General features: G+C 69.3%; 92 protein-coding genes and 2 tRNA genes (1 of these 94 running past the window's edge). 40 read left to right on the forward strand and 54 right to left on the reverse strand.

The window, feature by feature from the left end; genetic code table 11:
• Nucleotides 1-877: 877 nt before the first annotated feature.
• The 21 genes from D187_RS29420 to D187_RS29520 all read right to left on the reverse strand — a co-directional run bounded on the left by D187_RS29420 (nt 878) and on the right by D187_RS29520 (nt 27,429).
• A complete protein-coding gene (locus D187_RS29420) occupies nt 878-1,660 on the reverse strand; it encodes a hypothetical protein (protein ID WP_076606255.1) in 783 nt (260 codons plus the stop codon).
• Nucleotides 1,661-1,831: 171 nt separating this feature from the next.
• The gene (gene cysK, locus D187_RS29425) at nt 1,832-2,752 is read right to left on the reverse strand and encodes a cysteine synthase A (protein ID WP_002643384.1); all 921 of its coding nucleotides are present in this window, start codon (nt 2,750-2,752) and stop codon (nt 1,832-1,834) included.
• Between the two features lie 53 nt (nt 2,753-2,805).
• Nucleotides 2,806-3,651: a serine O-acetyltransferase EpsC gene (gene epsC / locus D187_RS29430; protein WP_002643385.1), complete on the reverse strand. Its 846-nt coding sequence runs from the start codon at nt 3,649-3,651 to the stop codon at nt 2,806-2,808.
• Nucleotides 3,652-3,693: 42 nt separating this feature from the next.
• A complete protein-coding gene (locus tag D187_RS29435) occupies nt 3,694-4,494 on the reverse strand; it encodes an energy transducer TonB family protein (RefSeq protein WP_002643386.1) in 801 nt (266 codons plus the stop codon).
• Nucleotides 4,481-4,918, reverse strand: coding sequence for an ExbD/TolR family protein (locus D187_RS29440; RefSeq protein ID WP_002643387.1), 438 nt, complete (start codon nt 4,916-4,918; stop codon nt 4,481-4,483). Before D187_RS29440 ends, D187_RS29435 begins: the two co-directional genes overlap by 14 nt.
• 2 nt (nt 4,919-4,920) lie before the next feature.
• Nucleotides 4,921-5,673 (reverse strand): MotA/TolQ/ExbB proton channel family protein, encoded by a 753-nt coding sequence (locus tag D187_RS29445; protein ID WP_002643388.1) that lies wholly within the window; start codon nt 5,671-5,673, stop codon nt 4,921-4,923.
• A gap of 80 nt (nt 5,674-5,753) precedes the next feature.
• Nucleotides 5,754-6,977 (reverse strand): DUF4374 domain-containing protein, encoded by a 1,224-nt coding sequence (locus tag D187_RS29450; protein WP_002643389.1) that lies wholly within the window; start codon nt 6,975-6,977, stop codon nt 5,754-5,756.
• A gap of 30 nt (nt 6,978-7,007) precedes the next feature.
• On the reverse strand, nt 7,008-9,485 hold the full coding sequence (mxcH, locus tag D187_RS29455) for a TonB-dependent siderophore myxochelin receptor MxcH (protein ID WP_245591859.1): 2,478 nt from the start codon (nt 9,483-9,485) through the stop codon (nt 7,008-7,010).
• Nucleotides 9,486-9,543: 58 nt separating this feature from the next.
• The gene (locus D187_RS29460; protein ID WP_020918361.1) at nt 9,544-10,833 is read right to left on the reverse strand and encodes a 3-deoxy-7-phosphoheptulonate synthase class II; all 1,290 of its coding nucleotides are present in this window, start codon (nt 10,831-10,833) and stop codon (nt 9,544-9,546) included.
• Between the two features lie 47 nt (nt 10,834-10,880).
• Nucleotides 10,881-15,248, reverse strand: a complete 4,368-nt coding sequence (mxcG, locus tag D187_RS29465; protein ID WP_002643392.1) for a myxochelin non-ribosomal peptide synthetase MxcG — start codon at nt 15,246-15,248, stop codon at nt 10,881-10,883.
• A gap of 51 nt (nt 15,249-15,299) precedes the next feature.
• On the reverse strand, nt 15,300-16,199 hold the full coding sequence (locus D187_RS29470) for an isochorismatase family protein (protein WP_002643393.1): 900 nt from the start codon (nt 16,197-16,199) through the stop codon (nt 15,300-15,302).
• A 54-nt stretch (nt 16,200-16,253) separates the two neighbouring features.
• Nucleotides 16,254-17,891 carry a (2,3-dihydroxybenzoyl)adenylate synthase gene (locus tag D187_RS29475; RefSeq protein ID WP_002643394.1) on the reverse strand — a complete coding sequence of 546 codons (1,638 nt, stop codon included), beginning with the start codon at nt 17,889-17,891 and terminating at the stop codon, nt 16,254-16,256.
• Complete coding sequence (dhbC, locus tag D187_RS29480) at nt 17,888-19,105, reverse strand: isochorismate synthase DhbC (protein WP_002643395.1); 1,218 nt, start codon at nt 19,103-19,105, stop codon at nt 17,888-17,890. The genes D187_RS29475 and dhbC overlap by 4 nt, the downstream gene beginning before the upstream one ends.
• A gap of 32 nt (nt 19,106-19,137) precedes the next feature.
• Nucleotides 19,138-19,911: a 2,3-dihydro-2,3-dihydroxybenzoate dehydrogenase gene (locus tag D187_RS29485; protein WP_002643396.1), complete on the reverse strand. Its 774-nt coding sequence runs from the start codon at nt 19,909-19,911 to the stop codon at nt 19,138-19,140.
• A 233-nt stretch (nt 19,912-20,144) separates the two neighbouring features.
• Nucleotides 20,145-20,708: a ferritin-like domain-containing protein gene (locus D187_RS29490; protein ID WP_043432071.1), complete on the reverse strand. Its 564-nt coding sequence runs from the start codon at nt 20,706-20,708 to the stop codon at nt 20,145-20,147.
• A 154-nt stretch (nt 20,709-20,862) separates the two neighbouring features.
• Nucleotides 20,863-21,363, reverse strand: a complete 501-nt coding sequence (locus tag D187_RS29495) for a TlpA family protein disulfide reductase (RefSeq protein ID WP_002643398.1) — start codon at nt 21,361-21,363, stop codon at nt 20,863-20,865.
• A 62-nt stretch (nt 21,364-21,425) separates the two neighbouring features.
• Nucleotides 21,426-22,610 (reverse strand): heparin lyase I family protein, encoded by a 1,185-nt coding sequence (locus D187_RS29500; RefSeq protein WP_002643399.1) that lies wholly within the window; start codon nt 22,608-22,610, stop codon nt 21,426-21,428.
• Between the two features lie 406 nt (nt 22,611-23,016).
• Complete coding sequence (locus tag D187_RS29505; RefSeq protein WP_002643400.1) at nt 23,017-23,700, reverse strand: Hpt domain-containing protein; 684 nt, start codon at nt 23,698-23,700, stop codon at nt 23,017-23,019.
• Complete coding sequence (locus D187_RS29510) at nt 23,697-26,468, reverse strand: ATP-binding protein (RefSeq protein ID WP_002643401.1); 2,772 nt, start codon at nt 26,466-26,468, stop codon at nt 23,697-23,699. Before D187_RS29510 ends, D187_RS29505 begins: the two co-directional genes overlap by 4 nt.
• 34 nt (nt 26,469-26,502) lie before the next feature.
• Complete coding sequence (locus D187_RS29515) at nt 26,503-26,880, reverse strand: response regulator (RefSeq protein WP_002643402.1); 378 nt, start codon at nt 26,878-26,880, stop codon at nt 26,503-26,505.
• Nucleotides 26,881-26,970: 90 nt separating this feature from the next.
• Nucleotides 26,971-27,429 (reverse strand): cyclic nucleotide-binding domain-containing protein, encoded by a 459-nt coding sequence (locus D187_RS29520; protein WP_002643403.1) that lies wholly within the window; start codon nt 27,427-27,429, stop codon nt 26,971-26,973.
• An 83-nt stretch (nt 27,430-27,512) separates the two neighbouring features.
• Between D187_RS29520 and trxB the strand changes: the two genes are divergently transcribed.
• The 3 genes from trxB to moaC are packed head-to-tail and all read left to right on the forward strand — an operon-like array spanning nt 27,513 to nt 30,113.
• Nucleotides 27,513-28,472 carry a thioredoxin-disulfide reductase gene (gene trxB, locus D187_RS29525; protein WP_002643404.1) on the forward strand — a complete coding sequence of 320 codons (960 nt, stop codon included), beginning with the start codon at nt 27,513-27,515 and terminating at the stop codon, nt 28,470-28,472.
• A 7-nt stretch (nt 28,473-28,479) separates the two neighbouring features.
• On the forward strand, nt 28,480-29,673 hold the full coding sequence (locus tag D187_RS29530) for a trans-sulfuration enzyme family protein (protein ID WP_002643405.1): 1,194 nt from the start codon (nt 28,480-28,482) through the stop codon (nt 29,671-29,673).
• Nucleotides 29,670-30,113 carry a cyclic pyranopterin monophosphate synthase MoaC gene (moaC, locus tag D187_RS29535; protein WP_002643406.1) on the forward strand — a complete coding sequence of 148 codons (444 nt, stop codon included), beginning with the start codon at nt 29,670-29,672 and terminating at the stop codon, nt 30,111-30,113. Before D187_RS29530 ends, moaC begins: the two co-directional genes overlap by 4 nt.
• A gap of 12 nt (nt 30,114-30,125) precedes the next feature.
• Here the strand turns inward: moaC and D187_RS50555 are convergent, their stop codons facing one another.
• A complete protein-coding gene (locus D187_RS50555; RefSeq protein WP_162159710.1) occupies nt 30,126-32,582 on the reverse strand; it encodes a hybrid sensor histidine kinase/response regulator in 2,457 nt (818 codons plus the stop codon).
• A gap of 310 nt (nt 32,583-32,892) precedes the next feature.
• Between D187_RS50555 and D187_RS29545 the strand changes: the two genes are divergently transcribed.
• Genes D187_RS29545 through D187_RS29565 form a run of 5 tightly spaced genes read left to right on the forward strand, consistent with a single transcriptional unit; the run spans nt 32,893 to nt 37,447 of the window.
• A complete protein-coding gene (locus tag D187_RS29545; RefSeq protein ID WP_002643408.1) occupies nt 32,893-33,567 on the forward strand; it encodes a TetR/AcrR family transcriptional regulator in 675 nt (224 codons plus the stop codon).
• Nucleotides 33,564-34,364: a CoA transferase subunit A gene (locus D187_RS29550; RefSeq protein WP_002643409.1), complete on the forward strand. Its 801-nt coding sequence runs from the start codon at nt 33,564-33,566 to the stop codon at nt 34,362-34,364. Before D187_RS29545 ends, D187_RS29550 begins: the two co-directional genes overlap by 4 nt.
• Nucleotides 34,361-35,095 (forward strand): CoA-transferase subunit beta, encoded by a 735-nt coding sequence (locus tag D187_RS29555; RefSeq protein ID WP_002643410.1) that lies wholly within the window; start codon nt 34,361-34,363, stop codon nt 35,093-35,095. The genes D187_RS29550 and D187_RS29555 overlap by 4 nt, the downstream gene beginning before the upstream one ends.
• 30 nt (nt 35,096-35,125) lie before the next feature.
• A complete protein-coding gene (locus tag D187_RS29560) occupies nt 35,126-36,166 on the forward strand; it encodes an alcohol dehydrogenase catalytic domain-containing protein (RefSeq protein WP_002643411.1) in 1,041 nt (346 codons plus the stop codon).
• 27 nt (nt 36,167-36,193) lie between these two features.
• Complete coding sequence (locus D187_RS29565; protein ID WP_002643412.1) at nt 36,194-37,447, forward strand: hydroxymethylglutaryl-CoA synthase family protein; 1,254 nt, start codon at nt 36,194-36,196, stop codon at nt 37,445-37,447.
• Nucleotides 37,448-37,534: 87 nt separating this feature from the next.
• Here the strand turns inward: D187_RS29565 and D187_RS29570 are convergent, their stop codons facing one another.
• Nucleotides 37,535-38,692: a mechanosensitive ion channel family protein gene (locus D187_RS29570; protein WP_020918364.1), complete on the reverse strand. Its 1,158-nt coding sequence runs from the start codon at nt 38,690-38,692 to the stop codon at nt 37,535-37,537.
• A gap of 345 nt (nt 38,693-39,037) precedes the next feature.
• Here D187_RS29570 and D187_RS29575 point away from each other — a divergent pair, with 345 nt between their 5' ends.
• Nucleotides 39,038-39,529, forward strand: coding sequence for a hypothetical protein (locus D187_RS29575; protein ID WP_002643414.1), 492 nt, complete (start codon nt 39,038-39,040; stop codon nt 39,527-39,529).
• A gap of 21 nt (nt 39,530-39,550) precedes the next feature.
• On the opposite strand, the gene D187_RS29580 is transcribed toward D187_RS29575, so the two are convergent.
• The 9 genes from D187_RS29580 to D187_RS29620 all read right to left on the reverse strand — a co-directional run bounded on the left by D187_RS29580 (nt 39,551) and on the right by D187_RS29620 (nt 50,746).
• Nucleotides 39,551-41,263 (reverse strand): alkaline phosphatase family protein, encoded by a 1,713-nt coding sequence (locus D187_RS29580; RefSeq protein ID WP_081713913.1) that lies wholly within the window; start codon nt 41,261-41,263, stop codon nt 39,551-39,553.
• Nucleotides 41,264-41,381: 118 nt separating this feature from the next.
• Entirely contained in the window at nt 41,382-42,473 is a 1,092-nt protein-coding gene (locus D187_RS29585) for an AI-2E family transporter (RefSeq protein ID WP_002643416.1), read from the reverse strand.
• 4 nt (nt 42,474-42,477) lie between these two features.
• A complete protein-coding gene (locus tag D187_RS29590) occupies nt 42,478-42,921 on the reverse strand; it encodes a four-helix bundle copper-binding protein (protein WP_051256610.1) in 444 nt (147 codons plus the stop codon).
• A gap of 110 nt (nt 42,922-43,031) precedes the next feature.
• Entirely contained in the window at nt 43,032-43,592 is a 561-nt protein-coding gene (locus D187_RS29595) for a DUF421 domain-containing protein (protein WP_002643419.1), read from the reverse strand.
• A 36-nt stretch (nt 43,593-43,628) separates the two neighbouring features.
• Nucleotides 43,629-44,924 carry a DUF2254 domain-containing protein gene (locus D187_RS29600; RefSeq protein WP_002643420.1) on the reverse strand — a complete coding sequence of 432 codons (1,296 nt, stop codon included), beginning with the start codon at nt 44,922-44,924 and terminating at the stop codon, nt 43,629-43,631.
• 184 nt (nt 44,925-45,108) lie between these two features.
• Nucleotides 45,109-46,662, reverse strand: a complete 1,554-nt coding sequence (locus D187_RS29605) for a DUF4139 domain-containing protein (RefSeq protein WP_043432020.1) — start codon at nt 46,660-46,662, stop codon at nt 45,109-45,111.
• Nucleotides 46,662-48,893: a DUF4139 domain-containing protein gene (locus tag D187_RS29610; protein ID WP_002643422.1), complete on the reverse strand. Its 2,232-nt coding sequence runs from the start codon at nt 48,891-48,893 to the stop codon at nt 46,662-46,664. The genes D187_RS29605 and D187_RS29610 overlap by 1 nt, the downstream gene beginning before the upstream one ends.
• Nucleotides 48,894-48,962: 69 nt before the next feature.
• Complete coding sequence (locus tag D187_RS29615; protein WP_002643423.1) at nt 48,963-49,943, reverse strand: SDR family oxidoreductase; 981 nt, start codon at nt 49,941-49,943, stop codon at nt 48,963-48,965.
• The gene (locus tag D187_RS29620) at nt 49,940-50,746 is read right to left on the reverse strand and encodes a 1-acyl-sn-glycerol-3-phosphate acyltransferase (RefSeq protein WP_020918365.1); all 807 of its coding nucleotides are present in this window, start codon (nt 50,744-50,746) and stop codon (nt 49,940-49,942) included. The genes D187_RS29615 and D187_RS29620 overlap by 4 nt, the downstream gene beginning before the upstream one ends.
• A gap of 229 nt (nt 50,747-50,975) precedes the next feature.
• Between D187_RS29620 and D187_RS29625 the strand changes: the two genes are divergently transcribed.
• Nucleotides 50,976-51,983: an alpha/beta hydrolase gene (locus D187_RS29625; protein WP_002643425.1), complete on the forward strand. Its 1,008-nt coding sequence runs from the start codon at nt 50,976-50,978 to the stop codon at nt 51,981-51,983.
• A gap of 24 nt (nt 51,984-52,007) precedes the next feature.
• Here the strand turns inward: D187_RS29625 and D187_RS29630 are convergent, their stop codons facing one another.
• From D187_RS29630 to D187_RS29640, 3 genes are all read right to left on the reverse strand, one after another.
• Entirely contained in the window at nt 52,008-52,562 is a 555-nt protein-coding gene (locus D187_RS29630; RefSeq protein WP_002643426.1) for an NUDIX hydrolase, read from the reverse strand.
• A 4-nt stretch (nt 52,563-52,566) separates the two neighbouring features.
• Nucleotides 52,567-53,391 (reverse strand): SirB1 family protein, encoded by an 825-nt coding sequence (locus D187_RS29635; RefSeq protein ID WP_043432082.1) that lies wholly within the window; start codon nt 53,389-53,391, stop codon nt 52,567-52,569.
• Nucleotides 53,392-53,477: 86 nt separating this feature from the next.
• Nucleotides 53,478-53,756, reverse strand: coding sequence for a hypothetical protein (locus tag D187_RS29640; RefSeq protein ID WP_002643428.1), 279 nt, complete (start codon nt 53,754-53,756; stop codon nt 53,478-53,480).
• A 220-nt stretch (nt 53,757-53,976) separates the two neighbouring features.
• On the opposite strand from D187_RS29640, the gene D187_RS29645 reads away from it, so the two are divergent.
• The 4 genes from D187_RS29645 (at nt 53,977) to D187_RS29660 (ending at nt 58,404) form a co-directional block, all read left to right on the forward strand.
• On the forward strand, nt 53,977-54,294 hold the full coding sequence (locus tag D187_RS29645) for a DUF2795 domain-containing protein (protein WP_002643429.1): 318 nt from the start codon (nt 53,977-53,979) through the stop codon (nt 54,292-54,294).
• A 246-nt stretch (nt 54,295-54,540) separates the two neighbouring features.
• Entirely contained in the window at nt 54,541-55,755 is a 1,215-nt protein-coding gene (locus D187_RS29650) for a glycosyl hydrolase (protein ID WP_043432023.1), read from the forward strand.
• Nucleotides 55,756-57,061: 1,306 nt separating this feature from the next.
• Nucleotides 57,062-57,967: a hypothetical protein gene (locus D187_RS29655; RefSeq protein WP_002643431.1), complete on the forward strand. Its 906-nt coding sequence runs from the start codon at nt 57,062-57,064 to the stop codon at nt 57,965-57,967.
• The gene (locus tag D187_RS29660; RefSeq protein WP_002643432.1) at nt 57,964-58,404 is read left to right on the forward strand and encodes a CoA-binding protein; all 441 of its coding nucleotides are present in this window, start codon (nt 57,964-57,966) and stop codon (nt 58,402-58,404) included. The genes D187_RS29655 and D187_RS29660 overlap by 4 nt, the downstream gene beginning before the upstream one ends.
• An 11-nt stretch (nt 58,405-58,415) precedes the next feature.
• Here D187_RS29660 and D187_RS29665 read toward each other — a convergent pair whose 3' ends face one another.
• Complete coding sequence (locus D187_RS29665; protein ID WP_002643433.1) at nt 58,416-59,291, reverse strand: patatin-like phospholipase family protein; 876 nt, start codon at nt 59,289-59,291, stop codon at nt 58,416-58,418.
• 949 nt (nt 59,292-60,240) lie between these two features.
• Between D187_RS29665 and D187_RS29670 the strand changes: the two genes are divergently transcribed.
• On the forward strand, nt 60,241-61,701 hold the full coding sequence (locus D187_RS29670) for a prenyltransferase/squalene oxidase repeat-containing protein (RefSeq protein WP_162159712.1): 1,461 nt from the start codon (nt 60,241-60,243) through the stop codon (nt 61,699-61,701).
• Nucleotides 61,702-61,798: 97 nt separating this feature from the next.
• Here D187_RS29670 and D187_RS29675 read toward each other — a convergent pair whose 3' ends face one another.
• Together D187_RS29675 and D187_RS29680 are read right to left on the reverse strand one after the other, a co-directional pair.
• Entirely contained in the window at nt 61,799-63,448 is a 1,650-nt protein-coding gene (locus tag D187_RS29675) for an NHL repeat-containing protein (protein ID WP_043432032.1), read from the reverse strand.
• A gap of 8 nt (nt 63,449-63,456) precedes the next feature.
• A complete protein-coding gene (locus D187_RS29680) occupies nt 63,457-65,271 on the reverse strand; it encodes a flavin-containing monooxygenase (protein ID WP_002643436.1) in 1,815 nt (604 codons plus the stop codon).
• A 94-nt stretch (nt 65,272-65,365) separates the two neighbouring features.
• Here D187_RS29680 and D187_RS29685 point away from each other — a divergent pair, with 94 nt between their 5' ends.
• The 3 genes from D187_RS29685 (at nt 65,366) to D187_RS29695 (ending at nt 66,965) form a co-directional block, all read left to right on the forward strand.
• Nucleotides 65,366-65,953, forward strand: coding sequence for a TetR/AcrR family transcriptional regulator (locus D187_RS29685; protein ID WP_020918370.1), 588 nt, complete (start codon nt 65,366-65,368; stop codon nt 65,951-65,953).
• Nucleotides 65,954-66,054: 101 nt separating this feature from the next.
• Entirely contained in the window at nt 66,055-66,378 is a 324-nt protein-coding gene (locus D187_RS29690) for a DMT family transporter (RefSeq protein ID WP_002624922.1), read from the forward strand.
• On the forward strand, nt 66,378-66,965 hold the full coding sequence (locus tag D187_RS29695) for a TetR/AcrR family transcriptional regulator (protein WP_002624921.1): 588 nt from the start codon (nt 66,378-66,380) through the stop codon (nt 66,963-66,965). Before D187_RS29690 ends, D187_RS29695 begins: the two co-directional genes overlap by 1 nt.
• Before the next feature lie 59 nt (nt 66,966-67,024).
• On the opposite strand, the gene D187_RS29700 is transcribed toward D187_RS29695, so the two are convergent.
• Nucleotides 67,025-68,107 (reverse strand): hypothetical protein, encoded by a 1,083-nt coding sequence (locus D187_RS29700; RefSeq protein WP_002624920.1) that lies wholly within the window; start codon nt 68,105-68,107, stop codon nt 67,025-67,027.
• Between the two features lie 66 nt (nt 68,108-68,173).
• On the opposite strand from D187_RS29700, the gene D187_RS29705 reads away from it, so the two are divergent.
• A complete protein-coding gene (locus D187_RS29705; protein ID WP_002624919.1) occupies nt 68,174-69,073 on the forward strand; it encodes an alpha/beta fold hydrolase in 900 nt (299 codons plus the stop codon).
• Nucleotides 69,070-70,161, forward strand: a complete 1,092-nt coding sequence (locus tag D187_RS29710) for a uroporphyrinogen decarboxylase/cobalamine-independent methonine synthase family protein (RefSeq protein WP_002624918.1) — start codon at nt 69,070-69,072, stop codon at nt 70,159-70,161. Before D187_RS29705 ends, D187_RS29710 begins: the two co-directional genes overlap by 4 nt.
• Nucleotides 70,162-70,164: 3 nt before the next feature.
• Here the strand turns inward: D187_RS29710 and D187_RS57200 are convergent, their stop codons facing one another.
• The 3 genes from D187_RS57200 to D187_RS29725 all read right to left on the reverse strand — a co-directional run bounded on the left by D187_RS57200 (nt 70,165) and on the right by D187_RS29725 (nt 72,588).
• Nucleotides 70,165-70,518 carry a DUF2934 domain-containing protein gene (locus D187_RS57200; protein WP_002624917.1) on the reverse strand — a complete coding sequence of 118 codons (354 nt, stop codon included), beginning with the start codon at nt 70,516-70,518 and terminating at the stop codon, nt 70,165-70,167.
• Nucleotides 70,519-70,651: 133 nt separating this feature from the next.
• Nucleotides 70,652-71,782, reverse strand: a complete 1,131-nt coding sequence (gene mutY / locus D187_RS29720; RefSeq protein WP_002624916.1) for an A/G-specific adenine glycosylase — start codon at nt 71,780-71,782, stop codon at nt 70,652-70,654.
• On the reverse strand, nt 71,779-72,588 hold the full coding sequence (locus D187_RS29725; protein WP_043432039.1) for an SDR family oxidoreductase: 810 nt from the start codon (nt 72,586-72,588) through the stop codon (nt 71,779-71,781). Before D187_RS29725 ends, mutY begins: the two co-directional genes overlap by 4 nt.
• Nucleotides 72,589-72,701: 113 nt before the next feature.
• On the opposite strand from D187_RS29725, the gene D187_RS29730 reads away from it, so the two are divergent.
• Nucleotides 72,702-73,652, forward strand: coding sequence for a PD-(D/E)XK nuclease family protein (locus D187_RS29730; protein WP_002624914.1), 951 nt, complete (start codon nt 72,702-72,704; stop codon nt 73,650-73,652).
• Nucleotides 73,653-73,664: 12 nt separating this feature from the next.
• Here the strand turns inward: D187_RS29730 and D187_RS29735 are convergent, their stop codons facing one another.
• Together D187_RS29735 and D187_RS29740 are read right to left on the reverse strand one after the other, a co-directional pair.
• A complete protein-coding gene (locus tag D187_RS29735; protein WP_002624913.1) occupies nt 73,665-74,531 on the reverse strand; it encodes a tRNA threonylcarbamoyladenosine dehydratase in 867 nt (288 codons plus the stop codon).
• Between the two features lie 26 nt (nt 74,532-74,557).
• The gene (locus D187_RS29740; protein WP_002624912.1) at nt 74,558-75,355 is read right to left on the reverse strand and encodes a TatD family hydrolase; all 798 of its coding nucleotides are present in this window, start codon (nt 75,353-75,355) and stop codon (nt 74,558-74,560) included.
• Nucleotides 75,356-75,485: 130 nt separating this feature from the next.
• Here D187_RS29740 and D187_RS29745 point away from each other — a divergent pair, with 130 nt between their 5' ends.
• Together D187_RS29745 and D187_RS29750 are read left to right on the forward strand one after the other, a co-directional pair.
• A complete protein-coding gene (locus tag D187_RS29745; RefSeq protein WP_002624911.1) occupies nt 75,486-76,895 on the forward strand; it encodes a TolB-like translocation protein in 1,410 nt (469 codons plus the stop codon).
• Between the two features lie 178 nt (nt 76,896-77,073).
• A complete protein-coding gene (locus D187_RS29750) occupies nt 77,074-77,331 on the forward strand; it encodes a hypothetical protein (RefSeq protein ID WP_002624910.1) in 258 nt (85 codons plus the stop codon).
• Nucleotides 77,332-77,367: 36 nt separating this feature from the next.
• Here the strand turns inward: D187_RS29750 and D187_RS29755 are convergent, their stop codons facing one another.
• Nucleotides 77,368-77,601 carry a hypothetical protein gene (locus D187_RS29755; RefSeq protein ID WP_002624909.1) on the reverse strand — a complete coding sequence of 78 codons (234 nt, stop codon included), beginning with the start codon at nt 77,599-77,601 and terminating at the stop codon, nt 77,368-77,370.
• Nucleotides 77,602-77,838: 237 nt separating this feature from the next.
• Between D187_RS29755 and D187_RS29760 the strand changes: the two genes are divergently transcribed.
• From D187_RS29760 to D187_RS29770, 3 genes are all read left to right on the forward strand, one after another.
• A complete protein-coding gene (locus tag D187_RS29760) occupies nt 77,839-78,795 on the forward strand; it encodes a hypothetical protein (RefSeq protein ID WP_002624908.1) in 957 nt (318 codons plus the stop codon).
• 77 nt (nt 78,796-78,872) lie between these two features.
• Complete coding sequence (locus D187_RS29765; RefSeq protein ID WP_002624907.1) at nt 78,873-80,063, forward strand: metallopeptidase family protein; 1,191 nt, start codon at nt 78,873-78,875, stop codon at nt 80,061-80,063.
• Between the two features lie 8 nt (nt 80,064-80,071).
• Nucleotides 80,072-81,256 carry a class I SAM-dependent rRNA methyltransferase gene (locus D187_RS29770; RefSeq protein ID WP_002624906.1) on the forward strand — a complete coding sequence of 395 codons (1,185 nt, stop codon included), beginning with the start codon at nt 80,072-80,074 and terminating at the stop codon, nt 81,254-81,256.
• 7 nt (nt 81,257-81,263) lie between these two features.
• Here the strand turns inward: D187_RS29770 and D187_RS29775 are convergent, their stop codons facing one another.
• Together D187_RS29775 and D187_RS29780 are read right to left on the reverse strand one after the other, a co-directional pair.
• Nucleotides 81,264-81,755: a hypothetical protein gene (locus D187_RS29775; RefSeq protein WP_002624905.1), complete on the reverse strand. Its 492-nt coding sequence runs from the start codon at nt 81,753-81,755 to the stop codon at nt 81,264-81,266.
• Nucleotides 81,749-82,369 (reverse strand): hypothetical protein, encoded by a 621-nt coding sequence (locus tag D187_RS29780; RefSeq protein ID WP_002624904.1) that lies wholly within the window; start codon nt 82,367-82,369, stop codon nt 81,749-81,751. Before D187_RS29780 ends, D187_RS29775 begins: the two co-directional genes overlap by 7 nt.
• A 34-nt stretch (nt 82,370-82,403) precedes the next feature.
• Here D187_RS29780 and D187_RS29785 point away from each other — a divergent pair, with 34 nt between their 5' ends.
• The 4 genes from D187_RS29785 (at nt 82,404) to D187_RS29800 (ending at nt 87,096) form a co-directional block, all read left to right on the forward strand.
• Nucleotides 82,404-84,524 (forward strand): ATP-dependent helicase, encoded by a 2,121-nt coding sequence (locus D187_RS29785; protein WP_002624903.1) that lies wholly within the window; start codon nt 82,404-82,406, stop codon nt 84,522-84,524.
• Nucleotides 84,525-84,669: 145 nt separating this feature from the next.
• Entirely contained in the window at nt 84,670-85,116 is a 447-nt protein-coding gene (gene rplM / locus D187_RS29790; protein ID WP_002624902.1) for a 50S ribosomal protein L13, read from the forward strand.
• 47 nt (nt 85,117-85,163) lie between these two features.
• Entirely contained in the window at nt 85,164-85,565 is a 402-nt protein-coding gene (rpsI, locus tag D187_RS29795) for a 30S ribosomal protein S9 (RefSeq protein ID WP_020918371.1), read from the forward strand.
• A gap of 148 nt (nt 85,566-85,713) precedes the next feature.
• Nucleotides 85,714-87,096, forward strand: coding sequence for a type IV pilus twitching motility protein PilT (locus tag D187_RS29800; protein ID WP_002624900.1), 1,383 nt, complete (start codon nt 85,714-85,716; stop codon nt 87,094-87,096).
• Nucleotides 87,097-87,129: 33 nt separating this feature from the next.
• On the opposite strand, the gene D187_RS29805 is transcribed toward D187_RS29800, so the two are convergent.
• Nucleotides 87,130-87,870 carry a hypothetical protein gene (locus D187_RS29805; RefSeq protein ID WP_002624899.1) on the reverse strand — a complete coding sequence of 247 codons (741 nt, stop codon included), beginning with the start codon at nt 87,868-87,870 and terminating at the stop codon, nt 87,130-87,132.
• A gap of 34 nt (nt 87,871-87,904) precedes the next feature.
• On the opposite strand from D187_RS29805, the gene D187_RS29810 reads away from it, so the two are divergent.
• The 10 genes from D187_RS29810 to D187_RS29855 all read left to right on the forward strand — a co-directional run bounded on the left by D187_RS29810 (nt 87,905) and on the right by D187_RS29855 (nt 94,545).
• Entirely contained in the window at nt 87,905-88,411 is a 507-nt protein-coding gene (locus D187_RS29810; protein ID WP_002624898.1) for a regulatory protein RecX, read from the forward strand.
• Between the two features lie 13 nt (nt 88,412-88,424).
• The gene (locus D187_RS29815) at nt 88,425-89,204 is read left to right on the forward strand and encodes an outer membrane protein assembly factor BamD (RefSeq protein ID WP_043432093.1); all 780 of its coding nucleotides are present in this window, start codon (nt 88,425-88,427) and stop codon (nt 89,202-89,204) included.
• On the forward strand, nt 89,201-89,911 hold the full coding sequence (locus D187_RS29820) for a hypothetical protein (RefSeq protein WP_002624896.1): 711 nt from the start codon (nt 89,201-89,203) through the stop codon (nt 89,909-89,911). Before D187_RS29815 ends, D187_RS29820 begins: the two co-directional genes overlap by 4 nt.
• A gap of 96 nt (nt 89,912-90,007) precedes the next feature.
• Nucleotides 90,008-90,952: an FHA domain-containing protein gene (locus D187_RS29825; protein WP_002624895.1), complete on the forward strand. Its 945-nt coding sequence runs from the start codon at nt 90,008-90,010 to the stop codon at nt 90,950-90,952.
• Between the two features lie 11 nt (nt 90,953-90,963).
• Nucleotides 90,964-92,016: a selenide, water dikinase SelD gene (selD, locus tag D187_RS29830; protein WP_002624894.1), complete on the forward strand. Its 1,053-nt coding sequence runs from the start codon at nt 90,964-90,966 to the stop codon at nt 92,014-92,016.
• A 70-nt stretch (nt 92,017-92,086) separates the two neighbouring features.
• Nucleotides 92,087-92,896 (forward strand): N-acetylmuramoyl-L-alanine amidase family protein, encoded by an 810-nt coding sequence (locus D187_RS29835; RefSeq protein ID WP_002624893.1) that lies wholly within the window; start codon nt 92,087-92,089, stop codon nt 92,894-92,896.
• An 84-nt stretch (nt 92,897-92,980) separates the two neighbouring features.
• A complete protein-coding gene (gene rph / locus D187_RS29840; RefSeq protein WP_002624892.1) occupies nt 92,981-93,697 on the forward strand; it encodes a ribonuclease PH in 717 nt (238 codons plus the stop codon).
• A 4-nt stretch (nt 93,698-93,701) separates the two neighbouring features.
• Entirely contained in the window at nt 93,702-94,310 is a 609-nt protein-coding gene (gene rdgB / locus D187_RS29845; protein WP_002624891.1) for an RdgB/HAM1 family non-canonical purine NTP pyrophosphatase, read from the forward strand.
• A 64-nt stretch (nt 94,311-94,374) separates the two neighbouring features.
• Nucleotides 94,375-94,448: transfer RNA gene (locus D187_RS29850), tRNA-Pro, on the forward strand.
• Between the two features lie 23 nt (nt 94,449-94,471).
• Nucleotides 94,472-94,545 (forward strand) — tRNA-Arg (locus tag D187_RS29855).
• 78 nt (nt 94,546-94,623) lie between these two features.
• On the opposite strand, the gene D187_RS29860 is transcribed toward D187_RS29855, so the two are convergent.
• The 6 genes from D187_RS29860 to D187_RS29885 all read right to left on the reverse strand — a co-directional run.
• Nucleotides 94,624-98,610: a non-ribosomal peptide synthetase gene (locus tag D187_RS29860; protein WP_002624890.1), complete on the reverse strand. Its 3,987-nt coding sequence runs from the start codon at nt 98,608-98,610 to the stop codon at nt 94,624-94,626.
• On the reverse strand, nt 98,607-101,051 hold the full coding sequence (locus D187_RS29865; RefSeq protein WP_155893679.1) for a penicillin acylase family protein: 2,445 nt from the start codon (nt 101,049-101,051) through the stop codon (nt 98,607-98,609). The genes D187_RS29860 and D187_RS29865 overlap by 4 nt, the downstream gene beginning before the upstream one ends.
• Nucleotides 101,052-101,081: 30 nt before the next feature.
• Entirely contained in the window at nt 101,082-104,351 is a 3,270-nt protein-coding gene (locus tag D187_RS29870) for a non-ribosomal peptide synthetase (protein ID WP_002624888.1), read from the reverse strand.
• Nucleotides 104,352-104,396: 45 nt separating this feature from the next.
• Entirely contained in the window at nt 104,397-109,760 is a 5,364-nt protein-coding gene (locus D187_RS29875; RefSeq protein WP_002624887.1) for a non-ribosomal peptide synthetase, read from the reverse strand.
• A 45-nt stretch (nt 109,761-109,805) separates the two neighbouring features.
• Nucleotides 109,806-111,209, reverse strand: a complete 1,404-nt coding sequence (locus tag D187_RS29880) for an MFS transporter (RefSeq protein WP_162159713.1) — start codon at nt 111,207-111,209, stop codon at nt 109,806-109,808.
• Between the two features lie 115 nt (nt 111,210-111,324).
• Nucleotides 111,325-115,343: the 3' portion of a type I polyketide synthase gene (locus D187_RS29885; RefSeq protein ID WP_002624885.1), read on the reverse strand. 1,834 nt of this gene lie beyond the right edge of the window; the window shows 4,019 of its 5,853 coding nt (coding positions 1,835-5,853); the start codon falls outside the window, past its right edge; the stop codon is at nt 111,325-111,327.

Raw genomic sequence — 115,343 nt, forward strand, 5'->3', positions numbered from 1 at the left:
CGTGTGCGCCAGGCAAAGCTTGGGTGAGGAGGAAGCGATGTAGGAGCGGAAACTTCACGAAGGGACCCTGCGGGTTCAAACCCCGCCCGGCAAAGGAGGCCACCAGCCGGAAGCGAGTCTTGCGTGGTGCCGGGGCAACCCGGGCTGCGAAGCGTAGACAGCGAGTATGTGGGCCGCGTGATTGAGCCTCGAAAGATCTGAATCGTCGCGAGAGCCGACGCCGTACGAGTAGCGGAAGGCAGCAGCCCAGGGCCGAAACAGGCCAGGTCCTGGGGTCTCGCCGGGGTCTGAGAGCGGGGCACGCAGACAAGAGGGTCCTCCAGGAACCTGGGAGGTGCTGACGACTCCACGTCGAAGTGGCCGGAGGGCAACCGGAAGAAAGCCCAGGCCCGAGGGAGATGGGCGCCCGACTCCCGCGGGAGCGAAGGACGGGTGGCGGTGGTAGCGCGCTGGCGAAGGAAACGAAGCCGGGCGTGAAGGTCGTCAGGAAGTCGGAGTGCCTCGTAGTACCGCTGAAGCAGGGGAACGCACCCGGGCGGACCCTGTGGAGGGAAGGGGGCACCGGAACATGGAACCGAGGGAGGGAAAGATGGTGGGGACACCGAGCCCTACAACCGTCTCAACGAAACTCCAACGGATAGCGACGCTGGCGAGCAGCTCATCCAGCGCAGGGTGCGAGAAGGGGTGTCACCGACTCGCAGCGAAACCATGAGCCGAGGAGCCGGATGCGGGAATTCTGCACGTCCGGATCTGTGGGGGGCCGGGGTGGGCAACTGCCCCGGTCTACCCGACAGGGGATGCGGCGCCAAAACGAGTTCTTTGACACCTTCCGTGGGACACCTTCCGTGGCTCCTATGCAACCCAGCTGGGTAGCGCGTTAGGGCTCTACGGCTCGTGGCACCGGTTGTTGCTTCGCGCCGGGCAGGTAGCACTTACCCTGGTACTCAGCCTGATCCTCCTCGCAAGGAGGTTTGTGCGCGAGTTCGGCCCAGCAACCGCCATTAATCTCCACGATGCTCTTCTTGCGCGGGCAGGGTGGCACTGCCTGATTGCGAAAGGGCTTCTCGGGCAATGGATAGCCGAGCACTGCCTGTGCGTCCAAGTTTCCAAAGTACACCAGTGATTGAGCCTCTTGCTGGATCTGCTCCTCGAATGAATCGTTCCGCTCAGAGGGCGCATGGGGGCGCGTCAGCAGGCATCCGCTCAGTGCCAGGGCGAGGCCCGCGATGACGTGCCCTCTCGCCTGTCGCGAGTTCGGAAGGGCGGGTCGATGGGGCTGCGACTGCAACCCGTTCAGCCCCGGTGCCAGATGGGCGCTGATCCCGGCATTGTCCTCCACGCGGGTGAGCGCGGCGGAAGTGAGCACGAACACGTCCGCCAGTTCCGTCATGGGCACTGCCATGGGTGCTCCGTTCACCAGCATGGTGATGGACGCGGGGGAGGGCTCAATGGGAGAGGCCTCACAGACGACAATCACCTCCCAGAGCCCCGAGGGTTGCCATTCCACCCGGTCGGTAGGATACAGCCGCAGGGCGGGCATGCCCGTCTCTACGTGCCACGCTTCGTGGAGTCGGCCGAGGTCGGGTTCCACCTCTTCATAGCTACGGCCGAGTTCGAACCGCCCCGACCTATTTTCCTTGCCGTGCGTTTCGTCCGCCACGAGTGTCCCCTGTGAGGTCACCGCCCAGTCAAGCTGGCTCAACCATACAAGTCAAGTGAGGAAGGATACCTTGTTGGGTCCGGGAGCCGTTGGGGGGCGCGCGGAAAAACAAAACCCCGGCACGCCTGAGGCGCCCGGGGTTCTCACCGCATCTCTCTGTGCGTCGGGGCGCTACTGCGCCGGGAAGAGGTTGTCGATGGAGAGGTAGCGCTCGCCCGTGTCGTAGCAGAAGCACAGCACCCGGCTGCCATCCGGAATCTCCGGCAGCTTCTGGCTCACCGCCGCCAGCGCCGCGCCCGAGGAGATGCCCACGAAGATGCCCTCCTCACGCGCCGAACGCTTGGTGAACTCGAACGCCGCCTCCTCCGCCACCTGGATGGTGCCGGTGAGCGCCTCCTTGTGGAGGTTCTTCGGGATGAAGCCCGCGCCAATTCCCTGGATGGGGTGGGGCGAGGGTTGGCCACCGCTGATGACCGGCGACTTGCTCGGCTCCACCGCGAACACCTGCAGCTTCGGCCAGTGCTTCTTGAGCTCCTCGGCGCACGCGGTGATGTGACCGCCCGTGCCCACGCCCGTCACCAGGTAGTCCAGCCCCTCGGGGAAGTCCTTGAGGATCTCCTGCGCCGTAGTGCGCTTGTGCACCTCGATGTTCGACTCGTTCTCGAACTGCTGCGGCATCCACGCCTTGGGGTTGGCCGCCACCAGCTCCTGCGCCTTGGCGATGGCGCCCTTCATGCCCTGCGCCCGCGGCGTCAGCTCGAAGGTGGCCCCGTACGCCGCCATCAGTCGCCGCCGCTCGATGCTCATCGAATCGGGCATCACCAGGATGAGCTTGTAGCCCTTCACCGCCGCCACCATCGCGAGCCCGATGCCCGTGTTGCCCGACGTGGGCTCGATGATGACGCTGTCCTTCTGGAGCACGCCCCGCTTCTCGGCGTCCTCGATCATCGCCAGCGCGATGCGGTCCTTGATGCTGCCGCCCGGGTTGGCCCGCTCCAGCTTCATGTACACTTGGACCCGCGAGGGAAACAGCCGGTTGATGCGCACGTGCGGCGTGTTGCCAATCGTCTCGAGGATGTTCTGGGCCTTCATGGGTTCGGCTCCTCCAGGAATGATTCCGTTAGCCTAGACGAATATCCGCCATATCAGATGTGGTATTCCAGCTCATCGAATTCCGTCTTCCCCTGGCGGGCGCGGACCTCGCTGCGGCGGGTCACCATGGACTCAGGGGGGATGCTCTGGGTGATGAAGGCGTTGCCGGCGATGACGCTGCCACGGCCCACCACGGTGTCGCCGCCGAGGATGGTGGCGTTGGCGTAGATGACGACATCGTCCTCGATGGTGGGGTGGCGCTTCTTGTCCGCGAGGCTCTTCTGCACCTGGAGCGCGCCCAGGGTGACGCCCTGGTAGATGTTCACCCGGTCGCCGATGATGGTGGTTTCGCCGATGACGACGCCGGTGCCGTGGTCGATGACGAAGCGCCGGCCGATGGTGGCGCCGGGGTGGATGTCGACGCCCGTGCGCTGGTGGGCCAGCTCGGTGAGGAGCCGGGGCAGCAGGGGGAAGCCCAGGCCGTGCAGGGCATTGGCCAGGCGGTAGATGGCGATGGCGTAGAAGCCCGGGTAGGTGAGGATGACCTCGTCCACGCTGCGCGCCGCCGGATCCGCCTCGAAGATGGCGTCGGCGTCCTGGCGCAGCCACTCGTAGATTTCCGGCAGCGCGTCCATGAAGCGCTGGGGGATGTCGTGGGTGGACACGGGGTAGCGGGGCGCGAGCGTGTCCAGCACGCGCGTGAGCACCGCCTCGACCCCCGCGACCTCGGAGCGCACACCCACGGTGCTACAGTCCAGACGCTGGGCGAAGTGGGGGAAGAGCAGCGCCAGCACCTTCTCGATGAACTCGGGCGCGGAGGCACGCACGTCCGGAGGGAAGCAGTGGCGCTGGCGCGCCTCGATGAGCGTTTGGATGAGCCGAGCGTTGGGTTCCGCCATGGGCCGACGAGACTAACCACGTCCGCCGGGGCCCGCCATGGCTCAGCCGCGCGTGAAGCGGACGCGGATGGGCGGAGAGGTGGCCAGGTAGGGCCGTCCCTCGGCGTCCAGGGCGGCGTCGAAGCGCACCTCCCGGGCACAGGCGAGCGCCGCCTGCCCGAAGCCATGGCCGGGATCCGACAGCAGCGCGGCCGAGGTGACCCGGCCCTCCGGGGTGACGACGACACGCAGGACGACCGTCTGCTCGTCGATGCGCAGGGCGTCCGCCTCGCGGGGCCAGGGGCAGCTCCAGTTGCGCGCGGGCAGTTGCACGGACCGGGCCCTGCCCGGGGAGGCGGGGCCCGGGGCCTCGGCGGCCGAGCCGGGGACGGCCTTCGTGGAGCGTCCGTTGGAGGCCGTCACGCCTCCGGCATAGCGCTCGGCCGAGCCGCTCACGATGTCGAAGCCCGTGAAGTCCAGGGGCGCCTCGGCGGCGTCCACGGCGACGACCGCGGCGGCCTGGGCGGGCTCGGGAGGTGGGCTGGGGGGCGTGTCGCGCGGGGGCGCCTTCGCGGGCGCGGGGGCGCGGGCCACCCGGGGCGCGGGAGCCGGCGGGGGAGTCGGCGGAGGCGGGGCGGGAGGCGCCGGGGGATTCAGGTCCACCACGTGCTCCACCTTGATCGACGGCTTGGGCTCGACGCGGGGGGCGGGCGCCGACGTCGAGGGCCAGGCCCGCCAGGCGAGCACCCCCGCGGCGCCATGGAGGACCACCGTCGCGAGAACCGCTCCCGCGAGGATGCCCGGGGGCCTCGTCCGCACGGGGCCCAGGATGATGGACGCGATGCTCTCCTCAGGGCTTCGCACGCTCGTCTCCCTCGCTCGCCGCCGGGGGTTGCACCGTGCCGAACGCCACCCGGGTGAGACCCGATTCCTTCAGTCGATCGAGCACGGAGATGACCAACCGGTGGGGAACGGAGCCGTCCGCCTGGATGACGGCTCGCAGCTCGGGATCCCGGGCGAGCGCCTCCTGGGTCTTCTGCTTCAAGGCTTCTTCCGGTGTCACCTGACCATCCACCCACAGCTGGCCGTTGGCGGTGATGGAGATGGCGAGCACCGTCTGCACCTGCTCGCTCTGGGAGGCCTGGGGCAAGTCGAGCGGCAGGGCGGGGCTGTCGACGAGCTTCGTGGTCACCATGAAGATGACGAGCAGCACGAGCATGATGTCGACGAGCGGGGTGACGTTGATGCCCTCGATGATGCCGCCGCGGGGTTGGGTTCCACCGGCCATGGCTACACCACCCCTCGCGCGTGCTTGGGCTCGCGGGCGCTGGCGTGAAGCGGCACGTCCGTGGGGGTCTTCTCCTCGGCGCGCTCGCCTCCGGCGCTGCCCTGCTCGCGGGCGGACAGGTAGGCCAGCACGAGGTTGGTGAGGGCCTCGGCGTCCGCGAGCATGCGGGTGATGCGCCGCTGGAAGTAGTTGTAGGCGGCGACCGCGGGCAGGGCGACGCCGATGCCCACGGCGGTGGCCACCAGGGCCTCGGCGATGGCGGCCATGACGGCGTTGGAGGCGACCTGGGGCGTGTGGCCGCCCGCGCCGCTCGGCGCGTGGCCCAGCGCCTCGAAGGCGAGCAGCACGCCGATGACGGTGCCGAACAGCCCCACGAAGGGGGCGTTGTTGCCCAGCGTGCCCAGGTAGGCCAGCCGGTTCTCCAGGACGGAGCGCTCGATGGCCAGCGCGCTCTGCATGCCCTTGTCGGCGGCCATCAGCCCGCGGGGGGCGAGCCGCAGCCCGGCGCGGGCCACCATGGCGCCCAGGGACGTGCGCCCCTCGAGCTTCCCGAGCGCTCCGGCGAAGTCCCCTCTGGCCAGCGACGACTCGAGTGTCTGGGTCAATTCGCGCAGGCCGTCCTGCTTGCCCCGGAAGACGAGCCAGCGCTCGACGATGACGCCGAAGCTGGCCAGGGACAAGGCGAACAGCAACCACAACACCCAGTTGGCCCCCCACTGCACGAAGACGTTCTTGATGATTTCAACGATAGGCATCTTCGTCGTCCTTCGCCTTCAAGGCTCGCGTGGGGGCCGTGGGGGAAACGGGTTGCTACTCTAGTCTCAAAGGATTGGGACTAGCGCAACTGGAGGAAGGAGAAGGCCACGCCCGGGGCGGTGATCGTGGGCTTGCCCTTGTCGCCCAGCAGGTGCAGGGTCGTGGACGTGGAGCCGGTGGCGAACTCGGAGTAGAGGATCTGATTGTCCGCCTCGTAGAGGAAGGCGCTGCCCGTGGTGGCCGGGAAGCCGTCCTCCTTGGTCGCGGTCCAGGTGCTGGTGTCCACCTTCCACCACCCCCAGCCGGCGCCGCTCGCGAGGAGGCGGGCGCTGCTGAACGACGACTCGGGGGCGAGGCTCTCATCCAGCACGCGCACGTACGTCGTGCCCTGGGGGCCCGGGATCAGGGCGCCCGTGACGGCGCCGCCCGCCAGCGAGTTCAGAGGCTTGTAGAAGGAGGTGTCGAACTGGAGCGTGTCCGGGTTGAACTTGAGCAGGCAGGGCTCCGGGTTGGTGTCCTTGCCCAGCCGGTGCGCCGCCGAGCCGTACGCTTCCGTCGCCAGGTACACCTGACCATCGGCGCCGAACACGCTGCTGTGCACGTAGCCGCACCGCTCGTCCGTCACGACGGTGGCCGTGTCGGTCCGCGTGTCGATGGCGACGACGCCCGCCTTCTTGATGACGACGCCGGCCCGGGTACGCCAGCCCACGGGCATGATGATCTGGTTCTCGCGGCGCGAGGGCGACGGCGAGAAGACGAGGCTCGCGCCCTCGACGGTCAGGCCCTCGAGCTTGATGGCCTTGATGACGGACATGTCCGTGGGGTTCCAGACGATGGCCTGGGAGGACGTGCCGTCGAAGTAGTAGGCCTTGGTCGCCGAGATGAACTGGAAGTTGCCCTGGTACTCGCCAATCGAGCTCACGCCCTGGTTGAGGAAGTCGACCTGGCCGTTCTGCTGCAGCGTCCCCTTGTCCGACAGGGTGTAGCGCGTGATGGTGGAGCCATCGTCCAGACCCACGTAGATGGAGCCCGTCTTCGGGATGCCCACGCCGAGCGCGCGGCCGGGAATGGCGATGGCGTTGTCCAGCGAGAGCGTCGCGGTCTGGTCCACCTTGTTCGTCAGGACGATGTAGCTGGTGGGCTCATCGGCCCCGAGGACCTGCGTGGTGAGGGCATACCGCGGCCCGGTGCCGTCGTCGGGGTTGTTCGGGGTGGTGGGCTCCGGATCGCAGCCCGCGAGGAGGGACAGGGAGAGCGCCGTGGCGGCGAGGCACGAGGAGCGGAAGAGTGGGGTTCGATTCATGAGACTGCCTTTCTGCGGGTTGAAATCAGATCAGTGTTCCACGGTGAGCTTGGCGAAGATGCTTCGCCCGGGGCGTTGCACACCGAAGAAGTCATACGCGGGCGTGTCGGTCAGGTTCTGCACGTCGACCGTCCAGCCCATCGTCCAATTCCAGGCCCGGGTGACATAGGAAAGCGCCAGGGATTGGAGGAGCTGAGAGGGAATCTGCAGATCGGGGTTCACGAGGCCCACGCCCTCCCAGGCTCGGGAGAAGGTGTGGACGTAGCGCACGTGCCAGGTGAGGGACAGCTCGTCCCGGGCACTCATCAAGCCACTGGCCTGGAGGCGGGCGGTGCCATTGGCTTGCAGGTAGGGACGGTTGGGAATGCGCTTGCCCGTGAAGCCTCCAAAGGCACCCTCGCGCGAGGTATTGCGCAGATCCTGCCAGGTGACATTCCCATCCAGGGAGAGGTACTGCCCGGGTGACGTCCATCCCGCCGAGCCGGCGGCGCCCAGGGAACGCGCCGAGAATACGTTCTGATAGGTGAAGTAGCCCTCCCGGCCCACGAGGGTGATGAGCTGGTCCGCCAGCCGGCCGAAGCCCACCACGCTGGCGCGGAGCGCGCCCACTCGAGAGTCCGGGGCGTCCAGCGCGAGCTCGAGATTGAAGTTGTGGCTGCGCTCGGGATTCAGGTCCAGGTTGTCGGCGATGAGAGCGCCATCTCCGAAGATCTCGTCCGGGCGGGGCAGGCGGATGGCGTACTCATAGGAGGCCTTCGCGGTGAGCTCCCGGAGCAGACGCAGGCGCACGCCGTCACCCACGCCCAGGCCGTGCATGCTCCGTCCGATGGGCGCGAAGGATTGATCGGGCATCAGCCGCTGAGCATCCGCCACCTGGAGGTAGTCCTTGAGAAAGACGATGTTCTCCAGGCGATCGTCCAGGGCACCCAGGGTGTATTCCAGACCGCTGACCAGGGAGAGCAGGTTGCGGTCGGCGGAGAGGGGGTCCACCTGTCCCAGGGCGCGCGTCCGCAGCTCCTCGCCCGTGCGGCCCACCGCGGTGGGCGCGAGCGACAGGCGGAGCGTGTGCTCCGCCGTGGGGGTCCATCCGAACGTGAGCCGCGCGAAACCAGTGTGCTGGTTCACTCGCTGCTCGACGGGCCGCGAGAACAACTCTCCTGGCTGGGTCCGCGGCTGGCAGCTGCCCAGCCAGTTATAGGAGCACGTGCCAATGTCATCCAGACGCGTGCGCCGCGAGACGTAGCCCGCAACCGCATCCACCGAGAATCCCCCGGAGAAGAGCTGCTCGTAGCGCAGGGTGGCACCGAGGGAGTTCTCCCCGCTGGTCGCATCCCCGTAGGGGACCGTCATGCTGGGGTTGCTCTGCAGTTCCTTGTCGCTCCCAGTCACGAAGGCGCGCAGCAGCAGGCGCCGGGCCCAGGGCTTGTCGACGAAGCCCGCCTCGAGGCTGGCCCCCCTGGCCGCATAGGCATCATGGAAGCGGTAGACCCGCCGGGGCTGCGGCCGCCCGAAGGCATCGCCGACCTTGGCGATGACGGAATAGTCATTCTGGGTGCTATCGACAAAGGCATTGGCCCGGAGGAACAGGCCACTCGGCTCGTGCAGGTGCCTCCCGCTCACCGTGAGCCGGTGCGTGTCGAAGGAGCCCAGCTCGTAGGACGCGGCTACACCCGTTCCGCGCACCATCTGATCCGTGACGAGCTGGACGGCGCCTCCGAGCGCATCGCTTCCGAAGCGGATGGGGACGATGCCCTGGTAGATCTCCACCCGCTGCACGAGGTTGACGGGGACGTTGGCGAGCTCCGGCCCATAGCCCGCCAGCTCCAGCGGCACCCCATCCACGAAGAAGCGGATCTGCTCGTCCGTGAGTCCGGCGAGCGAGAAGCGTGACCGGCTGCCGAGTCCTCCCGAGCGGCGCACGTTCACGCCCTCGGTGCGTGACAGGGCCTCACCCATGTCGGCCGCCTCGCGCTTGATGTTCTCGGTGTCGATCACCTGGACCGACTCGGCGGACCGGCGCCGGCGCTCTCCCTCGGACGGACCCTGGACGGTGACCTCGATGGGCTCGTCCGAGCCCGCGGGCGGCGGCGGGGGCGCCGGTGGGGTGGGCTCCGGAGGCGGTTGGAATTCGTAGGTATAGAGGATGCGCGAGGGCATCGGCGTGCCGTTGCGCCGTGCCGGCTCGAAGCGCATGCGCAGCGCCGCCTCGTGCGCCGCCTCGTCGAAGCCGTGCCCGGCCGGCCCCACCACCTCCGCCTGGGTGACCTGGCCCTCCGCGTCCAGCGTCAGCCGCAGGACGACCTTCGCCTCCAGCCGCTCCTCGAGCGCCTGGGGCGGGTAGGTGGCCTCGGCGGACTCCTTCAGCTTCGGCGCCTCGAGCGCGGGCGCCGCCGGTGTCGCTTCCTGTGCTCGGGACACGCCCGTCCCCAACAGCCCCGCCACCAGCAGTGCTGTCCCCACGCCCCGTACCGTTCCGCTCCACAGGCGGAATATGAAAATGGTTCTCATTCTCATTTTCGGGGCGGTGTTAGGCGTGATCCGGGGCGGTGTCAAGGCGGTTGGGGGTTCAAGCGGCCTGGGCGTGAGGGGCGGGGAGCGCGCGGAGGTGCTCGGCCACGACGAAGGCGAGCTGGAGGGCCTGGTCGGCGTTGAGCCGGGGATCGCAATGGGTGTGGTAGCGCAGGGGGAGATCGCTCTCGGTCACCTCGCGCGAGCCGCCCAGGCACTCGGTGACGTCCTGTCCCGTCATCTCCAGGTGGAAGCCACCGGGGTGGACGCCCTCGGCGGAGGCGATCTGGATGAAGTGGCGCACCTCCGAGAGGATGCGGTCCAAGGGCCGGGTCTTGTAGCCGTTGCCCGCCTGCAGCGTGTTGCCGTGCATCGGGTCGGTGGCCCAGACGACGGGGCGTCCGTCGCGGCGGGTCGCGGCCATGAGCCGGGGCAGCCGATCGGCGATCTTGTCCGCGCCGAAGCGGCCGATGAGCGTCAGCTTGCCGGCAATGGCCTCGGGGTTGAGCACGTCCATCAGCCGCAGCAGATCGTCTGGCTCCATCGTGGGTCCGCACTTGAGGCCGATGGGGTTCTGGATGCCGCGCATGAACTCCACGTGGCCCCCGTCGAGCTGCCGCGTCCGCTCGCCGATCCACAACATGTGGGCCGAGGCGTCGTACCACCCGCCCGTGGCGGCATCGAGGTGCGTCTGGGCCTCCTCCACGTTGAGCAGCAGCGCCTCGTGACTGGTGTAGACGTTGCGCGGGTCCAGGCTCGGAGCCTGCCGCTCGGGGTGCGCGCTTCCCCAGCGCTGGAGCGCCTCCAGGTCCGCATGGCGCTCCTGGATGAAGGCGCGCACGAGCTCCATCGTGTCCGAGCATTGCCGCCAGGCGAGCAGCAGGCGCTCGGGGTCCGGCGTGCGCTCGGCGAGGGTGAACGCCATGCCGTTGATGTTGTCGCCGCGGTAGGCGGGCAGGGTGATGCCATCCCGGGTCTCCACGGGGCTGGAGCGCGGCTTGGCGAACTGGCCCGCGATGCGGCCGACGCGCACCACCGGACGGCCTCCGGCGAACGTGAGCGCCACCGCCATCTGGAGCAGCAGCCGGAGGGTGCCGCGGATGTTGTCGGGCGAGAACTCCTTGAAGCTCTCCGCGCAGTCACCGCCTTGCAGGAGGATCGCCTTGCCCTCGGCGACCCGGCCGAGCGCGTCCCTCAAGCGGCGGGTCTCCTCGGCGGATACCAGCGAGGGCCGCCGGGACAGCTCCTCCTCGACCCGCGCCAGGGCGCGGGGATTCGGATAGTCGGTGGGCATGTGCTTGAGGGGCCTGTCCCGCCAGGAACGAGGGGTCCAATTTCGATTCATCACAGGAGCGCCATTACCAGGGTGAGAACGGGATGAAGAGGACGAGGGATTCATGGTCGTGGCAGCAGTCCCCGTGCCACGCAGTCATTCAGATAGCGGTCCATCAGGGCACGGTCGGGGGAAGGGCAGGAGACACCGCTCTCGGTGAGGCTTCGGGTCAACTGTTCGCAACGGATGCGTCCCAGTCCGAAGGTGGCATCCGCTGAGCCCGCGCGCAGATCGAAGAACGCCATCGTGGCGCTGTTGTCCGCGCTGTCCGCGCGCCGGGCGAGGCGCTCCCTCCACTCGGGAAGAGGGCACGTGTCCACCCGGTAGCCGTACGCGCGCACCCACTGGAACACGTCGCTCAAGCGCACGTCCGGGTGGGGGGCGAGGTTGAACACCGGCCCGCTCCGGGACACCAGGGACAGGCGCACGATGGCGCGCGCCACGTAGTCCACCGGGGTCCACGTCTCGTGGACGTCCATCTGGGGAAGCACGCCCGCGGGGATGCCGGCCAGCAGGATGCGCCAGACCAGGTCCTGCGGATTGACGATGCCCGTGCTGGACGCGCCCACCACGCGGCCCAGGCGGTAGACGGCCACCGGCAGACCGCGCTCGCCGGCCTGCTGCACGAGTCTCTCGGCGATCCACTTGCTGCGCTGGTAGCCGTCGAGCAGCCCCGGGTGGGCGGGGACGAAGTCCTCGGGGACCTCGGGCTGGAGGTTCGACGGGGGCGCCACCGCGAGCGTCGAGACGTAGTGCAGGGGCTTGGGCCGCACGGCGGCGGCCAGCCGCAACAGCTCGCGCGTGCCGCCCACGTTCACCGCCTTCAGGCTGCCGTACTCGCGCACGACGCTGACCACCGCGGCGTTGTGGTAGACGACGTCGCACTCGGCGGCCAGTCCGTGGAAGCGCGTGGCGCCCAGTCCCAGCCAGGGCTGGCTCAGGTCCGCCGGCAGCGCGAGCACCCGCTCGGCGAGGCCGTCGGTGGCGAGCCCCTGGCCCACCAGCGCCGTGCGGATGCGCTCCATCGCCTGGGCCTCGTCCCGGGCGCGGACCAGGCAGACGATCCGCGCGTGCGTCTGGCGCATCAACTGGTCGAGCAGGTGCGCGCCCACGAAGCCGGTGGCGCCCGTCAGCAGCACCTGCCGCGGCGGCGCCTGGGACACGGGGTTCTTGTCATGGGCGAGCGTGCTGGGGACGATCTCCTCGGGCAGCTCGGCGTCGGCGAGCATGGCGGCGGTGAGGCCACCGGCCTGGACCTGGGTGCCCGCGCCGTGCTCCAGCGCCTGGGCCAGTCCCGCGGCGGTCGGATGGCGGAACACCGTGGCGACGGGCACCTCGCGACCCAGGGCCACGCCGAGCCGGTTGGCCACCTGGATGCTCTGCAGCGATTGTCCGCCCAGCTCGAAGAAGTCGTCCTGGGCCGTCACCCCGCTCACGCCCAGCACCTGCTCCCAGATGGCGAGGATCTCGCGCTCCAGGTCGGTGGCCGCGTCGGCGACCGGCGTGCTTCCCTCGGTGGCCATCTTCCGGCGCAGCTCGGCGCGGTCCACCTTGCCATTCGAGGTGCGCGGCAGCCGCTCGGAGAAGACGAAGGCCCCTGGCACCATGGGCGCGGGCAGGGCCCCCAGCAGATGACGGCGCAGCTCCGCCGCCGTGGGCGCGGGCGAGGTGGCGACGACGTGCGCGCACAGCCGCCGCGTGCCTCCCGGCAAAATCTGGCCGACCACCGCCGCGTCCTTCACCCCCAGCAGGCCGAGCAGCACGGTTTCGATCTCGGTCGGGTCGATCCGGTGTCCGCTGATCTTGAACTCGTCATCCACGCGGCCGACGAACACCAACTGTCCGTCCTCGCGCAGCCGGGCCGTGTCACCGGTGCGGTAGGCTCGCGGACGGCCGGGCAGTTGTCCGAGCACCGTGAAGCGCGCCGCGTCCAGCTCCGGGCGTCCCAGGTAGCCGCGCGCGAGGCCGCCTCCCAGCAGGTACAGCTCGCCCTCGGTGCCCGGAGCGGCGGGCCGCCCATTCTTGTCGAGGAGCGCCGCGCTCACTCCCGGCAGCGGGCGGCCGATGGGCACTTCGTCGGAGTCGCCTTCCGCCTGGGGGCCGCTGAGCGTGGCGACGGTGGCCACCACGGTGGCCTCGGTGGGGCCATAGGTGTTGAGCAGTTGCACCCTGGGCCCCACGGCGGTGCGCCAGCGGGCGACCCGCTCGGGCAGCGCGGCCTCTCCGCCGATGATGACCGTGCGCACGGAGGACGGCAGCGCGAGCCCGCCCGTGGAGACGCTGTAGGCCAGCTCGTGCCAGAACGCCGTGGGCAGATCCAACACGGTGATGCCGGCGGCGGTGCAGGCGTCGAGCAGCCGGGGCACGGACTGGAGCATCTCGTCGGTGCGCAGCACCAGCCTCGCGCCGGCGCACAGGGTCAGGAAGATCTCCTCCACGCTGGCGTCGAAGTGCAGCGGGGCGAATTGCAGCACCCGGTCCTCGCGGCGCACGCCGTAGCGCGCGGTCGCTCCCGCCACGAAGTGGGCCAGCGCGCCCCGGGTGATCTGCACTCCGTTGGGCTGTCCCGTCGAGCCCGAGGTGTAGATGACATACGCGAGGCGCTCCTCCTCGCTCCGGGGCGTGGACGGGGACGGCTCGCGCGAGGGCTTCTCGTTGCGCCGCACGGCCAGACCGCCTGGAGGCTGTGGCTCGGCCTTGGCCTCCGGGGTCTTGGCGGTGGTGACGATCAGCGCGGGCGCGGCGTCCTCGAGGATTCCGAGCGTCCGGGCCGACGGCCCGAAGGGATCGAGCGGCAGATAACCCGCGCCGGCGAACAGCACGCCCAGGCTCGCCACGATCGCGTCGATGCTCCGGGGCACCATCACCGCCACCGGGGCGTCCGGCCGCGCCCCTTCCGCGACGAGCCGCTCTCCGAGGGCCCGGGACGCCGCGAGCAGCTCGCGGTAGCTCATGCGGTACGGCCCGTGCTCCACCGCCACCGCGTCCGGTTGCTCACGGGCGCGCTCGGCGAGCAGCTCCAACACCGGGCGCGGGGCGCACGGCAGCGGCTCGCCCGCGATGAGGGCGGACGTTGCGGAGGCGGCCTCCGTGCTCTCCGGACCGTGGCCCGCGTGCGTGGACGAGGCGAGGGAGAGGAGTTGGGCGAGGGGCTGTTGGGGCGCCGCGCTCAGCGTGGCCAGCACCTGGAGGAAGTCGCGCTGGTGGGCCTCCAGCTCGTCGGCGCCGTAGCAGGCGGGGTTGGCGTCGAAGTCGATCCGTGGCCCACCGCCATCGGCGCGGGCGTACACTCCAATGGACAGATCCTCCACGGGGCCGGCGGAGATGTTGTGCGCGATCCCCGGCATGCCCGCGAAGCGCAGGCCGTAGTCGAACGGCATGATGTTGACCACCGGGCCGAACAGCCGGCGCTGTCCGCCCACCATCTTCAGGTCCCGGCGCAGTTGCTCGTAGCGGTAGCGCAGGTGGGGCCGGATGGCGCGCATCTCCGCCGCCACGCCCCGGGCCAGCTCGAACAGTCCCTGCTCCGGCCTCACGGGGACGCGCAGTGGCACGATGTTCATCGCCATGCACGGCACGCGCAGCGCGGCGGAGCCGAGCCGAGACATCACCGGCAGGCCGAGCACCACCTCCGGCGCTCCCGTCTTCTGGTGCATCCAGGCCGCCGTGGCGGCGAGCACCAAGTCCGGCCAACCCAGGCCCTCCTTGCGCGCCGCCTCCTGGAGCCGCTCCGCCTCACCCTTGTCCAGGTGACGCGTCTGGCGGACGAAGCGGGGCGACATGGGCTCGGGCCGGGCCAGGGTCACCGGCGTGGGCCGATCGGCCAGGCGCTCCATCCAGAAGGCCCGGTCGAGCGCGTACTGCGGCCCGTTGCGATAGGCGGCGTCCTCCTCCACCACCGGACCCAGGCGGCGGAAGCCCTCGGGGACGGGACGTCCCGACACCTTCGCGGTGTACAGGTCGGCCACCCGCCGCGCGAGCAACGAGAAGCCGAAGCCATCCATGGCGATGTGGTGGACGCGCTGGAACCAGAAGAAGCGCTCGGGCGCGGCCTGGAAGAGCGCTTGGGTGAAGAGCGGACCCTGGCGGAGATCCACCGGCCGGGAGAGGTCGGCCCACATCCACTCGAGCGCCGCCGCCCAGGGATCCCGGGCGCCGCGCAGATCGATCCGGTGCAGCTCCCAGTCCGAGGACAGGTCGGCCACCTGGACGGGCCCCTCGGCGCCGGGCACGAAGCGCATGTGCAGGGCCTCGGCCTCCCCCACCGTCTGGCGCACCGCGGCCTCGAAGAGGGCCGCGTCCACGGGTCCCTGGATCTCGATGCACTCGCCCGCGTTGTACACGGCGCTCTGGAGGTCGAACTGCTGGCCCGACCAGATTCCGTGCTGGGCCGCGGACAGCGGCAGGATGACCTTCTGGGTGTCACTCATGATTCGGTCCTCGGGTGGAGAAAGGCGCCCGGCTCGGTGGGGGAGCGGGGATCAGTGCGTCGTCACGGACTCGGGCGAGCGCGAACCCGAGGTCAGCAGCGCGTACCAGTCGGTCAGCGTCGGACGCTCGGCCAGCTCCACGAAGGTGATCTCCGCGCCCTTGCGCCTCCAGCGCTCCACCAGGCTCATGATGCGGATGGAGTCGAGTCCCCGGTCGAGCAGGTTCTCGTCTTCACCGAGCTCCGAGGGCGGTTGGACCAACAGCTCGGCGACCTCCTCGCGGACGCTCTGGGGGGTGAACGCCCCCTCGCCCACCGGCCCCAGCATCTCGATGACCCGGTCGGTGACGGTGGTGACGGCGCACAGCTTCGCCGCGTAGTTCAGCGCCATCAGGTGCTGCTCGCGGGAGAAGTCCCCGAGGGCATCGGCGACGAGGAACGGCTGGATCTCGCTCATGAAGCCATCGCTCGCCGTCTGCAGGCAGCCGATGTGGGCGTAGATGCCGGTGATGATGAGCTGATCGCGGCCCTTCTCCTTCAGCAGGTCCATCAGCCCCGTCCTGCGGAACGCGCTGTAGCGCCACTTGGTGAGGTGGATGTCGCCCTCGGCGGGCTTCAGCGCGTCGATGATCTGCTCCGGACCCGGCTCGGCGGCGATGCCCATGCCCCAGAAGTCCAGCAGCAGGCCGCGCTGCTCGATGCTCTGCCCGCCGGGCTGGGCGGAATACACCACGGGGATGCCCAGCGCGGCGCAGTGCTGGCGCAGCCGCTGGATGTTCGCCACCAGCTCCGTCACCGGCGACTGGCCGGCCGTGAAGGCCTTCACGAAGTGGTTCTGCATGTCGTGGATCAACAGCACCGCGCGCTTGGGATCGGGCGTCCACGACACCTTGTTCTGGGGCAGCTCGGCCGCGCCGGGCATGGTGTAGGGGGCAATGGCGGGAAGGGCCATGACGTGACTCCTGGAGAATCGAAAGAGGGAAGGGGGAAAGAGCGTGTCGAGGGGCTAGGTCCTGGAGCCCAGGCGGGCGGCGAGCGCTCCGCGCAGGTCCTTCTTGCTGACCTTGCCCACGCCGGTCTGGGGGAACGAGTCGACGAACTCGATGCGGTCCGGAATCTTGAAGGCCGCCAGTCCGCGCGAGCGCAGGAAGGCGTTGAGCGCGGCGGGGGTGGGGGGCGTCTTCTCGCGCGGGATGATGAACGCGCAGGTGCGCTCACCGAGGAACGTGTCTGGCATGGCGACCACCGCCACGTTGTGCACCGCGGGGTGCGCCAGCAGGTGGTTCTCCACCTCCTCGGCCGCGACCTTGTCCCCGCCCCGGTTGATCTGATCCTTCGCGCGTCCCTCCACCACCAGGTCGCCCTGGGCGGTGACTCGCACGAGGTCTCCCGTGCGGTAGAAGCCGTCGGTGGTGAAGGCCCGCGCGTTGTGGACCTCGGCCTTGTAATAGCCCCGGATGGTGTAGGGGCCGCGCGTCAGCAGGTGGCCCGTCTCGCCCGGAGCGACGTCGCGGTCCTCATCGTCCACCACGCGGATTTCATCGGCGGGGGAGATGGGGCGGCCCTGCGTGGTGGAGATGCGCTCCTCGTCATCGTCCAGCCGGGTGTAGTTGACCAGGCCCTCGGCCATGCCGAACACCTGCTGGAGCGTGCACCCGATGGTGGGACGCACCCGCTTCGCGGCCTCGTCGCTGAGCCGGGCCCCGCCCACCTGGAGCACTCGCAGACTCGACAGGTCATGCCGCCGCGCCTGGGCGGCCTCCAGCCAGATCATCGCCAGCGGGGGCACGAGCGCGGTGATCGTCACCCGCTCGCGCGCGATGAGGGGGAAGGCCTCGTCGGGGCTGGGGTTGAGCGCCATCACCACCGTGCCGCCCGCGTACAGCGTGCCGAGCGTGCCCGGCGAACTGAGCGGGAAGTTGTGCGAGGCGGGCAGCGCGCACAGGTACACGCTCTCCCCGTCGAGCTGGCAGATCTCCACGCTGCCCCGCAGGCTGTAGATGTAGTCGTCGTGCGTGCGCGGAATGAGCTTGGGCACGCCCGTGCTTCCGCCCGAGAGCTGGAAGAAGGCCACGTCGCTCGGGGCCGGGCCGGACAGCGCCACGGGCTCGGCGTACAGCCCGCTCAGCGCCTGGAACGGACCCGCGTCTCCCACGACGATCACATGCCGCAGCGTGGGCACCGAGCCGCGCACCTGCTCGGCCAGCGTGCGGTAGTCGAAGCCCGAGTGCTTGTCGGGGATGATGTAGGCGACGGCCTCGGTGAACTCGCAGAAGTAGCCAATCTCCGCCTGGCGGTGCGCCGGCAGCGCGAACACGGGCAGCGCGCCCAGGCGGAACAGCGCGAAAATCACCTCGAGGAACGCGCCGATGTTGGGCAGCTGCACCACCACCCGATCCCTCGGACGGATGCCCAGGGCGTGGAAGCCGGCGGCGAGCTGATCCACGCGGGTGTCGAGCTCCCGGTAGCTCAGGCGCTGCGTTCCGGCGACGAGCGCCGTGCGCTCGGGGTGGCGCGTGGCACGATCCCGGAGCAACTGACCGAACGTCTCGCCGCGCCAGTAGCCCGCCTCGCGGTAGCGCGCGGCGAACTCCTCGGGCCACGGGCTGAAACCCGGCAGGAGGTCCTTTCCGGCCGTGCTCACGGCTGCACCTCGGCGCCCTGCCCGAGCCCCATGGCCTGGAGCATGGTGCGGAACTTCGCCTCGGTCTCGGCCAGCTCGGACTCGGGCGTGGAGCCCACCACGATGCCCGCGCCCGCGAAGAGCCGCAGCGTGCGCTCGTCGGCCTCGGCGCAGCGGATGGTCACCGCCCACTGCCCGTCACCCGTCGCGTCGCACCAGCCCACCGTGCCCGTGTAGAAGCCGCGATCGAACGGCTCGATGGAGCCGATGGCCTCGTGCGCCAGCCGGGTCGGGAAGCCGCACACCGCGGGCGTGGGGTGCATGGCCGCGGCCAGGGTGAGCGAGGAGATGGAGGGATCCTTCAGCTCGCCGCTGATGCGGCTGGACAGGTGCCACATGGTGGGCGTGTGGATGAGCGAGGGGCCCGCGGGCACGTCCAGCGTCTTGCAGTACGGGCGCAGGGCCTCGGCCACCGCGTCGATCACCACCGCGTGCTCGTGGAGATCCTTCGGGGAGGCCATCAGGGCGGAGGCGCGCCGCTGGTCCTCGACGGGATCGGCGCTGCGCGCGGCCGAGCCCGCGAGCGGGTTGGCGAGCACCTGGAGTCCGGAGCGGGACACGAGCAGCTCGGGGCTGGCGCCGATGAGCGTGCGGCGGCCAGCGGAAGAGCCGGGCTGGGTGGGCAGGTCCACCGCGAAGGTGTAGCCCGCGGTGTTGCGCTGGGCGAGGTTGCGCAAGAGCTGGGTCAGATCGATGGGCGTGGGGGTGTCCAGGTGCAGCGAGCGCGAGAGGACGACCTTGCGCAGGGGGCTGCTGCGCATCAGCTCCAGGGCCTGGGCGACGCCGTGCAGGTAGGCGGCGGGCTCGGGCACGGGGCGCACCGTGTAGCGCGCGGTGGAGGAGGGGCGCGCGGGCGAGGCCGTGTCGAACGAGAGGGGCCCGCCGCGCTGGAACGTCATGGGCACCACCAGGTGGGAGGACAGCGAGCCGTCGAAGGGCACCGCGCCCACCACCACGGGGATGTCATGCCCGGAGTCGCGCGCCTCGTTGAGTACCTTGGTCACGTGCTCGGGCAGGCGCTGGAGCGCGTCCGGGCCCTCCAGGGGCGGCACGGTGGCGAAGGTGCCGCGCGTGAGCAGGGTGCGCTTGGGCGAGGCGAAGAAGAACGAGGAACCCGCTTCGTAGCTGTCGAGCAGTTGGGTCGCCAGTGTCTGGGCCATGGGACGTTCGGACATGGGGGTCTCCTTGGGGGATGCGGACATGGCGCCTAGGCGCCCAGGGTGGCGCCGCCATCGACACACAGGTCGTGCAGCGTGATGTGGCGGGCGCGATCGGACACGAGGAAGGCCACCGCCTCGGCGATGTCCTCCGGCGTGGCGATGCGGCGCAGGGGAATGCCCACGCGGAACGTCTCGGGAGCGCCGGCGATGACCGCGCTCGCGCCGTTCTCGTCCGCCCACAGCAAGCGCTGCATCTCCGTGTCCGTGGAGCCGGGGGACACCACGTTGCAGCGGATGCCGTGCTGGGCCAGCTCCAGGCCGAGGCACTTGGTGAACATCGTCGAGGCGGCCTTGGAGGCGGCATAGGCGGCCATCTGCATGCGCGGCACGCTCGAGGCGTTGGAGCCCACGGTGACGATGGCGCCCGACTTGCGCGGCACCATGCGCCGGGCCACCGCGCGCGAGACGTGGAACACGCCGTGGGTGTTGACCGCGAACGTGGTCGCCCAGTCCGCGTCCGACAGCGTCAGCACGGAGCCCATGCGCAGCACGCCCGCCACGTTGACCAGGGTGGTGATGGGGCCCAGCTCGCGCTCGACCCGCTCCACCACCGCCTCCACGGCGGCCGCGTCACTCACGTCCGCCACGTAGGCCTCGGCCCGGCGGTCACGCTCGCGCAGCCCCGTCACCAGCGCCTCCAACCCCGCTTGCTTCGTGTCGAGCGCCGCGATCGCGGCCTCTCCCGCCAGCGCGCGGGCCACCGCCGCCCCAATGCCTTGCGCCGCTCCCGTCACCAGCGCCACCTGGGCTTTCGTCCCCATCCGGGCCTCCTCGTGAGAACTTGAAAATGAGAATGGTTCTCATTATCGTTTTCGGGGCAGTCTCCTCCCATGCCTTGACGTGGCTTGTCAAGAGAAGGAGGGAGAGGTTCTCACGGAGAAGGGGACCTGCGAGGTCGTCCCGCGCCTTTCCGGGTGGAAAGTGGGAGGGACGTCCGAGGTCATGTTCGCGTCATGCCCGCGAGGCGCACGAGGCGCCCCGGGCACGAGGGGGTTCAGCTGTTGAGCATCGGGTGGCCCTGGTGCGCGACGAGCAGGTCATGCATGTCGTTGGCGTGCTCCTCCTCCTTGGCGAGGATCTCCTCCAACAAGCGCCGGGTGGTCGGGTCATGGTTGGCGAAGTAGCGGATCATCTCCTGGTAGGTCTGGATGGCGATGCGCTCGGCGATTAGATCCTCGCGGATCATCTCCACCAGGTTCTTGCCCTGGATGAACTGGCTCGCGCTGCGTGTCAGCAGACCCTCGGGATTGAAGTTGGCTTCGCCGCCCAGTTGACTGATGCGCTCGGCGAGCAGCATGGCGTGGTCGTTCTCCTCCCGCGCGTGCTCGAGGAACTCCGCCTTCACCGACTCGCTGTTGATGCCTTGCGCGGCGACGGCGTGCGAACTGTAGCGCAGCACACACACGAGTTCGGTGGCCAGCGCCTCGTTGAGCACCTTGACGGTGAGCTGCACATCCCCCTCGTAGTCCTGGGTGAGGGCACCTTTCTCCAGGTGCTCTCGTGCCCGGCGGCGGATCTCCGTGATGTCGGTCAGGAATGGTTGGGTATTGTCGGACATGGTGGGTCTCCCTTGATGAACCTGGGCTTGCTCCACCACGTTGAGCACGGCGCCCCGCAACACCCATCCCGGGGAGAGCATTCAAGAGGGCACGAGGCTCGCTCGGCTGCTTCCTCACCGGGCGGCCGTCAGGCGGTGCGTGGGCCCCGGGCCTTCACAGCCACAGGCGCCAGAGCAGGCCCAGGCGGGTGGTGTAGCCGACGGAGGCGCGCTCGATGTGGCCGTCCGCGGAGATGAAGAAGGTGGTGGGGAACTGCTCGAGGGCGAAGGCGCGCATCGCCTCGGAGCCGCCGAGCAGCACGGGGTAGTCCACGGCCTGCTCCCGGGCGAAGCGGCGCACGTCCGCCTCGTCCTCGTAGGCCACCGCCACGGAGAACACCTGGGCGGAGTCTCCCACCATGCCCTGGAGCGCGGAGAGGGTGGAGGACTCGGCCTTGCACACCCCGCACCAGGGGGCCCAGAAGGAGAGCACCACGGGCTTGCCCCTCAGCGAGGACAGGCGCACCGGCTCGCCGCCGGAGAGAGGGCGCAGCACCAGGTCCGGCGCGGGCGCCCCCGTGGGCAGGTGGCGCGTCTGCCAGAGGCTCACCCCGGTGAAGAGCAGCGCCAGCAGCAACACGTCCATCAGCAGGCGCGTCCCCGCGGGGCGGCGCATCCGGTTCCAGAGCCGCCCGAGTCGTGTACCTGGTGCGCGCTGCTCGTCCATCGTGGTGGCGACTAGAGCACGTCCTGGAGGCCGCGGGCCATCATCCAGTTGTCATGGTAGACGACGCCGGTGGGCGCGACGGTGTCGCTGCGGTACAGCCCCACCTTCAGGTAGTTGACCTGCCCGGAGAACTGGGTGGCGATGTAGCGCTTGGGCAGCACGAGCTGGCCGTCGTAGTACAGCTCGACGAAGCCCACGCTGGCGCTGGCGGACCACTTCACGTGGAAGATGAAGTCGTGCCACTTGCCGCGCACCAGCGGCGTCTTCCAGACGATGACGCCCGGGCTGCCGCCGATGTTCAGCCGCACCTCCTCGCCGTACACGTAGAACTCCACGGGGGGCGAGCCGCTGCTGCCGCTGTGGTGCCACTGGGTGAAGAGCTGCCACGTCTTGGCGCTCGGGAAGTCCGTGGCGAACATCGTGCTCCACCGGTAGTAGTACTCCGAGCCCGAGGGCTCGTTCGTCATCTGGATCAGCTCGTTGCGGTTGCCGCTGGAGTTGATGGGATCATCGCCCTGCTTCACGGTGGCCTTGAGGGCGTAGCTGCCCTGGCGCACGGGCGAGGTCACCACCGCCAGCCGGTCCGCGCTCACCATCTGCTCGCTGTCCCACTGCGAGCGATCCTTCGTCTCGAAGTCCGCCTTCCACACCACGCCCGAGGCGGTGACCGGGCCGGCGCACACGCGCGCCTCGGCGATGCTCGCCCACTCGTTGAGCGAGTTGCCCTGGAAGGTGATGCGCAGGCGGCGCGAGGTCAGCGCGCTGAAGGTGTACGTCTCCGCCGCCGTCGTCGTGCCGGTGCTCGTGCCCGAGTAGACCGGCGTGTAGCTCATCCCGTCCGGGGAGACGGAGATCGTGAAGGTATTGGCGCGCAGGTTGCCCTCGTGCCACGCGATGGCCACGCCCTGCATGCTCTTGAGCGAGCCCAGATCGTAGTCGATCCACGAGCCCTTGCCGAGGTTGCTCCAGCGCGTGCCGAGTTGGTCATCCATCGTGTTCTGCGGCCCATTGCCATCGTTGCCGCTGGCCAGCACCGACTGGGCCGTGAGGGGGGTGCAGTTCTGCACGACCAGGGTCGTGGAGGCATCCGCGACATGGCTGTCAGGTAGGCCTTCGGTGTCAGAGGTATTGGGTGTGCCGCACGCGGAGACGGCGATGACAAGCAATAGATCTGCCAGCAGCAGTGTTCTGTTCACGGAGAGGCTTCCTGGGGGCGGGGCAAAGACAGACGGTGCGAGGCTTTTCACCCGCGGACGGGTGGGGGGACGGCGGGACGCGCCCCTCCCGTCAAGCCCGGGAAGCCGTGGGGCTCCTGGCGTGCGGGAGAGAAGGAATGGAATCGTTCTCGTGTGCTCCTGAGTAACGCCGGCGTGGGGACGCCTGGGATTTCGCGCGTTCTCAGCATCTCTCAAAGATATTCTCTATTCAACACGGAAATCGCTTGCCTGCCTGTCTGCCAGACGGCCAGGAGTTGGGTATTCCATTGTAATGGGAGAGTTCCAATTCCATGGGCAGACGTCCGCGCCGCGCGGTGCATGGATTTTCACCGGCATTCATTCGTCACGGAGGACTGAAAGGGATTGCGGGCCGCGCGGGGGGGGATCAGCCCTCGCCCCCGGAGAGCCGGGAGAGCTCCCGCAGCGACTCCTGCACGGCGTTCCAGTCGGGGGCCGTCCCTCGCGTCCGGGCGGACTCCAGGAGGAACTCCATGCGCCCCGCGGCGGTGCTCACCGCGTGGAAGCCGTAGGAGCCGGCGGTGCCGTACAGCCTGTGGGCGAGCGAGGACACTTCCTCCAGGTCCGGGGCCTGACCGGTCCGGGCCCGCAGCACCGCGTCCGACAGCTCACGCACCTTGTCGCCCAGGCGCTCCAGGTACTCGGCTTTCAGGGCCGCCAGCATGGCCGCCATGTCCGCGTCCTCGGCGTTGTCCAGCAGGGAGCGTGCGGGCGGTGGGGGAGGGCGGGGCACCACGGCCTTCTCCACCCAGTCGACGAGCTCCTGGGGCGTGGGGGCGTGGGCGCGCAGGTCCTTCGGGAAGGAGGAGGCGAAGAGGACGGGCAGGTGGGGATCCGCGCGGCGCAGCTCCTGGATGAGCGCCGTGTCGCTCATTCCCGGGGGCAGCCGGTCCACGATGACGGCGTCCACCCGCTCGAGCGAGAGCGCGGCGCGGGCCTCCGCCACGCCGAGGGCCGTCTCCACCTGGTAGCCGCGCTCGCTCAGGTACGCGGCGACGGGCGAGCAGGGCTGCCCGCCGTCCTCCAGCAAGAGGAGCTTGCGGCGAATCATGACGCCTCCTGGTGGGGCCCGCGGCCGCCCTCGTGCGGGGCCAGCAGTCCGTTGAGCAACTCCCGCACCGAGGTCATCAGGGCCTCCTCGGTGGTGCGCGTCTTGATGTGGTGGCGGGTATGGCCGAGCGTGAGCTGGTGCTCGTCCACCGAGGACAAGTCCCTGCCGGTGAAGACGATGAGGGGCGTGCCGCGGCCCTTGCCCTGGCGCAGGATGTCCACCACCTCGAAGCCGTCCATTCGGGGCAGGCCCACGTCCAGGACGATGAGATCCGGCGGGGTGGCGCGCGCGAGCGCCACCGCGTCCTCTCCATCCTGGGCCTCGTAGCAGACGGCGCCGAGCCGCTCCAACTGGGTGCGCAGCACCTGGCGCGTGGTCACGTCGTCATCCACGAGCAGCACGCGCGCCTGGCCGGGCTGGCGCACCGCGTAGCGCACCGTGCGCAGGAAGCTCGCCTCGTCGAAGGGCTTGAGCATCCAGTCCACCAGCAGGGGCTGGACGGAGCCCTCGTGCTGCTCGGTGAGCATGATGATGGGCAGCTCCCGGGTGTGCGGTTGCTCGCGCAGCCGGCGCACGAAGTCGATCTCCCGGCCCTCGGTGTGCCGGGGATCCACCACCAGCGCGTCCGGCGCGCCCACCTCGATGAGCCGCTCGGCCTCCTCCAGCGAGGGGGTGCGCAGCACGCGGTAGCCCTCGTGGGTGAGCAGGCCGCGCATGCGGCCGGACAGCTCCCCGTCCGTGGTGACCACGAGGATGGAGTGGCGCGAGTCGTCCATCACCCGCGACACGACGCCCGAGCCCGCCCGGGCCGAGGGCAGCGCGAAGCAGAAGGTGGCGCCCTCGCCCGGCTCGCCGTGGACCTCGATGTGGCCGCCGTGCTGCTCGACGATGGCCTGGGAGATGGCCAGGCCCAGGCCGGTGCCGCCCTTGGTGCGCGAGTCCGAGCTGTCGATCTGCTGGAACTTGCCGAAGAGCCGGTCGCGCTTGTCCGGGGGGATGCCGGGCCCCTGGTCCTTCACGGTGAAGCGCACCTGGCCCCGGGCGTCCTGGGCGGCTGTCACCTCCACCTCGCCGTCCACGGGGGAGAACTTGATGGCGTTGGAGACGAGGTTGGTGAGCACCTGGATGAGCCGATCCCGGTCCGCCCGCACCGTGCCGGCGCCGATGACCTGGTGGCGCAGGCGCACGCGCGCGCCATCCGCCATGGCCTGCACGCCGCTGAAGGTGGTCTCGATGACCTCGGCGCTCTCCACCGGCTGGAGCTTGAGCTCCAGCATGCCGGACTCCATCTTCTCCAGGTCGAGGATGTCGTTGATGAGGCGGATGAGGCGCTCGGTGTTGGAGCAGGCGATGCGCACCATGTCCCGCGCGGCCGCGGGAAGCTCCCCGAGGATGCCGCCATCCAGCAGGCCCAGCGAGCCGCGGATGGAGGTGAGGGGCGTGCGCAGCTCGTGGCTCACCGTGGAGACGAACTCGTTCTTCAGCCGCTCCACCTCCTGGCGCTCGGTGATGTCGCGCACGTAGGTGGTGAAGCGCGGGGGGCCCTCGCTGCGCACCCGCAGGAGCGTGAGCTCGGCGGGAAAGCTGGAGCCGTCGGTGCGCAGGGCGGGCAATTCCAGGCGCGTGGCCTGGCCCGCCACGGCGTCGGCGCGCAGGGCCCGCGTCACCGCCTGGTGCTGCTCGGGCCTCACCGACGCGGACAGCACGAGCGAGCGGAAGTCGCGGCCCAGGGCCTCGGCGCCGCGCAGTCGGAAGATGTGCTCCGCGGCGGGGTTGAAGTCCAGGATGCGGCCCGCCTCGTCCAGGGTGATGATGCCGTCGAGGGCGCTCTCCAGGATGGCCGCCTTGCGCGCCTCGCTCTCGCGCAGCTCCGCGTTGGCGGTGGACAGCGCCGCGGTGCGCTCCTCCACCCGCCGCTCCAGCTCCGCGTTGAGGGTGTCGAGCGCCTCGCCCGCGCGGGTGAGGCGCCAGAGCACCCGCAGCACGAAGGCGGAGAGCAGCAGGGTGAGGACGAAGAGGACGATGCGGAAGCGCTCGGCGCGCGCCTGCGCCTGCTCGTGCACCTGGAAGTAGGTGCTGATGATCTGATCGGCCGCGGGACTGGCGGCGCGTTCCACCAGGAGCTGGAGCGTCTCCCGGACCTCCTTCGCCCGGGCGAGCAGACCCCGGGCCTCCGCTTCCAGCTTCGCGCGCGTTGCCTCCGTGTCGGGCTGGCCGGTCAGCTCCCTCGCGAGGGCGGCGAGTGTGTCCTCCAGGTGGGGCAGGTCACCGTCCTCCGCGCCGCCACGGATGGCTCGCGTGAGCAGCCGGACCCGCTCGCGGGGCTCTCCGGGCGGCTGCCTGGTGACGAGCTCGGAGGACGTCCGCTCCAGGTTCGTCTGGAGTTCGTCGCGGCGCCGCTCGAGCTGCCGCAGACGTGTGTGCAGCAGCTCCTCGTCCACCAGCGCGCGCACGTAGCCGTCCAGCGCGGTGCTCAACTTCCGCTGCTCCTCGGCCCGCCACTGGGGCGGGAAGCGCCGCAGCTCCTCCGCCTCGCTCCGCAGCCTGGCGAAGGACTCCGGTGGGCTGTCCGCCGTGTCCGACAGGCCCAGGTGGAACTGGAGCAGGTCTCGCTCCAGCGCGTTGCTCTCCACCCGGAGCTGGCGCAGCCGGAGGCGGTATTGATCGTACTCGGTGGAGGCGAGGGGACGGCCCAGCGCGAAGACGATGCACAGGAGCGCGAGGGCCCCCGTGGCGAGCAGGGTGCGCTGGGCGAAGCGGGCTCTCACGGCGGGAAGTTTCATCGCGCGGAGGACGGCGGGCTCAGGTGGGCGGCAACAGCTTCTTGATGTCCGCGGGCAGGGTGAGCGGATTGAAGGGCTTGCCGATGACGCCCACGGCGCCCAGCTCCAGGTAGCGCGCCACCTCCTGCTTCTGGATCTTCGCCGTCATGAAGATGACGGGCGTGGTCGCGGTGGCCTCCTGGGCCCGGAGCCGGGCGAGGGTGGTGGGCCCGTCCATGCCCGGCATCATCACGTCCAGGAGGATGAGGTCGGGCCGCTCGGCGGCGGCCTTGGTCAGCGCGTCGGCCCCGGACGAGGCGAGCACCGTCTGCCAGCCGCCCACGCGGCTCAGGCTCACCTGGCCGATGGTGCGGATGTCGTCCTCGTCATCCACGAGCAGGACCTTGTGAATCGTCATGAGCAACCTCCGGGCGCGGGGGCGCCAACGCTCAAGCGTGCCCTGGCCATGCGCCGGGGCCCTGGTGGGTGGCTGGCCTCCCCCCGTGCTTCAGAACCGCGAGAGCGCCAGGAACGTCTTCATCTTCTCGTTCGACTCTCGCAGCCGCACGGACAGGGTCCGGACGAAGCTCCACAACAGGACATACGCCAGATCCTTGTCCGTGAACATCAGCTGATCCAGCTGCTCACGTTCAATGACCCACAGCGTACACGCGGTATGGGCGAACGCGTCGGCCGAGCGGGGAATGTCCTCGATGACCGACATCTCCCCGAAGTACTGGCCCTTTTCCAGGATGGCGAGCGCCTCCTCGCCCATGCCGGGCACCTGCTGGGAGATGCGCACCTTGCCCTCCAGGAGGATGAACATCTCCTTGCCCACCTCCCCCTCCCGGAACAGACAGGCGCCCGCTTCGTAGCCTCGGGGCCGGGCGATCGTCGCCACCCGGTGGAGTTGACTGTGGGTGAGGCCCTCGAAGAGCGCAACCTTCTTGAGGAGCAAGGCATCCATGGTGTCGCAGCTTCGTACCATGACCGGAGGGGCTCTGGTACGGTGGCAACCCCTTTCCCTTCGAGAAACAGGAGCGACGACCCGTGGCGGAGAAGATCAACAAGGTGACCATCATCGGCTCGGGGCCCGCGGGCTACACCGCGGCCATCTATGCCGCGCGCGCCAATCTGCAGCCGGTCATGTTCGCCGGTGGACCCACGCTCGAGGACGCGCAGCGCGTGCCCGGCGGCCAGCTCATGGTCACCACCGAGGTGGAGAACTATCCGGGTTTCCCCACGGGCATCACCGGGCCGGAGCTGATGGATCATTTCCAGAAGCAGGCCGAGCGCTTTGGCACCGTCATCCACATGGAGAACGTGGTGAAGGTGGACCTGTCCAAGCGCCCCTTCTTCATCCAGGGCGAGTCGGAGAGCTGTTACTCGGAGACCGTCATCATCGCCACCGGGGCGAGCGCCAAGTGGCTGCACGTCAAGGGCGAGGACCAGTTCAAGAACCGGGGTGTGTCCGCGTGCGCCACGTGCGACGGGGCCTTCTTCAAGAACCAGGACGTGCTGGTGGTGGGCGGTGGCGACACCGCCATGGAGGAGGCCACGTACCTGGCGAAGATCGTCAAGAGCGTCACCGTCGTCCACCGGCGTGACTCCCTGCGCGCCTCGAAGGTGATGCAGGACCGGGCGCTGAAGAACCCGAAGATTTCCTTCATGTGGGACAGCGCCGTCGAGGAGGTGCTGGGCAACGAGCGCGGAATGACGGCCGCCGTGGTGCGCAACCTCAAGACGGGCGACGCGCGGCAGGTGGAGGCCACGGGCCTGTTCGTGGCCATCGGGCACACGCCCACCACGAACCTGTTCCAGGGCGTGCTGGAGCTGCACCCCTCGGGCTACCTCAAGACGGTGCCCGGCAGCACCCGCACGTCGCTGCCCGGAGTGTTCGCTTGTGGCGACGTGCAGGACAGCTACTACCGCCAGGCCATCACCGCCGCGGGCTCGGGCTGCATGGCCGCCATCGACGCGGAGCGCTGGCTCATCGAGGAAGGCGCCTGAGCCCCCCATGAGCACGAGCACCAAACCCCAGACGGTGGCGGTCCACGCGGGCTCGCGGCTCACGGGCAGCAAGTCGCAGCCCGTGGTGCCGCACATCCAGATGTCCGCGGTGAGCTTCTTCGAGAACAGCGACGAGCTGGACGAGGCCCTGGACGGCAAGGACTACGTCTACTCGCGCATCGCCGCGCCCAACGCGGCGCTCCTGGAGGAGGCGGTGGCGGCGCTGGAGGGCACCGAGGCGTGCGTGGCCTACTCCAGTGGCATGGCCGCGCTGCGTGCCGTCTTCGATGCGCAGCGCTTGCGGCCGGGGGACACGCTCGTGATGCCGGCGGATGGCTATGGCGTCACCCGCCTGCTCTTCAAGAACCTGGCCGAGCGGGCGGGGGCGCGCATCGAGGCGCTCGTGCTCTCGGAGCCCTCCGCGCCCGAGCGTCTGCGCGCGCTGCGCCCCCGGCTCGTGCTCGCCGAGAGCATCACCAACCCGCTCTTGCGCGTGCCGGACCTCGAGGCGCTGTCCCGGGCCTGCCGGGAGGTGGGCGCGTTGCTGGCGGTGGACGCGACGTTCCCGTCTCCGCATGGCCAGCGGCCGTGCGCGCTGGGGGCGGACTACTCCATCCAGTCCACGACGAAGTGGCTCAACGGGCACAGCGATGCGTTGGGCGGCACGGTGAGCGGCAGCCGCGAGAAGCTCGCGCCCCTGCGTTCCGCGCGCCTGCTCAACGGGGACGTCCTGGGACCCTTCGAGGCGTGGCTCACCCTGCGCGGGGTGCGCACCCTGCCGGTGCGCATGAAGGTCCATGCCGAGAACGCGGCGCACGTGGCCCGGCGGCTCTCCGACTGCAAGCTCCTCTCGCGCGTGCACTACCCGGGCCTGCCGGACCATCCGGATCACGCGGTGGCCCGTCGCGTCCTGCACGGAGGTTTTGGCGGCATGGTGGCCTTCGACATCCAGGGGGCGGGCCGTCCGGAGTGCTTCCGTTTCCTGGAGGCGGTGAAGCTCGCGCGCGCGGCGCCCTCGCTCGGAGACGTGGGCACGCTGGTGATGCACGCGGCCAGCGCGAGCGCGCGCCGCATGACTCCCGAGGAGCGGCAGGCGGCCGGTATCGGCGAGAGCCTCATCCGTGTCTCGGTGGGGTTGGAAGATCCAGATGACATCGCCGACGACTTGATCGCCGCGGTGTCGGAGGCGGTGAAGCGGTGAAGATGGTGGATGTGGGAGGCAAGGAGAAGACGGAGCGGGTGGCGGTGGCCACCGCGCGGTTGCGCATGCTGCCGGCGACGCTCGAGCGCATCCTCCAGGGCAAGGTGGAGAAGGGGGATGTGCTGGCCGCCGCGCGGCTCGCCGGGGTGATGGCGGCCAAGCGCACGCCGGATGTCATCCCGCTGTGTCACCCCATCGCCCTGTCGGGCGTGGAGGTGGAGCTGACCCCAGTGGAGGACGGGCTGGAGTTCCGCGTGACGGTGCGCACGGTGGACAGAACCGGCGTGGAGATGGAGGCGCTCACCGCGGCGTGCGCGGCGGCCCTCACCGTCTACGACATGTGCAAGAGCGTGGACCGGGGCATGGTGCTCGAGCGCGTCCAGTTGGATCACAAGGCCGGGGGCCGCTCCGGGACGTGGGATCGGGGCCAGGGCGCGTAGGCCCCGCGCGGCTCAGGACTTCGCGGGCCGCTCGCCCACCAGGGTCCTGAGCTGGGCGATGAGTTGGTCGGGCTCGAGGGACTTGGGGATGTGCATCTGGAACCCCGCCTCGAGCACCTGGAGGCGATCCTCCTCGCGCATGTGGGCGGTGAACGCGGCGGCGGGCACCTGGCTGATGGGTCCGCTCATCGCGCGCACCTTGCGGATGAGGCTGTAGCCGTCCTCCCGGGGCATGGCGATGTCGCACACCAGCGCGTCGAACCCGCTGGTGCCGTCCAGGATGGAGAGCGCGCTGGCCACGCTCCCCACCGCCTCCACGCGCGCGCCATGGTGTTCGAGGATCGACGCCACCGCCGTGCGCGTGAGCGCGTCGTCCTCCACCAGCAGCAGCCGGAGGCCCTCGAGCTGGAGCGCGATGGCGCTCGTGTTCTCGGCGCGAGGGGGCTCGCCGGTGTCCTCGTGCGCGGGCAGCCACACGGTGAAGAGCGCGCCCTGGCCCCGGCCCGGGCTCTCCGCCCACACCGTGCCGCCCTGCAACTCCACCAACTGCCGCACGATGGCGAGCCCCAGGCCCAGTCCGCCGTTGGCGCGCGTCGTGCCCTCCTCTTCCTGACGGAAGGGCGAGAAGAGCAACGGCTGGAACTCGGACGGGAAGCCCCTGCCCGTGTCCTGGACGACGATGCAGACCCCTCCGCGCTCCGGCTCCAGGCGGACTTCCACCTTTCCTCCGGGTGGGGTGAACTTCACGGCGTTGGACAGCAGGTTGGACACCACCTGCCGCATCCGCCTCGGGTCCGCCTGCACCAGGGGCGTCTCCTGGAGGACCATCTCGAGCGTCAGGCCCTTCTGCCGGGCCAGGGGCGTGAGGTCGGCGACCGCGGCCTGGATGGGCTCGCCGGGCTCGCAGGCCTCAAGCATCACGCTCAGCTTGCCGGAGAGGGCCCGCGCCGTGTCCAGCAGATCGTGGACGATCCGCGACAGGGTCTGCGTGCATTGCGTCAGCGCGGCGACCGCCTCCGTGCGTCGGCGCTCGTCCGTCTGGAGCAGCTCCAGCCACAGCCGCATTCCCACCAGCGGGGTGGCCAGCTCATGCGAGACCCGGGCGAGGAACTCGTCCTTCTTCCGGTTGGCGCGCTCGGCCTCGCTCCGGGCCGCCTGCTCGTTGGCCAGCAGGACTTCCCGTTCCGCCTCGGCGCGCTTGCGCTCGGTGATGTCCACGTTGATGCTCACCGCGCCGACGATGCTCTCGCGCAGCCGGACGGGCGCGGTGGCCGAGCGGATGACCCGCTGCTTCTCGGTGCCGCTCTGGGCCAGGTACACCTCGCGGGTCGATGATTCTCCGCGCAGGGCCCGCTGGAGCGCGTCCTCGATGCCGCTGGAGCCGAGGATCGCCGGATCGATCCGATTGGCGCGGATGTGGCCGGAGGCGTCGGCGATGCAGACCCCGTCGGGGATGCTCTGGATGACCGCCTCCAGCTCGGCCGCGCGTTGTTCCTCCCTCCACCGTGACCTCACCCAGTCGGCCCGGGCTTGACTCTGGATGGCGGCGGTGGTCACCGCGCTGGCCAGCAGGCGGTGGAATTCGAGGTAGGGCTCGTCCAACGCCAGACGTGCGCTCACCCCGGCCAGCAGGAGCGCGGTGGGCTCTTCCTCTCCTGGCAGGAAGATGGGGAGCGCCACCGCCTCCCGGGGTGATTCCGGATACGGTCCACAGCGCAGTGGACCGAAGCGCTCCTCGAGGTGTCCGATCTGGACGGGCCGGCGCGCCCGCATCACCTCCTCGAGTGGCCATCCGCTGGCGGTGTCCCCCTGGGAGAAGAGGAGGGGGGGACTCGCCGCCGTGCCAGGCGGGAGGCCCGTGCCGCCCACCAGCCGCGGCGTGCTTCCCCGGGCGCCCCGGACGTAGAAGAGGGTGAAGGGGAGATCGTGTGCGTACTCCTCGATCGTCCGCGCGGCGAGCGTGAAGACTTCCGGGAGTGTCTGGGCATTGGCCATGGCCATGGCCACGTCGCGCAGCGCGCGTGTCCGGCGCGCGTGCAGCACCTGCCGGGTGGTCTCGGTGAGGGGGTTCCACACCCCCACCACCTCTCCGCGCTCATCGCGGATCGGGCTGAAGGCTCCCGACAAGAACGTCTCCGCGAGGCGGCCGCCGCGGTCGCGGAACAAGGGTTGATTCTCGAGGATGACCGGCTGGCTCGCGAAGGCCTTGTCGTAATGGCCGCGCAGCTCCTCCCAGCTCGCCCCCCAATACTCACCGAGGGGTTGGCCGAGCAGGTGGGGCGGCGGGCCATCGCCGAGCGCGCGGCAGCCATCGTTGAAGAGCATCACCCGCCGGGGCCCCCAGGCGATGAGGATGGGGAAGGGCGAGGCCACGCACAGGGACACCACCGTGCGCAGGCAGGCGGGCCACGACCCAAGGGGGCCCAGAGGAGTCTCCGACCAATCCTTGGCGCGGATTCGCTCCCCCATCTCGCCCCCGTTCACGAGCCATGCAGTGGATGGGTCGAGGCCGCCCGTGTCGTGTCCGGTCGCATCCATCAATTCGAGATGGTCGCGTACTCCCCGTATAGGCCGTCAAGTCGCGCCGCGCCGCGCCAGGACGTGCCCGACCGACCCCCTGTGAAGCCTCCCTTTTCCAGACACATACAGAAATACTGTATCTTTCAACCTGAACTCCCTTTCTCCCTTGACGCTGAATGTTCACCCGTGGGAATTACCGACCGGTCGGTAGGTGGTTGAGAGCGGCATGGCGGACGGGAAACCAGGGAGCGGACACGCGATGCATTCGGGTCGGAAGCAGGAGGACGGCGAGCGCTACCAGGCCATCCTGGAGACGGCGGCCCGGCTCATCTGCGAGCGCGGCTACGAAGGCACGTCGATGCAGGAGATCGCCGCGGCGTGTCACATGACGAAGGCGGGGCTCTACCACCACGTGCAGAACAAGGAGCAGCTGCTCTCGGACGTCATGAGCTACGGCATGAGCGCCTTCGAGCAGGAGGTGCTCGAGAAGGTGCGGGGCCTGGCGGATCCGGTGGAGCGGCTGCGCGAGTGCATGCGGCTGAACATCCACCTGGTGACGGGCGTGACGGGCGGGTGCAGCAAGGAGGTCATCATCATCCTCCACGAGCACAACACGCTCACCGGCGAGGCCCGGGCCTCCATCGATGGGCGCAAGAAGCGCTACGTGCGCTTCCTCGAGGACTCGTTCGCCGAGGCGATGCGCATGGGCCGCATCCGCGCGGTGCAGCCCACCGTGGCCGCGTTCTCGTTCCTGGGCATGATTCTGTGGATCTACAAGTGGTTCCAACCCGGGGGGCGGCTGACGGCCACCCAGGTGGCGGACGACATGGTGGATCTGCTCTTCACGGGCCTGGTGACCCCTCCCGGGGTGGTCCCGGGGGCGCCTTCGCCGTTGTCCCGCGAGCGCCCGCCCGTTTCCGGAGGTGCATCATGAAGGCGGGTCGTTGGGCAACGGTGGCCGAGCTGGTGGCCACCATTCCGGACGGGGCGTGGCTGGCCCCGGGTGGTTTCATGCTCGGGCGCGCGCCCATGGCGCTGGTGCTGGAGCTCATCGCGCAGGGCCGCAAGAACCTCCAGGTGATGTCGCTGCCCAACCCCCTGCCCGCCGAGTTCCTGGTGGCCGGGGGCTGTCTGTCCCGGGTGGAGCTGCCCTTCGGCGCGCTGCACCTGCAGGGGAGGGTGCGGCCGCTGCCGTGTCTCAAGCGGGCCATCGAGCAGGGGCGCATCTCCTGGCGCGAGCATGATGGCTACCGCGTGGTGCAGCGGCTGCGCGCGGCGTCCATGGGCCTGCCCTTCATCCCCGCGCCGGACGCGGACGTGTCCGAGCTGGCCGACGCCGAGCCGCTGCCCACGGTGACGGATCCCTTCACCGGCAAGCCCGTTCCGGTGGAGCCGGCCTTCTACCCGGACGTGGCGCTCATCCACGCCCAGGCGGCGGACGAGCAGGGCAACCTCTTCATCGAGGACCCCACCACGGACGTGCTGGTGGCGGGCGCGGCGAAGCGGGTGCTGGCGACGGCCGAGGAGCGCGTGGCGCGGCTGCCCCGGGTGACGATCCCCGGCTTCCAGGTGGAGCGCGTGGCGCTCTCGCGCGGGGGCGCGCTGCCCTCCGGGTGCGCCGGGCTCTACCCGCATGACGACGCGATGCTGGCGGACTACCTCGCCCTGGCCGAGTCCGGCCGCGAGGCGGAGTTCCTGGAGAAACTCTTGAGCAAGCGGAGCGTGGCATGAGCGCGGACGTGACTCCCGCCGAAGTGGTGGTGTCGTTGCTCGCCCGGGAGATCGAGGACGGCGCCGTGGTGGCCACCGGAGTGGCCTCGCCGCTGGCCATCCTCGCCATCGCCGTGGCGCGCGCCACGCATGCCCCACGCCTGACGTACCTGGCGTGTGTGGGCTCGCTCAATCCGGACCTGCCCACGCTGCACCCCTCGTCGGAGGACCTGCGCTTCCTGGACGGGCGCTCGGCGGAGGTGTCCATCCCGGACCTCTTCGATCATGCGCGCCGGGGGCGGGTGGACACCGTGTTCTTCGGCGCCGCCGAGGTGGATGGCCTGGGCCGCACGAACATGACGGCCTCGGGACGGCTCGGCGAGCCGCGCACCAAGTTCCCCGGCGTGGCGGGCGCGGCCACGCTGCGCCAGTGGGTGCGCCGCCCCATCCTGCTCGTGCCCCGGCAGTCGCGCCGCAACCTGGTGCCCCAGGTGCAGGTGGCCACCACGCGCGATGATCGCCGTCCCGTGCGGCTCATCTCGGATCTCGGCGTCTTCGAGCTGGGAGCGGCGGGGGCGCGGCTGCTCGCGCGCCACCCCTGGGCGAGCGTCGAGCAGATCTCCGAGCGTACCGGCTTCTCCTTCCAGGCCGAGGAGCGGCTGTCCATCACCCCGTTGCCGGACGCGCGCACCGTCGCGGCGATCCGGTCGATCGATTCCCATGGCTACCGCGACCAGCTCGTGGGGGCTTGAGCCAGCGTTTTTTCCCAGCAGGAGTCTTGGATGAAGGCTGTCGTTCTTCGTGAGTTTGGTGCGGCGAGCAACCTGCGCCTGGAGACCATGCCGGATCCCCGTCCGGGGCGTGGCGAGGTGCTCATCCGCGTGCATGCCTGTGGTGTGTGCTACCACGACGTCATCAACCGCAAGGGCAACCTGCCGCGCACCCACGTGCCGGCGGTGCTCGGCCACGAGGCGGCGGGCGAGGTGGTGGAGGTGGGGCCGGACACGCCGGGATGGAAGGTGGGAGACCGGGTGGCCACGCTGCAGCGGCTGTCGTGCGGCGAGTGCGCGCTGTGCAAGAGCGGCCGCAACAGCCTGTGCAAGAAGGACAACCGCTTCTTCGGCGAGGAGATCTCCGGCGGCTACGCGCAGTACATGACGGCGCCGGTGATGGGCCTGGGCCGGGTGCCGGCGAACCTGTCCTGGCCGGTGGCGGCCACGGTGTGCTGCACGCTGGGCACGGCGGTGCACACGGTGCGCACGCGCGCCCGGGTGCGTGACGGAGAGACGGTGCTCATCACGGGCGCCAGCGGCGGCGTGGGTCTGGCGGCGGTGCAGCTGGCGAAGCTGGACGGCGCGCGCGTCATCGCGGTGACGAGCGGCGAGGCCAAGGTGCAGGCGCTGCGCGAGGCGGGCGCCGACGAGGTCATCGTGTCGCGCGGGCTGGACTTCGCGGCCGAGGCGCGCAAGCGCACGGGCGGCGAGGGCGTCAACGTGGCGATTGAAATCGTGGGCAGCGCCACCTTCGCCCAGACGCTCAAGGCGATGGCGCCGGGTGGCCGCGTGGTGGTGGTGGGCAACCTGGAGTCGGGCAAGGTGGACCTCAACCCGGGCCTCGTCATCGTCAAGGAGCTGGAGATCATCGGCGCCTACGCCACCACGCGCGAGGAGCTGGACGAGTCGCTGCGGCTCGTGGCGGAGGGGAAGATCCGCCCCTTCGTGTCCGAGACCGTGCCGCTGGCCGATGCCGGCAAAGCCCACTTCCGACTGGAGAACCGCGAGATCGCGGGCCGGTTGGTGCTCCTTCCCCAAGACACGCAGTAATCCATCTCCCCGAGCGAGGAACTCGTCATGAAGAAACAGGTTGGAATCGAAGCGCTGGCCATCGCCGTGCCCCGCCGCTACGTGGACATCGAGGAGCTGGCCAAGGCTCGCGGAGTGGATCCCGCCAAGTACACGGCGGGCCTGGGCGCCAAGGAGATGGCGGTGGCGGATCCCGGTGAGGACTCGGTGTCGCTCGCCGCGTCGGCCGCCGCCCGGCTCATCCAGCAGCAGAACGTGGACGTGTCGCGCGTGGGCATGCTGGTGGTGGGCACCGAGACGGGCGTGGACCACTCCAAGGCCGTCGCCTCGCACGTGCAGGGCCTGCTCAAGCTGCCGCGCTCCATGCGCACCTTCGACGCCCAGCACGCCTGCTACGGCGGCACCGCGGGCCTGATGGCCGCCGCCGAGTGGATCGCCTCGGGCGCGGGCGCCGGCCGCGTGGCCATCGTGGTGTGCTCGGACATCGCCCGCTACGGGCTCAACACCGCCGGCGAGCCCACGCAGGGCGCGGGCGCCGTGGCGCTGCTCGTCTCCGAGCAGCCGGACCTGCTCGCGCTCGACATCGGCCTCAACGGCGTGTGCACGGTGGACGTGTATGACTTCTGGCGTCCGCTCGGCCGTCGCGAGGCGGTGGTGGACGGGCACTACTCCATCAACTGCTACCTGGACGCGCTCTCGGGCGCGTACCGCGGCTGGCGCGAGCGCGCGCTGGCGCACGAGGTGGTGCGCTGGGGCGACACGCTGCCGAGCGAGCAGCTCGCGCGCATCATCTACCACGTGCCCTTCTGCAAGATGGCGCGCAAGGCCCACACCCAGCTGCGTCAGGTGGACCTCGAGGACTCGGCGAGCGGCCGTGAGCTCACCCCGGAGGCGCGCGAGGCGGCGGCCAAGTCCAGCGCCAGCTACGACGCCCAGGTGGCCTCGTCGCTGACGCTCAACGCCCGGGTGGGCAACGTGTACACCGCGTCCATGTACCTGGCGCTCGCGGGCCTGCTGCACTCCGAGGGCACGGCGCTCGCGGGCAAGCGCGTGGGCCTGCTGTCCTACGGCAGCGGCAGCTGCTCGGAGTTCTACTCCGCGGTGGTGGGCGCCAACGCCGCCGAGCGCATGGCCAAGGCGGACGTGGAGGGCGTGCTCGCCCGCCGCGAGCGCGTCTCCGTGGCGGAGTACGAGCGCATCATGAACCTGCCCTACGAGGCGCCCGAGGCGATCACCCCGGCGCCGGGCGAGTTCCGCCTCAAGGAGATCCGCGACCACCGTCGCGTCTACTCCGCGGGCTAGCGGGCTGGCCCGCACGCCGCGTCCAGCGCATCGGCCTCGCGGCGTGTGGCAGTGGGGCTCGAGCCGGGTCGTCCCGCCGGCTCGTGCTCAGGTGCGCCTGAACGGTGCGTCCGTGGGCCGCCCGTCGGCACCGAGAAACTGGAGCTGCTGGCGGGGCAGTACAGGGATGATGCGGCCGGTGTGGGCTGGCTGGTTGAGTTCCACCATCACCCGCTCGGCCAGCAGGCTCTTCCACTTGCGGCGCTGCCTCGCGTGGACGAGATAGCGGATGGTGACGTTCGTCCAGGAGTCCGCGAGGGAGACATAGACCTCGGGCGTGTCCGCCACACTCGTCTCCAGCCGGGCCTTGCGCAGCAGCGTCTCGTACTCGCGGGCGGGGCCGGCCATGTCCGCGCCCACCACCTCGACGGCCAGCCCCCGCAGCAGCTCCAGCGCGTAGCGCAGGTCCGACTCGTTGGCCACCGGCACGAGGAGCTCGTCCCAGACATAAGGGAAGTCCCGGGTGAGGTTGACGACGCTGCCCGTGAGCACCTCGTTGTTGGGGAAGGTGATGAGCCGGCCCGTGGGCTGCTCGGCATGCACGGCGCCGGGCCGCTCCGCGCTGCCCAGCTCCCACACCGTGGTGGAGAGGAAGTCGATGGCGTAGACGTCTCCGAAGACATCTCCCACCTGGACGCGGTCCCCCACCCGGTAATAGCCCTGGAAGGAGTTGAGCAGCCACCCGGTGAAGCTCTCGATGGGCGTCTGCAGTGCCCAGGAGAGCGCGAGGCCCACCAGCCCCACCGAGCCGAGCATCGCGCGGATGTCCCCCGCCAGCACGCTCACCGCGATGCCGGTGCCCAGCAGCCACACGCAGATGCTCACCAGCGCCGTGCTGGCATCCGCCCACGCCCAGCGCCCCAGCACCGCGTGCAGCAGGGCCCGGAGCCCTCGCGCCACCAGCCAGGAGAGCAGCAGGGTGCCCAGCACCACGGTGAGCTTGGGGAGCGCATTGAGCAAACCCTGGCGCAGCCCGAGCACCGTCCGCTCCGCCTCGGCGCTCGCCTCGCGTGCCACCTCCTGGGGTTGCACCTGGCGCGCCGGCTCCGGGGGCGCCTCCGCGGGGGTGGTGACTTCGGCATCCCGCGCGAGTGCCTCGTCGGGGGGCCCCACTACCAGCAGCAGCAGGCTCGTGAGCGCCACCGCGAGGATCGAGGCCTTGCGGAAGGCGCGCAGCTGCGAGCGGGCGTGCTGCACGGGTGCCATGGCGCGGCGCGACGCCGCTCCTCCGAGGCGGGGCCTTCTTCGAGGAGGACGGCGCGGGAGGCGCCGGGTGGTCTGGGGCCTGGGCGGTCGCATTCACTTCCCAGTCTGATGCTCACCTGCCGGGCCGGCTCGCGACTTCCGCGCGGAGCGTCGGCCTCTGGACTTGTCGCCTTCCTCCCCAAGGAGGCCCGCGTCGAGGCCCGCACCGCCCGCCACACGAGCACCCGCCCCCCCGTCCGCCCTGGCGTTGCGGGCCCGCTACTCCACGGTCAGCTTTCCGAGGAGAGCACCCACCCGAAGGAGGGATTGAACGTGCGACGCAAATGGCCTGTGGCGATTGCCTCCATGGGAGTCCTGCTCCCCAGCCTCGCTCCCGCGGCACTTCCCATCGGCCAGGAACTTCCGTTCTTCGTGGGCACCGACCTGACGGGCACCCAGCGCCGCTCGTCGGAGCTCACGCGCCAGCCTTCCGTGGTGATCGCCGCCACCAGTCGCGCCGCTTCGGGCGAGGCCCATTCCTGGGCTCGGGCGTTGATCGAGCGCTACGGCAACAACATTCCGCTCGTCACGCTGATTGCCATTGATCTGCCCTTCTTCATTTCCGATGACCTGGCCCGCGGCAAGGCGCGGGAGAAGATTCCGCACGAGTACTGGGAGCAGACGTGGCTCGGAGGTGAGGGGGACATCCAGCGCGCGCTTCAACTGGAGCCGGACAGCGAAGTGCCCTACGTGTTCACCCTGGACTCCCAGGGACGTATTTCCGCCGCCGTCCATGGCCCCGTGGGGGCCCCGGAGTCCTCGCGTATCTGGCAGGAGATACAGGCGTGGCGGCGCTGAGTCCCGAGGACGTCCGCGCGCTCAACGCGCCCCGAGCAGCTCACGGATCAGGGGGGTGACGTGGAGCAGGGAGGGCCGAGGCCCCACCACGGGCTCCGTCCGTGACCGCACCCGCTCCCCCTCCTCGTCGCGCCGCGCGACGACGAAGGTGACGCGGCTGTCCTGGGCGCTGGGGCTGCCGTGCCAGGAGTGGTAGTGGCCGGCGAAGTAGAAGCGCTCGGAGAGGGGCCGCTCCAGGCCCGTGCGCGTGAGCAGCAGCACGTCCCCGGCACGGTGCCCCTGGGGGCCGGCGCCGAGGCCCTCCATCCGCTCGGCGAGGTTCAACAGGTCGGGCCGTGGGTGGGCGGTGAGGTGGTCGGCCAGGGGGATCAGCCTCTCGCCGTCGAACACCTGGAAGGGCGGTGCGTCCTCGCTCACGGGGCGGCCCGCGCGAGCGAAGACGAAATCCAACGCGCCCTTCATGTCCGCCGCGCCCTCGCCCGTCAGGTTCGCACGGTGGAAGGCCCTCGCCACCGGCAGCACGTCCTCCTCCCACCGCGGTGGCCGGTTCCAGTCGCAGCGCTGGCCCGGTTCCGGGCAGGTGGAGCGATCCGCGAGGTACACGTAGGCCATGGCGCCCTGGTAGGCCACCACCGCCTGGAAGTCCCGCGCCGGTGGCTCCACCTCCAGCCTCAGCGGGCGCAGCCGGAAGCCCGCGCGCTCGAGCACGGTGGTGGGCTCGTCCTCCCCCTGGGCGGAGAGCGCGTGCCGATCATCTCCTGGCACGGGCGTGTGGCCATGATCCGAGACGAAGAGGACATAGGTGTCGTCCAGCACTCCGGCCTCCGCGTAGGCATCCAACACGCGGCCCACCAGCGGATCGAGCACCTCGCGCACGTAGCGCCGCTGCTGCTCGAGCGGCTCGCTCGCCACATGGGTGTACAGGTCCACGCCGGGGAAGTAGACGACCTGGAGGCGGGGGACTCCGTACTGACCGAGGGCTTCGAGCAGGTGCGCCACGGAGGATTGATCCAGCTCGGCGTAGGTCTCCCGCTCGATGTCCGGGGCTCCCACGAGGCCCCGGGCGAAGTCGACGAGCAGATCCGCGGCGGCGCTCGGCTCCGGGGTGGTGAAGAAGTCCGCGCCCCGGTACACGTGCGCGAGACTGACGAAGGAGCGCACGTCGGCCAACTCGAAGAGCGTGGGCACCTTCAGGGCCTTTCCCACGAGCCCATCCGTGAAGGTGTGCAGCACATCCTCCTTCGCGTGCACGGAGACGGGGGCGGGGGCGTAGAAGCGGACCTCGTCGCGGGCGAACCACTCGTTGCCGGGCACTCCGGTGCGCGCGGGAGGCTGGCCCGTGTAGACGGAGGCCCAGGCGGCCACCGTCGTCGAGGGAAGGATGCTCAGCGCCCCGGGGACCGCGAAGCCGTGCTCGAAGAGGTGCTCGCCGCGCTCGGGGCCCAACAGCGCATGGATGGAGCCGGAGGAGTGCTCGCTCACGGCCTGGCGGAACTCGTTGGCGCCTACTCCATCGAGCGCGAAGAGGAGCACGCGAGGCCCGGGGGTGAGCGGACGCATGGGCTCACGCAACAGACGGTCTCCACCCGTGGTGGCCAGCTCCACCGCCTCCGTCAGTGTCTCTCTCGTGGGTGGACCCGGGCGCAGCAGCCACCACGCGCCCGTGGCCACGCCCACGAGGAGCAGGACCACCCCGGCGCCCACAGCCCAACGTTTCGCGTGTCCGGAGCCCATGGCGCCCTCCGCTCGCAGGCAAGCCCACCCCCTGTTCTCGGACAAGCGCGGACGCGGAGGGCTGTCGGGACGAGGACACCGGGAGGCCCGCCCCGGGCTCGTGGGACGGCGCGGGACCTCAATGGGGGACGGGCGGCTGGGTGTCCATGTCCTCCTGTTCCTCCCGAGGCGGCTCGCGCCCCTCGGCGAGGACGCCCTGCGCCCCGGCCGTGAGGGCGGCCAGCAGCGGCACCGCGACGAAGGCCCCCGTGATGCCCGCCACCAGGGCACCGGCGGTGACGGCGAGCAGCACCACCGCGGGATGGAGTGGCAGGACGCGGCCCATCACCATCGGTTGGAGGACATTGCCCTCGAGCTGCTGGATGGCCAGCACGATGCCCAGGGTGATGAGCGCGTCCCGGGTGCCGTCCGTGGCCCACGCGAGCAGCACGGCGACCGCGCCCGCGAACAGCGCACCGACGACGGGCACGAAGGCGCTCAGGAACGTGAGCAGCGCGATCGGCAGCGCCAGGGGGACGCCGAGGATGAGCAACCCGACGCCGATGCCGGCCGCGTCGATGAGCGCCACCACCACCGTCCCGCGCACCCATCCCCCCAGGGTGCTCCACGCCCGGCCCAGGGCCGCACGAGCAAGCCGTCGCCTTTCCGGCGAGAGCGGCGAGAGGGCCGCGCGCACCAGGGCGCTCCCATCCCGCACGAAGAAGAAGGTGAGGACGAGGGTGAGCAGCATCCCGCTCAGTACGCTGAGCAGTGTCGCGACACCCGCGGCCGCGTTCAGGGTGAGTGTCCGCGCGTTCTGGCGCACCCATTGCTCGGCCCGGGTCCCCAATTCGTCCAACGTGAGCTGCTCTCCGGGCAGCCACCGGGTCAGTGAGCGCGTGAGCTCCTGGGCCTGTCGCGACAGGGTGTCGGCGTTCGCCGACAGCGCGGAGGCCGTCCTCGGGGCAATCCACGCGAAGAGGCCGCCGACGAGCACCACCGTGAGCAGGACGGTGGCGAGCGCGGCCAGGGAACGTGGAACGCGATGCCGGGCCAGCCAGTCCGCCACGGGGTGGAGGAGGCTGGTGAACAGCAGCGCCACGAACACCGACAGGAAGACCAGGGGCAGTCTGCTGACGATGGAGCCCAGGACGAAGACGAAGCCCGCGACGAGCAGGCTCCTCCCACTGAAGCGCGCGGCCCCCTCCAGGGTGGGACGTGTCCAGGCCATCGTCTCAGGCCGCCGCCAGGAGACGCTGACAGGCCTGTTCACAGCGGCGGCAGGCTTCCGCGCAGACGCGGCAGTGCTCCATGGCCTGGGCGTGCCGCTCACACTCGTCACCGCACAGCCTGCTCGCCGCCACGCAGGCCTGGAGGATGGCGCGCGCCATCGCGGGCTCGAAGGCCGTCTGCCGCGAGAGGATCTTGCCGGTCGTCTCGCAGAGGTTGGCGCAGTCCTGGTTCAAGCGGATGCAGCGCACCATCGCGCTGGGGTCCTTCTCGCCCAGGCAGGCATCCGCGCAGGAGATGCAGGACTGCGCGCAGTCCAAGCACGCCTGGATGCATTCCAGGAGCGCGTCCCTGTCCAGGGAGGGCGTGCCGGGGTGCGTCTGAAGCATCCGCTGGACATGTCCCAGGAATCCCCGGCCATCCGGTGTACGGCTCTCGACATGTGCCATCTCTTCCTCCGTTCCATTCACATTCAAAGGATGGATGGGGGGCGGCGCGCCCAGGGGCAACCGTGGCGTGGGCCATGACCTCCCGCCACGGGGAGGCGCCTGCCAGCCCGTCACCCCACGGGTGAGGAGTCAGGCGAGCCCTCGGGGTGGGGCCTCTCCTCGGGGCCAGGCCTCCGGACATTGGAGAGGGTCTCGGGTGGCTTGTCGGGCCGGCGCAGGACGGACAGCGAGCCGTCGGTTTCGAGCACGACGGCCTCGACGCTGTCGAGCCGCGCCACGCCCTGCTCTCTCATCACCGCCAGCACCTCCTGCTCGACGACTCGCGCCCGGCGCATGGCCCGGGGGAGGAAGCGCCCCTGGTGGAACAGCAGCAGGGGCTCGGACTTCACCAGGTGGTTGACCCAGGACACGCGCACCGAGGTCCAGGTGACGAGGAACTGCAGCCCGATGAGGACGGCGAAGGCCAGCAGGCCCTCGGCCAGTGCCACGTCCTTGGACAGCAGCACCGTGGCCAGGGTCGAGCCCAGCGCCACCGTCACCACGAAATCAAAGGCATTGAGCTTGGAGAGGGTCCGGTTGCCCGACAGGCGCAGCATGAGCACCAGCGCCACGTAGGCACACACGCCCACGAGCGCCACCCGGCCCAGTGCCTGCCAGTTATCGAAGAACATGTGCTTCCTCCCGTGGCGAGAGCCCGAGGGCCCGGTTCAGTGGGGGCCGTGCCCCTGCGGGTTGGCGCGGTGGGCCATCGCGGCTTCCCGCCCGTCCTTGAAGGCGCGCTCGACACTGGCCTCCAGCAGCGAGAGTTGCCGCTCCAGCTCGTCACGCCGGAAGGCGGGGGCCACCCGCAGCAGATCCTCCAGCAGGAAGCGCAGGCGTTGGGCGACCTGGAAGGAGCCCTCGCCGTACCCGCGCACCTCATCCACCGCGAGCCGCACATAGGCGTTCCAGTCCGGGCGCGGGCAGACCAGCCGCAACAGGCCCTCCCCGTCCTCGCGCGCGGAGGAGGGAAAGCGTCGGCCCACCATGCGCCGCAACAAGTCATGCAACTGGTCGATGGCCTGGACGGCCGTGGTGGGATCGTTGATGCCGGGGGAGAGGGCGCGCTCGGCGATGTCGACGAGCTGGCGGAAGCCGAAGGCGGTGTCCTGCTGGAGCGTCCGCTCCGGGCCGATGCTGAGCGAGCCCAGCAGGGTCTCCACCTCCAGCCGCGAGGCTTCTCCCCAGACCTCGAAGAGCAGACCGCCGTGGGGAATGAAGTCACCCACCAGGGGCACCAGGACGAGGGTGACGCCCGCCTTCCGGGCACACGAGAAGAGCTGCTCCTCGTCCACGGTGACGAGCACTCCGGAGGTACCGGGGTACGTCACCAGGAGCGAGGGCAGCCCCTCGGGTCTCCTGGGGGGCGCCTCCCGCGCGTCCTCGCCAACACCCTCCGGGTACATCCGCTCCAGTGTGCAGCGCGTCTCGTCGCGGATGCGGGTGAGGATGACCACGGCGCGGATGGATTGGGCGACGTGGTGGATGTAGAAGATGAAGGTGCCCACGCAGAGCAGGGCGAGCACGACCGCGAGCCAGACGGACAACGAAGGCACGTGGCGCTCTATCCCTTCCGACGTCCCCCGGACGGTGCGCAGCGCCAGCAGGGCGTAGACGAACGTCCCCACGAAGATGCCCAGGGCGAGCTGGCTCTTCCTGTCCCGGAGGAAGGTGCGCAGCACACGCGGAGAGAACTGATTGCTGGCCTGCTGGAGCACCAGGATGGTGACGGAGAAGACGAGACCGGCGAAGGTCATCATCGAGGACGACACCGCGGAGAGCACCGCGCGTGCGCCCTCGGGACCCCCGCGGAAGAGATACCAGGCGTGCCGCTCCTGGGGCAGGTGTGCATCGAGCGCCTGGGCGGCGTGCGAGAGGCCGATGGCCACCGCCACGCACAGGGAGGGCACCAGCCAGTAGCTCGTGCCCAGGCGCTCGGCCAGTCGTGTGAGCCGTAGCTTCATGAGTGCGCGTGGCGCACCCGCACGCCTGGTGAGCGCGAGCGGATCAGTGGGGGACGTGCGGAATCCATGGGGCGCTCCTTCTCGGAGGGGGAGGCGACTTCTCACCCATAAGATTGGGGTTCCACCGAGCCCTGCCAATGACACCTGCCCCCCAGGAGTTCCCCGGGGGGATGCAGGCCAGCGCCTAGAGGCCGGACACCTTGGCGGAGCTGGCCACCGCGTAGGCGAGGGTCAGCTCCTGCTGGGAGCGGGGTGGGGCGGCCAGCTCGAAGCGCAGGATGCCCTCCTCGCTCACCTTCGTGGGTGGGGGCCGCGTCTGCTCCTCGAGCAGCTTCACCTCGACCGCCTCCACCTCGGAGACGGGCATGCGCTCCTCGATGGCCACGCGCACGGGGCGCTCGCCGGTGTGCGAGAGGAAGAGCTTCACCAGATGGGTTCGCGTGCGTCGTCCCGTGAGCCGCTGGGTGTCGTATTTCACGTCCGCCTGGCGGACGATGCGCAGCGTGTCCTCGCTGCCGAAGCCCAGCGCGAGCCGCTCGCCCACGCCGGTGAACTTGAGCTGGGCGCGGCCCACGTAGCCGCTGGCGCGCACCAGCTCCACCGGGCCCGCCAGCAGCACGGCCGGGCCCCGGTTGTCGAAGCGCGCCACGCGGTGCACCAGGGGTGAGTGCTCCGGGTGTCCGACGAACTCGGACACCGCCGGCGCGGTGAACGCGAAGAGCGGCACCCGGTGGGGCGCTCCATTCGAGGGGAGGGTGACGCGGTGGCGCGCCGTGAGCGTCAGGGCCTCGCCGCCATCGTCCAGTCCCGGCAGCTCCTCCGTCTGGTGGGCCCCGCCTTCCCCCGTCTTCTGGATGACCTCCTCGCGCACGGCGACGTCCACCGTGTGCTTCTCCTGCTCGCTCTTGTCGCGCAGCCGCAGCCAGTCCTCCACCAGTCGGGGCGGTGCGGCCCCCAGGGTGGGCCGGGCCGTGGACAACAGCAGCTCCACGTCCTTCCACTCCTCCTCGGTGCGCTGCCACACCACGGCCTCGCACTCGAGCGTCACCGACTCGCCGCCCCCGGTGGAGGCGAGCGTGGCCCGGTAGGCGGGCCGCCACACCGCGCACGGCACCAGGTAGGTGAGCCTCAGGGACACGCTTCCTCCCGTGGGGTGCTCCACCTGGAGCTCCGCGGTGGTGACGAGCAGGGGCTCGGGTTGCTCGCCCTGGGCGAGCGCCGCCTGGGCCTCCACCAGCCGCTGCCGCGTCCGCTCCGCGTGTTGCCGCGCCTGACGCAGGGCCTCCTCGGCGGCGGTGGTGCTCGCGCGCACCGCCTCGAGCTGCTCGTGCCAGGACTCCGGCCGGGCCTCGCCAGCCCCGGCGAACTCGGCGATGGCGCGCAGCACGTCCTCGCGTGCCGCGTTCACCACCTCCACGCGGGACTGGAGCCGTTGCACGTCCACCTGGGCGCGCTTCCACTCCGCCTCCAGCGTGTCCACGCGGCGGCGGGGCTCCGTCTTGCCCTCGGGCGAGCCCTCGCGGGGTTTCTGCTTCCAGGCCCGGTGCAGGCGCGCCTGCGCCACACTGCCTCCGGTGAGCTGGGCCTGGAGCGAGCGGTCCACCGCGAGCGGGGAGAGGCCCTCCACGCGCACCAGTTGGGCGCCCGGGGACAGCACCACCTCCGCGTGGCGCTCCACCAGCGCCCGGTCCTCGAGCACGGTGACCTTGACGATGGGCAGATGAATGGGGGGATACATCATGTCCTCCGGTTGCCGCCCACGAGCACCTTGTTCGAGGGAATCCGCACGGTCCACGCGGCGCTGAGCGTCTGGGTCTCTCCGGGTTGCAGGGTGAGCCTCCAGGCCCGTTCGCCCTCCACGGGGGGCTCTCCCGGCGGCGGCACGCGCCTGCTCCACGGGGGCTTCACCTCGGATTCCTCCACCTTGATGTCCTTCTCCGAGGGGGGCACGGCCGGCACGCGCTCGAGTACCTCCACGGTGACGCGTTGGGAGGTGCGGTTGGCCAGCTCGACGCGCACGTGGTGCGAGAGGGTGCTGACGTTGTTGAACATGCCGCCGGACAGCTCATCGAAGCGCGTGTGGCGCGACACCTTGAGGGACTCCTCGACGCCCAGGCCGAGCCGCTGGGTGGCGCCCGGCACGAGCGTGGGCAGGGGAGACGTCATCAGGAACTCGTCCCCGAGCGTGACATCCACCGGGCCGGCGAGCAGCGCATGGGGCGTGCGGTTCTCCACCTTCACGGTGCGGAAGACCCGCGGCTCCACCGAGGGCACGCAGACGTACTCGGCGCTCAGGCCCACCGGGGCGGAGAACACCGGCACGGTGTGCCAGCGCCCATCCGAGGGCACCTCCACGCGCGCCTCCACGTCGAAGCGGTGATCGAAGTGGGGCGTGGACTGGTCGGGTGGCACGCACCAGGCCGGGGGCTCCTCCTGCTGGAGGGCCTCCGCCTCCTGCTCCGACGAGGCGATGAGCGCGAACACATCCACGTGCAGGTGCACGCCCAGCACCACGAGCTGCTCGCGCGGCAGGGCCTCGCGCTGGGGGTGCAACCGTCCCCGCGTCTCGGGCTCCTCCGCGGAGCCCAGCACGAGGCTCGCGTAGTCGAGCAGGTCCACCCCCAGCTCCAGTTCCCCTGGAGCCGGGGCGGGTGACGGCCGGCTGGCGGAGCGAGTCCGCTCCAGGGCCAACGGGACGGTATCCACCTCCTCCGCTTCCATCAGATCCATGGAAGGGGCCGGCTCGGCGGACAGCTCCAGCTCGGCCTCCTCGTCGGACTCCTCCTGGCGCCGCATGAGCGGGGCCATGGACTTCTTCTTGGCGGAAAAGGGGGCCGCGCCAGGCGCGGGTGCGGGAGGCGGTGGTGGCGCGGACATGGCGGGAGGCGGGGGCCCTCCTCCGCCCGGGCCTCCTCTGAAGGCGCCCCCCACCACGGGCAGCGACGACTGGGTGATGCGCTGAGGCGCCGGAGGCATGGCGAACTCGCGGACGCGGGTGCGCTCGGGAGCGGGTGGGGCGGGGGGCGGAGGACTCGGGGGCCGGGCGGCGTCGTAGCTGGCGAACAGCTCGTCGAGTCCCGGAGGTGGCTCCCTCCAGCCCGAGCGCGCCGGAGGAGGCTGACGCCGGCCGATGCGCAGGGCCTTCAACTCGGGCACCTCGGCGCGTCGCTCCAGGCGCGCGGTGGACAGGGACATGCGCACCTGACTCCAGTCCTCGCCGGTGCGCTGGAGGATGGAGGCGCGCATGCGCAGCGAGCCCCCATCGAGGGTGCGGGGCATTCGCAAGTCATACCCGGGCACCCAGCGGGCGCCGGGCACGGCGTACTCGAGCGCGAGCTGGACGTGGGTGTCCGCCTCCAACGCCGCCTCGGACAGCGTGAGGACGACGGCGCGGTGCAGTTGAGCGCGTTGACCCCGCGCCGCGGACGAGCCCTCTTCCAGCCGCCGCCGGCGCAGCTCCACCTCGGCGGCGGCGTCGCGCTGCTGGCGCTCCAGCTCGAGCTGCCGGGTGTGCAGGCTGGCCAGCTCCCGGTCGACGAAGTCCGCCAGCGCGAGCACGGAAGCGTGGGCGGGCGCACGGGGCGGCCGGGGTTCGTCCTTGGGGCGGGGCGGGAAGGAGGGCTTGAGGTTGCGCAGGGTGAGGACGTCGCGTTGCAGCCGCTCCAGCTCGGCCGAGACGGTGGCGAGCTTGTCCTGGGCTTCTTCCAGGGCGCGCTGGGTGGCGGGCAGGTCCTCCTCCGGGGGCAGCCGCACGTCGAGCACGGGCCGCACCTCGCGCACGCACAAGCCCGGGGGCCCCTGGAGGACGGCCGCCCGGAGCGAGCCGAGGCGCAGGCTCAGCGGCAGTCCCTCGATGCGCACCTGGCGTGGAGCGCTTCCCCGCTCGCACGGCACCGAGGCCAGGCGTGTGCAGAGCGCCCCCTCGGTATGGACGGTGACCGCATCCAACGTGGACGGTACGACGATCATCGAAGCCCCCTCGGCGGCTGCTCCACCGCGAGGGGGCAGGCTAGCGGCGCGCGCGCCGGAGCGCGAGTGTTACCGCTTCATCACCCCGAGCGCCTCCAGCCGGTGAAGCACCTGCTCGCGGTGGGGCGGCGGCGGGGGATTGGCCTCCAGGAAGGACTGGACGGTCTGGATTTCGTCGTACTGGTGGTGGAAGTCCGTGGTGGCGTGGAAGCTCCTGGCATCCACCACGATGGGGTACTTCAGGTGGTTGAGCGCTCCCGGGGGCAGGCGGGGCAGGCCGAAGCGGCCGATGAGCTGGCGCAGTACCGCGAGCGGCAGGGGCACCCCGATGCGCTGGGCCTCGCGGACGATGACGGACAGTGGCAGCGGCTGGGGCCCCGCCACGTTGAAGATGCCCCGGGGTCGCTTCTCCACCGTGTGCACGATGGCCGCTGCCACGTCGTCCTCGTGCATGAACTGGAAGAGCGGATCATACCCCGCCACGAGCGGCACGCGCCGGCCGCGCAGGAACGTGGCCAGCGTGCCCTGCGCCGAGGGCCCCAGCGTGTAGCACACGCGCAGCACCGACGTGGCCAGCTCCGGCGTGCGCCACAACGCCGTGGACGCGTAGAGATCCGCGGCCACCAGGTCCGCCAGCTCCGGGAACGAGGCCAGCTCCTTGGGGGGCTCGACCTCGGTGTGGTAGAGCGACGAGTCCGGGGCCGCCCCGTAGAAGGTATGGCGGCCCACGAAGACGGCGTGCTTCACGCCGTACGCCTGGCAGTGCTCGAACACCACGCGGGTGCCGCCCAGGTTGATGCGATGGCGCTCCTCGCCCTGCACGCGCAGCGACGTCACCGTGGCCATGTGCACCACGGCCTCGGGCCTCCGGGTGCGGAACAAGTCCTCCGCCGCCCGCTTGCGCAGGTCCTCCACGTGCACCTCGATGCCCTGGGGCGCGTCCGGCCAGGGCCTCGTGTCGATGCCCACCACCGTGTGCCCCCGCGCGTGCAGACCCACCGCCACGCGCCGCGCCACCGCTCCGGTGATGCCCAGGATGAGCACCCTCATGGCTTCACTCCCCCCTGCCAACGCTCGTGGCGACGCTTCTCGATGATGTCCGCGATGCGCGTCTTCACCCGCTCCACGTAGCCCTGGATGACCGAGTCCTCCTCGTTGCCCGTCCCCTCGAACACCAGGGGCTCGCCGTAGTGGATTTCCAGCGGCACCGGCAGGGGCAGTGGCAGCAGGTAGGGGGTGACGGGCACGTAGGGCATGCCGAGTGCCCGGCCCAGTCCGTAGAGGTTGGCCACCGTGGGGATGGCCGAGCCCCCTCCCAGGAAGCCGAAGGGGATGATGGGGGCGCGCGTCTTGAGCGCCAGGCGCATGAAGCCCGTGCCGAAGTCCACCAGATCATAGCGCTGGGGGTAGAGCTTCGCGGTGCCCCGCGCCCCCTCGGGGAACACGAGCAGCAGCCGCTCGTCCTCCAACAGGCGCTGCGCGTTTTCCGGCAGGCCGGTGAAGTGGCCGCAGCGGCTGGCCCACACCGACGCCAGGGGCATGGCGCCGATGAACTTCTCCGCCATGGCCTGGGCCAGCCTCGGGGGATTGGCCTCCAGGAAGCACGAGGTGACGATCATTGCCCCGTCCACCGCCACGCCCCCCGAGTGGTTGCCCACCAGCATGGCCCGGCCCCGGGCTGGCACGTGCTCGATTCCATGGCACCTCACCCGGAAGTAGTTCCGGTAGAAGAACGCCATCGCCTCGAAGACCACCCCCAGGTGCCACCGGGACACCCCGTAGGGATCCACCCCATAGGCGTTGAACGGCAACTCCAGTCGCCCCAGCCGCTCCTGCACCTCTTGTCGCCTCACGCCGTCAGTCCCTCCGAGGCCGACCATGGTGTCAGATTCCGGCGGGGCGGGGCACACCTCCCGCTGCCACGAGTCGCCCCATTTCAATGAAAATTGAATTTATTAGAATTAAAGGAATTCTTGGAGAGTCGTGTAAAAATTGTACAACTCGGCAATCCAAGGCTATCGGATCCTTCTTGTTTTTAGTGTACATTGATGTTTCTAGGACAGTCGTATGAGGATGGTTCCAATGAAAAGCACGGTCCGGTGGATGAGCATGTGGATGGCCCTGGTGGTGGCGGGGCTGTGCCTGGTTCCGGCGAGGGCCGCGGCGGTGGACGCCGATGCCGAGACCGGGGCGTGGGGGGGCATCAAGGTCGAGCGGCGCACCTTCCCCGTGCGCTTGTCCGACGGACACGTCTACAACCTCGTGGGCTACCTCTATTACCAGGGGAGCTTGAAGAACAAGCCGGTGCAGATCCTCGTGCACGGCATCACCTACAACCACAATTACTGGGATCTGCCGGAGGTCAACCGCCAGGACTACTCGTACGCGCGCTACATGGCGCGCCAGCACTACGCGGTGCTCGCGTTGGATCTGCTGGGCACCGGGGAGAGTGACAAGCCGGACGGGGACTTCCTGGATCTGTCGGAGTCGGCCAGCTCCCTGCACCAGGTGGTGCAGCGGCTCAAGGCGACCGCGGCGCGCAACACCTTCGAGACGATCCTCTACGTGGGGCACTCCAACGGAGCGCTCACCATCACCTACGCGCAGGCGTACTACCGGGACGCCCAGGCGGTGGTGCTCACCGGCTGGCTCAACACCTACCACCCGCTGCCCGTGGGGGACGATGTCTTCGGCCCGCTCCTGGCGCAGGGCCCCTACGTGCAGGTTCCCCCGGAGTTGCGCACCGCGCTCTTCTACTCTCCGCGCAACGCGGACCCGGCGGTCATCGCCCGCGACAACGCCGAGGCGGACTTCGTGCCGCGCGGACAGCTCGTGGACCTCTTCACCCTGCTGAAGAACCCGGAGCCCATCCCGGCCGAGAAGATCAACGTGCCGATCATGGTGCAGCTGGGCGAGTTCGACGCGGTGGCGCCCGCGGCCTATGCCGCTCAGGAGGCCCGGGCCTATCCCCGCTCGCCGTACGTGTTCGTGGACAAGGTCGACGACGTCGGCCACGCCGTCAACGGCCACCGCAACCGGCTGCGCAGCTGGGCGATGATCGCCCTGTGGCTGCGCCTGGTGGGCTGCTGAGCGCCTCGCGCTCCAAGCAGGACTTCAACGGGGCGCCGTGGCGCGCAGGTGCTCCAGGTAGAAGGCCACCACCACCAGCGAGTGGGTGATGCTCCCCTCGAGGATGAGCCGGGGGATGGCCTCGCGGGGGTGGAGCTCCACGCGGATGTCCTCGCCCGCGTCCGGGTGGCCCTCGTGGGCCTTCACGCAGTCGAGCGCCAGGTAGCTGTGGCACCGGTTGCCCTGGAGCGCGGGGTTGGGATGCACCGACCCGAGCGCGACCACCCGGCCCGCCACGTAGCCTGTCTCCTCCTCCAGCTCGCGCGCGGCGGCCAGGGCCGGGTCCTCCCCGGGATCCACGATGCCGCCGGGAACCTCCAGCGTCACCGCGGAGATGCCGAAGCGGTACTGGCGGATGAGCACGAGCTGGTCCTCGCGCGTCACCGCGATGACGTTCACCCAGTCCCCGCAGTCGATGCGCACCCGGGGGTGCTCCTGGCCGGTGCGGGGGTCCGCGACGATGTCCTCGCGGACGGTGAGGATGGTGTAGTCGTGCTCCAGGCCCCGGCGAAGGCGGGGCCACGGTGGAATCGGGCGCATGCGGCTAGTTCAGCAGCTCGGCGCGCGCGCGCAACTCCCGGACCGTCATCTCCAGCCGCTCCCGGTCCGGCGCGTCCGGGGACAGCTCCAGGCAGCGCTCCACGTCCTTGAGCGCCGCGCGGTAGGCCCCCAGGTTGGCCAGGAGCGCCGCGCGCGTGCGCAGCTCGCCCGGGTGGTTGGGGGCGAGCATCAACAGCAAGTCCACCACGGCGAGCCCCCGCTCATAGTCCGAGCGCTCCAGGTACACGCGCCGCAGGTTGGACAGCATCCGGTAGGCGATGAGCTCCACGGGCGCGGGCGACAGCATGGAGGGGTTGAAGCGCAACTGGGGCGCCACGCGCTCGAGCAACTGCTTACAACCTTCCTCGGTGAGGATCTCCCCCTCGTGGAAGGGGTCCACCACGAGCTTGTGGTCCCCCGCGCTGCACGCCACCAGGAAGTGGCCGGGAAAGGACACCCCGTAGAGCGGGATGCCCGCGCGCCGCGCCACCTCCAGGTAGAGCACCGAGAGCGAGATGGGCAGGCCCACCTTGCGCTCGAGCACCAGGTCCAGGAAGCTGTTTTCCGGCGAGTGGAAGTCGTCTTCGTTGCCGCGAAAGCCCTCGATGTCCGCCAGCACGTGCCGCAGCGCGGTGAGGCCGGCGAGCACCTCGCCGTGGCCCGCGTGCCGCTCCATCTCCAACTGCACCCGGGCGGCCAGCGCGTCCAGGGTGTGCAGGCACGCCGCGGCGTCCAGGTGGGGCTGGTTGAGCGTGGCGATGGCCAGCGCGGCGAGGTCCAGTCGCGGCGGATCGGCGGCGAGGGCGGACACGAGGCGTTCGCGGGCCAGGGGCGAGCTCAAGGTCGAGGTCGAGGTGATGCTCACGAGCTAAGCACTAACCCACGAGCGGGCAGACGGCAAAGGCAGGCAGGCAGTCACTGACCCGGAGGTTCGGGGGGCAACAACCGGCCCTTGATTTCGGCGTAGAGCGCCATCTGCGCCGAGATGAGGCCCGAGAGCAGGCCATCCTCGAACTCGAAGGTCGGGTGTTCCTTGAGTTTCGGGAAATCGTGGGGGTTGCGCAGCTCCTCGGGGGTGATGTTGGGGACGACCTCGCGGGCCAGGCGCAGCACCTTGGCGCGTTGCTGGGCCAGCATCTGCTCGAAGAGCTTGCTGGCGATGTCCAGCATCTCCCGTCCGCTCTCTTCCGTCATGGTGCCTGTCTCCTTGGGGCGATGGGGCGCCGTCGCTCACGCAACACAACGGAATCCCGGGGCCGACGCAAGGGCGTCGCCATCGTGTGGCCTGATTGGCCGCCTGCCCGGGGGCCAACGGACGGGGGGCCCGGGCGAAGTGGCCCCGTGGAGGATCCATCCCCAGGTTGAGAGTCAGCCCCGGCCAAGAAGACATCCGGGCGGAAAGACAGAGGACACGATGGCATTTGGACAGGGGGAGAACCCGGCGAGCTCCATCACGCCCCACCTGGATTCCGTGGACTACCCCGCCCTGCGCGAGCATCTCGTGGAAGCGGCGGAGGACAACGGTGCGAACGTGGACATCATCAACGTCTTCAAGTCGTTGCCCCGCGAGGAGTACCTGTCTCGGGAGGAAGTGATGCGCGATCTGGCGGAGGCGGCGCGGCGCTTCGCCAACGGAGGCCTGCGCGACGACGACGGCGTGGATCGTGACCGGCGCAACATCGGGAGGGATCTGGTGGAGCGCGCCTCGGACGACACCTCCCGTCACCCGTAATCGGCGGCTGCTTTCGGCACACCACCTGCCCGTGGGCGCGGGGGCTCTTGCCTCCCGCGTTCACGGGCTTCTCGTTGGGGCGCCCCCGCCGGGCCGACGAGCCGAAACAACAGGAAAAATCTTGAATTCCCGTCTATCTAGGAAGGGGTTCCCTCTCGCGCGTCGTGGGGGGGCGAACGCTCGGGAGATAGGCGAATGATGGGAACGTGGCGAAGTCAGAAGCGAGGGGACGGGGTGTCCCCTGGTGTGTCGACCTCCGGTTCCGGGAGGTTCAGCGGCCTGGCGCTGGTGGTGGCGTGCGCGGTGCTGTGTCCCGGAGCAGCCGGGGCCCAGGTGGGCAGGACGCTGGTGACGCCTTCTCCCTCGCCGGCGGCGCAGAAGGTCTACGGGCTCCTCGTGGACCTGGAGAACGGGGCGCGCGCGGGCAACCGCCGCACGATCATCGGCCAGCACTGCGAGGCGCAGAAGGAAATCCACCAGGAAGGCAGCTACGCGGGGGCGTACTACGACAAGGTCACCCAGCTGTCTGGCGGCAAGCGGCCCGCGTTCGTCGAGTTCGACCTGGGGCCGGGCTGGTACCAGTCCGCGTTCACCGAGGACGCCACGGCCTGGCGGGCCACCTTCAACGGGGTTGGTTTCCTCAAGGATCGTTGGACCTATGGCGATGGCCTCGTGGGAATGGGTTTCCATCAGCCCTATCCGGGCAGTCCGGTGAAGAGCTTCGAGAACACCATCGTCGAGACGGCCACCAATGCCTCCGGCCAGCGGGTGAACCTGGATGACGCGTGGTTCAAGCGGGTCGTCGACTGGCAGAACAATACGGCCGAATACCAGACGCTGCTGAGGGATTTGTCTTGGGCCGCCAATCGCTTGCAGCCGTTGAAGGACGCGGGCGTCCCGGTGCTCTTCCGGCCCTACCATGAGATGAACAAGCGCTCGGGCCGCTTCTGGTGGGCCAACCGCGATCCCGCGCTCTACAAGCAACTGTGGAGCATCATCTTCAACTACATGACGAAGACGCGGGGGTTCAACAATCTCATCTGGGTCTGGTCCCCCTATGCCTGGGATGGGACGTACGGGGGCGATCCCTGGAACTACTACCCCACCGAGGGCGCGGACATCGTCGCGGTCGACATCTACAGCGGCAATCCCTACCTGCCGGGGCGGTACTACACGGATCTCGCCGGCTACAACAAGCCGCGCATGCTGGCGGAGAACGACAAGATGCCGGTGCGCTGGGACAAGAACGTCTCGGAGATCGACGCCCGCCCCTGGGTCATCTACTCCATCTGGGGGGATACGGTGATTCGGGACGTCAGCGGTTCCGGAGCGGCGAATGCCTGGAACGTCGAGAACAACTACCAGGCCATCAAGAACACCTACGCCTATGAGAAGATCCTGACGGGCGGACAACTGCCGCCCACCGGCACGGCCAATTACAACTGGTGGTCCGTGCACTGAGACGGGGAGGGGGCCGAGTGTCCGGGATGTTGACTCGCCTCGTCGACCTGGCGTTTGCTTGGAGGGCTGGCTCTGACACGCCAGACCGCCGGGACTGCCCGGCAAGTGGGGGGGGAGAATGCTGAGGGCACGTGCGTCCGTGGTCGGGGGGTGGACTCATCCTGGTGGTCGCGTCGGGCTGCCCTCATGCCTATGGCATCGAGGGCTCCATCGACCGGGCCGTGCTCAAGGACTTGATTGAAAACGCGAGTCGTGCGGGGTGCCCCAAAGAGGAGCTTCAGGACCTATGCGGTGACGAGTTTGTCGACTGTATGGCGAACTGCCAGATGCGGATGAGAAGGAACGCCCGTCCATGAGCTGGCGCGCGGCTGCTGCTCTGGTGCTGGGTCTGCTGTTTCCTCTTCCCCTGCTCTGGTCGCTGGGGATGTTGCCTGTCCGTGGACTTCATTCATCTCCCTTCAAGGAGTCGTTGAGGGTTGTCCCCCGGCTTTCTGCTGAGGAGCTCAAGCAGTTGCCCACGGCGGGTCGTGCCTGCCGGGGTGATGCTGACTGCGATGCTTCGCTCGTTTGCCTGCGGGGACTTCCGATGATTCAGCCGATCTGTGCCGCGAGCAGGTGTGTGGCGGACCTGGACTGCCAGGCGGGGTTTGCCTGCCGTGCGGTGCAGGTGGGCGAGCGAGTGGTTCGTGTCTGTGGTGCCATGGGGACGCAGAAGGAAGGCGAATGGTGTTTGAAGGTTCCCTTCGACCAGGATTCCGCGTGCGCTCCTGGCCTTGTCTGCGCGGCCTTCCGGTGTGGTCGCCGCTGCCAGCGTCAAGACCCCCAAAGTTGTTCTCCGGGCTTCGCCTGCCTCGACGTGGATGCGGAGGGCCCGGTCTGCCTGACCAGTTGTGACGGGATGTCATGTCCCGAGGGGCAGCGGTGCGTCCAACGATCCAAGGGAGGCTCGCTCTGCGTGCAGGTGCATGGCCGGGACTGTCAGCACGACGAACTCTGTTCGGAGCCCCAGGTTTGTGATGTCTTCCTGGGGGGACGTTCTCGCCCGAAGGAGGCCTGGATGGAGTGTGTTCTTCCCTGTGCCGAGGACGGTCCGTCCTGCCCGGCAGGCATGGCTTGTTACGCCAAACGTTGTCGTCAGCTCTGCTCCAAGCAGAACGAGGCCCGCGTCTGCGCCTCGGGTGAAAGCTGTCACGTCGAGCCGGGCACGACGTCGGGCGTCTGCCAGTTGGACTTCTGAGCAAGGCCCCGTGGGAGGCACCGATGCGCTCGCGGGCGGCGGTGCTTTCTGCCAGCTTGCGCGGACATCATGCGGACCCTCTCCTCCTTCCTCCTGCTCCTCCTCGCGGGCCCGGTCACCGCGTGCCACCGCGACATCCCCTCTTTGAACCCCCCTCCCGCCGCGGCGCCTCCCCTGCGGCCCCTGTTCCTGCCCCCCGACGACTCGCTCCTCACGGAGACGGTGCGCACGTCCCTGCGGCACGGGAGCGCTCCGGACGCGCGGGAAGCGGAGATGACCACCGTCTCGAGCTTCTCCGCCGAGCAGGATTCCTGGGTCCTCACCCAGCGCGTGACGCGCTCGCGCTACCTCCAGCAGGGCCAGCCGGTGGAGTCGTTGGTGGACACCGTGCTCCAGCGCGCCGTGCTGCGTCTGCGGCTCGCGGCGGATGGCACCTACGTGCGGCTCGTGGAGCCCGAGGCCGTGCTGGCCGCCATCCGCGAGGTGGCACCCAAGGGTCTGGATGTCACGCCACTCGAGCGCTTCTTCGCCCCGGACGCGCTCGAGGCGCGCACGCGCGGGGAGTGGGAGGTGAAGTACGGCGGCATCTACGGGCGGGCCTGGGTTCCGGGTCAGCGCGGCTACGTGCTGGGCACGCTGCCCGTGGGCGGACGCGAGGTGACATACCTGCTGGAGCGCACCTTCACCGGCACGCGGCTCACCGAACAGGGCGATGCCCTGGTGTTCTCGTTGCGCTGCCTCGCCCAGCCGGGGGAGGCGTCGCCCCAGGCCGTGCGCGACACGCTGCGCCTCGCGGGCGACCCCCAGCTGACACCCGGCGTGGAGTGCGACGGAGAACAGTTGCTCGGCAAGGGACGCTTCCTCCCGGTGCGGCGCGGGTTCACCCTCAGGGCGTCGTTGGACGGAGAGACCTGGACATGGGCGACGCAGTCGACGCTGGAGTCGGTGCGGGCGTCCGAGGAGGAGCAGCGGTGAGCTACGAACAGAACCTCGTCGAGGACGAAGAGGGCATCCGCGCGCTGGTGCGGGGCGCCAGGCGCGTGGCGGTGCTGGGCATCAAGACGGAGCAGCACTCGGGGCAGCCCGCCTTCTATGTGCCCGAGTACCTCGCCCAGGCGGGCGTGGACGTGGTGCCCGTGCCCGTCTACTACCCGGAGGTGACGCACATCCTCGAGCGGCCGGTGTTCCGCAGGCTCGTGGACATTCCGGGTGACATCGATCTGGTGGACGTGTTCCGCCGTCCACAGGACATCGACCAGCACGTGGACGACATCCTCGCCAAGAAGCCCAAGGCGGTGTGGTTCCAGTCGGGCATCCGCAACGACGCGGCGGCGCGGCGGCTGGCCGAGGCGGGCATCCAGGTGGTCCAGGACCGTTGTCTCATGGTGGACCACCGGCGCTACGCGCGCTGAGCGCGGCCGCCTCAGGACTCCTCGAAGGGGACGGGCGGCCGGGCGAAGGCTCGCTCGGCGCTCAGCCTCGCCTGGTGCAGCGCATCGAAGCCGCGCTCCATCTGCGTGGGGGACACGGGCGGCAGGTTGGACACCATCACGTAGACGGGAAAGCCCCGCTCCTTGAGCAGGGCGAGCTGCAACTGGAAGTGGTCGCGCCGCAGCGCCGCCGAGCCCGCCGCGATGCCCTGCGCGTACGCCATGGGCCCGCCCAGCATCTTGCGCGTGCGGCTCGGCAGGTAGTGCACGAGGATGGCGTCCAGCTCCTTGCCGAAGGCGCTCTCGCGCAGTGACAGCGCGGGCGCCTTGTCCACCAGGCCCCCGTCCCAGTACAGGTCGCGCCCCACCCGCACCGCGCGGAACAGGCCCGGGTAGGCGCACGTCGCGTGCACCCGCGGCGCCAGCTCCCCCGAGGTGAACGCCTCGTGCGTGCCCTGCGTGAGGTTGGCGCTCGTGAGCAGCAGCGGATGCGGCAGCTCCTCGAAGGTGCGCACCGGCAGCGTGCGCTCCAGCAGCTTGCGGAAGCGTTCTCCCTTGAGCAGGCCCGTGGCCCCATGGCCCTCGCGCGGCAGGGCATTGAACACCGCGCCAATCGGATCCGGATCCCAGAACGACTCGCGCGTCTGCTGCAGCACCAGCTCCTCGATGGCGCCCTCGCTCAGCCCCGCCGCCGCGTACGCCGCAATCAGCCCCCCCGAGCTCGTTCCCGCGTACGCCGCCGGCCTCAGCCCCGTGGCCGCCAGCCCCTTGAGGAAACCCGCGTGTCCGAAGAAGCCAAAGTAGCCCGCGGAAAGAACGAGCCCGAATCGTTTGCCCTGGAGGGTTTGTTGAAGAGTGTGAGCGGCCATGGTCCTTGTCTCTAGACCACCGTTCCCCACATGGCAACGCGGTGCGGTGTCCGGGCAGGTGGCTCCTCGGGGCAATTCCTCATCGACGTATGTTGATATATCGATGATTGGATGTCCAGAACCGGGTTCCGAGTTCTCCCGGGAGGGCCGCGACGGCGACCCGCCTCACTTCCTCGCGGGTGGGGCGGAACCGCTGGAGCGAGTCTTCGCGAATTGCGAGATGTCATTGGTTGACGGGGCTCCCTGGGGCCAGGAGGGCTCCGCCGCGCGGATGGCGGGGCGGAGCGAGAAATACAAGACACACGGATAATTCCTGAAGACACACGCCGTGGTGCCAGCCGCACGAGAGAGGACCAGGGTCCGCGCCGGGTGGCTGCGTTCACGATTGCGTGACATGTGAGGATTTCCAGACTGTCCCAATCCGGCGAGGTGGGTGTGGTTCCGGGGCGGCTCCCGGCGCGAGCGCGGTGGCTCCGGCCATGCGATGCGCCCCTCGGTCCGTCCTCGTCTGGAGGGGTTCTCCTCATTTGGACCAATTCCGTCCAATTCATCGGGACCGATTCCGTCTTGTTTTTGGAATGGAATACTGGTTTTACGCGAAATCCGTCGAACACCCGACGAGGGAGTCCATCTCCTGTTGCGCCGAGTGTGGATGCGCGCGCACCTTGGTGACGTGGCCGGTGCAGGGTGATGCTTTTTTTGGAGAAATGATTGATAAGTGACACGCTCGTTCCGGGTTCCACCGGCGTGCTCCTCATCCAGGTTCGAGGAAATGTCTGCCAGGTCCCTTCTCCCTCAAGGAGTTGACGGCGCTATGAGAAGAATCCGGGATGTCGCGATGGAGTTGGTCCCCTCGCAGAGTATCCGCGTGGTCGAGGGGGGAATTCAGGAACTCCTGTTCAAGGAGCTTCAATCCCTGCTTTCCAAGACAGGCCATGGGGGAGGATTGATGAGCCCCTCCATCTACGATTCGGCCCAGGTATTGCGAATCCTTTCACCCGCGGAGAGTGCTTCTTCTCCCGTGGTGGACTGGCTGCTGTCACAACAGCAGGCGGATGGGGGCTGGGGGGAGCCGGTCAAGCCGATGCATCGGGACATCCCCACGATGTCCGCCCTCCTCGCGTTGCGCCGCTTTCCCCAGCACCCGCGCACGCACGAGGCCTGTGAGGCGGGGGTGCGTTTCCTGCGCGCCCAGGGGCCGCACTGGGCCACGCTGCATCCGGAGGAGCTGCCGGTGGCCGCGGAGATCCTCGTGCCCGCGTTGTTGAATCAGCTCGGGTTGGACGAGGCGGCGCTGCCGCGCGCGCCCTACGCGCAGCTGATGGCGCTGGGGGAGCGCAAGCGGAAGATCATCGCGAAGCTGCCCGTGACGCCCGGCGTGCCGTGGTTGCACGTCTGGGAGACCTGGGGCCAGGAGCCCACGGCGAACCTGATCGATGGGGCGGGGAGCGTGGGGCACAGCCCGTCCGCGACGGCGGCGTGGGTGAAGGCCGCCTCGGGCCGGACGGAGCTGACGCCGTTCGTCGATCGGGCCCGGGAGTACCTGCGCGAGAGCGGGCTGTCGACCGCGTCGTCCACTCCCGGACTCGTGCCGGTGGGCGGGCCGCACAACTATTTCGAGCAGTCCTTCGTCCTCTATGCCCTGCTCATGGGCGGGGTGCTGCAGGAGCCGCGTCTGGCGCCCTACGTGAACTCCGTGCTGGGGGATTTGACCCGGGCGCTCGGGCCGAACGGACTCGGCATGAGCGACCACTTCCTCCAGGATGGTGACGACACGAGCGCGGTGGTGGCCGTCATGCACGCCATGGGGCTGGCGGTGGACCCGGCGGTGCTCTACCGCTTCAAGCGGGAAGACCATTTCATCGCCTACCCGGGGGAGATGCACTCCTCGCCGACGCTGACGGCCCGTTGCCTCCATGCCCTGATGTTGCTGGGCCAGGACAACGACGAGCTGGCCCCCTTCCAGCGCTACCTGCTCGAGCGCCAGGAGCCCAGTGGCCGCTGGTCCTTCGACAAGTGGAGCCGCTCGTGGCTGTACACGACGTTCCACTCGGTGGTCGGCCTCGTCGGCTCGCCGCACGTGGACGCGGTGCGCCGCGCGCTGGATGCGGTGCTCTCGGCGCAGCTGCCGGACGGGGGCTGGAGCTCCGATGGCCGCTCGAACATGACGGAGACCTCCTACGCCGTGCTGATGCTCGGCTTCCTGGAGCGGCATGGGATGCACCACCCCGGCATCGCCCCGGCGTTGGACCGGGCCTCGCGCTGGATGCTGCAGAACTACACCCCCGGCGCCCCGGCCGAGGGCAAGGTGAAGTGCTGGATCTCCAAGGAGCTCTACCGCATGGAGCGCGTGGACTCGGCCTTCGAGCTGTGCGCCCTGCTGATGATGCAGCGGCGCCTGTCCCAGTAGCCGGGCGCGAGCGGCGGGGCCGGGCGGGAGTCGTCCGCCCGGACCCGCGGTACCGGGGTGAAGCGCGTCGGGCGCGCCACGCCCCCGAGGACGTCTCTCAGGGCACGGGGACGAAGCGGTAGAGGGCGCTCTCGATGTCGGACGTCAGGTAGATGGTTCCCGAGCCGCCCACCGCGACTCCCGTGGGGATGTAGCCCGGCGGCATGCCCACGCTCTCGGGCAGACCGATGCGCAGGCCGCTCGCGAGCACGGTCAGTCGGCCCGTGGTCGGCTCGATGCGCACCAGTCGCTTGCGGCCCACCTCGGCGACGATCAGCCCACCGTCCGGATGCCGGGCAATGCCCTCGGGGGCCTTGAGGCCCTTGGCCACCGTGCGCCTGGCGCCATCCGACAGGCGCACCCGGGTGACCTTTCCCGAGCGCACCTCGGTGACGTACACCCCTGGCTCCTCCGCCTCCGTGTCGGCCGCGAGGCCCACGGGCCCCTCCAGGCCCTCGGCGAGCACCGTGGTCCCCGCGGGCTCGGAGGTGTCCACGCGCACGAGCCTGCCCGTAGTGGACTCGGCGAGGAGCAGCGTGCCATCGGCGAGCTCGAGCGCGGCCTGGACGCCATTCGCGTTGGGAATCGTCCGCAGCAGCTCTCCCGTGGCCCGATCCAGCACCTGCACGCTGCTGTGCTCCCCCAGGTAGGCCGTGCTCAGCACCACATGCTTCGCGCCCAGGCTCACGTTCATGGGGAAGTTGAGCCGCGAGGAGAGGACCCGGGTCGTCTGGGTGATCTTCCCGTCGCGTCCGCCCACCCGGCGCAGGGCATACACATCCGCCACGTACAGCTGCTCCTGCGGATCATCCGGCGCGACGGCGAGGCCGGAGGGTACGGCCAGACGTGACTCGACCAGGAGCCGGACGGAACCATCGGCGGGATTGACCACGCGGATGTCGTTGTCGACCATGTTGGACACGTACACCAGGTCATCCGGGCCCACGGCCAGGTTGTCGAGCCCGGTGGGCAGCTTCGCGACGACCTCCTTGGCGCCCGTGGGCAGCCGGACGCGCACCAGCTCGCCCCGCGCCGAGTCGACCACGTAGAGGTTCTCGCGGCGCGCGTCGAAATTGACGGCGACCGGCATCGCGAAGCCCTCCGCCACGGTCTCGATGCTGCCCGTGTCCACGTCCACCCGGGCAATCTGCCCCTTGAGCAGGATCGGGCCGTAGAGCTTGTCGTCCGGGCCGAACTCGAAGCCGTTGAGGAAGCCGGGTTTGGAGATGGCCAGCCGAGGCGGCTTCTTCCCGCTCGGGTCCACCTCCCATAGCGCATCGCCCCGGCCAAGCTGGGTGACGTAGAACCTGCCATCGCGGCGGAAGGCCAGCGAGTTGAGGCCCGGCAGATCCCTGGCGATGACGCGCGTCTTTCCATCCGGAGTGCGCTTCATCAACTCGCCGGTGAAAAAGCCCGTCCAGTAGATCGAGCCGTCCGGACCCAGGGCCACGTCATCCGCGCCGCCCAGCGGCGGCCCCACCACGGTGCTCACCGCGCCCGTGCCCAGGTCGACGGAGTGGACCGTCCGGCCGAGCAGGTTGCTGGCCAGCAGGTGCCCCTTGCCATCGACGGCGAGCCCGTGGACGCCCTGGAAGTGGGAGCCGGCCACCACCACTTCCTGGCGGTAGGCCTTGGGCGGGGCGGCCAGGACCTGACCACCCGCCATCAACAGACAGGCGGCCAGGGACTTGGAGAGGAATTGGGACATGGAGGCACTCATGGGTTGGAAGACACCTCGCCGCGCGTGAGCTCCAGGCCCGCGAGTTGCTCGCCCTGGCGCCACGTGCGCAGCACGTCGATGAACGCGAGCGTGTCACCCCCGAAGGAGGCGTAGCGCATCGCGTTCGGGCCCATCTTGACCCCCTCGTTGTTGTAGTAGCCGGGCGTGCATTCAGCACCGCCGAAGGAGGCGCTCGCCGCGAGCCGGCCGAGGATCGTCTCCCACCACTGCTGCTGCGCCTGCTCCGAGGGCTCGATCACCTCGATGCCCCGCTTGACGCACCGCTCGATGATGTAGGCGGCGTGCTGCGACTGCTCGTCGAGGATGTGCACGAAGTTGATCGCCCAGCCGCTCTGGGTCGTGGTGAACATCATCAGGTTGGGATAACCCCGGCTGTGCATGCCATGCAGCGTCGCCGGACCATCGGCCCAGCTGTCTCGCAGGGATCTGCCGCCGCGCCCGCGGATGTCGAAGCCCAGCATCCGGGTGTAATCCAGCGAGACCTCGAAGCCCGAGGCGTAGATGAGGCAGTCGACCTCGTACTCCTTGCCCTTCACCACCACGCCGGTGGGAGTGAGCCGCTCCACGCCCTTGCCCTCGGTGTCGACGAGCTGGACGTTGGGCCGGTTGAACGTGTCCAGGTATTCGTCGTGGAAGCAGGGCCGCTTGCACATCTGGTTGTAGTAGGGCTTGAGCGCCTCGGCCGTCACCGGATCCTTGACGATGGCGTCCACCCGCGCGCGGATCTCCTCCATCTTGCGGAAGTCCGTGAGCTGGCGGAACTCGGCGGCCTCCTCGGGGGTCCGGGCCTGCTGGGTGGCGGTGCCCTGGAAGATGTAGGTCCACCCGTCCTGGACCATGTCGGCATCCATCTTCTGGCCGGAGACGATCGCGGAGAAGTTGCGGATGCGCTCCTGTTGCCAGCCGGGCTTGAGTGTCTTCACCCAGGCCTCGTCCGTCGGCTGGTTGTTGCGTGCGCCAACGCCCGAGGGCGTGCGCTGGAAGACATACAACTGTTTGGCCGCGGCCCCCAGCTGGGGGATGGCCTGGACCGAGGTCGCGCCCGTGCCGATGATGCCCACGCGCTTGTCCGCCAGCCGGGTCATGCTGCTCGTGGGGCCGCCGCCGGTATAGGCATGGTCCCAGCGGCTGGTGTGGAAGCAGTGGCCCTTGAAGGTCTCGATGCCCGGGATGCCGGGCAGCTTCGCCTTGTGGAGGATGCCGCCGGCGATGATCACGAACCGCGCCGCGAGCTTGTCGCCCCGGCTGGTCGTGATGTTCCAGCGCCGGGCGTCCTCGTCCCAGTCCATCGTCTGCACCAGGGTCTGGAACAGCGCCGCCTTGTAGAGATCGAAGTGCCGGCCAATGCGCTGGCAGTGGGCGAAGATCTCCGGCGCCTTGGCGTACTTCTCCTTGGGCATGTAGCCGGTCTCTTCGAGCAGCGGCAGGTAGATATAGGACTCCACGTCGCAGGCGGCGCCCGGATAGCGGTTCCAATACCAGGTGCCGCCGAAGTCACCGCCCTTCTCCACGATGCGGAAGGAATCCACCCCCGCCTGACGCAGCCGCGCCCCCGCCAGCATGCCGCCAAAGCCACCCCCGACAATCAAGACGTCTATCTTCTCGGTCAGCGCCGGACGGGTGAAGCCGGGCTCGACATAGGGATCCTTGTCGAAGTCCGCGAAGACGCCTTTCAGGGGGATGTACTGGGTATTGCCGTCGGGGCGCAGCCGCTTCTCGCGCTCGAGCCGGTACTTCTCCCTCAGTGCCTCCGGAGAGAAAGAGACCTCACCCTTCTTCGTCGCAGTCATCCGCACACGTCCTTTCGGCTCGACAGCCGCTCTCGATGTAATCGGCTGTTTACATCGCTGGACATAACGCAACCCCTGTCGTAAGTAAACAGCCGTGTACACATCCCGACCGAGCGACCCCAAGACGTCGACACGTCAGCGAGACGCCGAGCGCACGCGTGCCGCCCTCATCTCCGCCGCGCAGACGCTGTTCTCCACGCGGGGCTTCGCCAACACCGGAGTGCGGGAGGTGGCGGAGCTGGCCGGGGTGAACTCCTCGCTCGTCAACCGCTACTTCGGCTCGAAGCAGGGGCTGTACCGGGAGACGTTGGAGCAGGTGCTCGACATCATCCCGATGCTTCAGGGAGACAGGCGCCGCTTCGGCGAGAACGTGGTGTCCATCTTCCTCGGCGTGCAGGATGCCCCGGGCCCGCTGATGATGCTGATCCTCTCGGCGGCCGATCCCGAGGCGCACGCGACGAGTGTCGAGCTGCTCCACAAGAAGGCGATCGAGCCCCTGGCTCGCTGGCTGGGCCCCCCGGATGCCGAGGGGCGCGCGGCGCGGCTCAACATCCTCTGGAGCGGCTTTCTCATGAGCTGGCGGCTGCTGCCCCTCCCACAGCTCGCCGAGGTGCGCCACTCCTCCACCCGCCGCTGGCTGGAGGCCGCGATCCAGGCGATCGTCGACGAAGGCGAGAGCTGATCCCCCGCTGTCATCCCCGGCACACGATTTCCTGGCCCAGGCGAGCCCAGTTCATTAGGGTTCTCCAAAACTGGTACATCCGTACCATTTCGAGGGATGTCATGGCCTGGTTCGTTCTGATGGTCTCGGGGGTGCTGGAGAGTGGGTGGGCGCTCGCGCTCAAGAAGTCCGAGGGCTTCACCCAGCCGGTGCCCAGCGTGGTGTTCCTGGTGTTGGCGGCGATGAGCTTCGGGGGTCTGGCCTGGGCGATGAAGTCCCTGCCGGCGGGACCCTCCTACGCCGTGTGGACGGGCATCGGTGCGGCGCTGACCGCCGTGCTCGGCATCCTCCTGTTCGGCGAGTCGGTGTCCGGGGTGAAGCTCGCCTCCATCGGGTTCATCGTCATCGGTGTCATCGGACTCGCCCTGTCCGGGGGCGGCCACTGATGTCCCCCCCGGGCCCACGGGGGACGAGCCAGGAGCGGGGGCGGCAGCGGAGGGCGCGGCTCATCGAGGGCGTCACGCACGTGCTGCGCACGGGGGGCCTGCAGGCCGTGAGTGCCCGCTCCGTCGCGGACGCGGCCGAGGTGCCGCTCGCCGCCGTCACCTATTACTTCTCCTCCCTGGAGGAGCTGATCGCCGAGACCCTCGCGGAGATGCTGCGCCAGTGGGTGGAGCAGGTCCGCGGCACCACGCGGCTCGCTCGGGCCCACCCGGAGAAGGCGGACCTGGCCCGGTGGGTGACCCAGGCGATGCTCCCGCCCGGAGGTACCGGCGCCATCCAGGCCCACTACGAGCTGCTGGTGGCCTGCGGGCGCCGGGCGGCCTTCTCGGCGGTGCTTGCCCGGGGACGCGCGGACCTCGACGAGGCGCTGGCGGAACTCATCGTGGCCGCTCTGCCCGGCGGTACACGCCCCCCCAGTCCCCAACTGGTGCTCGCCGTCCTGGATGGCGCGGTGGTGAGCGCGCTCAGTGAAGGCACGCCCGTCGACACCACGGTCCAGGCCCGCCTGGACGAACTGCTGCGGGCATAGAGCGCGGGAGGCCACCTCCAGCTCCGAGGATGCGGCGGCGCCAGTCGCCGGGCGCGAGCTCAGAGCCCCGGACGCGGGTCGTGTCCGGCTTCGACCAGCCGCGTGGCCACGGCCCAGACGCTCTGGACGAAGCCCTGGAGCAGGGGGCGCAGGGGCTCGTCTCCGAGCGAGGCCACCACCGCGTCGAGTTCCCGGCGGGTCCGGGCGGAGTCGTCCACCCAGACCTGCTTCAGCCGGGTGTCGAGCTCCTCCCGGGGCAGGCGCGTGGCGTCGATGTCGGTGAGGCGTTGGCGGTGCTCGGCCGCGTAACCCATCACCCCCGAGTTGATGGGCTCGGAGGGATCGAACCGGACGTCCTGGGCCAGGCGCAGCAGGCGCGCCACGCCCCCGAGGAAGTCCGAGCCCTCGCGCAGCACCCCGAGCAGCTTCTCCAGATCCCTCGGGGTGAGCGCGCGGGCGAAGGGCAGGCCTCCCACCAGGGCGACGGAGGACGCACCCGTCTCGGCGTAGCGCTCCAGGTACTCGTGCACGCCCTGCCCGAAGTCGGTGCCCCGCGCGCTCAACGCGTCCTGGTCGTCCCCGAGCACGGCCAGCCGCCCGGGTCTGTCCTCCGGGGCGGCGCGCATCACCTGGATGAGGAGGGCGAGCCGCGCCTGCTGGTTGTTCTGCCGCCAGACGCGCTCCGACCACAGCTCCAACCAGTCCTGGACGAGCGCCGCGGGAACACCCCGGGCGCCGAGGGCGTCCTGGCCCAGCACGGTGATGGCGCCCAGCAGGGCCCGGCACACGTCGAGCAGGGCGCACGAGGGGGAGTGGAGCGCGGCCTGGAGCGGCCCGAGCGCGGCGCGGGCGGGCTCGGGGCGGGTCATCTCCTGCAACTGCTCCGTCACCGTGTCCAGGGCCCGCCGGGTCAGTGCCTCGCCCTGTCCGAGCTCCTCGTAGAGCCAGTCGATGGCGGAGTAGTCCGTGCCCACGGCCCGGTAATAGTTGGGCTCCACCTGGAAGGTCCTGCCGAGGAAGACCTCGGAGAAGCGGTCCCCGGACTGGTAGTAGGCCTCGCTTCGAGAACGGGTGCGCACGTGGTGCCGGGCGCGCTCCAGGAGCTTCAACGCGGCGGAGGTGGTCTCGGGGGACTCGGCCATGTGGCGTCGGGTCTACCAGCCGGGGGGAGCGGGAGCAATCGCCAGGGAACGTGGTAGGCAAGCGGCATGTTGACGCGCACGCTCGATATCGATGGTCCCGTTCACTTCATGGACTTCGGCGGCTCCGGGCCGACCCTGGTGCTCGTGCATGGACTGGGAGGCTCGCACCACAACTGGATGCACGTGGGCCCGAAGCTGGCGCGGCACGCGCGGGTGGTGGCCGTGGACCTGGCGGGCTTTGGTCTGACGCCCCTGGCGGGCCGCTCGGCGGCGCTCCCGGCCAATCAGGTGCTGTTGGACCGCTTCATCCAGAAGGTGTCTCCGTCCGCGCCCGTCATCCTGGTGGGCAACTCCATGGGCGGCGCCATCTCGGTGCTGCAGACGGCCCGCAATCCCGGGCGCGTCTCCGGCCTCGTGCTGGTGGCTCCCGCGCAACCCCGGGCGGAGGACTCGCGAATGGAGCGCAACGTCCTCTTCCTGTTCCTCCTCTACTCGATTCCTGGCGTGGGCGAGTTCTTCGTGCGGCGGCGCGCGGCGCGCATGAGTCCGGAGGAGCTGGCCCGCGAACAGCTCGCGCTGTGCTGCCGCGACCTGGACCGCTTCCCCGAGGAGCTGGTGCGCGCGCATCTGGAGTTCGCCCGCGAGCGCCACGCGCGGATGCCCTGGTCCCACGAGGCCTTCCTCCAGGCGGCGCGCTCGCTCGTGGGCTTGTTGCTGCGCAAGTCGCGCTTCCGCGAGCTGGAGCGGAGCATCCGTGTGCCCACCCTGCTCGTGCAGGGCTCGGATGATCAGATGGTGCCAGTGGCCAACTCGCGCGAGCTGGCCAGCGTCCGACCGGATTGGACCTACGTGGAGTACCCCGACGTCGGACACACCCCGATGATGGAGCGTCCCGAGCTGTTCCTCGAGACGATGGAGCGTTGGTTCGAGGGGCCGGGCCGCGTGGCCCTGGACGCGGCGACATGAGCGCGTCGGCCGCCCGCCGTGCCCTCGCGCTGCTGCCCACCCACGCCACCACGGGCATCGGAAGCCTGCCGTACACCCAGCTCGAGTCGGGTCTGCGGACCGCGTTCGCGTTGGACATCCCCTTCCTGCCCCAGCTTCCGGTGGGCAGACCCGCGGAGTTCATGATTCCCCAGGCGCTCGAGGGGCTGCCGGGCCTGGGGTTCGACGAGGCGGGGCGGTGCACCGTGGACCTCGCGGCATGGTCCGCGGGACGCGAGGCCTTCGAGGCGCGGCTGGAGGCGGCGTTGTCCTCGGGCGCGCTGGAGTCCTTCGAGCCCTCGCCGGAGGCATGCCTCGCCTGGCGTCCCTTCCTGGGGGAGGTGGAGCGCCGCGCACTCGCCTTCGCCAAGGCGCAGCTCGCCGGTCCCTTCACGGTGAGCCTGGCGACGCGCACGAGCGAAGGCAGGGGGGCGTTGGAGGAGCCAGGGCTGGACACGGCGATCTTCCGGCTGACGCGGGCGCGCGCGCGGGCGATGGTGAAGGCCCTGCGGCGCGCGGGGACGACGCCCCTCTTCTTCCTGGACGAGCCGGGGTGGGCTGCCTTCTCGCGCGCCGATCCCTGGCACCAGCGGGCCTCGCATGAGCTGCGGTTGCTGGTGGAGGCGCTTCAGCGCGAGGGCGCGCTGGTGGGGGTGCACTGCTGCGGCAACACGGACTGGGCGAGCCTGCTGGACGCGGGGCTGGACGTGTTGTCGTTGGACGTACGGTTGTCGCTGGACGCGGTGCTGGAGGAGACGGGCCCCCTGGCGCGCTTCCTGGACTCGGGGGCGACGCTGAGCCTGGGCATCATCCCCACGGATCTCGCGTCCACCTACGACGTGGGGGAGCTGGTGGACGCGGTCGAGGTGTCACTCGAGGCGGCGCTGCCTCCGGGCCATTCGCTCGAGCAGATGGGCGGCCAGATGTTGCTGACACCCGCGTGCGGCCTGGCCCTGCGCACCGAGTTGGACGCCGAACGCGTCCTCGAACAGCTCGCGGAGGCGCGGCGCCGGCTCCTGGACGCGAGGGCGGCCCGGCCTTCACCGGTCCGCCCCTCGCTCGTGAGCTGAACCTCAGCGTCCGAGCTGCAGCTCGCGCTCGGCCTGGATCCAGTCCTCGTCATGGTGGCCGTGCTCTCCGCCGCGCGCGAGGAACAGCTCGTAGGCCCGGCGGGAGATCTGCTCCGTGCTGGGGCGGCGGTTCGAAGCGGGAGCGGCCTGCACCGCGGCGGGAGCGGCCTGCACCGCGGCGGGAGCGGCCTGCACCGCGGCGGGAGCGGCCTGCACCGCGACGGTCTCCTTCTTGGCGGGAGCAGCCTGCACCGCGGGGGCCACGTTCGTGATGGGCGTCGCGGCGGGGGGCGGGGCCTCCGGCTTCTTGGAGGACGACTTGTTGGAGTTGTTCGTCTTGGCCTGTGCGCGTGCCATGGGAATCCTCGGGTAGAAAAAACGGCTGCCGACAGCATTGGCAGCTCTTCGTGCTCGGAACATTGATCCCTGGAACGATCGTCACCGATGCGACAGGCTGAAGCCGTGCTTGTCCGCTAACCGACAGGGCGGCTCAGGCCGGGAGCACGCCTGCGTCGAGCGCGGCCTCGAGCGCCTTGTGCATGGCGGTGCTCATGCCGAGCGAGGAGGCTTCTTCGGGGGTGCACCAGCGCAGCTCACGGAAGGCGGGAGCGCGCGTGGGGTGCTTCGAGCCCGTCACGCGCAGCAGGCGGAGGGTGAGGCTGCGGTGGGTGAGCTGGCGGCGCACGGTGCCGAGCACGGCCTCCACCCGCACGGGCGTGCCGAGCGATTGGGTGAGCTTGTCGGCGGACTGCGAGTCGGGCGTGTCCGCCTCGATCTCGGCGGCGGGCAATTCCCACAAGCCTCCGAAGAGTCCCTTCTCCTCGCGCCGGGCGAGCAGGAGCCGGCCCTCGTGCGCCCAGACGGCGAGAGCGAGCGTCATGCGCTTGGGCGGGGCGCGCACCTTGGCGGGTGGCAGTTCGTTCACGCGACCGTGACGCCAGGCGAGACAGTCCTCGCGCACGGGGCACAGGAGGCACAGCGGGTTGTCGGGCCGGCAGACGGTGGCGCCGTGTTCCATGAGGGCCTGGTTGAAGTCTCCGGGCCGCTCGGGGGAGACGAGCTCGGTGGCGAGCGCCCACAGCCGGGCCTCGCGCACGCGATCTCCCGGGAGGCCCTCCACCTCGAAGAGGCGCGAGAAGACGCGGGCCACGTTGCCATCCACCAGGGGCGCGGGCTCGCCGAAGGCGATGGAGGCCACGGCCCCCGCGGTGTAGCGGCCAAAGCCTCGCAGGGTGAGCAGCTCGGCGGCGGTGGAGGGCAGCTTGCCGCCGTGGCGCGCCACCACGTCCTGGGCGGCCAGGTGCAGGTTGCGCGCGCGCGAGTAGTAGCCGAGCCCCCGCCACGCGGCGAGCACGTCCGGCAGCGGCGCGCGGGCGAGCGCCTCCACCGTGGGGAAGCGCTGGAGGAATCTCTCCCAGTAGGGGATGACGGTGGTCACCTGGGTCTGCTGCAGCATCACCTCGCTGAGCCAGATGGCGTACGGATCGCGCGTGCGGCGCCAGGGCAGGTCGCGCTTCTGCCGGTCGTACCAGGCGAGCAGGCCCGAGCGCAGGGACTCTCGGCGCGTGGGCTCGATGAGGAGCGGGGTGGGGGAGGGGGCGCGCTTGCGGGAGGGTCTCATGGGCGCCGGGCGGGATTGGCGATGCGGCGGGCCACGCGATCGAAGAGCCCGGGCACGAGCCGGTTGGCGAGCACCATGACGCGGCCGGGAAGGGTGAGCACCGTCTCGCGGCTGCCCCGGCGGCTGGCCCGCACGAGCGCCCGGGCGGCGCTCTCCGCGCTCATGGCGTTCAGGGGGATGGTGTCCTGAGCCCAGCCCTCGGCGTTGAGGCGCGCGTCGCGGAACTCCGTCTCGGTGAGGCCCGGCGACACGAGCAGCACGCGGATGCCCTCGGTGGCGAGCTCGGCGCGCAGCGACTCGGTGAGCAGGTTCACCGCCGCCTTGGACGAGCCATAGCCGCCGAGCAGGGGCAGGCCACGGTGGCCCAGCACGGAGCTGACATTGATGACCTGCGAGCCGGGCGCGCGTCGGCGCAGCAGCGGCAGGGCGGCGCGGGTGACGCGCACCAGGCCGAAGAAGTTCACCTCGAACACCTGGCGCAGCTGCGCCTCGCTGAAGCCCTCGACGGGGCCGTAGAGCCCGAGCCCCGCGTTGTTGACGAGGATGTCCAACCCACCGAAGGCCGCCTCCGTCTCGCGCACGAGACGGGCCACGTCCTCCTCGCGGGTGATGTCGCAGCACACGGGGAGGGCCTGGACGCCGAGTGCTTCCGCCTCACGCGCGGCGTCTCGAAGGGCCGGCTCACGACGCGCGGCGAGCACGAGGTGGGCGCCCTGGGCCGCGTAGACCCGGGCCACCGCGCGGCCGATGCCACTGGAGGCGCCGGTGATGAGGACCACCTTGCCTCGAAAGTCCTGGGTTGCCATGGGGGCGCACCTTAACGACTCGCTGGAGGCGGAGAAGGACCTGCCGGGGTGTGCCTGCCTGCCTGTCCTTCTTCTTGGATCGACGAGCCCTTGGTCTAGGATGCCCAGCGTCCATGCCGCGCGCGTCCTTCACCAACGACTTCTCCTGGTCCAAGAGCCGTCACGAGAAACTCCAGGAGTGCTCCCGGGCGTACTACCTCTATTACTACCGCTCCTGGGGCGGGTGGGAAGCGGGGGCGCCGCCGGAGGTGCGCGAACTGTACCTGCTCAAGAAGCTGGGCAACCGCTACACGTGGGCGGGCAACATCGTGCACGACGCCCTCAAGGACGCGCTGCTCAACTGGCGCTCGGGGCTTCCGGTGGAGGCGGCGAAGGTGGAGGAGCGGGCGCTCGCGCGCATGCGGGAGGAGTTCCGCCTCTCGCGCGGCAAGGCGTACCGGACCCAGAAGGGCCGCAAGACGTTCAGCGGCTTGATGGAGCACGAGTACGAGGAGTCCGTCCCCGACGAGGCCTGGAAGCAGAACGCGGAGACGGTGCGCTCGGCGCTCGCGTGGTTCTTCCAGTCGCGCTGGCCGGCGCTGGCGCGCTCGCTCAAGCCCGGGCAGTGGCTGGAGGTGGACGCGGGCGCGGACTTCTCCTCCTTCACGCTGGACGGGGTGAAGGTCTTCGCCATTCCGGACTTCGCCTACACGGACGCGGACGGCTTCACGGTGGTGGTGGACTGGAAGACGGGCAAGGTGCGCGAGGGCTACGACGAGCAGGTGCTGGGCTACGCGCTCTACGTGTCCCAGCGCTACCGGGTGCCGCTGGAGAAGGTGCGCGCCTCGCTCGTGTACCTCAACGATGGCCTGGAGCATCAGGTGCAGGTGGACCAGGACGCCATGGAGGGCTTCCGCGCCCGCTTCACGCAGAGCGTGGCGCGCATGCGCTCGCTGCTGGCGGACCCGGCCACCAATACGCCCCGGGAGGAGTCCGCCTTTCCCCAGGCGGAGGACGCCGCCACGTGCGCCCGGTGCGTCTTCCGCCGCCCCTGCGGACGCGAGGCGGCGGTGCGCGCGGCGTAGCGCGGAGGGGGCTTAGCGGCCCACCGACAGCCGCCGCACGACCACGCCCGCCGCGTTCATGCCGAACACGGAGGTGACGAAGGCCACGCTGCCGTCGATCTGCGTGCGGCGCTCGCAGGTGTGGAAGTCATTGTCGTTGGGGCACACGCAGGAAAAGCCGTCGTCCGCGTCGTAGCGCAGGGACAGCGGCTGGCGCCGCGTCTCGATGGAGTAGACGGCGGTGATGCCCGTGGGCCGGTCCGTGTTCACGCCGTACTTGCGCTTGAGCAGCTTGCGGATGTCCTTGGCGAAGGGATCCATGTGCGTCTCGCACAGGTCCTCCACGCGGATGGCGGTGGGATCCAGGCGGCCCGCGGCGCCCATGGAGCTGACCACGGGGATGCCCAGGCTCACGCAGCGGTGGAGCAGGTGCAGCTTGGCCTTCACGTTGTCGATGGCGTCCACCACGTAGTCGTAGCTGCCCGGGGCGAGGAGCTGATCGGCCAGCTCGTCCCGGTAGAACTCGCGCAGGGGCCGCACGTCGGCGTCGGGGTTGATCTCCTTGCAGCGCTGGGCCATCAGCTCCGCCTTGGGCTTGCCCACCGTCCGCACGGTGGCGTGCAGTTGCCGGTTGGAGTTGGTGACGCACACGGTGTCGAAGTCGACGAGGGTGAGCTGACCCACGCCGCTGCGCACGATGCCCTCGGCGGCGTAGCTGCCCACGCCGCCCAGTCCGAACACCACCACGCGCGCCTGGGACAGGCGCTCCATGGCCGGGTCCCCCAGCAGGCGGCCGGTGCGATCGAAGCGCCGGTGCAGCTTGAAGGGCTTGGGCTCATTCGCCGCGGGCGGCGCGGTGGGAGCGGGAAGGGACTCGGGGGCGGGGGGCTGCGGTTCCATGGGACCTCTATAGCGCGACCGCCTCCCTACAGCGAAGGGGTGGGGAAGGCTTCCCGGAAGAAGCGGCGGGCGTTCTCGGTCGTCCGCTGGGCGAGCACCTCCACCGGCTCGCCGAGCACGCGCGCCATGCCCTCGATGATCCGGGGCAGGTAGCCCGGCTCCGAGCGCTGCCCCCGGTGGGGGGTGGGGGCCTGGTCCGGGGCATCCGTCTCGACCATGAGCCGCTCGGGGGGAATCACCCGCAGGGCGTCCAGGGGCTTGCGCGCCTCGGCCCAGGTGACCGGGCCCGCGAACGAGAAGTGGCAGCCCTTCTGGATGTAGAAGCGCGCCAGGTCCACGCCGCCGCCGTAGCTGTGCATGAGGATGCCGGCCTCGGGCAGGGGCTCGTGCTTGAGCAGTTCGATGAGCGCGGGGTGGGCGCGAAAGCAGTGCATCAACACGGGCAGCCCGTGCTTGCGCGCGAGCTCCAGGTGCCGCCGCAGCACCGCCACCTGCCGCTCCATCGGGGCGCCCGCGGCCGAGGGCCCATCCAACCCGCACTCGCCCACGGCGATGGCGCCGCCGAGCCCGAGCAGTGCGTCCAGGCGCTCCAGGTGGACCTCGTCCTCCTCGGGGGGCAGGTGCGGGAGCATCTGCGGATGGATGCCGAGTCCTATCTGGAGGCGGGGTTCGCCGCGTGACATCTCGCGCAGGGGCTCCCAGTTCTCCGGGCCCACTCCGGGCACGAGGATGCCGTGCAGGCCGGCGGCCCAGGCCCGGGCGAGGACTTCGCTCCGGTCCTGATCGAAACGTGACGCGTCGAGATGGCAGTGGGTGTCAATCATCGGAAAGGTCCGTGCGGCATCTGCCCGCTGGCGTTCACCCGCAGACAGCGGCTCCGAAGCCGAAGCTGGTTGCACCTGGCCACTACGCCAAGAGCACCTATCCATGCAGCGGTTTTTGAGAGGACTCGAAATGGCCAAGCGATATGTCGTCGGTGCGCTCATGGGAGCGCTGATGCTGGTGGTGACAGGATGTCCGTCGGGAGATGACAACCCGGTACCTCCGCCCGGGGACGCGGGGACCGAGAATCCCACGCCGGACGCGGGCCTGCCGCCGGATGACGCCGGCACGCCGGGCGACGCCGGCACGCCGGGCGACATGACGGTCAAGGAGGGTGATGCCTGCACCACCACCGCGAGCTGCATGGCGGGCCTGTACTGCGCCGAGAGCAAGTGCGCGCCGCTGCACATCGCGGTGACGGTCGGTCCGCGGACGGGGCCGGCGCTGACTCCGTCCTATGCGGTGGTCGTGCCCTTCAACAAGCCCGTCTCGCCGACGCGGCTGAGCGAGGATCCCGCGACCACGAACAAGTTCCCCCGCTGGAATCCCACGGGCACGGCGGTGGCCTTCGTGGAGATCGCGGGCGACAACACCGTGTCGCTCGTCTCGCGCGGCATTCCCTTCGCGGCGGCCCAGGCGACGACCTCGCTCACCACCGGCGCGGTGGACGCGGCCAACACCACGGACTTCAGTTACATGGAGTGGGAGCCGTCCAATACCATCGCCTGGAGCAGATCCTTCGTGGATCCCGTGACGAGCAGGACCTCCACCACGGGCATCTGGGCCTACACCAGCCCGGGTCCCGCCGCGGCGGTCACCAGCAGTGGCGTCTTCCCCTCGTGGGCGTCCGACGGAGCCAGCTTCGTCTACAGCGCCAATAATCTCGGCCTCCAGAGAAGGGCGCTCAGTGAGACGGCCAGCAGCTCGGTGCCTGGGGCGTCCACGACGGCTGAGCAGCCGTTGCACAACAAGGCCAATGGCGTCGTGCTGTACCTCGATGCGAAGGGGCAGGAGGAGACGACCATCCTCGCGCCGCTGACCGGGCTCTACACCCTCGACACCGCGGCGGCCGCTCCCACGCCGAACGAGATCGCGCTGCCTCGTGACGAGGGCAACCCGACCATCGAGGGCCAGATCAAGTCGTACATTGCCAACCACACCTGGGCCCCGGGTGGCACGCATGTCGCCTACGTCCGCGTGTTCTACTTCAAGCCCATTACCGGCGACGCCTACCTGTGCAGTGGCGCCAACTGCGGCGGCCAGCAGGGCAACGTCGTCTTCGTGCGGCGCATCGACCCGGCCACGGGGGCCGCGGTGGGCGATGAGGTGAAGTTCGCCGATGAAGCCACCCTCCCGTCTTTCTCTCCGGACGGCCAGTTCCTCGCCTACGTCTCGGGTTCGCAGCTCAAGATCCAGAAGATCGATCCGGCCACGGGGAACCCGGTCGCCGGCTCGCTCATCAGCCACGACTGGCGCAACGAGAACCAGCGCGTGCTGAGCAACCGCGGCGACGATCACCGTCCACGCTGGCAACCCCGCTAGTTCTCCGCTTCCACGCGGTGGGCCAGCTCCGACACCCGTGTCCTGGTGACCCCAGGGCACGGGTGTCGTGTTTTGAAGGACAACCTCCCGGCCCGGGAACTTGCCTCCGGGCTCCGGCCGACGTACGCAGGCGGCCCCTTCGCCGCTTCACGGCCACTCACTCCGGGAGGAAGCTGAAATGAAACGTCATGCCGCGCTGTGTCTGTTGCTTCTGTCGGGTTGCGCGACCGTCTCGGCCTCGCGCTCCCATCAGACCACGTGCATGTCGGGCAATCCGGAGTCCCAGGGGGATGAAGGGGGCCAGCCCGGGCCGGTGCGTCTGGAGACGCCCGCGGGGACCTTCCTCGTTCATCCCAACAACGCCGAGGACTTCGGCAAGCTGCTCGCGGGTGAGCCCACCGAGCATCAGTACTTCTCCGTCACGGATCTGCCCTGAGCGGCGTCCGCCGGTCCGCCCTGGGGAGGGGGAGGCTCAGCGCGACAGGACGATGCGCCGTCCCAGCACCCGCTCCATCTGCGGCGAGGTGACGAGCTTGAGCACCTCGAGGCCATCGCCCGCCGCCGTGTCGTAGGCCGCCGCGATGAGGTCTCCCAGCGTGAGCTTCGCGGCCGTCGCCTTGCGCTGTGCCGTGCGGCGCATCGTCGGCATGACGCGCCGTCCCTGCCGTTGAACCGCGCCGCGCTTCTGGGTCGTCGTCCTGGCCATGCTCCGTCCTCCTTGCTTTGCCCCGTGTTTGATTCCCCGGTGGCCACAAGGTTTCATGCATGCCAGGTGCCAGGCCCTCGGCCGCCTGCCGCCCACGGAATTTCAAGGGTTTGGAGTCAACGGTTGTCTCGTACCGCGGGCGGGATTCCAAAATTCGTTCACCAATCCCATGGGAATGGCTCGTTTCGTCGAGTCTTTTCATCCACACCCCCTGGGTCCGTGGGGTAAGGCGGACCCATGAACGTCCAGGTGCTCTTCCACGACAACTGCTTCGACGGGGCCGCGAGCGCGGCGGTCTTCAGCCGGTTCTACCGGGAGCGCATCCGCGCCGACGCGCGCTTCAGCTACCGGGGGCTGTCCCATCAGGCAGGGGGGGCGGCCATCGATCCGGCGGTGTTCACGGGGGAGGAAAACGCGATCGTGGACTTCCGCTACAGCCAGGATGCCCGGCTCACCTGGTGGTTCGACCACCACGTCTCCGCCTTCCAGCAGCCGGGGGATGAGGCCCACTTCCGAGCCGACACCGGGGGCCGCAAGTTCCATGACGCGCACCGCAAGAGCTGCACCGTCTACCTGGCGGACGTGGCGCGCGAGCGCTTCGGGTGGGACCCCTCGCCCCTGAAGGACTTGCTGCACTGGGCGGAGATCATCGATGGGGCGCAGTTTCCCACGCCCCAGATGGCGGTGGCGCTGGAGGAGCCCGCCCTGCGCATCATGACGGTGCTGGAGGCCACCAAGGACGCGGCGCTCATCCCCCAGGTCATCGAGCGGATGCAGACCGAGTCGCTCGCGGCCATCGCCGCCTCGCCGCTCATCGCCGGGCCGTTCGCGCCGCTGCTCGAGCGTCACCAGCGGAACATCGAACTGGTGCGCGCGCGGGCCCGCTACGAGCGCGGCGTGGTGTCCTTCGATCTCGCGGACGACGGGGTGGACAGCCTCAACAAGTTCATCGCCTACGCCCTCTATCCCGAGGCCCGCTACACGCTGTGGGTGGGGCAGGGGCCCTCGCGCGCCAAGGTGTCGCTCGGCTCCAACCCCTGGCGCCCCGAGTCGCGCACGCACGACCTGGCCGCCATCGCCTCGCGCTACGGCGGCGGAGGGCACCCCGTGGTGTCCGCCATCAGCTTCAAGCCCGCGGAGCTCCCCCGCGCCCGCGCCGCCTTCCAGGAGATCCTCTCCGAGCTGTCCACTTGAGGGAGGGCGGGCGGCCGGGCGTGTGGGCCGCAGACCTCTTCCCGGGGTCCGGGCGATGCCGTAGCCTGCGCGTCCCCATGTCCTGGCGCGGTCCGCTCGCCCTCTGTCTCCTGCTCCTCGGTGCCTGTCAGCGGACGTCCGCTCCGGCGCCCTTGTCCGTGCCCGATGCGGGCGTGGCCGAGGCCCCCACCGCTCCCGCGCCTGCTTCCTCTCTCGCCGAGCCCCTGCTTCCCTGCAAGGCGGACGGGGGAACGCCGCTCGACGCGGCCCTGGGCTACCTCGAGGGCGGCAAGTACGCCGAGGCCCTCTCCTGCGCCGCCCAGGCCTCCGCGCTGGATCCAGACGACGCCACGGCCCACGCGGCGCGGGGCAATGCGCTGGCGTCCCTCGAGCGCACCGCGGAGGCCCAGGTGGCCTATGCGCGCGCGCTGGCGCTCAATCCCGGCCACCTGGACGCCCTGCTCGGCGCGGCCCACCTGTATGCCGTCCAGCTTCCCTCCAGCCGGGAGTTCGACGAGCTGGGGGCGCTCTACGCCGAGCGGGGACTGTCCCAGGTGGACGAGGTGCCGGAGATGCTTCCCCAGTTCGCGCTCGTGGCGGCCATGGCGCTCAATGATCTGGGGCAGGCTGGCGAGGCGCTCCAGCGTGCCCAGCTCGTGCTCGTGCGCGAGCCCCACCAGCCCGAGGCCGCCTACGAGAAGGCCCTGGCCCTCTTCGAGCTGTGCCGCTTCCGCGAGGCGCGCACGGCCTTCACCGGCCTGTTGAATGATCCGGCGCACGGGGCGCACGCTCACTACCACCTCGGGCTGCTGCTGGAGCGCGAGGGCAAGTGGAAGCAGGCGCGCGAGCACTTCGACAAGGCGCGCGTGCTCGCTCCGCGCGACTTCCCCGAGCCGCCCCTGCCCACCGAGGCCGAGTTCCGCGAGGAGGTGGCGCGCACGGTGGCGGCGCTGCCCAAGGACATGCGCGAGGACCTGGCCGGAGTCCCGGTGCGCGCCGAGGAGCTGCCCGCGAACGATGATCTGCTCTCGGGCGAGCCGCCCCTGTCGCCCGCCATCCTCGGCCTCTTTCGCGGCCCTCCCCTGAACGAGCCGTGCGATGGTACGGAAACGCCCTGCCGTTCGGTGGCGCTCTATCGACTCAACCTCGCCCGCGCGGTGCGCACTCGGGAGGAACTACGGGAACAAATCAAGGTGACGCTGCTTCACGAGGTGGGACACCTCCGGGGCGAGGACGACCAGGAACTGGCCGCCCGGGGCCTGGAGTGACGCGCGACATGCCCCGCTCCTCGCTTCCCACGGTGCGCGTGAGCCTCAAGGGGGCCAAGACGCTGCGCCGGGGCTCGCCCTGGGTGTACCGCACCGAGCTGGTGGAGCTGCCCGACACGCAGGACAAGGGCGCGGTGGTGTCCGTGGTGGACCCGCAGGGCAACCCCGTGGGCCAGGCCTTCTACGCCCAGCACTCGCCGCTCGCGCTGCGGCTGCTCACGCGCAAGGGCCCCGCCGAGGAGAAGGTGGACGAGGCCTTCTTTCGCCACCGCCTGGAGCTGGCGCTCGCGCGGCGCGCGCCGCTCAAGGGCCGCGACGGCCTGCGCCTGGTGCACGGCGAGGCGGACCTGTTGCCCGGGCTCTTCGTGGACCGCTATGGCGCGGGCCTGTCGTTGCAGACGCTCTCCGAGGGCATGGACGCGCGCAAGGAGTGGGTGGCGCGCACCCTGGCCGAGCTCACCGGGGCGACGCACGTGGTGTGCCGCGACGACGCTTCCGGCCGGGACTTCGAGGGCCTGCCGCGCGAGTCGCGGCTGCTGCACGGGGAGGGCGAGGCGCGCTTCAGCTACCACGAGGGGGAGAACCTCTTCGAGGTGAACCTGCTCGGGGACATGAAGACGGGGGCCTTCCTGGATCAGGTGGACAACCACCTGCGCGCGGGCCAGCTCGCGCGGGGCGCGGCGTTGGACCTCTTCAGCTACCACGGCGGGTTCGCGCTGGCGCTCAGCCGCTCGTGTGACTCGGTGGTGGCGGTGGAGCAGGACGCGGGGGCCGCCGCGCGTGCCCGGGAGAACGCCGCGCGCAACGGGCGCACCAACGTCACGGTGGAGAACGCCAACGCCTTCGACGTGCTGCGCCGCTACTCGGAATCCAGCCAGCGCTTCGACACGGTGGTGGTGGATCCGCCGGGGCTCGCCAAGCGGCGCGAGGGCCTGGCCACCGCGCTGCGCGCCTACCACGAGCTCAACCTGCGCGCCCTCAAGTGCCTGCGCCCCGAGGGGCTGCTCGTCACCTGCTCGTGCTCGGGCAAGCTCGGGCGCGAGGACTTCGAGGAGATGGTGCTCTCGGCCGCCTCGGATGCGAAGCGGCCGGTGCAGATCCTCGAGCGCCGGGGCGCGGGGTTGGATCACCCGGTGCTCGGGGGCCTCACGGAGACCGAGTACCTCAAGGTGCTCATCCTCCGCGTGCTGTGAGCACCCGCTACAGGCCCATTTCCGCGCGCAGGCGCTTCACCTGCTTGAAGTACTCGGCGCGCGGGAACGGGACGTTGAGGATGTGGAAGTCCTTCTTGGACAGGCCCACGCAGCCGAAGCAGTAGTTGCAGTCGGACAGGTTGCGGCAGAGCACCAGGTAGGCGCTGTTGGTGCAGTTCTCGCTCTGCAGGCAGTAGGCGCAGTGGTGGCACTGCTTGCAGTCCACGCTGTGCGAGCAGTTGTGGCACAGCTCGCACCGGGTGCAGTGCGTGCACTGGTAGCAGCTGTCGCAGTCGCGGCAGAACATGCAGTTGGCGCACCGCTCGCAGCCCTCGCAGGCATAGGAGCCCGGGTTGCCCGGGTCCGCCGCCATCTGTCGGGTGAGCTGCTGGAAATGATCCAGGAACTCGCGCTTGCCCAGCGCGGCCACCGTCTCACGTGCCCGGGACTCCGCGAGCACGTCTGGCACGCCTCCCCGCGACCCATTGTCCTTCACCACGGATGCTCCTTTCCTCGCGCGTCCTCGCCACCGGGGGAGGGGTCCAACCGGGCGAGCCCCCGGAGGTCGATGTCACGCGCCACCCGGCGCACCTCCACGGTGCCCGGAAAACCCCGACTGCTCACCGCCACCACATAGCGGTTGCCCACCAGCAGGCTCGCCTCGGCCAGGGTGCTCGCCGCGTCGTAGCGTACGAAGCCCACCGCCTCCTTGTCCTTCCAGAAGATGGGGGCGGTGGGATCATTCTGCTCCCGATCCCTGGCCTCCTCGGCCGCGGCGAGGATGGCCTGCCCCAGCTTGTCCCCCAGCGAGGTGTCCACGATGCGCACCTTCACCTCGCGCTCCTCTCCGCGCGAGTAGCTGCGCTCGGCCTCGCTGACGGACACGTCGCCGTAGCGCCCCGTGGAGCCCGCGTCCCGGGCGCGGGGCAGTCCCTCCAGCGTCTCGGGCAGGAAGCGCTGCAGGGCCTCGAAGTGGACGCAGGGAAAGGAGGCCGGAGTGTCCGCGGCCTGTCCGTCCGCGACTCCGGGTGTCGGTTTTCCACCGTTGGTGCAGGCGGTGCCCGACACGATCGCGAGCAGCAGCAGGGGGCGGAGGAGAGAATAGTCGCGCACGGGAGAATCAAAGGGTATCCCCGTTCCGCGCGCAATGGACCTCTCGAAGCTCAATGCCCCGCAGCGTGAAGCCGTGGTCACCACCGAGGGCCCCCTCCTGGTGCTCGCCGGAGCGGGTAGCGGGAAGACCCGCGTCATCACCCACCGCATCGTCCACCTGCTCGACAAGCGGCCCAACGGGCTGCTCGCCCGCAACATCCTCGCGGTGACCTTCACCAACAAGGCCGCCACGGAGATGAAGGAGCGTCTGGTCCACATGGCCGGGCCCCGGGCGCAGAACGTGCTCGTCTGCACCTTCCATGCCTTTGGCGCGGAGATGTTGCGCGAGGACATCCACCGGCTGGGCTGGCCCAAGAAGTTCTCCATCGCGGACCAGGGAGACCAGGCGGCCATCATCAAGCGCGCCATGCGCGAGCGGCGCATCGATGATCGCACGTTCGACGCGCGCAAGGTGCTGGGCCTCATCTCCAAGGCGAAGAACGCGGGCAAGGTGCCCGAGCCCCTGGGGGAGGGCCTGGGCGACGACTACGATCTCATCGCCCACATGGTCTACGAGGCGTACCAGCTCGGGCTCAAGGCCCAGGGCTCGGTGGACTTCGATGACTTGCTCATCCTGCCCTCGCGCCTGCTGCGCGAGCACGAGGATTTGCGCAAGAAGTACACCGAGCGCTTCCGCTACATCCTGGTGGACGAGTTCCAGGACACCAACCAGGCGCAGTTGGATCTGCTCAAGCTGCTGGTGAGCGGAGAGACGCGCAACGTGTGCGCGGTGGGCGACGACGACCAGTGCATCTACAGCTGGCGCGGCGCCGAGGTGCGCAACATCCTGAGCTTCGACAAGTACTTCCCGGGCGGCAAGGAAGTGCGGCTCGAGCAGAACTACCGCTCCACGCAGGTGGTGCTGGACGCGGCCAACGCCGTCATCGCGCAGAACCCCGAGCGCAAGGCCAAGCAGATGTGGAGCGAGCGCAAGGGCGGCGCGCGCATCCAGGTGGTGTCGGCGCCCACGGAGGAGGACGAGGCGCGCTACGTGGCGCAGGAGATCTCCAAGCTCGTGGCCGGGGGCATTCCCCCGGACGAGATCGCCGTGCTCTACCGGGTCAACGGCCAGTCGCGGCCCGTCGAGGAGATGCTGCGCGAGAAGGGCCTGCGCTACGAGGTGCTCTCGGGCAGCGAGTTCTTCGATCGGCGCGAGGTGAAGGACGTCGTCGCCTACTTCAAGCTCATCGCCAACCCGCGCGACGAGACGTCGCTCTTGCGCATCATCAACGTGCCGGCGCGGGGCATTGGCGACGTCACCATGGAGCGGTTGGTGGCGCACGCGCGGCGCGACAGCGTGACGCTCTGGGGCGCCATGCAGCGCGCGGAGAGCTACGAGGACCTGCCCGCGGGCGCGGGGGCCAAGGTCACCGAGTTCATCAAGCTCGTCGAGCGCTACCGCGAGAGCTACGAGCACGGCAAGCTCGCCCAGGTGTCGCGCCAGCTCCTGGAGGAGATTGGCTACCGCGACGACGCCAAGTCGCTGACGACCTCGCAGGCGGCGGCGGAGCGCAAGCTGCAGTCCATCGACTTCGTCCTCAACTCGCTCGAGTCCTTCGAGAAGCGCGAGGGCCCCAAGGCGAGCCTCCTCACCTACCTCAACCGGCTGAGCCTCGACACCCGCCAGGAAGAGGAGGAGGTGCCCGGCGCCAACAAGGCCGTCACCCTGATGACCCTCCATGCGTCCAAGGGCCTGGAGTACCGGGTGGTCTTCTTCATCGGCATGGAGGAGGAGCTCATGCCCCACAAGGGCATGCAGGGCGAGGCCCAGAACCTGGAGGAGGAGCGCCGACTCTGCTACGTGGGCATCACCCGGGCCAAGGAGATGCTCTACCTCACGCGCTCCGCCATGCGCGTCAAGCGCGGCAAGGAGGTGCCCCGCACCCCCTCGCGCTTCCTGCAGGACATCCCCGAGTCCCTCGTGGAGGTGGTGGACCTTGACGCACCGCGCAAGGGTCCGCCCACCACCGAGGAGAAGAACTTCTTCGCCAACCTCAAGGAGCGCTTCAAGGCACCTGGGGCGGGCGGGGGAGGGGCCCCTCGGCCGGCGTCTTCGGCGGGGGGCGCGCCGGGAGCGAGCGGCCCGGCTTCGGGAACGGCGCGCGTGGTGCGCTGAAGCGCAGTGCGACCTTGACTTGCCCCCCGCCCCCCTCTAAGACGGTCGGCCTTTCCGGGCCCCCCTGGAAGTACTCAGGGTCGACCCGCGGTTGCTTAGGCTCAGGCGCCCAAGAGGCGCCCACCCAAGTTTTGGAGTGCAAACAATGTCGCAGAGGACCTACAGCGCGAAGCCGGCGGACATCAAGCGCCAGTGGCACGTCATCGACGTGAACGACAAGGTGCTTGGCCGCGCGGCCAGCCAGATCGCTACCCTTCTCAAGGGCAAGCACAAGGCGATGTACACCCCGTCGATCGACACGGGTGACCATGTCATCGTGATCAACGCCGAGAAGGTGAAGGTCACGGGCACGAAGGAGCAGGACAAGATGTACTACCGGCACCCGCGTGCCGGTTTCCCCGGTGCCCTCAAGAGCACCAACCTCGCCAAGCTGCGCGCGCGCCACCCCGAGGACGTCATCATCAACGCCGTGCGCCGCATGCTGCCGCGCAACGCGCTGGGCCGTCAGATGATGACCAAGCTCAAGGTCTACGCCGGCACCACCCACCCGCACGCCGCCCAGCAGCCGGTCGCGCGCGAGGTCGAGGCGTAAGAGCTCCTTCCTTCCACACTTTTCCGCACCTTTAGAGAAGAGACGACATGGCTACCGCCACTGAGAAGGGTTTTTACGGTACGGGCCGCCGCAAGGAGGCCACCGCGCGCGTGTGGATCCGCCCGGGCACCGGCGTTGTGACTGTCAACGGCCGCGACATCAACGTGTACTTCGGCCGCGAGACCTCCAAGATGGTGCTCAACCAGCCCCTGGATGTGCTCGAGCAGAAGGGCAAGATCGACATCGAGGTGAACGTGCGCGGCGGAGGTCTGAGTGGTCAGGCCGGCGCCATCCGTCACGGCCTCGCCCGCGCGCTGTGCAACTACAACCCGGACTTCCGTCCGCCGCTCAAGAAGGCCGGCTTCCTCACGCGTGATGCCCGCGCGGTCGAGCGCAAGAAGTACGGTCAGCCGGGCGCGCGTCGCCGGTTCCAGTTCTCCAAGCGCTAAGCCCTCGGGTTTCGCTGGAGTCCCCACGGCGGAGGTCCTCCTCGGAGGCCTCCGCCGTTGTCTTTGCGGGCCCGTCCGGCCGAGCAGTCGAGCCAGCGGGGCGGGGCTCCTCAAGGACGTGGGCGAGCGTGTAGCATCGGCCACATCCATGGAACTCAACGAAATCCTCCAGATTGCGCTCCGCGGCGGTGCCTCCGACATCCACCTCAAGGCGGGCCTGCCGCCCATGTTCCGTGTCGACGGCTCGTTGATGCCCCTCAAGGACGGCAAGCGCCTGCCGCCCGAGGAGGTCGCGCGCATGGCCTTCGGCATCATGAACGAGTTCCAGAAGGAGAAGTTCAAGCAGAGCAACGAGGTGGACCTGGCGTACGGAGTTCCGGGCCTCGGGCGCTTCCGCGTGAACGTCTTCCAGCAGCGCGGCACCGTGGGCGCCGTGTTGCGCGTCATCCCCTTCAAGGTGATGACCATCAAGGATCTGCTCCTGCCGCCCATCCTGGAGAAGATCTGCCTGGAGGAGCGCGGGCTGATTCTCGTCACCGGCACCACGGGCTCGGGCAAGAGCACCACGCTCGCGGGGATGATCGATCACATCAACGCGACCGAGACGAACCACATCATGACGATCGAGGATCCGATCGAGTTCCTCATCCGCGACAAGCGCTCCATCGTGAACCAGCGCGAGGTGGGCGTGGACACCATGTCCTTCGCCCAGGCGCTCAAGAGCGCGCTGCGCCAGGATCCGGACGTCATCCTCGTGGGCGAGATGCGTGACCACGAGACGATTGAAACGGCGCTCTCGGCGGCGGAGACGGGCCACCTGGTGATGTCCACGCTGCACACGCTGGACGCCACGGAGACCATCAACCGCATCGTGTCGGCCTTCCCGCCCTACCAGCAGAAGCAGGTGCGCATCCAGCTCGCGAGCGTGCTCAAGGCGGTGGTGAGCCAGCGTCTGGTGCCACGCGCGGACGGCAAGGGCCGCGTGGCCGCGGTGGAGGTGCTGCGCTGCACCGCGCGCGTGAAGGAGATGATCGAGGACAAGGACCGCACCAAGGAGATCTCCGACGCCATCTCCCAGGGCACGGACAGCTACGGGATGCAGACCTTCGATCAGTCGCTCATGTCGCTGGTGAAGCAGGGGCTCGTCACCTACGAGGAGGCCCACCGCCAGGCGACCAACCCGGATGACTTCGCGCTGCGCTTCTCCGGCATCAGCGCCACCTCGGACTCGAAGTGGGACAACTTCGAGGGCGGCGGCGCGCGTGCGGTGCCGGGCACGGCGGGCTTCGGCCAGAACACCCAACCGGCTCCGGCTCCGGCCGCCACGCCATCCCGGGCCACGCCCGCCTCGCGCGCGGGAGTTCCCGCCGTCCAGGGCACCCCGCAGCGCGCGTCGGCTCCCTCCGCGGCCTCCCGGACGTCGATTCCCACCGTCCAGGGCACGCCCGCCCGGCCCGCTCCGGCGCCCGCGCCCGCGCCCGCTCCCGCGGCCCCGGCGGCGGACGACGACTTCCAGATCGAGCGCTTCTGACGCGCCGCCGGGGACGGGGGGCCGGCGTGTGCGTCAGGCCTCCTCGTCGCCGAGCTGGGCCCGGAGCCGGGACAGGCGCTGGGGGCCGACGAGCCCCTCGCGCGCGAGCACCTGCAGGAACTCCACGATGGCGCGCAGGCCCGCTTCCATCTCGGCCTCGGGCTTGCCCTCGATCTCCGCCTCGTAGAGCGCCTCGATGTGCTCGGGGTTGATGGGGGTGGGGCCCTCGTCCCACGCTCCGTTGATGAGCGCCCGGGCCATGCGCGCCCGGACGTCGCGCTCCGCCTCGTCACGCGCCGAGCGCTCGAAGCCGATGATGAGCGCATCCACCTGCTCCCGGGTGAGCGCGGCCAGGGCGGGCACCTCGCCGAGCGTCTCCTGGACGTAGGTGCTGTCGAACAGCTCCACCTCCTGCTCGTAGCCGAAGGCTTCCTCCATGAGGATGGAGGCGAGGAAGGCGTCCGTCTCGGTGTCGTTCGCGCCCTCGGCCTTGAGGGACTCGCGAGCCCGGGCGGTGGCGGCGGAGAGGGCGGGGTCCTCGGCGATGGCGCGCGTGGCGGCATAGGCGGCGAGGAAGACGACGGCGGCCTCGGCATCCGAGGACAGGTGGCGCCGGCCCGAGGTGCCCAGCAGCGTGGCGCGTTGCTCGGGGTGGTCGGCGGCGGTCAGGGCGAACAGCCGCTCCTCGGGTCCGAGCGGGGCGCCGTCCTTCTCTTTCTGGAGCGTCTCGCGGGCGGCTTCGGGGCTGAGGTAGCGGGCGATGAGGGGGTGCATGCCGCGCCTGTTAGCACATGCTAGAGAAGCATCGATGGACTCCGAGGACGCCACGGACGCGGAAGTCGGACGCGCGACGGACGCCTGCCTGCGGCTGCTCAAGGCGCGCGCGCGCAGTCGGCAGGAGCTGCTCGCGGCGCTCGAGCGCAAGGGGTACGCCGAGGCGGTGCGTGAGCGGGCGCTCGCCCGGGTGGAGGGCTGGGGTTATCTGAATGACGAGCGCTTCGCCCGGGACCAGGCCGAGCGGCTGCTGGGTGGGGGAAGGTACGGCCCCGAGGAAGTGCGGCGGCGGCTGGAGGCCCACGGCGTGAGCCCGGAGGCGGCGAGCACGGCGGTGGCCACGGCCCGCGGAACGCTGGAGTTCGACGCGGAACACGCCGCGCGCCAGGTGCTGGAGAAGCGGGGGCTCGCGGGCCGGGAGCTGGATGCCCGGGAGAAGGCCCGGGCGGGCCGCCTCCTGTTCAGCCGGGGTTTCTCCGAGGACATCATCCAGCGGCTGCTCGGTGACGCGATGCTGGAACCTTCGGGGCCGGACGACTAGCTTGTCCCCCTCCATGCGTCTTTTTCGAGCCGTCTGTCTGTCCGCCGTCCTGAGCACCGTCCCGGGTTGCGCCGCCCTCTCCACCGGCCAGGTGGGAGAGCCCGACTACGCCGCGGTCGCCGAGTCCAACCTCCGCCTGGGCGACGAGTCCCTCGAGCGCAAGGACTTCCTCCAGGCCGAGAAGTACTACGAGCATGTGCGCACCAAGTTCCCCTACCTCGAGGTGGCCAACGAGGCGGAGCTGAGGCTGGCGGATCTCGACTTCGCCCAGGAGCGCTACGCCGAGGCGCGCGAGAAGTTCCAGACCTTCATCAAGCTGCATCCCACCCACCCCAAGGTGGACTACGCCGCGTACCGCACGGCGCGCACCCACTTCGAGGACGCTCCCTCGGAGTTCTTCCTCGTGCCTCCGGGGGCGGAGAAGGATCAGACCGAGGTCCAGGCGGCGTTCTCCTCGCTCAGCGCGTTCATCCGCCAGTTTCCGAACTCGCAGTACGTGGCGCCGGCGAAGGAGGCGCTCGACACGACGCGCCTGCGGCTGGCCCGGCACGAGCTGTACGTGGCGTCCTTCTACGCGCGGCGCGAGCGGTGGAACGCGGTGGTGCAGCGGTTGGAGACCTTGCTGAAGAACTACCCGGGCACGCCGCTGGATGAGCGGGCCCTGTTCGATCTGCACGCGGCCTATGTGCGGCTGACGAATGCCGCCGAGGCCCAGCGCACCCTGCAGCGGGTCATCGAGATGCTCCCGGGGACGCCCGCCGCCGAGCGCGCCCGGAGGATGCTGGGCTCGTGAGGAGCACGGAGGACTGGAGCCGGGCGGGCGGAGTGATCATCGCCCTGCTGGCCGCGGGGGTCTCGGCCCTGGTGTTGATGCCGCGCATGCTGGGGCTGGCGACCGGGCCGGAGGTGGAGGTCATCACCTGGCTCAAGCGCACCGAGAGTGACGGCCTGACGCTGCGCGTGCCCGGGGTGGCCGAGCCCCTCCACAGCCAGGTGCACCACTTCGCGCGCATCACGGTGGACGTGGCGCCGGGAGGCGAGCGCGCCGTGGCCTGGGCAACGCTGGACTTCAAGGGACGGCTGGGTCGCACCGAGGTCAGCTCGCTGGGCGTGGAGCGGGTGCCCTTCGTGCGCCGCTCGCGGGAGTGGGTGCCGGAGAACCTGGCCGCGCCCCGGCTCGCGGCGGTGGTGGGCGTGTTGGAGGCGCGGCGCAGGGCCCTGGAAGCGGGCGAGCCCGAGGCGCTGCGCTCCCTGCTCGTGCCCGGTGCTCCGGTGGACGTGGGGGGAGGGGAGGAGTTGGAGCGCGTTCTGAGCCTGAGCAAGCGCCGCTACCGGGTGGAGGCCTGGTACGTGCGACTGGAGCGCGACGACGCGCTGGCCAGCGAGCTGTGGCGCCTGGAGGGCGACCTTCCCTCCCAGCCCGTGGATGACAAGGGGCAGCGCCAGCTCTCTTTGATTCGGCGTGAGGAGGAATTCTTTTTTTCGCCCGGTCTCATGTAGGCTAGGCGCCGTTTCTCACCGGGCTCTCGGGATTGGGCGGGTGGCTGGACGGGAGAGGGCCATGGCAGCACTACTCACCATCGAGGTCGCAGCTCCGTGAGCACTCCGACTCCGGGAAAGACGTACGCGCTCAAGTTCATCTCCGGCAAGTACCAGGGTGGCGAGTTCCCGCTGAAGGCCGGGAAGCAGATCGTCATCGGCCGCTCCAGCGAGCTGGACATGGTGCTCGTCGAGGACATGGTGTCGCGCAAGCACGCGCGCATCACGGTGAACGGCGCGGGGCAGATCTCCATCGAGGACCTGGGCTCGACCAACGGCACGTTCGTCAATGGCGAGAAGGTGAAGCAGTCGACGCTCAAGGAGGGGGACCGCATCCTCATCGGCACCTCCATCCTCAAGCTCATCCACCAGGGCGTGGGCGCGAGCGAGGTCGACGACGCCGTGGCCAAGCAGCGGCTCGAGGAGGTCGCGGTGCAGGCGGCGCGCACCTCGACGAAGGCCTCGTCCATGACGGGGAAGATCGAGGAGATTCCGCTGCCCGACCTGCTCCAGCTCTTCCACACGTCGAAGAAGAACGGCGTGCTGGTGGTGGGCAGCCAGCAGCAGGGGAAGATCTACCTGCGCCAGGGCCGCGTGTACTACGCCGTCATCGACGAGAACCACAACCTGGGTCCGCAGAAGAGCTTCAACCGCATCATCACCTGGGAGCAGGGCGACTTCGAACTGCGGCCGGCGGACCCGCAGGAGTTCATGGTGGAGATGGACTCGTCCACCGAGGCGCTGCTGATGGACGCGCTGCGGCAGTTGGACGAGTACAAGCGCATCCAGAAGGATCTGCCCGCCATGGGGGCCCGGCTGACCCTGGCCGCGCCCATGACGGCGCCCTTGCGCGAGCTGACGCCGGAGCTCTTGGACGTGCTGCAACTGGTGCACAACCACGGCTCGCTCGCCGAGGTGCTCAACCACGCGCAGCAGGACGACGTGGTGGCGGCCGAGACGGTGTTGCAACTCATCAAGCGCGAGTACGTGCGCGCGAGCTGACGGGAGTCCGTGTGTCCGAGGAGCAGAAGCCGCGCCGGTTGACGGAGCTGTCCCACTGCGCGGGGTGCGCGGCCAAGCTGCCGGCGGCGGACCTGTCGCGGGTGCTGGGCAAGTTGAAGCCCACGAAGGATTCGAAGGCGCTGGTGGGCTTCAACACCCACGACGATGCGGCCGTGTACCGGATGGCGCCGGGCCTGGCGCTCGTGAGCACGGTGGACTTCTTCCCCCCGGTGGTGGACGACCCGTACGACTTCGGGGCCATCGCCGCGGCGAACGCCCTGTCGGACATCTACGCCATGGGGGGCAAGCCCCTGTTCGCCCTCAACCTGGTGGGCTTTCCCGAGGACAGGCCCCTGGAGGAGCTGTCGCGCATCCTCGCGGGCGGCCAGGCCAAGGCGGACGAGGCGGGCATCCCCATCCTGGGCGGGCACTCCATCAAGGATCCCGAGCCCAAGTACGGCCTCGCGGTGACGGGCAGCGTGCACCCGAAGAAGGTGTTGACCAACGCCGGGGCGAAGCCCGGGGACGTGCTGCTGCTCACCAAGCCCCTGGGCACGGGCATCGCCACCACGGCGATCAAGCGGGGGCTGGCCTCCGCGGAGCTCACCCAGCGCGTGGTGGCGCAGATGTCCACGCTCAACCGCAAGCCGGGCGAGGTGTTCGCCTCGGGCAAGTTCAAGGTGAATGCCCTCACGGACGTGACGGGCTTCGGCCTCCTGGGCCACCTCCTGGAGATGATGACGGGCGCCAAGACCCGGGGCTTCCTGGACCTGGAGCGCATCCCCATCCTCGCGGAGGTGCCCGCGCTGGCGCAGCAGGGCGTGGTGCCCGGGGGCACGAAGTCCAACCTCGCCCACGTGGGCAAGAAGGTGCGCTTCCCCAAGGGCTTGCCCCAGGACATCCAGTGGGTGCTCGCCGACGCGCAGACCAACGGCGGCCTGCTGGCCTCGGTTCCCGCGCGGGACGCGGCCAAGGCCTTCCGGGCGCTGGAGCGGGCGGGAGTGGACGTGGCCCTCATCGGAGAGGTGGGCGAGGGCCGCCCCGGCATCGAGGTCGTCGGCTAGGAGCGAGCAAGCAGGAGTCCGGGGGCGGATTCGCCGCGGTGCGCCGACTCGGGTAGCATCCCGCGCCGGCATGACGTCCCGTCTCCGCGTCCTCGTCCCTTGCCTCGCGTTCCTCCTCGCTCCCGTGGCCTCGCTCGCGGCCGAGCGTCCCACGCGCATCGTGGTGGATCCGGGCCACGGGGGCGCCCAGGACGGGGCGACCAGTCCCTCGGGCGTGCTCGAGAAGGACATCGCCCTGCAGATCGCCCAGCGCGTGCGCGAGCACCTGGAGAAGGAGCTCGGCGCGCAGGTGTTGATGACGCGCGACGAGGACGTGTCGCTGCCCCTGCTCGAGCGGGTGGAGTTCGCCAACAAGCAGCGGCCGGACCTCTTCCTGTCCATCCACTGTAATGCCATGCCCACCAAGCGCACCCGCGCGCGCGTGCAGGGGCTGGAGACGTACTTCCTCTCGGCCAGCGCCTCCAACGCCACCGCGCGCGCGGCCGCGGACCGGGAGAACGCCGAGGCCCCCTCGACACGCGCCTCGCGGGGGGACTCCACGCTCGCCTTCATCCTGGATGATCTCGCGCGCACCGAGACGCACCAGGACTCCTCGCGCCTGGCCTACGCCATCCACCCGAAGCTCATCGCGGCCTCGGGGGGCTCGGACCGGGGCGTGTTGCAGGCGCCCTTCTACGTCCTCAATGGCGTGGAGGCGCCCGCCGTCCTCATCGAGGTGGGCTACCTGTCGCACCCCGAGGAGGGCGGCCGCCTGGCGCGCGCCGACTACCAGGAGAAGCTCGCCATCGCCATCACCGGGGGGGTGAAGGCCTTCCTCGCCGAGGTGCGCAAGCGCGACGCTCCCCGCTCCCCCGCGGTGGCCGCTCCCGCCACGCCCTGAACCGGGGCGGCCGTTCCTCCCGGACAAGCGGGCCGGGCGTCTGCTAGAGAGCGGCGCCGTCCCCCCGTTGCGAGGAGTCTCCCCATGCGGTCCTTCAACCGAGGCGCGTTGGACTTGCGCCCCGTCACCCTCACCCCTGGCATCACCCTGCACGCCGAGGGCTCGACCCAGGTGGAGTTCGGCCACACGCGCGTGCTCGTCACGTGCTCGGTGGAGGACCGGGTGCCGCCGCACCTGATGGGCAAGGGCTCCGGCTGGGTGACGGCCGAGTACGGCATGCTGCCGCGCTCCACGCACACCCGCAGCCCGCGCGAGGCAGCCAAGGGCAAGCAGACCGGACGCACGCTGGAGATCCAGCGGCTCATCGGCCGCGCCCTGCGTGCCGCGGTGGACCTGCCGGGCCTGGGCGTGCGCACCTTCACCCTGGACTGCGACGTGCTCCAGGCGGACGGTGGCACCCGCACCGCCGCCATCACCGGCGCCTACGTGGCCCTGGCGCTCGCCCTGCGCAAGCTGCACAAGAGTGGGGTGATGAAGACCATGCCCAAGCTCTTGCCCCTGGCCGCGGTGTCCGTGGGCGTGGTCAACGGCGAGGTGCGCGTGGACCTGGACTACGAGGAGGACTCCTCGGCCGACGTGGACCTGAACCTGGTGGCCACCGGGGACGGCCGCATCGTCGAGGTGCAGGGCACCGCCGAGCACAAGATGTTCGACCGCAAGACGCTGGACGTCATGCTGGACGCGGGACTGGCCGCCATCCGCCAGCTCACCGAGGCGCAGGCGAAGGTCCTGGGAGTCTGAGCGCATGAAGCCCCGTCTGCTCTTCGCCACCACCAATCAGGGCAAGCTGCGCGAGCTGCGCGGCCTCGTGGGAGACGCCGTGGAGGTGGTCTCCCTCGAGGATCTGCCCCCCATCCCCGAGCCCGTGGAGGATGGCGCCACGTTCGAGGAGAACGCCCGGAAGAAGGCCCGTGCCTACGCGGAGGCCAGCGGGCTGCCCGTCCTGGCGGATGACTCGGGGCTGTGCGTGGACGCCCTGGGCGGCCGCCCCGGGGTGCACTCGGCGCGCTATGCCGAGGGGGATGATCGCGCGCGCTACGAGAAGCTGCTCGTGGAGCTGTCGGGAGTTCCCGACGAGCGGCGCACCGCGGCCTTCGTCTGCGCGCTGTGCCTGGCGCTTCCCGGCTCGGAGACGACCTTCGTGGAGGTGGGCCGCTGCGAGGGCCGGATCGGCCACGCGCCGCGAGGCTCGCACGGCTTCGGGTATGATCCGGTCTTCGAGCTGCCGGGGGGGCGGGCCCTGGCGGAGCTGACGTCGGAGGAGAAGGCCTCGGTGTCACACCGGGGCGCGGCCTTCTCGAAGATGAAGTCCCGCCTGCTGGCACTGGCTGGAGGCGGAATCGTCGGAAGGTGAGCAGGCGTCAGGAACGTTCTCCTTGCGCGTCTGGTGCGGATGCAGCAAGAATGGCCGCCTTTATCGGGGCGTAGCGCAGCCTGGTAGCGCACCTGCCTTGGGCGCAGGGGGTCGGAGGTTCGAATCCTCTCGCCCCGATATCGTTGGGAAACACGGCCTGAGTGCCAGTAGCTCAGCTGGATAGAGCATCGGCCTTCTAAGCCGAGGGTCGTGGGTTCGAGTCCCGCCTGGCGCGAGTCCATTGAGGGGCTGGAGTCGTGGGGACGCTCCCCGTCGATTCCAGCCCCTTGTTTTTCAGGCCCGGGGCGGCGCTTCACAGCATGTCGCGCAACTGCCTGGCGAGTTCGCGGACATGCGGCTCGGCCATCATTGAATAGTGGTCGCCCGGAACGCGGCGCAGCTCCAGCTCCGAGGGGACCACCGTGTTCCAGCCGCCCAGGGGGGGACGGTTGCTCGCCGGCTCGTCCGGCCGGAAGAGCACCACTCGATCCACGGGAAGCGTTTGAGGCACATAGTGCCGCAGTGCCTGCTCGTGGGCCCGGAAGGTCCGTAGCAAGGCGTCCAGCATCTCCCTGCCCACGTCGGGTGGCAGCAAGCCCAGGCCGTGCGCTCGTTCCAGCAGCAGCGCGCGTCGCTCCTCGAGGTCGCGTCGTGCCAGCTCCTCGGGGGAGAAAAGCGGGTGGGGGTGCCCGATGGCGCGTGCCATGTCGTGCGCGAACAGCTCGAGCAGCGCCAGCTCGTCCAGGGGCGCGTTCGCCTCTTGTGGCTCGAGCATCGGGGACCAGCTGTCCAGCAGTGCCAGCAACTCGACCCTGGCGCCGCTTCGCGTGAGCTGCCGGGCCATCTCGAAGGCCACCACGCCGCCCATGGACCAGCCGGCGAGCCGGTAGGGCCCTTCGGGCTGCACCTGCCGCACCGCCTGGAGGTAGTCGGCGGCCATGGCTTCCAGAGAAGGGTAGACCGGACGGGTGCCATCGAGGCTCGGCGCCTCCAGGCCGTAGACGGGTTGGTCCACGTCCAGATGGCGCACGAGCGTGCCATAGCCCAGGACGCTCCCCCCGATGGGGTGGACACAGAAGAGCGGTGGCCGGGACCCCTCGGTCCGGAGGGGGACGAGGGGGGAGTTGCCGTCGCGGCCGATGCGCTCCTGGCGCAGCAGCGTGGCGAGCTGTTCGATGGTGGGATGGGTGAAGAGGGACGCCACCGGGAGGCGGCGGCCCAGCTGGCGTTCGATTCGCGTCATCAATCCCAGCGCGAGCAGTGAGTGGCCGCCGAGCTCGAAGAAATTCTGGGTGACTCCCACGTTGGGGACATGCAGCGCCTCCCGCCAGAGCTCCGAGAGCATCAGCTCCAGCCGATCTCTCGGGGGGACGACGGGCCCGGTGACGGGAACTTCGGGTGCGGGGAGCGCGCGCCGGTCCACCTTGCCGTTCGGGGTGAGCGGCAGCGTGGGCAGCGGCACGAAGGCGGAGGGCACCATGTAGTCGGGCAATTGCCGGTGCAGGTATTGCCGCAGGTTTTCTCGATTGGACGGGGCTTCATGCGCGGCCGTGGCGACGTAGGCCACCAACCGCTTGTCTCCGGGCGGCTCCTCCCGGACGAGCACCACGGCATCCCGCACTTCCGGATGACGGCGCAGCACGGCTTCCACCTCACCGGGTTCGATGCGAAAGCCGCGCAACTTCACCTGGAAGTCGATGCGGCCCAGGTATTCCAAGGTCCCATCGGCCCGCCAGCGCACGCGATCTCCCGTCCGATACAGGCGACCCGGTCCCCAGGGATTTCCCAGGAACCGCGCCGCCGTCAGCTCCGGCCGGTTCCAATACCCGCGACCGACGCCTTCTCCTCCAATCCAGAGCTCGCCCGCCACCCCCATGGGCACGAGCTCCCCGGCCGTGTCCACCACGTAGGCCGTCGTGTTGGCGATGGGTCGCCCGATGGAAACGCTCTCTCCCACCTGCTCGGGGCGCTCCATCCGGTGGCAGCACGCGAACGTCGTCGTCTCCGTTGGCCCATAGCCATTGATGAGCCGCCGTCCCCCCCGCTCCAGGAAACGCCGCACGTGCCACGGCGACAGCACGTCTCCTCCCGCGAGTACCTGTCGGACGCGTGCCAGTCCGTCCACGTCTTCCTGGACGAATTGATGGAAGAGGCCCGCGGTCAGCCAGAGCGTCGTCACCCCGTGTTGCTCCAGGAGCTCGCTGAGCCGCCGCAACGAGCCCTCCTTCGGTGGCGGCAACACCAGTCTTCCTCCGTTCAGCAGACATCCCCAGATCTCGAAGGTCGACGCATCGAATGAACTCGGCGCGAGCTGGAGGAACACCTCGTCAGGACCCAGGTGGACGTAATTCGCACCGCGCACGAGACGATTCACGTTTCGATGCTCGATCGCGACTCCCTTTGGCTCGCCCGTCGAACCGGACGTGTACATCACGTAGACGAGATTCTCCGCGCGCGCGCCGCTCACGGGGTTGGCCGTGGCGGATGACTCCCCGAGCCAGGAGCCAGGCTCCAACACTTCTCCCAGACGCTCCGCCACGGGGCGGTGCGCCCGCGACGCCACCACCACCTGGAGGCCCACGTCCCGCGTCATGAAGGAGAGCCGTTCGGCTGGAAGGCGCGGATCCAACGGGACATAGGCACCACCCGCCTTCAGGATGCCAAGCATCGCCACGAGCATCTCCGGCGAGCGCTCGACGCACAGCCCGACGCGAGACTCGGGCGCCACTCCCCGCTCGCGCAGCGCATGCGCCACGCGGTTGGCTCGGAGGTTCAGCTCGCGATAGGTGAGTGATTCTCCCTCGGCCTCGACCGCGATGGCCTCTGGATGGAGCTCCGCCTGCTCCTCGAACAACTCGTGGACACAGCGCTCGCGCGGAAAATCGGAGGCCGTCCGGTTCCACTCCTCGAGCAGTTGCCTGCGCTCGCCCTCGCCGAGCAGCCTCAGCTCGCGGCACCGGGCTCCGCCCCCTGTCTTGCGAAGACCTTCCAGGAGCGTGGCGTAGCAGCGGCCCATGCGCTCCACCGTGGCGGCGTCGAACAGTTCGGTGCTGTACTCGAACATCGCCTCCAGGCCGTCCGCTCTCTCCCTCACCTGCAGCATGAGGTCGAACTTCGCCGTGCCGCCGTGCACCTCGCGGGGTGTCGCCGTCAACCCCTCGAGCCGGACCCCCTCCGTCCATGCGTTCTGTACGGTGAACATCACCTGGAAGAGCGGCGTGAGCCCTGGCTCCCTGCGCGGTGCCAGCCGTTCGACGAGCATGTCGAAGGGCACGTCTTGATTCGCATAGGCGTTGAGCGTCGTCTCCGTGACCCGTGCCAGGAACTGCGCGAAGGACGGGTTGCCGCTCGAGTCGGCACGAAGGACGAGCGTGTTGACGAAGAACCCGATCAACCCCTCCAGCTCGCGCCGCATCCGGCCCGCGATGGGGGTCCCCACGGCGATGTCCTCCTGCCCCGTCAGACGCGAGAGCAACAGCTGGAACGCCGCGAGCAGCACCATGAACAGCGTGGCCCCTTCCCGGTGGGCCAGCTCCCTCAGTCCCGTGGCGATCTCCAGCGGAATCCATACGACGTGCTCGGCCCCTTTGTGGCTGGGCTTCGCGGGTCTGGGACGATCCAGGGGAAGCCGCAGGGCCGGGGGCATGTCGGCGAGCTGCTTCCTCCAATAGGCGAGCTGCTCTTCCAGGAGGGGTCCCGAGAGCATCTGCCGTTGCCACAGGGCATGGTCGGCGTACTGGATGGGGAGCTCCGGTAACGTCGGCGGCCCTCCTCGCCGGAGTCCCTCGTAGTTCGTGGCGAACTCGCTCATCATCACGCCCGTGGACCACCCATCACTGATGATGTGATGCATGGTGACGAGCAGGAGGTGCTCGGCGTCCGAGCATTTGACGAGCGTCGTTCGGAGCAGGGGGCCGCGTTCGAGCTCGAACGGCCGGCTGGCTTCCTCTTGTTCCAGCCGCCGTGCCTCCGTGTCGCGCGTGTGCGCTGGCCGTCCCGAGAGATCGATCACCGGCATCGACCACCGCATGGGGGCATGGATGCGCTGGAAGGGCTCTCCGTCCCGTTGCTCGAACGTGGTGCGCAGGACTTCATGCCGGTGGACGATGAGCTCGAACGAGCGCCGCAGGATCTCGGTGTCCAGTGCTCCTTCCAGCCGCAGCGCGAAGGGCATGTTGTAGGCGGCGCTGTTCGGCTCGAGCCTGTCCATGAACCACAGCCGCCGTTGCGCATACGACACGGGGATGGGCTGGGAGCGTGGGCTGCGTGGAATGGCCATGGCCAGTGGCGTCTGCTTCACGGCGACCTCGAGGTGGGCGTGAACTCGAGCCGCGTGAGCTCGAGCGCGGGGTCCGCTTGGATGTCTGCCTCCTCGAAAAGCACGGGACGCAAGTGCTTGTCTCGGAAGAGGAGCGTCTGGTCGGAGAAACGCGGGGAGAGGGGATCGGTTGTCTGGGAGTAGGTGAGGAGCGCGGAGGCGCGGGGGCCCGCCTCGGTGAACTCCATGACCATGAGGAAGCTCGAGCCATTGTTGACGGGATACCCTTCCGTCGTGAGTCCCGTGCTCGCCGAGAGCACCTGTTGACGCTCCGTGCGCGGCAACAAGGTTGAATTCGCGCTGGTATACCCGACGACGTTGGCGACCCCTTCGAGATCTCCCAGGCCTCCATGAATCGGGATCACCCGCTCGCCCTTGCGCGTGAATTGCACGTCGCCCAACCGCGCGTCCACGCGAATGCCGGCGCGCGTGAGCTGGACGACGGCCGCCCCGAGCTTCTCGAGGAGGGGATCCGGGCCCGAGGCGGGGGCTGGAGCGAGTCCGGACGGTGTCGACAACGGCTGGTCGGGCGCGAAGGGCTGCGCGAAGAGTGCTCCCTTGTCCACGAGCTCCTGCCGGCTGAATTGGCCGAGGAACTCGCGCCAGACAACAGCTCCCGTGCGATCGAGCTCCATTCGGCCATCCCATGCCGCGAGCGCCTGGCACGCGTCCGCGATGCGCACGGGCTCTCCCTGGAGGTCCACCGTGTCCACCCCCTGGCAGCGGCTCACGACCGGGGCGAGGAGCTGCTCCGCCAGCCAGGCGCGATTGCTCAGGATGGCGTGCTCGAGCTCGGACCGCGTGAATCGGCCATCGGCGCCGGCCGGGGAGGCTTTGCCTTGCTCGGTGAGAAGGGTGAGGTTCATGTGGGCCCGGGGACTGAGCCGCCCCTGCGCCGTGGCATAGACCTCGTAGGGAAAGGGAATGTTCCGCAGCGGCTCGGCTGGGTTGGAGTAGATCGGCGAGTCGTTCGCGTTCATCACGAAGTCCGTGCGGACCAGATGCGGCGCATTCTCCACCGGCATCAATCCCCGGGTCGTGTCCTCCAGCCCCACCCACTCGTCGCGTGACGTGCTTCCGTCAAGCAAGAGGATGTGCTGAGCCTCGAAGAACCGGGTATCCGCGTCCCGCTCGAGTGAAAGACGGTAGGCCGCGATGGTCTCGGCGCTCAGCTGAGGCACCCGGGACGCGTCTTCATACCGGGTCCGTCCATCCGCGCTCGCCGCGAGGGTGTTGACCCAGGGGATACCACGCACCTCGGCCTGCGCGGCGGAGAGCTCGTCGAGCCCGCCGGCCTCGTTCATTCTCAGCCATTGCTCCGCGAAGTAATGATTGCCTTCATTGGCGTCGCGGATGGTGTAGGCGAGCCTGCTGGTCCACTCCGCGCCGGGGCCGTTGAGCATGGGGCCATGGTGGCTGCGCCAGAACGTGCGCTTGACCTGGCGGAAGGTTCCGTCGGCCTCGCGCACGCGGATGGTGTGCTCCTCCCGCGTCATCTTCCGCGTCCGGCCGTCATATTCGTAGGAGGTGGGATCCCCCTCCGGCAACGTCAGCCTGTACACCACGAAATGGCTCGAGGAGGTCACCGTGTGGGTCCATGCGACGTCGCGGTTGAACCCGATGTTGATCACCGGCATCCCGAGAAGGGAGCCGCCATACACATCCAGTTTTCCTGGAAGGGTGAGATGGCTTTCGTAGAAGCGGAGCGCACCCTCCCACGGGAAATGCGGGTTGGCGACCAGCATGCCTCCGCCCCCGGATGTCCGCTCACGACCGAGCGCCCAGCCGTTGCTCCCCAGCTCGAAGTCACGCGGCCTGGGCAGGGGAGGCCCTCCTGGCGGAAGGCTCGAGACCGCCACGCTCGCCAGGGGCGGCTGGGCATTCGCGACGTAGCCCAGGAGCGGCGCGAGGCTGTCGAGAAGCGAGAGGTCGAGGTGGTACGCGAGGAGATCTACCCCCCGAATGGGCTTCACCCAGCTGGCGCCGGTGCAGGGCGCCGGCAGGTTTTCCGCCGGTGTGTTTTCAAGATAGTGGTTGTACCCATCGGCGAACCCTTCCACCAGCTCCTTCATCGCGGGCGACTGCTGATCATACGCGGCCTGGGCGCGTGCCAGCAGTCCCAGCCCCAGGTAGGTGAGATCGCTGTCGATGTTGGCCTCGCCCGCTCCGGGACCGAAATAGCTGGCACGCTCGCCGCGAACCTTGAGGATCTGATCGGCGAGCGTGCACACCGCGTCCTGCGCCTGGGCGTAACCGAGCCCGGCTCCCACTCCCCGATAATCCTCCGCCGTGATGTGGGGAATTCCGTACGAGGTTCGTCGAATCGTGGCCTTGATCCCCGCGGGCTGCTCGTCACCGCCTTCGCAGGCGGAGAGCATGGCCAGTCCGAGGACAACGAGGAAATGGAAGCAAGGAGAACGCATGGTCATCCGGTGGGAGTGCTCGTGGAGCCGTTACTTCTCGAGGAACTCCGACAGGGTACGGATCGTCGGGTGTTTGAACAGGTCGGTGATGGCGATGTTCTTCCCGACAACATCTCGCAGGCGGTTGAACACGCGGATGATGGAGAGGGAGTCTCCGCCGACCTTGAAGAAGTTGTCGTCGAGGCTGGCCGCCTGCACCCCGATGGTCTCCTTCCAGAGAGTGGCGATGGTGCGTTGCAGGTCGCTCCAATCGGAGGTGGCGGTGTTCGCGTTCTCCTCGCGGGGCTCTTCCTGCGCGGGCAAGGCCTTGCGATCCACCTTGCCGTTGGGCAGCCGCGGGAGCTGCTCGAGGAGCACGAACGCGGACGGGACGGAGAATCCAGGGAGGTGCTCGAGGGCGAAGTCCCGCAGCTCGGAGGCGGACGCGTTGCGCGCGCGGTCGACCGCGAGGTACGCCACCAACCGTTTGTTGCCCTGGCCGTCGTCGCGGGTGATGACCACGGCTTCCAGGACGGCGGGGTGCTGCTGCAACAACGCCTCGATTTCGCCGGGTTCGATGCGGTAGCCGCGAATCTTGACCTGCTCGTCGATGCGACCCATGAACTCGATCAGGCCGTCTGGCGAGTAGCGTGCCAGGTCACCCGTCTTGTAGAGCCGATCACCCATCCGCCCGCTGAACGGATTGGGAATGAAGCGGGCCTCCGTGAGCTCGCGGCGGTGGAGATACCCGTGGGTGACACCCTCTCCGCCCACGTGGAGCTCGCCGGGCACGCCCACGGGAACGGGTTGCTGGTGGGCGTCGAGGATGTAGATGCGCGTGTTGGCGATGGGGCGGCCAATGGACACGTTCGCCCGCGGCGGTTTCGCATCCAGCTTGTGGACCGTGCTCCAGACGGTGGCTTCGGTGGGCCCATACTCATTGTAGAGCGTGGCGCTCCCGGCCACCTCGAGATGGCGCTCGACCAGCTGGGCCGGGCAGGGCTCTCCCGCCACGATGACCGTCCTCAGGGAGGACAGGTCGTGGGGTTGTGCGTTCTGCATGACCAGGGAATAGACGGAGGGAATGCACAACAGGTGGGACACCTGGCGTGTGGAGATCACCTCGTGGAGCTTGGAGAGATCGGGAGCACCCTCGCCCTCGGGGAGGATGAGGCGGCCTCCTTGCGTCAACGTCCAGTAGATGCCCGCGACGGAGCTGTCGAACGCGAAGGACGACAGCAGCAGGAAGCTGGTGACGGGCTCGCGGTAGTACGCCCACCGCGCGCTGGTGGAGTGCACGAGGTTGCGGTGGCTCACGCGCACACCCTTGGGCGTGCCGGTGGACCCGGAGGTGTAGATGACGTACGCGAGGTCCCCAGGGCCCGCGAGCGGCGCGGGGTTGGTGGGGCTCCGCCGGGAGATGTCACTCCAATCGGCATCCAGGCGGACAACCTTCTCGTCGTCCAGGGAAAACCGTGAGCGCAACTGGCTGTGCGTCAGCAGGACGGCGACGTTCGAATCCTCGAGCATGTAGCTCAACCGCTGAGCCGGGTACGAGGGATCCATCGGCACGTACGTTCCGCCGGCCTTCATCACGCCCAGCATCGCGACCACCATGTCGACGGAGCGCTGGAGGCACACCCCCACCAGGGCACCCGGACCGACGCCCCGTTCGCGCAGGAGGTGGGCGACCTGGTTGGCTCGCTGATTCACCTCACGGTAGCCGAGCCGCTGCTCGCCCTGCTCGAGCGCGATGGCTTCCGGCGTGCGCTCGGCCTGGGCCTCGAAGATGTGCTGGATGCAGGTGTCCCGGGGGAAGTGGGCGTCCGTCTGGTTCCACTCCACGAGGAGCTGCTGTTTCTCGGGCTCCGTCAGCAGGGGAAGCTCGGAGATGGGCTTCTCGGGCGCCTGGACGATGGCCCTCAGCAGGGTCTCCAGATGCCCACTCATCCGCCGGATGGTCGCGGCGTCGAACAAGTCGCTGTTGTACTCCCAGTGTCCCGTCAGACCCCTCGGCGTTTCCTCCATGGACAAGGTCAGATCGTACTTGGCGGTGACACTGCCCAGCTGCAAGGACGAGAGCGTGAGTCCTGGCAGGGCGAACGCGTGCTCGGGCGTGTTCTGCAGGATGAACATCACCTGGAAGAGCGGGTTGTAGCTCAGCGACCGCTCGGGTTGGAGCGCCTCCACCACGTGATCGAAGGGAATCTCCTGATGCTCGTAGGCGGTGAGCGCCGTGTCGCGCACCCGCTCGAGCACCTGGTTGAAACTCGGGTTGTCGTGCAGCCGCCCACGCATCACCAGCGTGTTCACGAAGAACCCGATGAGCTGCTCGAGTTCTGGCTGCTCGCGGTTGGCGACCACCGTTCCCACGGGGATGTCGGTCTGGTTCGTGTAGCGGTGGATCAGGGTCTGGAACCCCGCGAGCAACGTCATGAACAGGCTCGTGTTCGCCTTGCGGCTCAGGGCGGCGAGGGCGTCGCTGAGCTGCTTGTCCAGCTTGAAGTACTCGGTCGCGCCGGCGAACGTCTCGGTCTCGGGACGCGGCTGGGCGAACGGCAACTGCAAGAGAGGCGGCATGTCGCTCAACTGCCGCACCCAATAGTCGAGCTGCCGCTTGAGGACATCGTCTCGCAGCCACTGCTTCTGCCACAGGGCATAGTCCGCGTACTGGATCGGCAACGCGTCGAGAGAAGAGGGACTCCCCTGGCTGAAGGCCTTGTAGAGCTCCGCGAGTTCTCTCTGGAAGACACCGATCGACCAGCCGTCCAGGACGATGTGATGCGCCGTCACCATGAGCACGCTTCGCTGCTCACCGAGCAGGAACAGGGTGGTCCGCAGCAGGGGCCCCTGGGTGAGATCGAAGGGCTTTCGGGCTTCCTCTTCCGTCAGGCGTTGGAGCTCGGCGGAGCGCATGTGCTCCGACAGCCCGCTCAGGTTCACGACCTGCAGCGTCGTGGCGTGCGAGGGGGAGATGACCTGAACGGGCTTGCCCTCGACGGTCGAGAACGTCGTCCGGAGGGCCTCGTGGCGGTTCATGATCTCCTGGATGCTCCGCTCCAGCACCCGCACATCGAGCGAGCCCTCCATGCGCAATGCCGACACCTCGTTGTACGCGGGGCTGCCGGGCCGCAACTGGCTGAACAGCCACAACCGGCTCTGCGCGAGCGACAACGGCACGGGATCGAGCCCCGTCGCGCGGTGGACGATGGGCGGCTTCTGCGCCTTGAGCGCCTCTTCCTTCAGGGCTTTGAGCACCATCGCTCGCTGGGCGGGAGAGAGGCTGCTGAGCAGATCTTGGTTGTCTCTTTTGGTGGTCATGGACTTGTTCGCTCGTTGAGGTTCGAAGTGGATTCAGGCCGTCTGTTACGAATGCTCCCTCTTCTTCCGGATCGCCAGGTGTGCTTGCTTTTGTTTCTTGATCCGATCCTGGATGCCCTGCGTCTCGGGGGACGTCTCGTGTCCCCGCGCCAGGAAGCCCGCGAGGGCGCGGATCGTCGGGTATTGCAACAACTGCACGAGTGAGATGTCTCGCTTCAATTGTTCCTCGAGCTTGTGACGGACCTGTGCCGCCAGGAGCGAGTGCCCTCCGAGATCGAAGAAGTTGTCATTGACTCCCACCTTGTCGAGCTGAAGCACTTCCTGCCATACGGCCGCGATGAGCTGCTCCAGGTCGTTGGAGGGGCGGACGTAGGTGGCCTCGAGCGCCGGGCGGGCATTGTCTGGAAGGGGCAGGGCGGTCCTGTCGAGCTTCCCATGAGACGTCAGGGGCAACTTGTCGAGCGAGACGATGGCGGCGGGGACCATGTAGTGCGGCAGCGACTCCGCGAGGAAGTGCCGGACCTCCACCGGGAGGGTGTTGCCCGAGGGGTTCTTCCAGACGATGTACGCGACGAGCCGGTTGCCGCCTCCCGCCTCCGGCTGGGCGACCACCGCGGCATCCTGGACTCGAGGATGCAAGCGCAGCGCGGCTTCCACCTCTCCCAGCTCGACCCGAAAACCGCGGATCTTGACCTGATCATCGGCGCGGCCCAGGAACTCGATCTTTCCGTCGGCGAGGTAGCGCGCCAGGTCTCCTGTCTTGTACAGCCGCGCTCCGGGCTCCGTGCTGAAGGGATCGCAGATGAACCGCTCGGCGGTCAGCTCCGGCCGGTGGAGGTACCCGCGCGCCACACCCGCGCCTCCAATATAGAGTTCGCCGGACACTCCGACGGGAACAGGCCGCAGGCGGGCATCCAGGATGTAGAGCTGGGTGTTCGCGATGGGCCTGCCAATGGGCACGTTTCCGGACGCGAATGCGAGCGACGTGACTTCGTGCGTGCAGCAGCCCACGACGGTCTCGGTCGGTCCGTACTCGTTGATGATCTTCGTCTCGGGCGCATGCGTTCGCCAGAACGCGAGACTTTCCCGCGCGAGCGCCTCTCCCCCCACGATGAAGGCCCGGGTGCCGCCCGCCGCCTGCTCCGCCGGCATCGAGTTCCTGAGCAGATCCAGGTGGGCGGGGGTGAGCTTGACCAGACTGAAATCCCGCTCGGCCCGGAGGACGTTCATGAGCGCGGACAGTTCCTCCTGTTCCGGCAGCAGGACGACCTTCTTTCCGGCGAGCAGGGGCGTGAACAGGCTCGTGATGGTGGCATCGAAGCCAATGGACGTGACGACCGGGGCGCCCCTTCCCCCGTCGACCGCGTAGGCGTGCTCGCACCAGGCGAGGTAGTTGACGAGGCCTCGGTGCTGCACCATCACGCCCTTGGGTCTGCCCGTGGAGCCCGAGGTGTAGATGATGTACGCCAGACTTCCGGGTGTGGCGCGGCCCCTGGGATTGTCCGGGCTGTTCCTCACGAGCTCGTCCCCATCACCATCCACGCAGAGGGTGCGGACGCTCCTGCCTGGCAGCTTCGTCAGGAGTTCCCGTTGGGTGAGCAGCGCGGCGACGCCCGCGTCCTCGAGCACATAGGCCAGACGCTGCGCCGGGTACGAGGGATCGAGGGGAACGTAGGCCGCCCCCGCCTTGAGTACGCCAAGGAGCGCGACCATCAGCTCGAGGGAACGGTGGACACACACTCCCACGAGGCTTTCGGGCCCGATGCCCAGGCCGATCAGCTGGTGGGCGATTCGATTGGCACGCTGGTTCAGCTCCCGGTAGTCGAGCCGCTGGTCCATGTACTCCACGGCGATGGCGTCGGGAGTCCGGGCCGCCTGTGCTTCGAACAATTCATGGAAGCACTTGTCCTCCGGATAGGAGGTCCTCGTGTCGTTCCAATCGATCAACAGCCGCCGTTGCTCGTCGGCGCTCATCAGCGGCAGGTCCCCGAGCGTCTGTCCGGGTTGCTCCAGGATCGCATCGAGCAACGTTTGCAGGTGGCCATTCATGCGCTGGATGGTCGCCGCGTCGAACAGATCCGAGTTGTACTCCCAGGAGGCCGTCAGCGAGTCGTCGCCCTCGGTCATCTTGAGCGTCAGGTCGAACTGGGCCGCGCGATGCTCCAGGGCGAAGGGCTCGAGGGTGAGTCCTCCCAATTGGATGGAGGTGTCTTGCTCCCGGGTCACGAGGGCGGAAATCGCCTGCTGCCGATGGGGTTTCTCGTGCAGGAACATCGTCTGGAACAGGGGGGAGTGGCTCGAGTCGCGTCCCGGCCGCAACCGATTGACCAACAACGCGAACGGGTATTCCTGATGGGCGAGCGCGTCCAGGACCGTCTGTCTGACCTGCTGGAGGAATTGCTCGAAGCCAAGGTCATGAGACAGTCGCGCGCGAAGGCCGAGCTGATTCACCAGATACCCGACGGTCCCGGCGAACTCCGCGCGCGTCCGCCCCGCGACCGAGGAGCCCACGACGATGTCCTCCTGTCCCGTGTACCGGTAGAGGAGCACCTGGAACGCCGCGAGCAGCAGGGTGTAGGGGGTTGCTCCGCGGGACGTCGCGAACGCCTTCAGCCGCTCCACCCGCCGTGGGTCCCATCGAGACACGTGGACGGCGCCGCGGTCGCTCTGGACGGGTGCGCGCGGCCTGTCCGCCGGGAGGCTCAGCACCGGTGGCGCTCCGGCCAGTTGCTTGCGCCAATAACGCCAGAGTTCCTCTCCCCTGGGTCCCTCGAGCAGTGCGGATTGCCAGTTCGCGTGGTCCACGGGCTGCGAGGCCGACGTGGCCAGGGCCACGGGCTGTCGTGCCTTCAGGCTGGCATACACCTCGGGGAGCTCGCCCATGAGCACCATCAAGGACCAGAAGTCGACCAGGATGTGGTGGGCGGTCAGCAGCAGGACGTGGTCTCGCGCTCCCCGCTGGAACAACCGCACGCGGAACAGGGGCGCTCGGCGGAGATCGAACGGGCGATGGGTCCATTCCACCAGCCGCGCGTCGAGTTCTTCCTGGCTCCACGGCGTGGCGTCGATGTGCTGGACATCCAACGTGGACTCCGAGCGCACGCGCGCCACCGGTCTTCCCTCGACGGTCTCGAAGGCCGTGCGCAGGGCCGAATGGCGGCCCGTCAGGACGCGAAACGCTTCCCACAGGGTCTCCGGGTCGATTTCCGACACGACCCGCACGGCGAAGGACACGTTGTAGGCCGCGCTCGCTGGCGCCATCTGGTGGAGGAACCAGAGCGCCTGCTGGCCGTGGGACAAGGGGTGGCCGGCGCCGGAGTCCGAGGGGGCCGGGCGCCGCTGCGTGGTGATGGCGGATTTGCTGGCGAGCCGCTCCAGCAGGTGCTCCGTGAGCCGCGCGATGCTGTTGTCCTCGAGGAAGACCTCCAGGGAGATGGCGACACCGAACTCCGCCTCCAACCTGTGCTGGAGTTCGGTCGCGGCCAGGGAGTCGAGGCCCAGTTGAAGAAGCGTGTGCTCGGGGTCCACCCGGGCGACGGGGACCCTCAGGGCTTGCGAGACGAGCCACCGCAGATGCTCGACCAACCGCGGCGGGCGTTCCGCGGGCGGCAGCGCGAGGATCTCTTCTGGCGCCAGTCTCGCCGTCTCTTCCACCGCATCCGCCTCGGCCTCGAGCACACTGGTGCCCACGGGCTCGAGCGTTCCCTTGAGGAAGCGCTCCCGGCAGGCGGCGCGTTGGATCTTCCCGCTCGACGTCTTGGGGATCTGCCCGGGTTTGAGCAGCACGACCGCGTGGGTCTGCAGCTCATGCTGCTCCGCGATGGCGCGGCGCATGGCGGTGGAGACGTCCTCGACGTTCACCGAGCGCAGCGCCACCCGCTCCAGCTCATGCACGACGACCAGCTGCTCGGCATCATTCACCACGACGGAGAACGCCGCTCCGCCACCCGGGTGGAGCGCGGGATGGCTCCGCGCGGCGGTGAGTTCGATGTCCTGCGGGTAGTGGTTTCGCCCCCGGATGATGAGGAGATCCTTCTGGCGGCCCGTGACGAAGAGTTCGTTCCCCCGGACGAAGCCCAGGTCTCCCGTCCTCAGGAAGGGGCCCTCGCCCGTATCGCTCAGGGACGCGTGGAAGACCTCCTGGGTCTCCTTCGGCCGGTTCCAATAGCCCTGGGCGATGCCGCGCCCCGACACCCATATCTCACCGACCTGATCGGGCGCGCATCGCGTCCGCGTTCCGGGGTGGGCGATGATCACCTTCGTGTCGAGGTGCGTCCTTCCCGAGCCAACCAATGACGTGCTCTTCGGCGTGACCGATGCCGCTGTTTCCACCTGGTGTTCTTCCAGCCGCTGCGAGTCGAGCGTGAGGAAGACGGGGGCTTCCTCGACGAGGCCGCCCGTGACCATGAGCGTGGCTTCCGCCAACCCGTAACAAGGATAGAAGAAGCGAGGCTGGAAGCCGTACGGGGCGAACGTGGAGGCGAAGAGCTCCAGCGTGGGTCGCCGGACGGGCTCCGCGCCGTTGTAGGCCATCTTCCAACAGCTCAGCTCGAGCCCCTCGCGCTGCTCCTCCGTCGTTCTCCTGACACAGAGTTCGTAGGCGAAGTTCGGCCCTCCGGAGTGGGTCGCCCGGTAGTGGGAGATCGCCTTCAGCCAGCGGATGGGTTGCTGGAGGAACGAAGCAGGAGACATCAAGACGGCTGGGAATCCCGTGTAGAGGGGTTGCAGGATTCCGTCGATGAGGCCCATGTCGTGGAAGCTGGGCAACCACGTGACCGCCCTGTCCTCTGGCGTGAGCGCGAAAGCGCTCCGGATGCACTCGGAGTTGTGGATCAGGTTCGCATGACTGACCATGACTCCCTTGGGCGTCGACGTGGAGCCGGACGTGTACTGGAGGAACGCCAGCATGTTCTCCTTGAGGGAGGGCCGCTTCCACGACGACGCCAGTCCGGTCTCGAGCTGATCGGTCGGCACCAACTGGAGCGCCTCGAACTCGGGGCTGCCCGCGAAATGGGCCGAGATGCCGCCCGTGAAGGCGGAGGTGGTGAGGACCAGCCTGGGCGCGGCGTCGGTCAGCAGGGCCTGGAGCCGCTGGACTTTCTGATTGCGCCTCGGTGGGTAGGCGGGAACCGGGATGAGCCCCGCGTACAGACAGCCGAAGAAGGCCGTGATGAAGTCGAGCCCCGGCGGGTAGAGCAGCAGGGCCCGGTCTCCCACCGTGCCGTGGTTCTGCAGGAAGGCGGCGATGGCGCGCGCTCTCTCGTCGAGTTGTCCATTCGTGAGGCTCACGCCGCTCGTCGTGTCCTCATGCAGGAAGGTGAACGCGAGCTTGTCGGGCTGGTGCTCCGCCCTGTACGTCAGCAGGTCCACGAATGTCGCGAAACGATGATCGTTCGAGAAGGAGTTCATCTGACGTATGCCTCTCCGGTCCACTTCTTGATTCACCGGGTACTGCTAGGGTGAGCATTCAGCCAGTTCAGCGGAGGTTCGACGGCCGGTGATGTCGTTGTCGGGTATCTCTTCCTCGAGGCGCCTGAGCCGTGGGGACGTGGCGGCGAGCAGGACTCCCAGAATCGACAGCAGTCCCAGGACGACGAAGAGCAGGGCGATCCCTCGGCCAGGTCCCGTTCCCAGCACCGCACCGACACTGGTGGACAGGGGCCCTTCGTGCCTCATGAGCGGCTCGAAGACGTGGTCCGCCAGGGGTCCCGCGAGCAGGAACGCGAGGGGAAGGACCCCTTGCGCGACCAGGAAGCGGATTCCGAAGACCCGTCCCTGGAGCGCCGCGGGAATCTTGCGTTGCCAGATCGTCTGCCCACAGCCGACGACGAGCGGGGTGGCGAAGAGCACACCGAAGGCACATGCCGCGACGAGGAACGCCGACGGGCGCAGCACGCCGAGCAGCAGCAACGACACGCTCTCGACGAGCGCGAAGCAGAGCACGGCGCGAATCCGTCCACGCCGTGGTCCTCCCCACACCAGGAGGAGCACGCTTCCGGTGACCATCCCCAGGCCCGCGAAGGACATGACCCCGCCGAGTACGTGCATGTCGTTGAAGCCGAGCACGAAGGGCGTCACGAGGACCTGGGCGATTCCCAGGGTGAAGTTCATGAGCGCGAAGAGCGCGAGCAACCAGATGAAGCCCCTTCGCCCGCGGAGGTATTGCCAGCCACCTTTCGCGTCCGCGAAGACGCCCCGCCAATGAACGCGGGTGGTCGCGGCCCCCTGGGCGGGAGGGATATGGATGACGAGAAGCATCGTGCTCGCGACGAGGAACGAGAGGGCATCGATGAGCAGGATCGTCCAGAGGCTACCCGCCGCCAGGATCGTCGTCGCGGCGGCTGGCGCGACGAGCTGGCCAACGGCCGTGCCGAGGTGCACCGCGCCATTGGCCCGTCCGAGCTGCTCCGGGGGGATGAGCCGGGGACTCACGGAGGAGAGGCCCGGAAACTGTACGGAGTTGCAGATCGAGGCGAGTGCCACGAGCGCCAGGATCAGCCAGAGCCGCGGGGCATCGGCTTGGACGAGCAGGGCGAGCGCGAGGGAGCACAGGCCGGCGCCCACGTGTCCCGCGAGCATGGCCTTGCGCGCGGAGTGGTCAACGAGAACGCCCGCGAAGGGCGCGGCGAGTACTCCCGGAGCGAGCGTGGCCAGGGCCACCGCGCCATAGGCCGTCGTGGAGCCCGTGCGTTGATAGACCCAGAGGCCGAGGCCGAATGCCGTGAGTTGCGAGCCCAGGAGGGAAATGAGTTGCGTGAGGTACACGAGGACGAACGTCCTCGTGCCCGTCCGGGTGGGCTCCCGCCGCATCGGCTCCTCGGGAGCGCCAAGCGGCTCGATCATGGAGTTGGATTTCACCAGGTTTCCCTCGACACCTCGCCACCGCACCCATGTCAAACAAGGGTGCGAGGCGATGGAATCCATCGTGCGTCACAGCGCCGCGGAGAGGACAACGCTCGAGCTCGCCGTCGGTTCATTCCTTCCGATCGAGGTTCTTCAGCACCTCGGTGAGCTTCTCCGCGCTCACTTCGCCCACGAGCGCTTCGTCGATGGCGGAGGACAGACTCCGGATCGTTGGATGGCCGTAGATGCTCTTCGTGGAGAGCTTGACCCCGAAGCTCTTCCTGACCCGTGAAAGCAGCTGTGTGCCAATCAACGAGTCTCCACCGAGGTCGAAGAAGTTGTCGGTCGCGCCGATTCCCTGGATGCCAAGCAGTTCCTGCCAGATGTCGGCGAGGGTTTTCTCGGTTTCGCCCTCGGGAGGCTCGTAGGCATTGCCCAGTTGGGGACGGGCATGGCCCGGCATGGACGCGTTCGTCTCCCGGAGCGTCTCGATGTAGAGCTGTGAGAGGTCCCGGCCCTCTTGTTTCAACATGTCGAGGTAGTTGGACGTCGAGACCAGAACCTGGGGCAGGCGGCATCCCATCACGCGGCGGAAGACCTCCACGCCCTCCTCGGGGAGGATGCCGCGCTGGCGGAAGTCCTCTTCCTTCAGCTTCTGGAGGGCCCGCGGCGCCTTCGCGTCATAGGCCATGCCCTCTCCCCGCCAGACATCCCAGTTGATGCACGCCACGTGCGGGTAGCGGCGCGCCGCCCGGCTGGAGACGAAGGCATCGAGGAAGTTGTTGGCCGCCGAGTAGGCCACCTGCCCGAAGCCCGGCTCGAGCGACGACAGGGAGGAGAACAGCACGAGGAAGTCGGGTGGATTGTCCTTGAAGATCGTGTCGAGGACGAGCGTTCCGGTGACCTTGGGGGCGAGGACCCGAAGCAGCTCGGGTTGGGTCTTGTGCTGAATGCCTCCGTCGCCCAGGACACCCGCGGAATGAATGACGCCGTCGATGCGTCCGAAGCGCGTGGTGGCCCGCGCGACCGCGGCTCGCATCTGCTCGAGATGGGAGACATCCGCGCTCAGGACCATGACCTCGGAGCCCCGCGCCTCGAGCTCACGCACGTTTCTCAGGAGCCGGCTGGTCGGATCCTCGGTGGGATGGGACCGCAGCCATGCGTCCCATTCACCGGGAGCGGGAAGCGGCGTTCGCTGGAGCAACACGAGCCTGGCCTGGTAGGTCCTCGCCAGGTAGTCGGCCAGCGTCAATCCCACCTTCCCCAGTCCACCGGTGATGAGATAGGTGCCCCCCTGCTTGAGAGGACTCGCGCTCGCAGGGGCTTGTTCCATCCGGACCGGCTCGGTCGTTCGTACCCAGCGATGGCCGTGACGGTAGGCGACGACGGGGTCGGACGAGCCGCTCCGCAGCTCCTCCATGAGCTGCTCCAGGGGCTCCCCGTCCCGGGGCCCTCGGGACGCGAGGGAGATGTCCACGCTGAAGCACTGGATGTTCGGGTACTCCAGGGGGATGACCTTGCAGGGCGCGAGGAGCAGGGCCTTCGCGGGGGAGATCTCCTCTCCGAGCACGTCCTGCATGTCGTTGGTGACCATCCAGAGCCGGACCGGATCCGTCATCCCCAGGGACCCGAAGGACCTCGCGAGGTGGAGCACACTGTCGAGCCCGAGCTTTCGTGCTTCTTCCACCGAGGCGAGCGTCAGCTCGTCCTCCTCCGGACGGGACAGGCTCCATGCATGGACGATGGCGCTGGGGCGAAGGCCCTGGGCCTGCAACTCGCGCAAGAGCGCGTCGTAGTCGTCGGGATGTTCCGCGTCGAGGGTGAACTGGTTGGGCCCATCCTGGCGGAAGCCCGCGCCGGCCTTCACGGTGACGACATGTTGTCCCCGCCGCTCGAGCCGCTCCGCCAACAGGTGGCGCTCCCGGTCTCCGTTGACGAAGAGGAGCCAATGCTCCGGAGTCGACTCCTCTCGCGCTCCATCCGGGATCGGCCGGCGGGACGAGCGCTTCCACGAGGGGACAGAGAACCAGTCGGCGATGTCTGCCTTCTTGGTCAGCCCGGTGGTCGGGGCTTGTTCGGCCTTCGGGGCCGCCGAGGGCACCGGACAGGTGAATGCCGGACACACGGCCTGGTTCTCTTCGGACTGAGCGGCCAGTGGTGAGGCTTCCGGTGCGTGGGCCATCAGGACGTGCTGACCGAGGGTGTCGACGCCGGGGACGGCGATGGCGTTCACGAAGCCATTGGCCTCGAGCACCGAGCACCACTGGGTGGGGGTCAGGAAGGGGTTGCCCTGGTCCCGCTCCGGGTCCTCGACCGGATTCATCATCAGGCTGTACGTGATGGCGAAGTCCGGAGTGGGCCGTGTCAACTCGGCGATCAGCACCACGCCTCCCGGTGCCAGGAGGGAACGAACGTGCTCGAGCGCGACGTGGATGTCTCGCACGGCGTGGAGCACGTTGACCGCGACGATGACGTCGAAGGCCTGGCGTGGGTGACCCTGCTCCTCGGGGGGCCGCTCGATGTCCAGCGGTTCGTACTTCACGAACGGGTAGGCGCTGAATTTCCGTTCGGCCTGTTTCAGGAACAACGCGGTCAGATCCGTGAACGTGTACTCGGTTCGATCGGCGGGCAGCAGCGGCAGGAGGGTGGCCGTCGCGATACCCGTTCCGCCACCAATCTCGAGCACCCGGAGCTTCGTCGAGGAGGGGAGGCTCTTGGCGAGGGACTCCACGCCCCGGCGCAGAATGGTCGTGTAGTGCGTGTGCAATCCGAATTCGGTCTGGGGCTTCTCGCTCGAGCCTTCCAGGACGAAGGAGAAGAGCTCGGCCGGTGTCTGCTCACCGCGCAGGACGTCCTTCAGTGCATCGCCGCACTGCCGCACGAGGTCCACCACTTGCGGTGTGTGGCTCCATCGGGCCTGGGCGTTTGCCAGGAGGGGAACAACGGACTCCTCGGTGCAGGGACGGAGCGCCCGGTAGCGTCCCGCGTCATCCCGCTGGAGTTGACGGGCCTCCACGAGGACTTCCAACCAGCGGGACAGCAGTTGCTCGTACCGCGGGAGGATCTGGCATCGGGCGAGGAGTTCTTCTCGCGTCAGTGCTTCGTCGGAGTGGCGGAAGGCGCCGAGGCGCCGCAGCGCCAGATTCATGTAGGCGAGGCTGGCCTCGTCGAGGCTTTCGTTGTCCAGGCGGTGCTTCTGCTCGTCGAATCCGGCGAGCTCCTCGCGCGCCTGGGCCTGGGCGGCCTCCGCGAGTTGGCGCCGCAGCCTCTCTCCGTGGAGTGCCTGCCGCCGTGGCGCGGTGGTGGAGTCGCGCGAGGCGGGCTCGATCCAATACCGCTGGCGCTCGAAGGGATAGGTCGGAAGGGGAACGCGGTGCGGATGGGAGCTGCCATGAACGCCCGCCCAGTCGATGTCGACACCCGACAGCCAGAGCTGGCCGAGGGTCTCGAGGACCGACCTGGACGCGCAGGCCCCGTCTTGCGCGGACGGGAGGCTGTGGAGCACGGTTCTCGCCGCGCTCCAGGCGGGATGCTTCCTCGCGAGCTGGCTCAATACCCGGCCCGGTCCCACCTCGAGGAGAACGGATTGGGCATCCTCGAGAAGGGCGTTCAGACCGTCCGCGAAGCGGACCGTTTGTCGCAGGTGTTTGACCCAGTAGCGGGGATCCGTCGCGTCGGCTGGCGTCATCCAGGTGCCGGTGACGTTGGACAGGAAGGGCGTCCGGGGTGCATGGAGCTGGACGTGGCGGAAGTGCTCCGCGAACGGCTCCAATGCGGAATCCATCATGGCTGAATGGAAGGCGTGGGACGTCTCGAGGTACCTGCTGTCGATCTCCCGCGCGGTGAGTTCCCGATGGAGCGACTCGATGGCCTCGAAAGGGCCGGAAGCCACACAGGAGCGGGGGCCGTTGATGGAGGCCAGTGAGAGGCTCGGGCCGAGCAGGGGGAGCAATTCCTGTTCGGAGAGGGGAACGGCGAGCATGGCTCCCGGGGGGCATGCCTGCATCAGCCGTCCTCGTGCGGCCACGAGGGTCAACGCATCTTCCAGCGAGAAGACGCCCGCGAGCGTCGCGGCGACATATTCTCCGAGGCTATGGCCGATGGAGGCTTGCATGGGGACGCCCCAGGCCATCCACATTCGCGCGAGCG

The organism is Cystobacter fuscus DSM 2262 (assembly GCF_000335475.2).
GTDB lineage: Bacteria > Myxococcota > Myxococcia > Myxococcales > Myxococcaceae > Cystobacter > Cystobacter fuscus.

Coding starts and splice junctions, on each gene's coding strand:
- D187_RS29755 (WP_002624909.1), bottom strand. CDS start 77,601: ATGGCCAGGACGACGACCCAGAAGCGCGGCGCGGTTCAACGGCAGGGA.
- D187_RS29680 (WP_002643436.1), bottom strand. CDS start 65,271: ATGACTGCGACGAAGAAGGGTGAGGTCTCTTTCTCTCCGGAGGCACTG.
- D187_RS29515 (WP_002643402.1), bottom strand. CDS start 26,880: ATGACGATTCACAAGGTCCTGCTCGTGGATGACGAGGACGACATCCGC.
- D187_RS29605 (WP_043432020.1), bottom strand. CDS start 46,662: ATGTATCCCCCCATTCATCTGCCCATCGTCAAGGTCACCGTGCTCGAG.
- D187_RS29600 (WP_002643420.1), bottom strand. CDS start 44,924: ATGAAGCTACGGCTCACACGACTGGCCGAGCGCCTGGGCACGAGCTAC.
- D187_RS29610 (WP_002643422.1), bottom strand. CDS start 48,893: ATGATCGTCGTACCGTCCACGTTGGATGCGGTCACCGTCCATACCGAG.
- D187_RS29725 (WP_043432039.1), bottom strand. CDS start 72,588: ATGGCAACCCAGGACTTTCGAGGCAAGGTGGTCCTCATCACCGGCGCC.
- D187_RS29520 (WP_002643403.1), bottom strand. CDS start 27,429: ATGGATGCCTTGCTCCTCAAGAAGGTTGCGCTCTTCGAGGGCCTCACC.
- D187_RS29615 (WP_002643423.1), bottom strand. CDS start 49,943: ATGAGGGTGCTCATCCTGGGCATCACCGGAGCGGTGGCGCGGCGCGTG.
- D187_RS29580 (WP_081713913.1), bottom strand. CDS start 41,263: ATGGGCTCCGGACACGCGAAACGTTGGGCTGTGGGCGCCGGGGTGGTC.
- D187_RS29470 (WP_002643393.1), bottom strand. CDS start 16,199: ATGGCCCTTCCCGCCATTGCCCCCTACACCATGCCCGGCGCGGCCGAG.
- rdgB (WP_002624891.1), top strand. CDS start 93,702: ATGAAGCCCCGTCTGCTCTTCGCCACCACCAATCAGGGCAAGCTGCGC.
- D187_RS29870 (WP_002624888.1), bottom strand. CDS start 104,351: ATGACCACCAAAAGAGACAACCAAGATCTGCTCAGCAGCCTCTCTCCC.
- D187_RS29640 (WP_002643428.1), bottom strand. CDS start 53,756: ATGACGGAAGAGAGCGGACGGGAGATGCTGGACATCGCCAGCAAGCTC.
- D187_RS29440 (WP_002643387.1), bottom strand. CDS start 4,918: ATGGCCGGTGGAACCCAACCCCGCGGCGGCATCATCGAGGGCATCAAC.
- D187_RS50555 (WP_162159710.1), bottom strand. CDS start 32,582: ATGGGGGAGCGAATCCGCGCCAAGGATTGGTCGGAGACTCCTCTGGGC.
- D187_RS29835 (WP_002624893.1), top strand. CDS start 92,087: ATGACGTCCCGTCTCCGCGTCCTCGTCCCTTGCCTCGCGTTCCTCCTC.
- D187_RS29565 (WP_002643412.1), top strand. CDS start 36,194: ATGAAGAAACAGGTTGGAATCGAAGCGCTGGCCATCGCCGTGCCCCGC.
- dhbC (WP_002643395.1), bottom strand. CDS start 19,105: ATGTCCGAACGTCCCATGGCCCAGACACTGGCGACCCAACTGCTCGAC.
- D187_RS29630 (WP_002643426.1), bottom strand. CDS start 52,562: ATGCGCCCGATTCCACCGTGGCCCCGCCTTCGCCGGGGCCTGGAGCAC.
- D187_RS29710 (WP_002624918.1), top strand. CDS start 69,070: ATGAGCGCGTCGGCCGCCCGCCGTGCCCTCGCGCTGCTGCCCACCCAC.
- rph (WP_002624892.1), top strand. CDS start 92,981: ATGCGGTCCTTCAACCGAGGCGCGTTGGACTTGCGCCCCGTCACCCTC.
- rplM (WP_002624902.1), top strand. CDS start 84,670: ATGTCGCAGAGGACCTACAGCGCGAAGCCGGCGGACATCAAGCGCCAG.
- D187_RS29550 (WP_002643409.1), top strand. CDS start 33,564: ATGAAGGCGGGTCGTTGGGCAACGGTGGCCGAGCTGGTGGCCACCATT.
- D187_RS29690 (WP_002624922.1), top strand. CDS start 66,055: ATGGCCTGGTTCGTTCTGATGGTCTCGGGGGTGCTGGAGAGTGGGTGG.
- D187_RS29745 (WP_002624911.1), top strand. CDS start 75,486: ATGGCCAAGCGATATGTCGTCGGTGCGCTCATGGGAGCGCTGATGCTG.
- mxcG (WP_002643392.1), bottom strand. CDS start 15,248: ATGAGTGACACCCAGAAGGTCATCCTGCCGCTGTCCGCGGCCCAGCAC.
- D187_RS29490 (WP_043432071.1), bottom strand. CDS start 20,708: ATGTCCGACAATACCCAACCATTCCTGACCGACATCACGGAGATCCGC.
- D187_RS29450 (WP_002643389.1), bottom strand. CDS start 6,977: ATGAATCGAACCCCACTCTTCCGCTCCTCGTGCCTCGCCGCCACGGCG.
- D187_RS29570 (WP_020918364.1), bottom strand. CDS start 38,692: ATGGCACCCGTGCAGCACGCCCGCTCGCAGCTGCGCGCCTTCCGCAAG.
- epsC (WP_002643385.1), bottom strand. CDS start 3,651: ATGGCGGAACCCAACGCTCGGCTCATCCAAACGCTCATCGAGGCGCGC.
- D187_RS29505 (WP_002643400.1), bottom strand. CDS start 23,700: ATGATTCGCCGCAAGCTCCTCTTGCTGGAGGACGGCGGGCAGCCCTGC.
- D187_RS29575 (WP_002643414.1), top strand. CDS start 39,038: ATGGGAGTCCTGCTCCCCAGCCTCGCTCCCGCGGCACTTCCCATCGGC.
- D187_RS29595 (WP_002643419.1), bottom strand. CDS start 43,592: ATGTTCTTCGATAACTGGCAGGCACTGGGCCGGGTGGCGCTCGTGGGC.
- D187_RS29770 (WP_002624906.1), top strand. CDS start 80,072: ATGCCCCGCTCCTCGCTTCCCACGGTGCGCGTGAGCCTCAAGGGGGCC.
- D187_RS29705 (WP_002624919.1), top strand. CDS start 68,174: ATGTTGACGCGCACGCTCGATATCGATGGTCCCGTTCACTTCATGGAC.
- D187_RS29765 (WP_002624907.1), top strand. CDS start 78,873: ATGTCCTGGCGCGGTCCGCTCGCCCTCTGTCTCCTGCTCCTCGGTGCC.
- rpsI (WP_020918371.1), top strand. CDS start 85,164: ATGGCTACCGCCACTGAGAAGGGTTTTTACGGTACGGGCCGCCGCAAG.
- D187_RS29670 (WP_162159712.1), top strand. CDS start 60,241: ATGAGCCCCTCCATCTACGATTCGGCCCAGGTATTGCGAATCCTTTCA.
- D187_RS29675 (WP_043432032.1), bottom strand. CDS start 63,448: ATGTCCCAATTCCTCTCCAAGTCCCTGGCCGCCTGTCTGTTGATGGCG.
- D187_RS29760 (WP_002624908.1), top strand. CDS start 77,839: ATGAACGTCCAGGTGCTCTTCCACGACAACTGCTTCGACGGGGCCGCG.
- D187_RS29740 (WP_002624912.1), bottom strand. CDS start 75,355: ATGATTGACACCCACTGCCATCTCGACGCGTCACGTTTCGATCAGGAC.
- D187_RS29810 (WP_002624898.1), top strand. CDS start 87,905: ATGGACTCCGAGGACGCCACGGACGCGGAAGTCGGACGCGCGACGGAC.
- D187_RS29590 (WP_051256610.1), bottom strand. CDS start 42,921: ATGGCACATGTCGAGAGCCGTACACCGGATGGCCGGGGATTCCTGGGA.
- D187_RS29875 (WP_002624887.1), bottom strand. CDS start 109,760: ATGAACTCCTTCTCGAACGATCATCGTTTCGCGACATTCGTGGACCTG.
- D187_RS29655 (WP_002643431.1), top strand. CDS start 57,062: ATGCGGACCCTCTCCTCCTTCCTCCTGCTCCTCCTCGCGGGCCCGGTC.
- D187_RS29800 (WP_002624900.1), top strand. CDS start 85,714: ATGGAACTCAACGAAATCCTCCAGATTGCGCTCCGCGGCGGTGCCTCC.
- D187_RS29815 (WP_043432093.1), top strand. CDS start 88,425: ATGCGTCTTTTTCGAGCCGTCTGTCTGTCCGCCGTCCTGAGCACCGTC.
- D187_RS29700 (WP_002624920.1), bottom strand. CDS start 68,107: ATGGCCGAGTCCCCCGAGACCACCTCCGCCGCGTTGAAGCTCCTGGAG.
- D187_RS29730 (WP_002624914.1), top strand. CDS start 72,702: ATGCCGCGCGCGTCCTTCACCAACGACTTCTCCTGGTCCAAGAGCCGT.
- D187_RS29665 (WP_002643433.1), bottom strand. CDS start 59,291: ATGGCCGCTCACACTCTTCAACAAACCCTCCAGGGCAAACGATTCGGG.
- D187_RS29545 (WP_002643408.1), top strand. CDS start 32,893: ATGCATTCGGGTCGGAAGCAGGAGGACGGCGAGCGCTACCAGGCCATC.
- D187_RS29735 (WP_002624913.1), bottom strand. CDS start 74,531: ATGGAACCGCAGCCCCCCGCCCCCGAGTCCCTTCCCGCTCCCACCGCG.
- D187_RS29555 (WP_002643410.1), top strand. CDS start 34,361: ATGAGCGCGGACGTGACTCCCGCCGAAGTGGTGGTGTCGTTGCTCGCC.
- cysK (WP_002643384.1), bottom strand. CDS start 2,752: ATGAAGGCCCAGAACATCCTCGAGACGATTGGCAACACGCCGCACGTG.
- mutY (WP_002624916.1), bottom strand. CDS start 71,782: ATGAGACCCTCCCGCAAGCGCGCCCCCTCCCCCACCCCGCTCCTCATC.
- D187_RS29785 (WP_002624903.1), top strand. CDS start 82,404: ATGGACCTCTCGAAGCTCAATGCCCCGCAGCGTGAAGCCGTGGTCACC.
- D187_RS29530 (WP_002643405.1), top strand. CDS start 28,480: ATGAGCACGAGCACCAAACCCCAGACGGTGGCGGTCCACGCGGGCTCG.
- D187_RS29485 (WP_002643396.1), bottom strand. CDS start 19,911: ATGGGGACGAAAGCCCAGGTGGCGCTGGTGACGGGAGCGGCGCAAGGC.
- D187_RS29495 (WP_002643398.1), bottom strand. CDS start 21,363: ATGCGCCGCCCCGCGGGGACGCGCCTGCTGATGGACGTGTTGCTGCTG.
- D187_RS29695 (WP_002624921.1), top strand. CDS start 66,378: ATGTCCCCCCCGGGCCCACGGGGGACGAGCCAGGAGCGGGGGCGGCAG.
- D187_RS29560 (WP_002643411.1), top strand. CDS start 35,126: ATGAAGGCTGTCGTTCTTCGTGAGTTTGGTGCGGCGAGCAACCTGCGC.
- D187_RS29750 (WP_002624910.1), top strand. CDS start 77,074: ATGAAACGTCATGCCGCGCTGTGTCTGTTGCTTCTGTCGGGTTGCGCG.
- D187_RS29445 (WP_002643388.1), bottom strand. CDS start 5,673: ATGCCTATCGTTGAAATCATCAAGAACGTCTTCGTGCAGTGGGGGGCC.
- D187_RS29865 (WP_155893679.1), bottom strand. CDS start 101,051: ATGCGTTCTCCTTGCTTCCATTTCCTCGTTGTCCTCGGACTGGCCATG.
- D187_RS29585 (WP_002643416.1), bottom strand. CDS start 42,473: ATGGCCTGGACACGTCCCACCCTGGAGGGGGCCGCGCGCTTCAGTGGG.
- D187_RS29645 (WP_002643429.1), top strand. CDS start 53,977: ATGGCATTTGGACAGGGGGAGAACCCGGCGAGCTCCATCACGCCCCAC.
- mxcH (WP_245591859.1), bottom strand. CDS start 9,485: ATGAGAACCATTTTCATATTCCGCCTGTGGAGCGGAACGGTACGGGGC.
- D187_RS29805 (WP_002624899.1), bottom strand. CDS start 87,870: ATGCACCCCCTCATCGCCCGCTACCTCAGCCCCGAAGCCGCCCGCGAG.
- D187_RS29625 (WP_002643425.1), top strand. CDS start 50,976: ATGAAAAGCACGGTCCGGTGGATGAGCATGTGGATGGCCCTGGTGGTG.
- D187_RS57200 (WP_002624917.1), bottom strand. CDS start 70,518: ATGGCACGCGCACAGGCCAAGACGAACAACTCCAACAAGTCGTCCTCC.